This window comes from Planococcus plakortidis (assembly GCF_001687605.2).
Taxonomy (GTDB): Bacteria; Bacillota; Bacilli; order Bacillales_A; family Planococcaceae; genus Planococcus; species Planococcus plakortidis.
The window spans coordinates 3,134,753-3,250,095 of record NZ_CP016539.2; the positions used below are offsets into that span (position 1 = coordinate 3,134,753).

General features: G+C 50.7%; 110 protein-coding genes, 3 pseudogenes and 2 riboswitches (2 of these 115 running past the window's edge). Of the genes and pseudogenes, 27 read left to right on the plus strand and 86 right to left on the minus strand.

The window, feature by feature from the left end; translation table 11 throughout:
* The 5 genes from BBI15_RS15590 to BBI15_RS15610 form a co-directional block, all read right to left on the minus strand.
* A protein-coding gene (locus BBI15_RS15590) for a methyltransferase family protein (protein ID WP_068870970.1) crosses the window boundary here: on the minus strand, positions 1-4 show its 5' end (the start). Its footprint begins 551 nt before the window's first position; 4 of the gene's 555 nt are visible here — the first part of the coding sequence; it begins with the start codon at positions 2-4; its stop codon lies beyond the left edge, outside the window.
* Positions 5-297: 293 nt separating this feature from the next.
* Positions 298-1,950: a b(o/a)3-type cytochrome-c oxidase subunit 1 gene (locus BBI15_RS15595; RefSeq protein WP_068870972.1), complete on the minus strand. Its 1,653-nt coding sequence runs from the start codon at positions 1,948-1,950 to the stop codon at positions 298-300.
* 1 nt (position 1,951) lies between these two features.
* Positions 1,952-2,419, minus strand: coding sequence for a cytochrome c oxidase subunit II (locus BBI15_RS15600; protein WP_068870974.1), 468 nt, complete (start codon positions 2,417-2,419; stop codon positions 1,952-1,954).
* An 18-nt stretch (positions 2,420-2,437) separates the two neighbouring features.
* Positions 2,438-2,560: a cytochrome C oxidase subunit II gene (locus BBI15_RS15605; RefSeq protein WP_068870976.1), complete on the minus strand. Its 123-nt coding sequence runs from the start codon at positions 2,558-2,560 to the stop codon at positions 2,438-2,440.
* Positions 2,561-3,385: 825 nt separating this feature from the next.
* Positions 3,386-4,081, minus strand: coding sequence for a Crp/Fnr family transcriptional regulator (locus tag BBI15_RS15610; protein ID WP_068870978.1), 696 nt, complete (start codon positions 4,079-4,081; stop codon positions 3,386-3,388).
* 171 nt (positions 4,082-4,252) lie between these two features.
* Here BBI15_RS15610 and BBI15_RS15615 point away from each other — a divergent pair, with 171 nt between their 5' ends.
* Positions 4,253-4,717, plus strand: a complete 465-nt coding sequence (locus BBI15_RS15615; RefSeq protein ID WP_068870980.1) for a universal stress protein — start codon at positions 4,253-4,255, stop codon at positions 4,715-4,717.
* A 58-nt stretch (positions 4,718-4,775) separates the two neighbouring features.
* Here the strand turns inward: BBI15_RS15615 and BBI15_RS15620 are convergent, their stop codons facing one another.
* Positions 4,776-5,825 (minus strand): M14 family zinc carboxypeptidase, encoded by a 1,050-nt coding sequence (locus BBI15_RS15620; protein WP_405313384.1) that lies wholly within the window; start codon positions 5,823-5,825, stop codon positions 4,776-4,778.
* Between the two features lie 404 nt (positions 5,826-6,229).
* Here BBI15_RS15620 and BBI15_RS15625 point away from each other — a divergent pair, with 404 nt between their 5' ends.
* A complete protein-coding gene (locus BBI15_RS15625) occupies positions 6,230-7,549 on the plus strand; it encodes a murein hydrolase activator EnvC family protein (RefSeq protein WP_084632977.1) in 1,320 nt (439 codons plus the stop codon).
* Positions 7,550-7,618: 69 nt separating this feature from the next.
* Here the strand turns inward: BBI15_RS15625 and panB are convergent, their stop codons facing one another.
* The 8 genes and pseudogenes from panB to BBI15_RS15660 all read right to left on the minus strand — a co-directional run bounded on the left by panB (position 7,619) and on the right by BBI15_RS15660 (position 12,285).
* Positions 7,619-8,452, minus strand: coding sequence for a 3-methyl-2-oxobutanoate hydroxymethyltransferase (gene panB / locus BBI15_RS15630; RefSeq protein ID WP_068870983.1), 834 nt, complete (start codon positions 8,450-8,452; stop codon positions 7,619-7,621).
* 205 nt (positions 8,453-8,657) lie between these two features.
* Positions 8,658-9,128, minus strand: a complete 471-nt coding sequence (locus BBI15_RS15635; protein WP_068870985.1) for a GNAT family N-acetyltransferase — start codon at positions 9,126-9,128, stop codon at positions 8,658-8,660.
* Complete coding sequence (locus tag BBI15_RS16725) at positions 9,125-9,541, minus strand: HIT family protein (RefSeq protein WP_068872633.1); 417 nt, start codon at positions 9,539-9,541, stop codon at positions 9,125-9,127. Before BBI15_RS16725 ends, BBI15_RS15635 begins: the two co-directional genes overlap by 4 nt.
* Before the next feature lie 78 nt (positions 9,542-9,619).
* Positions 9,620-10,150, minus strand: a pseudogene (locus BBI15_RS16335) (class I SAM-dependent methyltransferase); the annotation flags it as partial.
* A 21-nt stretch (positions 10,151-10,171) separates the two neighbouring features.
* On the minus strand, positions 10,172-10,729 hold the full coding sequence (locus BBI15_RS15645; protein WP_068870987.1) for a GNAT family N-acetyltransferase: 558 nt from the start codon (positions 10,727-10,729) through the stop codon (positions 10,172-10,174).
* Positions 10,710-11,243 (minus strand): GNAT family N-acetyltransferase, encoded by a 534-nt coding sequence (locus tag BBI15_RS15650; RefSeq protein ID WP_068870990.1) that lies wholly within the window; start codon positions 11,241-11,243, stop codon positions 10,710-10,712. The genes BBI15_RS15645 and BBI15_RS15650 overlap by 20 nt, the downstream gene beginning before the upstream one ends.
* 53 nt (positions 11,244-11,296) lie before the next feature.
* Entirely contained in the window at positions 11,297-11,746 is a 450-nt protein-coding gene (locus BBI15_RS15655; protein WP_068870992.1) for a hypothetical protein, read from the minus strand.
* 44 nt (positions 11,747-11,790) lie between these two features.
* Positions 11,791-12,285, minus strand: coding sequence for a DUF4181 domain-containing protein (locus tag BBI15_RS15660; RefSeq protein WP_068870994.1), 495 nt, complete (start codon positions 12,283-12,285; stop codon positions 11,791-11,793).
* A gap of 265 nt (positions 12,286-12,550) precedes the next feature.
* Between BBI15_RS15660 and BBI15_RS15665 the strand changes: the two genes are divergently transcribed.
* The 4 genes from BBI15_RS15665 (at position 12,551) to BBI15_RS15680 (ending at position 17,329) form a co-directional block, all read left to right on the plus strand.
* The gene (locus BBI15_RS15665; protein ID WP_068870996.1) at positions 12,551-13,780 is read left to right on the plus strand and encodes a dicarboxylate/amino acid:cation symporter; all 1,230 of its coding nucleotides are present in this window, start codon (positions 12,551-12,553) and stop codon (positions 13,778-13,780) included.
* A gap of 83 nt (positions 13,781-13,863) precedes the next feature.
* Positions 13,864-14,196 carry a heme oxygenase gene (locus BBI15_RS15670; protein WP_068870998.1) on the plus strand — a complete coding sequence of 111 codons (333 nt, stop codon included), beginning with the start codon at positions 13,864-13,866 and terminating at the stop codon, positions 14,194-14,196.
* Positions 14,197-14,310: 114 nt separating this feature from the next.
* A complete protein-coding gene (locus BBI15_RS15675) occupies positions 14,311-15,951 on the plus strand; it encodes a diguanylate cyclase domain-containing protein (RefSeq protein WP_068871001.1) in 1,641 nt (546 codons plus the stop codon).
* Between the two features lie 187 nt (positions 15,952-16,138).
* Positions 16,139-17,329, plus strand: a complete 1,191-nt coding sequence (locus BBI15_RS15680; RefSeq protein ID WP_068871003.1) for an MFS transporter — start codon at positions 16,139-16,141, stop codon at positions 17,327-17,329.
* Positions 17,330-17,385: 56 nt separating this feature from the next.
* Here the strand turns inward: BBI15_RS15680 and BBI15_RS15685 are convergent, their stop codons facing one another.
* Entirely contained in the window at positions 17,386-17,802 is a 417-nt protein-coding gene (locus BBI15_RS15685; protein ID WP_068871005.1) for a cupin domain-containing protein, read from the minus strand.
* 76 nt (positions 17,803-17,878) lie between these two features.
* The gene (locus BBI15_RS15690) at positions 17,879-18,928 is read right to left on the minus strand and encodes an NAD(P)/FAD-dependent oxidoreductase (RefSeq protein WP_068871007.1); all 1,050 of its coding nucleotides are present in this window, start codon (positions 18,926-18,928) and stop codon (positions 17,879-17,881) included.
* Between the two features lie 154 nt (positions 18,929-19,082).
* Between BBI15_RS15690 and BBI15_RS15695 the strand changes: the two genes are divergently transcribed.
* The 4 genes from BBI15_RS15695 (at position 19,083) to BBI15_RS15710 (ending at position 22,876) form a co-directional block, all read left to right on the plus strand.
* Entirely contained in the window at positions 19,083-19,874 is a 792-nt protein-coding gene (locus tag BBI15_RS15695; RefSeq protein ID WP_058382374.1) for an ABC transporter ATP-binding protein, read from the plus strand.
* A gap of 7 nt (positions 19,875-19,881) precedes the next feature.
* On the plus strand, positions 19,882-20,811 hold the full coding sequence (locus BBI15_RS15700; RefSeq protein ID WP_068871009.1) for an iron-hydroxamate ABC transporter substrate-binding protein: 930 nt from the start codon (positions 19,882-19,884) through the stop codon (positions 20,809-20,811).
* Positions 20,812-20,873: 62 nt separating this feature from the next.
* Positions 20,874-21,872 (plus strand): FecCD family ABC transporter permease, encoded by a 999-nt coding sequence (locus BBI15_RS15705; protein WP_084632979.1) that lies wholly within the window; start codon positions 20,874-20,876, stop codon positions 21,870-21,872.
* The gene (locus tag BBI15_RS15710) at positions 21,869-22,876 is read left to right on the plus strand and encodes a FecCD family ABC transporter permease (RefSeq protein ID WP_068871011.1); all 1,008 of its coding nucleotides are present in this window, start codon (positions 21,869-21,871) and stop codon (positions 22,874-22,876) included. Before BBI15_RS15705 ends, BBI15_RS15710 begins: the two co-directional genes overlap by 4 nt.
* 46 nt (positions 22,877-22,922) lie before the next feature.
* Here the strand turns inward: BBI15_RS15710 and nhaC are convergent, their stop codons facing one another.
* Entirely contained in the window at positions 22,923-24,392 is a 1,470-nt protein-coding gene (gene nhaC, locus BBI15_RS15715) for a Na+/H+ antiporter NhaC (RefSeq protein WP_068871013.1), read from the minus strand.
* Positions 24,393-24,596: 204 nt separating this feature from the next.
* Between nhaC and BBI15_RS15720 the strand changes: the two genes are divergently transcribed.
* From BBI15_RS15720 to BBI15_RS15730, 3 genes are all read left to right on the plus strand, one after another.
* Positions 24,597-25,133, plus strand: a complete 537-nt coding sequence (locus BBI15_RS15720) for a dihydrofolate reductase family protein (protein ID WP_068871015.1) — start codon at positions 24,597-24,599, stop codon at positions 25,131-25,133.
* Between the two features lie 87 nt (positions 25,134-25,220).
* Positions 25,221-26,567, plus strand: a complete 1,347-nt coding sequence (gene mgtE / locus BBI15_RS15725; RefSeq protein WP_068871017.1) for a magnesium transporter — start codon at positions 25,221-25,223, stop codon at positions 26,565-26,567.
* A 119-nt stretch (positions 26,568-26,686) separates the two neighbouring features.
* On the plus strand, positions 26,687-27,100 hold the full coding sequence (locus BBI15_RS15730) for a DUF4395 domain-containing protein (protein ID WP_068871019.1): 414 nt from the start codon (positions 26,687-26,689) through the stop codon (positions 27,098-27,100).
* 49 nt (positions 27,101-27,149) lie between these two features.
* Here the strand turns inward: BBI15_RS15730 and BBI15_RS15735 are convergent, their stop codons facing one another.
* The 7 genes from BBI15_RS15735 to BBI15_RS15765 all read right to left on the minus strand — a co-directional run bounded on the left by BBI15_RS15735 (position 27,150) and on the right by BBI15_RS15765 (position 36,551).
* Positions 27,150-28,427, minus strand: coding sequence for a glutamate-5-semialdehyde dehydrogenase (locus tag BBI15_RS15735; protein WP_068871021.1), 1,278 nt, complete (start codon positions 28,425-28,427; stop codon positions 27,150-27,152).
* A gap of 29 nt (positions 28,428-28,456) precedes the next feature.
* On the minus strand, positions 28,457-29,227 hold the full coding sequence (gene proB / locus BBI15_RS15740) for a glutamate 5-kinase (RefSeq protein ID WP_068871022.1): 771 nt from the start codon (positions 29,225-29,227) through the stop codon (positions 28,457-28,459).
* Between the two features lie 536 nt (positions 29,228-29,763).
* Complete coding sequence (locus tag BBI15_RS15745; protein ID WP_068871024.1) at positions 29,764-30,597, minus strand: hypothetical protein; 834 nt, start codon at positions 30,595-30,597, stop codon at positions 29,764-29,766.
* Positions 30,598-30,615: 18 nt separating this feature from the next.
* Complete coding sequence (locus BBI15_RS15750; protein WP_068871026.1) at positions 30,616-30,798, minus strand: HAAS signaling domain-containing protein; 183 nt, start codon at positions 30,796-30,798, stop codon at positions 30,616-30,618.
* Between the two features lie 185 nt (positions 30,799-30,983).
* On the minus strand, positions 30,984-31,619 hold the full coding sequence (locus tag BBI15_RS15755; RefSeq protein ID WP_068871029.1) for a DUF4352 domain-containing protein: 636 nt from the start codon (positions 31,617-31,619) through the stop codon (positions 30,984-30,986).
* A gap of 22 nt (positions 31,620-31,641) precedes the next feature.
* Positions 31,642-33,078 carry an alkaline phosphatase gene (locus BBI15_RS15760; protein ID WP_068871031.1) on the minus strand — a complete coding sequence of 479 codons (1,437 nt, stop codon included), beginning with the start codon at positions 33,076-33,078 and terminating at the stop codon, positions 31,642-31,644.
* A 377-nt stretch (positions 33,079-33,455) separates the two neighbouring features.
* Positions 33,456-36,551 carry an efflux RND transporter permease subunit gene (locus BBI15_RS15765; RefSeq protein ID WP_068871033.1) on the minus strand — a complete coding sequence of 1,032 codons (3,096 nt, stop codon included), beginning with the start codon at positions 36,549-36,551 and terminating at the stop codon, positions 33,456-33,458.
* Positions 36,552-36,649: 98 nt separating this feature from the next.
* On the opposite strand from BBI15_RS15765, the gene BBI15_RS15770 reads away from it, so the two are divergent.
* On the plus strand, positions 36,650-37,501 hold the full coding sequence (locus BBI15_RS15770; RefSeq protein WP_068871035.1) for a TetR/AcrR family transcriptional regulator: 852 nt from the start codon (positions 36,650-36,652) through the stop codon (positions 37,499-37,501).
* 486 nt (positions 37,502-37,987) lie between these two features.
* Here the strand turns inward: BBI15_RS15770 and BBI15_RS15775 are convergent, their stop codons facing one another.
* Together BBI15_RS15775 and BBI15_RS15780 are read right to left on the minus strand one after the other, a co-directional pair.
* Complete coding sequence (locus tag BBI15_RS15775) at positions 37,988-39,061, minus strand: branched-chain amino acid aminotransferase (RefSeq protein WP_068871037.1); 1,074 nt, start codon at positions 39,059-39,061, stop codon at positions 37,988-37,990.
* Between the two features lie 115 nt (positions 39,062-39,176).
* The gene (locus BBI15_RS15780; protein WP_068871039.1) at positions 39,177-39,791 is read right to left on the minus strand and encodes an NUDIX hydrolase; all 615 of its coding nucleotides are present in this window, start codon (positions 39,789-39,791) and stop codon (positions 39,177-39,179) included.
* A gap of 154 nt (positions 39,792-39,945) precedes the next feature.
* On the opposite strand from BBI15_RS15780, the gene BBI15_RS15785 reads away from it, so the two are divergent.
* Positions 39,946-40,704 carry a purine nucleoside phosphorylase YfiH/LACC1 family protein gene (locus tag BBI15_RS15785; protein ID WP_068871041.1) on the plus strand — a complete coding sequence of 253 codons (759 nt, stop codon included), beginning with the start codon at positions 39,946-39,948 and terminating at the stop codon, positions 40,702-40,704.
* Positions 40,705-41,055: 351 nt separating this feature from the next.
* Here the strand turns inward: BBI15_RS15785 and BBI15_RS15790 are convergent, their stop codons facing one another.
* A complete protein-coding gene (locus tag BBI15_RS15790) occupies positions 41,056-44,169 on the minus strand; it encodes a DEAD/DEAH box helicase (RefSeq protein WP_068871043.1) in 3,114 nt (1,037 codons plus the stop codon).
* A 159-nt stretch (positions 44,170-44,328) separates the two neighbouring features.
* On the opposite strand from BBI15_RS15790, the gene BBI15_RS15795 reads away from it, so the two are divergent.
* From BBI15_RS15795 to BBI15_RS15805, 3 genes are all read left to right on the plus strand, one after another.
* Complete coding sequence (locus BBI15_RS15795) at positions 44,329-44,778, plus strand: SRPBCC family protein (RefSeq protein ID WP_068871045.1); 450 nt, start codon at positions 44,329-44,331, stop codon at positions 44,776-44,778.
* A 27-nt stretch (positions 44,779-44,805) separates the two neighbouring features.
* Positions 44,806-45,564, plus strand: a complete 759-nt coding sequence (locus tag BBI15_RS15800; protein WP_068871047.1) for an SDR family oxidoreductase — start codon at positions 44,806-44,808, stop codon at positions 45,562-45,564.
* 371 nt (positions 45,565-45,935) lie between these two features.
* Positions 45,936-46,472: an ECF transporter S component gene (locus tag BBI15_RS15805; RefSeq protein ID WP_068871048.1), complete on the plus strand. Its 537-nt coding sequence runs from the start codon at positions 45,936-45,938 to the stop codon at positions 46,470-46,472.
* Between the two features lie 37 nt (positions 46,473-46,509).
* Here the strand turns inward: BBI15_RS15805 and BBI15_RS15810 are convergent, their stop codons facing one another.
* The 5 genes from BBI15_RS15810 to BBI15_RS15830 form a co-directional block, all read right to left on the minus strand.
* On the minus strand, positions 46,510-46,923 hold the full coding sequence (locus BBI15_RS15810; protein ID WP_068871050.1) for a GNAT family N-acetyltransferase: 414 nt from the start codon (positions 46,921-46,923) through the stop codon (positions 46,510-46,512).
* Between the two features lie 86 nt (positions 46,924-47,009).
* On the minus strand, positions 47,010-48,539 hold the full coding sequence (gene mqo / locus BBI15_RS15815; RefSeq protein ID WP_068871052.1) for a malate dehydrogenase (quinone): 1,530 nt from the start codon (positions 48,537-48,539) through the stop codon (positions 47,010-47,012).
* A 292-nt stretch (positions 48,540-48,831) separates the two neighbouring features.
* Complete coding sequence (locus BBI15_RS15820; protein ID WP_068871054.1) at positions 48,832-49,395, minus strand: DNA-3-methyladenine glycosylase I; 564 nt, start codon at positions 49,393-49,395, stop codon at positions 48,832-48,834.
* Positions 49,396-49,454: 59 nt separating this feature from the next.
* Entirely contained in the window at positions 49,455-49,655 is a 201-nt protein-coding gene (locus tag BBI15_RS15825) for a hypothetical protein (RefSeq protein ID WP_068871055.1), read from the minus strand.
* A 41-nt stretch (positions 49,656-49,696) separates the two neighbouring features.
* The gene (locus BBI15_RS15830) at positions 49,697-49,888 is read right to left on the minus strand and encodes a hypothetical protein (RefSeq protein WP_068871057.1); all 192 of its coding nucleotides are present in this window, start codon (positions 49,886-49,888) and stop codon (positions 49,697-49,699) included.
* Between the two features lie 197 nt (positions 49,889-50,085).
* Between BBI15_RS15830 and BBI15_RS15835 the strand changes: the two genes are divergently transcribed.
* A complete protein-coding gene (locus BBI15_RS15835) occupies positions 50,086-50,811 on the plus strand; it encodes an SDR family NAD(P)-dependent oxidoreductase (protein WP_068871059.1) in 726 nt (241 codons plus the stop codon).
* Between the two features lie 75 nt (positions 50,812-50,886).
* Here the strand turns inward: BBI15_RS15835 and BBI15_RS15840 are convergent, their stop codons facing one another.
* On the minus strand, positions 50,887-51,111 hold the full coding sequence (locus tag BBI15_RS15840; protein WP_084632983.1) for a hypothetical protein: 225 nt from the start codon (positions 51,109-51,111) through the stop codon (positions 50,887-50,889).
* A 240-nt stretch (positions 51,112-51,351) separates the two neighbouring features.
* Between BBI15_RS15840 and BBI15_RS15845 the strand changes: the two genes are divergently transcribed.
* The gene (locus BBI15_RS15845) at positions 51,352-52,284 is read left to right on the plus strand and encodes an iron-hydroxamate ABC transporter substrate-binding protein (protein WP_068871061.1); all 933 of its coding nucleotides are present in this window, start codon (positions 51,352-51,354) and stop codon (positions 52,282-52,284) included.
* A 68-nt stretch (positions 52,285-52,352) separates the two neighbouring features.
* On the opposite strand, the gene BBI15_RS15850 is transcribed toward BBI15_RS15845, so the two are convergent.
* The 6 genes from BBI15_RS15850 to BBI15_RS15875 form a co-directional block, all read right to left on the minus strand.
* Positions 52,353-52,523 carry a Fe3+ hydroxamate ABC transporter substrate-binding protein gene (locus BBI15_RS15850; protein ID WP_068871063.1) on the minus strand — a complete coding sequence of 57 codons (171 nt, stop codon included), beginning with the start codon at positions 52,521-52,523 and terminating at the stop codon, positions 52,353-52,355.
* A gap of 26 nt (positions 52,524-52,549) precedes the next feature.
* Positions 52,550-53,104, minus strand: coding sequence for a hypothetical protein (locus BBI15_RS15855; RefSeq protein WP_068871065.1), 555 nt, complete (start codon positions 53,102-53,104; stop codon positions 52,550-52,552).
* A 164-nt stretch (positions 53,105-53,268) separates the two neighbouring features.
* On the minus strand, positions 53,269-54,348 hold the full coding sequence (locus BBI15_RS15860; RefSeq protein ID WP_068871066.1) for a M42 family metallopeptidase: 1,080 nt from the start codon (positions 54,346-54,348) through the stop codon (positions 53,269-53,271).
* 20 nt (positions 54,349-54,368) lie between these two features.
* Complete coding sequence (locus BBI15_RS15865; protein WP_084632986.1) at positions 54,369-55,997, minus strand: ABC transporter substrate-binding protein; 1,629 nt, start codon at positions 55,995-55,997, stop codon at positions 54,369-54,371.
* A gap of 198 nt (positions 55,998-56,195) precedes the next feature.
* The gene (locus BBI15_RS15870; RefSeq protein ID WP_068871067.1) at positions 56,196-56,684 is read right to left on the minus strand and encodes an LURP-one-related/scramblase family protein; all 489 of its coding nucleotides are present in this window, start codon (positions 56,682-56,684) and stop codon (positions 56,196-56,198) included.
* Between the two features lie 65 nt (positions 56,685-56,749).
* A complete protein-coding gene (locus BBI15_RS15875) occupies positions 56,750-57,316 on the minus strand; it encodes a DUF4256 domain-containing protein (RefSeq protein ID WP_068871069.1) in 567 nt (188 codons plus the stop codon).
* Positions 57,317-57,687: 371 nt separating this feature from the next.
* Here BBI15_RS15875 and BBI15_RS15880 point away from each other — a divergent pair.
* Positions 57,688-59,090: pseudogene (locus BBI15_RS15880) on the plus strand (purine-cytosine permease family protein).
* A gap of 121 nt (positions 59,091-59,211) precedes the next feature.
* Here BBI15_RS15880 and BBI15_RS15885 read toward each other — a convergent pair.
* From BBI15_RS15885 to BBI15_RS15895, 3 genes are all read right to left on the minus strand, one after another.
* Complete coding sequence (locus BBI15_RS15885) at positions 59,212-59,646, minus strand: GNAT family N-acetyltransferase (protein ID WP_068871071.1); 435 nt, start codon at positions 59,644-59,646, stop codon at positions 59,212-59,214.
* Between the two features lie 208 nt (positions 59,647-59,854).
* The gene (gene katG / locus BBI15_RS15890; protein WP_068871073.1) at positions 59,855-62,104 is read right to left on the minus strand and encodes a catalase/peroxidase HPI; all 2,250 of its coding nucleotides are present in this window, start codon (positions 62,102-62,104) and stop codon (positions 59,855-59,857) included.
* A 386-nt stretch (positions 62,105-62,490) separates the two neighbouring features.
* Positions 62,491-62,976 (minus strand): Yip1 family protein, encoded by a 486-nt coding sequence (locus tag BBI15_RS15895; RefSeq protein ID WP_068871075.1) that lies wholly within the window; start codon positions 62,974-62,976, stop codon positions 62,491-62,493.
* A 156-nt stretch (positions 62,977-63,132) separates the two neighbouring features.
* Here BBI15_RS15895 and BBI15_RS15900 point away from each other — a divergent pair, with 156 nt between their 5' ends.
* Entirely contained in the window at positions 63,133-63,705 is a 573-nt protein-coding gene (locus tag BBI15_RS15900) for a YdeI/OmpD-associated family protein (RefSeq protein ID WP_068871077.1), read from the plus strand.
* Between the two features lie 176 nt (positions 63,706-63,881).
* Here the strand turns inward: BBI15_RS15900 and BBI15_RS15905 are convergent, their stop codons facing one another.
* From BBI15_RS15905 to BBI15_RS15955, 11 genes are all read right to left on the minus strand, one after another.
* Positions 63,882-64,898 (minus strand): ABC transporter ATP-binding protein, encoded by a 1,017-nt coding sequence (locus tag BBI15_RS15905; protein ID WP_068871079.1) that lies wholly within the window; start codon positions 64,896-64,898, stop codon positions 63,882-63,884.
* A complete protein-coding gene (locus tag BBI15_RS15910) occupies positions 64,895-65,902 on the minus strand; it encodes an ABC transporter ATP-binding protein (protein WP_068871081.1) in 1,008 nt (335 codons plus the stop codon). Before BBI15_RS15910 ends, BBI15_RS15905 begins: the two co-directional genes overlap by 4 nt.
* Positions 65,903-65,915: 13 nt before the next feature.
* Entirely contained in the window at positions 65,916-66,746 is an 831-nt protein-coding gene (locus BBI15_RS15915; RefSeq protein WP_068871083.1) for an ABC transporter permease, read from the minus strand.
* Between the two features lie 23 nt (positions 66,747-66,769).
* Positions 66,770-67,714 (minus strand): ABC transporter permease, encoded by a 945-nt coding sequence (locus BBI15_RS15920; protein ID WP_058382326.1) that lies wholly within the window; start codon positions 67,712-67,714, stop codon positions 66,770-66,772.
* A gap of 93 nt (positions 67,715-67,807) precedes the next feature.
* Complete coding sequence (locus BBI15_RS15925) at positions 67,808-69,388, minus strand: ABC transporter substrate-binding protein (RefSeq protein ID WP_068871085.1); 1,581 nt, start codon at positions 69,386-69,388, stop codon at positions 67,808-67,810.
* Positions 69,389-69,668: 280 nt separating this feature from the next.
* A riboswitch (SAM riboswitch) is annotated at positions 69,669-69,771 on the minus strand.
* Between the two features lie 100 nt (positions 69,772-69,871).
* Positions 69,872-70,639, minus strand: a complete 768-nt coding sequence (locus tag BBI15_RS15930; RefSeq protein ID WP_068871087.1) for an alpha/beta hydrolase — start codon at positions 70,637-70,639, stop codon at positions 69,872-69,874.
* Positions 70,640-70,802: 163 nt separating this feature from the next.
* Positions 70,803-71,756, minus strand: a complete 954-nt coding sequence (gene mmuM / locus BBI15_RS15935; RefSeq protein ID WP_068871089.1) for a homocysteine S-methyltransferase — start codon at positions 71,754-71,756, stop codon at positions 70,803-70,805.
* A 41-nt stretch (positions 71,757-71,797) separates the two neighbouring features.
* Positions 71,798-72,535, minus strand: a complete 738-nt coding sequence (locus tag BBI15_RS15940) for an amino acid ABC transporter ATP-binding protein (protein WP_068871090.1) — start codon at positions 72,533-72,535, stop codon at positions 71,798-71,800.
* Positions 72,535-73,254 (minus strand): amino acid ABC transporter permease, encoded by a 720-nt coding sequence (locus BBI15_RS15945; protein ID WP_058382321.1) that lies wholly within the window; start codon positions 73,252-73,254, stop codon positions 72,535-72,537. Before BBI15_RS15945 ends, BBI15_RS15940 begins: the two co-directional genes overlap by 1 nt.
* A gap of 21 nt (positions 73,255-73,275) precedes the next feature.
* Positions 73,276-74,088, minus strand: coding sequence for a transporter substrate-binding domain-containing protein (locus tag BBI15_RS15950; RefSeq protein WP_068871092.1), 813 nt, complete (start codon positions 74,086-74,088; stop codon positions 73,276-73,278).
* A 126-nt stretch (positions 74,089-74,214) separates the two neighbouring features.
* Positions 74,215-74,320: riboswitch (SAM riboswitch) on the minus strand.
* Between the two features lie 150 nt (positions 74,321-74,470).
* Positions 74,471-75,196: a sulfite exporter TauE/SafE family protein gene (locus tag BBI15_RS15955; RefSeq protein ID WP_068871093.1), complete on the minus strand. Its 726-nt coding sequence runs from the start codon at positions 75,194-75,196 to the stop codon at positions 74,471-74,473.
* A gap of 532 nt (positions 75,197-75,728) precedes the next feature.
* On the opposite strand from BBI15_RS15955, the gene ahpC reads away from it, so the two are divergent.
* A complete protein-coding gene (gene ahpC / locus BBI15_RS15960; protein WP_068871095.1) occupies positions 75,729-76,298 on the plus strand; it encodes an alkyl hydroperoxide reductase subunit C in 570 nt (189 codons plus the stop codon).
* A 12-nt stretch (positions 76,299-76,310) separates the two neighbouring features.
* A complete protein-coding gene (gene ahpF, locus BBI15_RS15965) occupies positions 76,311-77,858 on the plus strand; it encodes an alkyl hydroperoxide reductase subunit F (protein ID WP_068871097.1) in 1,548 nt (515 codons plus the stop codon).
* 99 nt (positions 77,859-77,957) lie between these two features.
* On the opposite strand, the gene BBI15_RS15970 is transcribed toward ahpF, so the two are convergent.
* From BBI15_RS15970 to BBI15_RS16015, 10 genes are all read right to left on the minus strand, one after another.
* Positions 77,958-78,440: a nucleoside deaminase gene (locus BBI15_RS15970; protein ID WP_068871099.1), complete on the minus strand. Its 483-nt coding sequence runs from the start codon at positions 78,438-78,440 to the stop codon at positions 77,958-77,960.
* Positions 78,441-78,532: 92 nt separating this feature from the next.
* Positions 78,533-79,720 (minus strand): DUF4317 domain-containing protein, encoded by a 1,188-nt coding sequence (locus tag BBI15_RS15975; RefSeq protein ID WP_068871101.1) that lies wholly within the window; start codon positions 79,718-79,720, stop codon positions 78,533-78,535.
* A 140-nt stretch (positions 79,721-79,860) separates the two neighbouring features.
* Entirely contained in the window at positions 79,861-80,766 is a 906-nt protein-coding gene (locus BBI15_RS15980; protein WP_068871103.1) for an AEC family transporter, read from the minus strand.
* Between the two features lie 61 nt (positions 80,767-80,827).
* Entirely contained in the window at positions 80,828-82,135 is a 1,308-nt protein-coding gene (locus BBI15_RS15985) for a 2-hydroxycarboxylate transporter family protein (RefSeq protein ID WP_068871104.1), read from the minus strand.
* A gap of 430 nt (positions 82,136-82,565) precedes the next feature.
* Positions 82,566-83,282, minus strand: a complete 717-nt coding sequence (locus BBI15_RS15990; protein ID WP_068871106.1) for a response regulator — start codon at positions 83,280-83,282, stop codon at positions 82,566-82,568.
* Positions 83,275-84,888: a DcuS/MalK family sensor histidine kinase gene (gene dcuS / locus BBI15_RS15995; protein ID WP_068871108.1), complete on the minus strand. Its 1,614-nt coding sequence runs from the start codon at positions 84,886-84,888 to the stop codon at positions 83,275-83,277. Before dcuS ends, BBI15_RS15990 begins: the two co-directional genes overlap by 8 nt.
* A 374-nt stretch (positions 84,889-85,262) precedes the next feature.
* Positions 85,263-85,880, minus strand: a complete 618-nt coding sequence (locus tag BBI15_RS16000) for an NAD(P)-dependent oxidoreductase (protein ID WP_068871110.1) — start codon at positions 85,878-85,880, stop codon at positions 85,263-85,265.
* A gap of 54 nt (positions 85,881-85,934) precedes the next feature.
* Positions 85,935-86,900, minus strand: coding sequence for a nucleoside hydrolase (locus BBI15_RS16005; protein ID WP_068871112.1), 966 nt, complete (start codon positions 86,898-86,900; stop codon positions 85,935-85,937).
* Between the two features lie 157 nt (positions 86,901-87,057).
* The gene (locus tag BBI15_RS16010; RefSeq protein WP_068871113.1) at positions 87,058-87,657 is read right to left on the minus strand and encodes a DUF4230 domain-containing protein; all 600 of its coding nucleotides are present in this window, start codon (positions 87,655-87,657) and stop codon (positions 87,058-87,060) included.
* Between the two features lie 60 nt (positions 87,658-87,717).
* Positions 87,718-88,206, minus strand: coding sequence for a GNAT family N-acetyltransferase (locus tag BBI15_RS16015; RefSeq protein WP_208599437.1), 489 nt, complete (start codon positions 88,204-88,206; stop codon positions 87,718-87,720).
* A 238-nt stretch (positions 88,207-88,444) separates the two neighbouring features.
* On the opposite strand from BBI15_RS16015, the pseudogene BBI15_RS16340 reads away from it, so the two are divergent.
* A pseudogene (locus BBI15_RS16340) lies at positions 88,445-88,627 on the plus strand (SDR family oxidoreductase); the annotation flags it as partial.
* A 139-nt stretch (positions 88,628-88,766) separates the two neighbouring features.
* Here the strand turns inward: BBI15_RS16340 and BBI15_RS16020 are convergent.
* On the minus strand, positions 88,767-89,723 hold the full coding sequence (locus BBI15_RS16020) for a hypothetical protein (RefSeq protein ID WP_068871115.1): 957 nt from the start codon (positions 89,721-89,723) through the stop codon (positions 88,767-88,769).
* Between the two features lie 297 nt (positions 89,724-90,020).
* Here BBI15_RS16020 and BBI15_RS16025 point away from each other — a divergent pair, with 297 nt between their 5' ends.
* The gene (locus tag BBI15_RS16025) at positions 90,021-90,770 is read left to right on the plus strand and encodes an SDR family NAD(P)-dependent oxidoreductase (RefSeq protein WP_068871117.1); all 750 of its coding nucleotides are present in this window, start codon (positions 90,021-90,023) and stop codon (positions 90,768-90,770) included.
* A gap of 244 nt (positions 90,771-91,014) precedes the next feature.
* On the opposite strand, the gene BBI15_RS16030 is transcribed toward BBI15_RS16025, so the two are convergent.
* From BBI15_RS16030 to rpsF, 18 genes are all read right to left on the minus strand, one after another.
* Complete coding sequence (locus tag BBI15_RS16030) at positions 91,015-92,523, minus strand: DUF1846 domain-containing protein (RefSeq protein ID WP_068871119.1); 1,509 nt, start codon at positions 92,521-92,523, stop codon at positions 91,015-91,017.
* A gap of 262 nt (positions 92,524-92,785) precedes the next feature.
* Positions 92,786-93,265 (minus strand): 23S rRNA (pseudouridine(1915)-N(3))-methyltransferase RlmH, encoded by a 480-nt coding sequence (gene rlmH / locus BBI15_RS16035; RefSeq protein ID WP_068871121.1) that lies wholly within the window; start codon positions 93,263-93,265, stop codon positions 92,786-92,788.
* A gap of 89 nt (positions 93,266-93,354) precedes the next feature.
* Positions 93,355-93,519, minus strand: a complete 165-nt coding sequence (locus BBI15_RS16040) for a CxxH/CxxC protein (RefSeq protein ID WP_068871122.1) — start codon at positions 93,517-93,519, stop codon at positions 93,355-93,357.
* A 315-nt stretch (positions 93,520-93,834) separates the two neighbouring features.
* Positions 93,835-95,037: a S1C family serine protease gene (locus tag BBI15_RS16045; RefSeq protein WP_068871124.1), complete on the minus strand. Its 1,203-nt coding sequence runs from the start codon at positions 95,035-95,037 to the stop codon at positions 93,835-93,837.
* A 677-nt stretch (positions 95,038-95,714) separates the two neighbouring features.
* Complete coding sequence (locus tag BBI15_RS16055) at positions 95,715-96,503, minus strand: MBL fold metallo-hydrolase (protein WP_068871128.1); 789 nt, start codon at positions 96,501-96,503, stop codon at positions 95,715-95,717.
* Between the two features lie 13 nt (positions 96,504-96,516).
* Positions 96,517-97,320, minus strand: a complete 804-nt coding sequence (locus BBI15_RS16060) for a two-component system regulatory protein YycI (protein WP_068871130.1) — start codon at positions 97,318-97,320, stop codon at positions 96,517-96,519.
* Complete coding sequence (locus tag BBI15_RS16065; protein WP_237150888.1) at positions 97,307-98,632, minus strand: YycH family regulatory protein; 1,326 nt, start codon at positions 98,630-98,632, stop codon at positions 97,307-97,309. Before BBI15_RS16065 ends, BBI15_RS16060 begins: the two co-directional genes overlap by 14 nt.
* Positions 98,623-100,449: a cell wall metabolism sensor histidine kinase WalK gene (walK, locus tag BBI15_RS16070; RefSeq protein WP_068871132.1), complete on the minus strand. Its 1,827-nt coding sequence runs from the start codon at positions 100,447-100,449 to the stop codon at positions 98,623-98,625. The genes BBI15_RS16065 and walK overlap by 10 nt, the downstream gene beginning before the upstream one ends.
* Before the next feature lie 5 nt (positions 100,450-100,454).
* The gene (gene yycF / locus BBI15_RS16075) at positions 100,455-101,162 is read right to left on the minus strand and encodes a response regulator YycF (protein ID WP_068871134.1); all 708 of its coding nucleotides are present in this window, start codon (positions 101,160-101,162) and stop codon (positions 100,455-100,457) included.
* 787 nt (positions 101,163-101,949) lie between these two features.
* Positions 101,950-103,236, minus strand: coding sequence for a M23 family metallopeptidase (locus tag BBI15_RS16085; RefSeq protein ID WP_068871138.1), 1,287 nt, complete (start codon positions 103,234-103,236; stop codon positions 101,950-101,952).
* 354 nt (positions 103,237-103,590) lie between these two features.
* The gene (locus BBI15_RS16090) at positions 103,591-104,877 is read right to left on the minus strand and encodes an adenylosuccinate synthase (RefSeq protein ID WP_068871140.1); all 1,287 of its coding nucleotides are present in this window, start codon (positions 104,875-104,877) and stop codon (positions 103,591-103,593) included.
* A gap of 144 nt (positions 104,878-105,021) precedes the next feature.
* A complete protein-coding gene (gene dnaB / locus BBI15_RS16095) occupies positions 105,022-106,377 on the minus strand; it encodes a replicative DNA helicase (RefSeq protein ID WP_068871142.1) in 1,356 nt (451 codons plus the stop codon).
* A gap of 12 nt (positions 106,378-106,389) precedes the next feature.
* Positions 106,390-106,839, minus strand: a complete 450-nt coding sequence (rplI, locus tag BBI15_RS16100; protein ID WP_068871143.1) for a 50S ribosomal protein L9 — start codon at positions 106,837-106,839, stop codon at positions 106,390-106,392.
* On the minus strand, positions 106,836-108,812 hold the full coding sequence (locus BBI15_RS16105) for a DHH family phosphoesterase (RefSeq protein ID WP_068871145.1): 1,977 nt from the start codon (positions 108,810-108,812) through the stop codon (positions 106,836-106,838). Before BBI15_RS16105 ends, rplI begins: the two co-directional genes overlap by 4 nt.
* Positions 108,813-108,826: 14 nt before the next feature.
* The gene (locus BBI15_RS16110) at positions 108,827-109,780 is read right to left on the minus strand and encodes a YybS family protein (protein ID WP_068872639.1); all 954 of its coding nucleotides are present in this window, start codon (positions 109,778-109,780) and stop codon (positions 108,827-108,829) included.
* Between the two features lie 1,422 nt (positions 109,781-111,202).
* Positions 111,203-111,439 carry a 30S ribosomal protein S18 gene (gene rpsR, locus BBI15_RS16120; protein WP_068871149.1) on the minus strand — a complete coding sequence of 79 codons (237 nt, stop codon included), beginning with the start codon at positions 111,437-111,439 and terminating at the stop codon, positions 111,203-111,205.
* A gap of 52 nt (positions 111,440-111,491) precedes the next feature.
* Positions 111,492-111,980 carry a single-stranded DNA-binding protein gene (gene ssb / locus BBI15_RS16125; protein WP_068871151.1) on the minus strand — a complete coding sequence of 163 codons (489 nt, stop codon included), beginning with the start codon at positions 111,978-111,980 and terminating at the stop codon, positions 111,492-111,494.
* A gap of 51 nt (positions 111,981-112,031) precedes the next feature.
* Complete coding sequence (gene rpsF, locus BBI15_RS16130) at positions 112,032-112,319, minus strand: 30S ribosomal protein S6 (protein ID WP_068871153.1); 288 nt, start codon at positions 112,317-112,319, stop codon at positions 112,032-112,034.
* Positions 112,320-112,484: 165 nt separating this feature from the next.
* Here rpsF and BBI15_RS16135 point away from each other — a divergent pair, with 165 nt between their 5' ends.
* The gene (locus tag BBI15_RS16135; RefSeq protein WP_068872640.1) at positions 112,485-113,036 is read left to right on the plus strand and encodes a DUF3267 domain-containing protein; all 552 of its coding nucleotides are present in this window, start codon (positions 112,485-112,487) and stop codon (positions 113,034-113,036) included.
* Between the two features lie 369 nt (positions 113,037-113,405).
* On the opposite strand, the gene BBI15_RS16140 is transcribed toward BBI15_RS16135, so the two are convergent.
* The 4 genes from BBI15_RS16140 to BBI15_RS16155 form a co-directional block, all read right to left on the minus strand.
* Positions 113,406-113,789 (minus strand): gamma-glutamylcyclotransferase family protein, encoded by a 384-nt coding sequence (locus BBI15_RS16140; RefSeq protein WP_068871155.1) that lies wholly within the window; start codon positions 113,787-113,789, stop codon positions 113,406-113,408.
* 127 nt (positions 113,790-113,916) lie between these two features.
* Complete coding sequence (gene ychF / locus BBI15_RS16145; protein WP_068872641.1) at positions 113,917-115,017, minus strand: redox-regulated ATPase YchF; 1,101 nt, start codon at positions 115,015-115,017, stop codon at positions 113,917-113,919.
* A gap of 80 nt (positions 115,018-115,097) precedes the next feature.
* Positions 115,098-115,298, minus strand: a complete 201-nt coding sequence (locus BBI15_RS16150) for a DUF951 domain-containing protein (RefSeq protein ID WP_068871157.1) — start codon at positions 115,296-115,298, stop codon at positions 115,098-115,100.
* Positions 115,299-115,313: 15 nt separating this feature from the next.
* A protein-coding gene (locus tag BBI15_RS16155) for a mechanosensitive ion channel family protein (RefSeq protein WP_335645694.1) crosses the window boundary here: on the minus strand, positions 115,314-115,343 show its end. The gene runs 873 nt beyond the window's last position; the window shows 30 of its 903 coding nt (coding positions 874-903); its start codon lies beyond the right edge, outside the window; its stop codon occupies positions 115,314-115,316.

Here is a 115,343-nt window from a genome sequence, read left to right on the forward strand (position 1 = left end):
CCATCACATCCACCTCTTCTTTCTCCTTAAAATACTATAGAAGATGCCGCTCAAATACAATTTCCAACTGGTTGCGCATAGTTAAAAGATTCCAGTGAGCGGAAGCGACGAAGCGGCTGAGGCCGTGCCCGCGGAAAGCGTCCAGTTGGAGCAAGACGAAAAAAAGCTGTCCCGGCGCATTGCCGGAACAGCTCTTCTTCAGTCTTCGTCGGTCACCGACAACTCAACGAGCATCGCGGTGAAAACGATGAAAATGGCCATTAATGCGAGTACCATCGTGAACATTGTCCTCAACTCCTACCATGTAATGAATCCTTTCGAGCCAGGCGGTGCATGTTGGATCATGTGGGTCAGCGGAACCGCGTAAGCGACGATAATCAACACGGCCGCTATGCCGATCCAAATCCACCAGTTCTCCAGCCATTTTGGCGTATGGGACATATCGCTTTCCGCCAGCGGGAATTCCACCATTTGTTCAGGCGTTTCCGCTTTTGGCGAAATAAACATTGTCATGATGACGATATACATCAAGATCATGGCAGACAGGAACAAAATCGTGCCGCCGATCGCCATCGTCACATGGTTCGAGAGAATGCCGTCAAACCATTCCATCGCCGACGGGTGGTCGTTATAGCCGCTGTAAGCTGTGCGGCGCGGAGCCCCCATCAAGCCGAGTACGTGCTGCGCAGTCGACATGAGCAGCATGCCGATCGACCAAGTGATGATCTGGACAAAGCCGAGGCGCTGCATGCGCTTCGTGAAACGGCGACCCGTCAAGTACGGGATGAGCCAGAAGGTCAAGCCCATAAACGTCATCGCGACCGGCGTTCCGACGGTAATATGGAAATGCCCGACAATCCATAACGTATTGTGGACGACTTCATTCAATTGGAAACTGGCATTGATGATCCCCCCAGCGCCGCCAGGAATGAAGAACGCCATGGCGATGAAAATCGAAGTGAAACGGACATCTCGCCACGGCAGTTTCTTAAACCAGCCAAAGAGGCCGGTACCGCCTTTTTTGCGCCCTGAAATTTCAAAGGTCGCAAACATCGAGAATGCGGTCATGAGCGATGGCACGATGACCATAAAGGTCAAGACCACCTGCAGGAACTTCCAGAAGTTCGAGATGCCTGGCTCCGTCAATTGATGATGGAACCCGACCGGAATCGAGAACAGAATGAACAAGACGAATGCGAGACGTGCCAAGGAATCACTGAACACTTTCACGCCAAGCAGTTTCGGCACGATCGTGTACCAAGCGATGTAGGCTGGAAGCAGCCAAAAATAAACAAGCGGATGGCCGAAATACCAGAACAGCGAACGGCTCAATTCCACATTGATCGTATCCGTCCAGCCGAACGCCCACGGAATGTATTGGAACAACACGGTCGCCACCACGCCGAGACAGGCGATGATCCATAAAATGATTGTCGTAACCGTCATGAAGGCGAACAAAGGGCTCAATTGCCCTTTATGGTTGCGGCGCCACACCATATAATGGCCGACCAACGCAAAACTCGAGATCCACGTACCGACAATGACCAAGGCCAGGCCGACGTAATAAAAGCCGTTCGCTTTCATCGGTGCATAAAAGGTGTATAGAACCGACGCTTCCCCGGCGATAATCATCACTGTGGCCATGACCGTTCCGAGAAGCGTCACCCACAAGCCGATCCATGAAAACAAGCGGACTTTCGGGCCGAAGCTGCCGAGGCTCTTGCTCATGCCGGTGATAAAGAAGGCGAAAATGAAAAAGGTCGTATAAATAAGTGCGAGCAAGACGCCGTGCGCGGTCAGGATCTGGTAATAATCAAGCCAAGCCGGGAGCTGTAAGGCGTCGTTGCGGATAAAGACCTGCAAGACACCCATGAGCGTGCCGATCAAAAAGGCGGTATAGGCGACACCTAGGTGCCATAAAGCGATTTTACGTTCTGGTTGAGCAATCATGTCAGTACACCTCAATTTCCGTAGACATCATATGGTGACCGGTGCCACAGTATTCATTGCACAGAATCAAATACTTGCCCGGTTCTTCAAATGTGTAGGATTTGGTCGTGACCCGTCCCGGAACGACCATCATATTGACTTTCGTATTGTCGATCGTAAAGCTGTGCACCACGTCCGTGCTGGTGACTTTGAAAATGATTTCCTTGCCCGCTGGCACCCGCAAGTCAGGTGCGTTGTAGCCAAAAGCCAGTGCGACAATCGCCACTTGGTAAGTATCCTCGTCCAATTGCGTGACCCCTGGGTTATCGAATGGCGCTGTTTCGTTCACTTTCTCCGGGTCGATGGTGTCCATCCCTCCAGATGGCGTATGGTTTTGTGAAAACGCACTGACCCCGACGACGCTCAAAAAGACAATGAGCGAGACGATGCCGAAACTGAGCCAAATCTTCTCGTATTTATGGAAATGCATGATGAATCTCTCCTTTTTTTATCTCGCTACGTACATCAAATACACGGCAACCCACATGGCAACGATGACGATGCCGACGAAGAATACACTGACGAGTGTTCCCTTCAAATTCACGTCATGATCCGATTGCTTCTTATCCACTTTCTCCACCTCTTCACTCGTTTGCTATTTCCTTTAGCATAGGACCTAAATTTCGGTTTAGCTGTGACATAAATCACACCTGCGCATTTTTATTTTCGGTTGTTCATATTTTTGCCAAAAAAAGAAAGCCTGCGGATGAGCAGGCTTTTGGAAGTTGCTATTGGTTGGAATGAATGGCGGAGATAGCGGGGGTTAGGGTGTGGCATTGTTTCCTGTTCTATTGGAGCATCATGTTGTTAGTCGCCGCCGTGCTCTGGGTTGGCCTCTTGCAGTAAGCCATGAAAAGCACCTGTCTTACTGCTTCGGCTCACCCCTTTACGCTCGGCGGCTTGGAGATTTCGCTGATTCGAGTGTGTTTCATCAGATTTACTTCTATATGCAGTTGCAGGCTAGTGTGGGAATCGCTTCCTTAGATGAAACATCTGGGCCATAGGTGCTTGAGTAGAAATTTTGTTGATGAACATATATGATGCTTGCACGCTCTTTAATGAAAATGACTTAAGCTGAAAAGATGACACATTTCTAATTTTCTATTGAGTGGACAAAAGAAGTTATTTTCTCCTTTAAAACTAGAGACGAAGTGTAAGGGGCCGACTCCGGGAGGAATAGCGAGACAATTGAGACCCTGCAGGAGCGTAGCGACGAAGCGGCTCAATGCGAGCCCTCCGGAAAGCGTGCCCCTGCAACGCAGTCGAAAAGTGGAAGCTTTTCCTTTCACGGCTCTTTTGGTTTCAGTTGCATCCCCCTCTGTACCACACTTTTAAGGAGTAAAAGCTGATATTACCAGAGCATACAAAAAGCCTGCCGTTACGGCAGGCTTTGCAATCAGTCGATTTTACAAAGGTAAATCGGGCATTCTTCGCAATTGATGTCGAATTTCAGTTTGGGGATATTGTATAGAACGATCTTGCCGTCTTGCATGCCGACGGTTCCTTGTTTGCGCAAGTCGCTGAGCATCCGGTTGACCATTTCACGGCTCATGCCGCAGAAATTCGCCAGCTCCTGGTTCGTCAGCACGACATCGATCAATAAGCCGCCGTCCGCTTGGATGCCATAACTGTTGCCGAGGCGGATCAACGTCGAATACAAGGCTCCCTTTTTGCCATGGAGCATCAAATCCCGGAAACGCGTCTGCGTTTTCTGTTGGTCGATGCCCATCCATTTCATGAACGCCATCGCAAGCCCTGGGTCTTTTTCAAGCGATTGTTCCAGCTCTTCCACAGGGATTTTCAAGCAGACAGTGTTCGTCAAGGCCCGGGCATCCAGCAAATATGTGGCTCCTTCTGCGAATACCGTGATCTCGCCGACCATCTGCCCCGTGCCGCAAATCTTCAACGCAAGCTCGCGGCCATCCGGCGTGACTTTTCCGATTTGCACTTTCCCCGAACGGAGGATATAAAGGCCTTTTACCGCCTCCCCTTCGCGGAACAGATAATCGCCTTTCTGATATTCTTTTACTTGATGGCTGATCGTCAAGAGCTTTTCGAGCTCCGCCGCCAATTTATCGAAGCCTGCTTCCATAGGGTCATCCTCCCTTCCCTTGTTCATGCTTTTCTCAAGCGTACCATAGATTTCACAGGATTTGGATGCGTTTTCACAAATCCGCCAAGACGCACAGGGAATTTTCCGAAAAAAGAAGGAAGTCCCGGATGGCGTATCGAAAGGTAAGCAATATAGAAGGAGGAATGGACAATGACTTTGAAATATTCCCGAATTATGGTAGCAGTGGATGGTTCCAAAGAAGCGGAATGGGCTTTCAAGAAAGCCTCAGCTGCAGCTTCCCGGAATAATGCGGAGCTTTACTTGGTGCATGTCATCGATAACCGCTCATTCGGCTCCATTGAAGCGTACGACCGCACGATTGCAGAACGCGCATTGCAAAGCGGTGAAGAACTGCTTGCCCGTTATAAGGAAGAAGCCTCTTCACATGGTGCAACGAATGTCCATACGATGATCGAATACGGTTCGCCGAAAACGGTCATTCCGAAAAAATTGGCGAATGAATTGAAAGTGGATGTCATCGTTTGTGGCGCCACCGGTTTGAATGCAGCGGAACGCCTTATCATGGGCAGCGTTTCCGAACGCATCGTCCGTACAGCCAAATGCGACGTGCTCGTGGTCCGCAGAAACCAGGAAGACATCGACGCAGACGAATAACAAGCCCTACAATAAGAAAAGCCTTTCCCGATCAAAGCGGGAAAGGCTTTTCTTCGTCTTATTCCGTTTCGCGGGTTTGCTGGAATGCCAGCGTATCCCAGAACGATGTATCTTGCGTATCGATTGAGCCATCCGCAATTGCACGCACCGTCGATTCCAATGTCGTCACGGTTTGCTTGATCAAATAGCCATTGCTCTTCTGCCCAAGGACATACGGCTCGTATTCATGGTCAGACATGCCGCGCATTTCGAAGAGCAATGTCGAAATGCCGTATTCCACTGCAATGCCGTTGCGGCTGATGGTTTCAGCGTCGCCGCCGCGATATTTTCCGAGGTGGCCCCAGCCTGTCGAATCGACAGCATTAAAAACGACGGCCCCCAGTTTTTTCGATCCTTCAAGCACTTCAGGGTCGACGTTTGGGGTGGTTGGGTACAGGATCGATCCCGAAACCAACTCACCATCGCGCTCGCTGTTGGCTCCTTGATGATGCAGATCGATCATGTAATCGATGTCGTATTTGCTCATCACATTCGTGTGCAAGGCTTTTGTTTCCGGCTGGATTTTTGTGACGTGGTCACGGTTCAAGTCCACGCCGAGTGCATTATAGCGCGTCAAGTTCCGGTCACCCGATGCTACATAATCCTCCAGTGAGAAATCGACATCTCCCATGGCCCCATCTGCATTGAGCATCGGCACAACCAGGATATTGACGTTATCCGTGACACCTTTCATTTTGCCGGTGCCGAGGTGCTTGATGAATTCAAGTGCCCCTTCTGTCGTCAGCTGTTCATTCCCGTGCTGCTGGGTCAAGAACAGGATGGTCGGGTTTTCCGGATTGCTCATGTATTTTGCCACGTACAGGTCGCGTCCTTTGACGCTTTGCCCGATGACTTCAAGTTCCATGTTTTCTTGTTTGGCATCCTGCTTCTTCAAGAAATCGGCCATTTCCGAGTAAGTTGTCAAAATAGACGTGTTGATGGTCTCATTCCCGCCATATCCTGGCCCATTGCCGACCGCTTCCACTACTGACGAGTTCAACGGCACTGCACTCAATGCAAGAGCCCCCGCCAATGATAATGTTAATGCCCCTTTTTTCAATGATTTCATCGATCCATCACTCCTTATGGTATATTGCCATCCCACCCTTTCCGTTTTCTTTCCTCATTCTCCTCCCCGTTTCATGAAAACGCTTCCTTCGTAATGCGCAACCGAAAAGACCGGCTGACTCCTGCCCTATCTGAAATAAAAGAAAACATGAATTATTCTGCAAAAACATTACTTTATTCTCATAAAAGATTACATTTCCTGTTCTTATGTGTCGCTTATGACATTAAGTCCCGTCAATTGATAAGAAACTGTAATAATAAATAGGTTTATGCGGTGGTACAATGGGTCTGCCGGAATTTTTGACGGCTTTTTTTCATGACAAGATTCAGTTTCATTACTGTAGAAAAGAATTCTTATATAGAGAAACAATAATAATCAACGGAATGCGAAAGGAGCACAACACATTGAACACATGGTCAAAATGGTTCGTGGCAGCCTTGTCTGCTGTCCTGGCGCTATCGATTTTCCTGCCGACAGCAAATGCCGACAAATTGTCCGACCTGGAAAAGGAAAAACAACAGGTCGAGCAAAAGAAGAACAACTTGAATTCGGAAATCCAATCAAAGAATAACGCGATCGTCGAAAATCAGACGAAGCTTGAAAAAATCATGAACAAGATCCAGGAATTGAACGGCGAAATCGAAGAAACCCAAGGCAAGATCGACGGCGTTCAAGCACAGATTGACCAAACGAAAGTCGAAATCGATGAATTGAAAGAATCGATTGAAGAACTGGAACGCAAAATTGCAGAACGTGAAGAACTCTTGAAAGAACGGGCACGCGCCATTCAACTGAGCGGCGGTTCCGTTGACTATATTGATGTATTGCTTGGAGCGAACAGCTTTGTCGACTTTATCGACCGTGCTTCTGCCGTCAACACATTGATTGAGGCAGACCGTGAAATTATGCGCGAGCAAGCAGCGGATAAAAAGCTGCTGGCTGAACAAAAAGCGGAAGTGGAAGAAAAACTGGCGAAACAAGAAAGCCAAAAAGCGGAACTTGTTGAGTTGAAAGATTCATTGGATGTACAAAAGAAAGAGCAAGATGGGCTTCAAAAAGATCTGAAAGCCGAACAGAAACGACTGGCAAAAGAAAAAGCCGACCTTGAAGAAGAACACGCAAAAGCGATGAACATCAGTTCATCACTCCAAAAGAAAATCGGCAAAGAGCAAGCCCGCCTAGCGGAAATTGCCCGTAAAGCCGAAGCGGAACGCAAAGCGAAAGAAGCAGCAGCCCGCAAAGCGGCAGCTAAAAAAGCAGCACAATCCAACGCTTCTGCAGCGACCGTCACACAAGCGGCAGCGCCTAAATCAAGCTCTGGATTCATTCGCCCGGCAGCAGGCCGGCATACTTCCGGATTCGGCGGACGTGACATCGGTGCTGGAGCGGAAACGCATCTTGGTTATGATATTGCCAATAGCCCAGGAACGCCAATCCACGCAGCGGCAAGCGGCTATGTCTCATACGCTGGATCGATGGGCGGCTACGGCAACGTCATCATCATTACACATGTCATCAACGGCCAAAGTTACGCAACGACTTATGCACATTTGAATTCCATCAATGTTTCCGTCGGCCAAGCAGTCTCACAAGGACAGAAAATCGGCGGCATGGGCAACACTGGGCGTTCAACTGGCCCGCACTTGCACTTTGAGATCCACATCGGCAGCTGGAACGGCGCACGTTCGAACGCAGTCAACCCAGCAGCATATATCGGCGGCTAATAACTATCCGTCAAAGCAAAAAAGCAGTACCCGGGATGTTCGGGTACTGCTTTTTTAGTGTGTATTTTACTATTTCGACCCGTACAACTGCTCGAGCTCTTCTTCTTTCATCGTGAAACGATGCTGTTCTTTCGGGAACGCGCCGCTCTTCACTTCTTCCACGTACTGGGCGAGCCCTTGTTGCATCGTCTCGCCTGCTTCTGCGTAGGACTGGACGAATTTCGGCAAATGGTGCGAACCGTATTTGACGGTGTCGTGGTAGACGAGCACTTGGCCATCGGTTTCGCTGCCTGCGCCGATGCCGATGACCGGGATGTTAAGTTCTTTCGCGACTTGTGCCGCCAGTTGATGCGGGATGCATTCGAGCACGAGCATGCAGGCGCCTGCCGCTTCGCACGCTTTGGCGTCTTCGATCAATTGCTTGGCGGCGCTGGCGGTTTTGCCTTGCACTTTATAGCCGCCGAGCACAGCGGCTGATTGCGGCAATAAACCAAGATGGGCGACGACCGGGATGCCGCTGGCGACGAGCTTGCGTGTCACCTCGAGCACTTCCCCTGCACCTTCGAGTTTCAAGGCTTGCGCACTCGTTTCCTGGAAGATGCGCATGGCGTTTTCGAGCGTGCGGTCCCAGCTGCCGTGGAACGAGCCGAACGGCATATCGACGACGAGGAAGGTGTCCTGTGCCCCTCTTCTTGCCGCTTTTCCATGATGGATCATGTCTTCGACGGTCACCTTGACGGTTGAATCGTAGCCGAGCACGACCATGCCGAGCGAATCGCCGACAAGCAGCACATCCATCCCCGCCGCTTCCGCGATTTTGGCGGACGGGTAATCGTAGACCGTCAGCATCGCGATCTTGTCCCCTTGCTGTTTCATCTTGATCAATGAAGCTGTATTTTCCATCATTCTCTCCTTCCGGGAAGGAAACCTTTGAAAAAAGCCCGCCGCGAAAGGGCGGACGGGCAGAATTGGATTTTGTCGGTTTCTCCGTCCCTGTCGTTTTTCAGATCAAGGCAGATCTATTAAGTTGTTAAGCTTTCTTACAGGTGCAGTTCCGGATGGATACCGCCCTGTTTTCACTATAGCAGATGCATTCGCCCGCTGAAAGTCACTCATCCTTTTGCATCACTTGAAACGTGGCGTAGTCATTTTTGAATTCACCGGCCTTCACGAATCCCGCGCTCTCATACAAATGGATTGCGCGTTTATTGAACTGGGCGACAGTGAGGCGCAGGGCTTGGCCGGGATGGCTTTTGTTGATTTCATTGAGCAGAAAATCCAAAAACGCGGCACCTCTTCCCGCTCCGGTCTTTTCCGGTTTCATGCCGAGCCCGATATCGACCGGGCCTTCCGGATATACATTCGCTTCATGGCCCGCCGGCACTTGCGCCCCCTTGCCCGTGCAATAAAAACCGAACAACTCCCCGTGCTCCGTCACCACCCGATAGCTTCCGTCCATCAGTTCCCGCAAACTTTCCTCCGTCGCTTCCCCATTATAAAAGTCGTATGGGTATGGATAGCGCCAGGCTGAGATTTCCCGTGCATCCACCTCTGCCATCGCATGTTCCTCAAAATTCATCGTCCATCACCGCCTCGCCCAGGACGGCGGTTCTCCGGCTTTTTCAGCCAGTGCCTCAAGCCTTTTCCGGCATACGGTTCGTCATCGAAGCGCGGAATGACATGGAGATGGCTATGGCCGATCGACTGATTCGACGCTTCGCCGACATTCCAGCCGAGCGTATAGCCGCCCGGCGCGATTTGGTCGAGTAATTCTTTCGCGAGCCCCAGCAGCTCCTGCGTCTCCTGCCATTCGTTCGGTGTCAGCTCGAACGGCGACGAGCGATGCTGTTTCGGGACAATGACGCCTGACCCTTCGAGCACGCCTTGCGCCTTTCCGTGCTGCAGGAACCAGCAATTGGCCGTCTCAAAAACGATGCGCTGTTCCAAGTCATAAGCCGGATGGCAAAACGGGCATTCGGGCCGCAATTGTATAACAGCACCGCAATGCGAATGCGCTTTGAACTCGCATTTTGCGATATTGGACATGGCCGCTTCGAGCTCCTCAAAAACGGTATAAGCTTCGTCACCATCCCAGACGTTTTCGTATTCATTCCGGCAAGTTTCGCGGTCTGCTTCGGTCCGAAAAGCGATATCGCCGATCCATAACGTCCCTCCCGGCGCCAAGCGTTTCAGCAATTGCTTGAGGAAGCTCCATTTATCTGCATCCTCCAAATGATGAAGCGCATATGTACTGACGATGCAATCAAAAAACAGCCCGTCAAAAACAGGCGGCAAGCCGTCCGCCATGTCCCATTCCACCAGCTGCGCTTCCGGCATCTTCCTTTTGGCGCGCCCGATCATTTCAGGAGAAAAATCAATTCCGAAAATCCGGTGCCCTTTGTCGTATAAAGCAGATGCCAATGCACCGGTACCAAAGCCGATATCCAACACAGACGCCTGTGGCTTGTGGCCAATCGCTTCGAAAATCGCTGTCAGCACATCGCTGTAGCCGGCAAACGGATACGTTCCTTGGCGCTCGCTTTCGCGTACCGTGTCATCGTATTCCGCTGCCCATTCATTGAATCCTTGTTTCCCTAACATCCTGCCGCTTCCCTTCCGTCCTCAATTGTCCCTCTGCTGCATTTGCCATTCCGGCGCCAGCAGCGAAAAGATCAGTGCATCGTACGATTCGCCGCGCTGATACAAATAGCCGCGGAGCCGCCCTTCTTCTGTAAAGCCCAGTTTCTTCAACAACCGGTTCGATCCGGTATTCGCCGGATAAGTCGTGGCGCCTACGCGATACAAGCCCAGCTCGTCAAAACAATAGGCGAGCACCGCCGTCAGCGCTTCTTCCATCAGCCCCTGGCGCCAGTAATCCGGATGCAGCTCATAGCCGACTTCGGTTTTTTTCGAACGCAGCTGAAGCTGGTTCAAGCCGATCGTCCCGATCAATGCTTCTTCCCCGCGCAAGCGGATGCCCCAACGCATGCCGCGCATGAATTCGAACACGACGCGAAACGCACGGATCATCTCCAGTGCTTCTTCCTTTTTCAATAACCGGTCCATGCCGTAGTAATACGTCACGTCTTCGCGCTGCAGGAGCGCAAAATACCGGTCGGTGTCCTGCTCCGTAATTTCCGTCAACAGTAACCGCTCCGTCTCAAGTATGGGAAATTGCATGCCATCGCTCCTTTTGCACCCGGTAAACGAGTACGTATTGTCCATTGTGCAAAACCGGTTTCCCGCATTCCATGCCCAGTGCTTCGGCTACTTTCTGCGAAGCCCTGTTTTGCGGTTGAATAAGTGAAATGAGTGCGCTCTGACTGTGTTTCGTGAATCCTTGCCGGCACAGCAGCCTCGCCGCTTCACTGGCATAGCCGAAGCCCCAGAATTCCGGCGCGAGCCAGTAGCCGACCTCCAGCGCTGTCTGCCCACCCACCGTTTGCGGCACGAGCCCCGCATGGCCGATTCGCTTGCCGTCCGCCTTTCGCACCAGCAAAAACAAGCCATATTCAGGGTGTTCTCTATACATCCGGTAGATCCAATATAAAAATTCCAGCGCTTGCTGCCGGTTTTTCACCTTGCCATCCCCGATATGCCGCATGACTTCCGGCTGTTTCAATAAAGAATACAAAAATTCAAAATCTTCATCGCGGTAACGGCGCAACCACAAGCGCCCGCTCTCCAATTCCATGTCCGCTTGCCCCTTTCACCGTTTCACGTGAAACGTTTTCCGGAAATCTTTCATTACCGGCGGTTGCTGTCGAACTTTTCGATGGTTTGATAGTCTTTTGACTTCCGGAGCTCAAGATTATTCTGTATGGCAAATTGCAACAAGTCGCCGAACAGGCCGTTCCCGAATAAAGCGAACCGCAAATCGATGCCTTTTTTCACACGCACCACCGCCACTTTCGACGACCAATTGCTGCGCTTGAACTCAATGCGCTTGATTTCCTCTGCGTAGACCGTTTTATAGTAAAGCGGCAAGCCCCATAATTCGACACGGTAACTGATATTGCCGTTCCGGACCTTGACGCGCGCTTCGATAAATAAGGCCAATACGATCAATGCCGACACGAATAGCTGAAAATACAGCGCAAACCCGTTCGGAAATGAACCCAGGAGCAGCGGCGGCAAATTGACAGCGAGCAACATGATGGCGAGCAGCCAGCGCTGCACTTTTCCTTGATGAACCATTCCGCCCTCCTCCTTATCTCATTCTATCGATTACTTGCTTTTATTTAATTTATAAAATCGGCCAGCAAGCGAATATCTTCCAATATGAATCCGAAAAAATCCGGGAAAAAAGTGAATATGCACGTAACGACAATGACTGTGCTTGTGAGGAAATGCAGAAAACTGTATTTATAGTCATTCGGGTTGTCGGCATGGGTTCTTTCCATATATACCGTGTAAGCGCCTTGAAGTCCGCTGATGGCAAGCAGCGCAATTAAAGGAAGAAATGACTGGGTTTCCCGAAAGATAAAGAGTGCCCCGATGGAAATGGCTGCCCCGCTCCAACGGAAATAAGCATCCACCTTTTCATGACGATCGTTGACGAAATTCGACGAACCGGAAAAGAGCTTCTTTCGCTCGACCCTCAGAATTTTGCGCAGGATCCAGTTTACGCCCATGATCGCCAAAGCCGTCACCGCAATAAACCCGATCAGTGGCCATATCCAGTCGTACTGTGTTTCGTAATACCCGACTCCCCCTGTTTCCCCGACTCCGCCCATAGGATCGCCCTCAACTTTCTGCTTAACGCCAAATTATGCTTATGCTGCTAGCTTTATCGTATCACGAGATTTTGGGAAATTATAGAATACTTTAAATTTTTCCGATAGCCGGCCACTTATTCGTCGTCTCTTCGCCTTTTGTCCTCCTGTTTCCTGCCGAGTTCGCTTCTTTGACAAAACAAAGGGCAAAGGCTATCGTAATTAAGTCAAATCCGACTAAGTTTATATGGTTTTTAAAAATAGATTGACAATAAAGGAGGCGCTTATGAAAACTCTTTGGAAAACCTATGCACGTGTATCGCTTATCTTGAAAATCACTGTGGCGCTCATCCTCGGCGTCATTGCCGGCTTGATCTTCGGCCCGGATGCGGCCGCTTTGGCACCACTTGGGGATCTGCTCCTGCGGCTTTTGACCTTCCTCATCGTGCCGCTCATCTTCTTCACATTGATTGTCGGGATCAATCAATCGAAAATCGGCGACCTCGGCCGTATGGGCGGGAAAGTCTTCCTGTTCTACACGTTCAGTTCGGCATTCGCCATCATGGTCGGCTTGACGGTCGCAAGCATTTTCCAGCCGGGTTCGGGCATGCAGCTCGACGGTTCGGAAACCTTTGACGTGCCGGATAACCCCGGCTTCACGAGTGTGCTGCTGAACATTGTGCCATCCAACATCATCGCAGCATTCAGTGAAATGAACCTGCTCGGGATTATCTTTACGGCATTTGCGTTCGGTATCGCCATTTCCTATATGAGGAGTTCCTCGGAATTCGGCGAACTCGGCAATCACTTGATGAAAACGATCAATGCGTTAAATGAAGCGACATTGATCGTCTTAAAAGCCATCCTCCAGTATGTACCGATCGGTATTTTCGCCATCATGGCGGAAACAGTCGGTTCGCAAGGCGTGGACACGCTCGTATCGCTTGGCGGCATGGTCGCCGTCCTGTATATCGCCATTGCGGTGCAAATCGCGATTTACACTGCAGCGATGCTCTTGTTTAAAGTCAATCCGCTGCATTTCTTCAAGCACGCGCGGACACCGATGCTGACGGCTTTCGTCACGCAAAGCAGCTCCGGCACCTTGCCGTTGACGCTCAATGCCGCACGCGGGCTTGGCATCCCGAAAAGCCTATACGGCTTCAGCCTGCCGCTCGGCGCAACCATCAATATGGATGGCGCGGCCATCCGTATCGCGGTTTCCGCCATATTTGCTGCCAACATCATCGGGGATCCACTGAGCCTTTCCGAGATGTTCATGGTCGTCTTGATCGGGACGCTGGCCACTGTCGGTACCGCCGGCATCCCAGGCGCTGGCATCGTCATGATCGCCACCGTCTTCGTCCAGCTCGGGTTGCCGATGGAAGCGGTCGCCCTCCTTACCGCCATCGATGCCCTGGTCGGCATGGGCGCCACGATGCTCAATGTGACGGGCGATTTGGCAGGCTCGAAACTGATCGACCAAAGCGAAAAAAGGCGCAGCGCCGCCAAGGCTTGACATGGGTCATTGCGGACAAAGCACGGCGCGTTGTGATACAGTGGGAGTATCTCGCATCCCACTGAAAAAGGAGACTTGCTGTTATGTATATCGTGACTAACCGCATCAAAATGAAACCGGGATTCGCCGAAAAAATGGCACCCAACTTCACACGTCCGGGCGCATTGCAGGAAATGGAAGGCTTCCACAAAGTGGAAGTGACCATTACGCAAAACCTGGAAGAATACGATGAATTGAATGTCAATATGTACTGGGAAACATTGGAGAACTTCGAAGCATGGAAAACGAGCGATGCGTTCAAACAGTCGCATAAGCGCCCTGAACCGTCAGAAGGCGAAGAGAAAAAAGAATCGCCAATGCTCGGCAGCGAACTCGTCATCACGAAAATCGCTTCGGTCATCGAAGCGGCTAAATAATGGAAACAGGCAGCACAAGCTGCCTGTTTCTTTTTGCCTTCTTCCCCCTTTTATGCAGGACTTTTGATATACTTTATGTATTCGTGAAAATTGCCTATTTTGGAAGGGATCCATATGAAATCATTATCGCTTAGAAACTATTGGGGCCTGATATTCGCCATCTTCATCCTGCTTTTTGCCGCCGTCCTCAGCATGCTCGTCTCCGAAGTGAGCACGAACCGGCTGGAGGAAGAACGCGGCAATGCTTTATCGAGCGCGGCGTTCCAGATGAAAGACCGTTTGGATCAATACATGTGGGGCCGCTATAGTGAAATCAAGACCTTCGGGGAAATCGAAGAACTCGCACTCGATACACCCATTGAGGAAAAGCGCGCTAAAATTGAAATGCTGCAAGACCAAGTACCGGCTTTTTCATGGATCGGCATTACCGATTCAGCCGGGACGGTGACCGCTTCCACGAATGAACTGCTGGAAGGAATGGACTTGTCCGAGCGGCCGGTTTATTCCATGGCACGCAAAACCGATTATGTCGGGGATGTCCATGAAGCGCTGCTGTTGGCAGACCTATTGCCGAGCCCAGGTGGCCATGAGCTCGAATTCGTGGACATCAGCGTGCCGGTCTTCTATTCCGATGGCTCGTTCGGCGGCGTGGTGGCCGCCCATTTGAGTTGGGACTGGGCACAAGAAGTGATGGAATTCGTCCTGCGCCCGCTGAACCGCAGCGAAAATGAACTGGAGGTTTTCGTGTTAAGCCCGGGAGACCACCGCGTCATTCTCGGCCCTGAAGAATTTCTTGGCCAGCCGCTTCCTGTCGATTCCTATACCCTGTCCCAGGGAAAAAGGGCAGGATGGGCGCTGGAGCAATGGCCCGACGGCAATTCCTATTTGACGGGATTTACCGGCGGCCGCACCAATTGGCAGTATCCGGGACTTGAGTGGACCGTACTGGTTCGCCAGCCGGAAGAAACCGCCTTCGCCGCTGCACGCGACTTGAGCCGCATCATCATGACGAGCGGCTTGGCAAGCGCCGTTCTGTTCGCCTTCGCCGGCTGGCTGGTGGCGGGCCGCATCAGCCGCCCGCTCAATGAAATATCCAGAAAAGCGAAAGCCTTCCGCAAAGGGGAGCACTTGGCCTTGCCGAAAAATACCGGTGTCCGTGAAATCGAAGACTTATCCAACTCGCTCGAGAGCCTGGTCAGAACACTCGGCACGACGGAATCCGATTTGGAGCGCATGCAGGATTTGGCACAGCGTGATCCGCTGACCGGTTTGCCGAACCGCATCGCCCTCGAAGAAGCCGCCGATCGCATGATGAAGCAAGCGCGCACTGCCGGAGGAAAATTAGCTTTTTTCTATTTGGATCTGGACGGCTTCAAGAAAGCCAACGATACGCTAGGGCATTTAGCAGGCGACCATGTGCTGCAGAAAGTCGCCGGACGATTGAAGGCGGAACTGCCTGAAGGTGCGTTCATTTCCCGGATTGGCGGAGATGAATTCGTCCTGTTGTTCCCTTGTGACGGCATGGGCCAAATGCCGACAAGGCAATTGGCCCAACGGTTGATCGACCAGCTGAGCAAGCCGATTACCGTAGAAGCGGGACGCGTGCAGCTTGGATGCAGCATCGGCATCGCCATTTACCCGGACAACGCGGAACATCTTTATACCTTATTGTCATACGCCGACGCGGCGCTCTATGTGTCCAAGGAAAATGGCAAAAGCCGGACGACATTCTACGGGGATATCGCCTCTGAATGAACGAGCCAAAATGCCTGTTTGCTTCATTGAAATCAGTGAAAATCTAAAAGCGCTGCCTCGTGAGGCGGCGCTTTTTCAGGTGCCCTATATTGGACGATATGCCGGGGGTCTGCTACGGTTAATAGTGGGAAAATCGAAGATATATTACATATAGTTCCGCTACCAAGCGTTCAAAGGAGTCTTACATTTGAGTCATAACAAACCTAAATTATGGACACGTGACTTCATCGGCGTTTCCATCGTCCATTTTCTGCTATTGCTTGTTTTCTATTTATTGATTGTCACCATCGCCTTATACGCCGTCGAAGAATACGGCGCTTCGACAAGCGAAGCGGGCCTTGTCACCGGGATCTTCATCTTGGGTGCGCTCGCAGGACGCTTGGTCATCGGGCGCACACTTGACATGATTGGCCGAAAACGCGCATTGGTGCTCGGTTCCGCCTTGTTCGTCGGGATGACGGCACTTTATTTCCTGCAGCTCGGCTTGCCTTTCTTGATGCTCAACCGCTTCTTGCATGGGGTGACGCTCGGCGTCGCTAGCACTGCTGCCGGAACGATCGCCGCCCAGGTCATTCCCCACACGCGCAAAGGCGAAGGCATCGGTTATTTCAGCATGAGCGCCACGCTCGGCGCGGCATTCGGCCCCTTCATCGGTTTGCTGATGAGCCAATGGACCGGCTACAATATGATTTTCGCTGCCTGTGTAGCAATCGCTGTGGCGGCACTGGCACTGAGCACCTTTGTCGAAGTGCCGGCATTGGAAAAACCACCGGTCTCCAACGCGAAATCCGGCTTCCAGCTTTCCAATTATTTAGAAGCGAATGCCGTTCCGATTGCCATCGTCATGTTTCTGGTGGCACTCAGCTATTCGAGCGTGCTGTCATTCATCAATTTTTACGCCAATGATAAAGGGCTTGTGGAAGCAGCCAGTTTCTTCTTCCTCGTCTATGCCGTCGTCATCCTGCTGACTCGGCCTTTCACCGGCCGCATCATGGATCTGTATGGCGCCAATTACATCATGTATCCCGCTCTCGTGGCGCTTGCAAGCGGCCTGTTGTTGCTGAGCGTCGCCGATTCCGGCCTGGGGCTATTGGGTGCGGGGGCTTTGATCGGTCTCGGATTCGGCAATATGCAATCGACGACACAAGCGGTCGCGATCAAGCTGACCCCTCCCCACCGGATGGGGCTTGCGACATCGACGTTCTTTGTCGCGATGGACGGCGGGCTCGGCATGGGGCCGTATGTTCTAGGCTTCATCATTCCCTTTACCGGCTATAGCGCGCTTTACGGATTATTGGGAATGGTCGTCTTTGCCATGATTGTGCCGTATTATTTCCTTCATGGAAGAAAAGAGCGTAACCCCGCTTCGGCACATTGAACGAAGGCACATAAAAGAACGGCCGGCAGTTTTCTGCCGGCCGTTCTTTATTTTCCTTATTCTTCCTCTTCCGCTGCGTCCGCTTCCGCTTTCGTTTGATGCACTGTGCTGTGCGGATGTTCAGGCGGCGCATAGATGGAGTAGATCTTCAACGGCTGATCGCCTGTATTCGTTACATTATGCCATTTGCCTGCTGGGATGAGGATGGCGTAATCGTCTTCCGCTTTTTCTTCAAAGCTTAAATTGTCTTCGCTATCGCCCATCTGCACAAGGCCTTGCCCTTCTTCGATGCGAAGGAATTGGTCGCCGTGCTCATGGACTTCCAGGCCAATGTCATCGCCTGCTGCGATGCTCATCAGCGTCACCTGCAAGTTTTTACCGGTCCACAGGGCGGTCCGGAACGTATCGTTTTGTTTTGTCGCCTCTTCGATATTGACGACAAATGATTCAGCACCGTAATCTTTCAATTCCATGTTCTATTCCTCCTCCGATTTGTTGTTCTATCCTAGTCCTCTTCTACCCTTCAAGGAACGGACATAAACAAACCGGTCAGCGCATCGCTTGTTGTTTCAGCGCCTGGTTGCGGGAGTTGAATACATCATTATGGGAAGACACCATGGCAATATTGGCAGCGTCCGGCTCGATGAATTTCTTCGCTTTATTGACGGCATTGGCGGCGTCGGTGAACGTGCCGGCGATCAGATTGAGCTTGCCCTCATGTTGGAGGATATCCCCTGCCGCAAACACTCCCGGTACGGAAGTTTCGCTTGCCGGCGTCCCTTTCAAATAGAAATCGTCTTTGGTCTCCAGAGCAAGCGGGCTGTTTTCGAGTAAACTCGCATCGCGCTCATAGCCATGGTTGATGACGAGCTGGTCGACCGGCAGCATGCGCCGCTCGCCCGTCACTTGGTTCATCACTTCCACGAGTTCCACACGGTCGCCGGCGTCCGATGCCACGAGCCGCGTGATGGCGGAATCCAGTAAGCATTCGGCTCGGCTTTCGAGCAATTGGCGCACTTGCGCTTCGTGTCCGGCCATTTCGGATTTACGGTGGACGACATAGACTTTCTCGGCAATCGACTCGAGTTCATTCGCCCAGTCGACGGCTGAATTGCCGCCTCCGGAAATGAGCACGGTGCTGCCGCGGAAGCGTTCGAGTGTTTTCACGGTATAATTGAGGTTTGCCACTTCAAAACGTTCGGCGCCTTCGATCTGCAGCTTTTGCGGTTTCAGGATGCCTCCGCCGACTGCAACGATGACCGATTTCGAGTAATGGATTTCACCTGATGCACCTGTCAAAACGAACAAGCCATCTTCGTTCTTATCCATGCTTTCCACTTTCTCATCCAGGCATACCGTCGGATCAAACGTGAGCCCTTGTTCGACCAATTGTGTGATCAGCTGTTCGCAGCGGATTGGCGTCTGTCCCCCGACGTCCCAGATCATCTTTTCCGGATAGACATGCAACTTGCCGCCAAGGCGCGGCTGGAACTCGATGATTTTCGTTTTCATGCCCCGAAGCCCGCTGTAGAAAGCTGAATACAAGCCGGCTGGGCCTCCCCCGATGATGGTTACATCAAAGATGTCGTGATTGGCCATTTTTCCATCCCCGTTCTATAGTAAATTCCGATTGACAACGATTCTCAATAACTTTATAGTATACATTGTAATGAAACTGAGAATCATTATCAACATATATCCCATTTTTATTTTTTGCTTCAAAATTACGGTTAAATGAAAAGGAGGGCTGTCGATGGGACGCCTTTTTACAGAAAACCTGGAAGTCAGCTATGGCGAAAGGAAAATCGTCAAAGGCTTGTCCCTGTCGATTCCAGATAAAAAGATTACGGCAATCATCGGTCCGAACGGCTGCGGGAAGTCCACCTTCCTGAAAGCGATGACTCGCGTCATTCCGCACGAATCGGGCTCGGTCATCCTCGACGGCCAGCAAATCGCCGAAGAGAAAACGAAGCAATTGGCGAAAAAGCTCGCGATCTTGCCACAATCCCCGGAAAACGCGGCGGGTTTGACAGTCGGCGAGATCGTCTCTTATGGCCGCTTCCCTTATCAAAAAGGGTTCGGCAAGTTAAGCAAACGGGATTATGAAATGATCGACTGGGCGCTCAATGTGACCGGTACGCAATTTTTCAAATACCATCCCGTCGATGCCTTATCCGGCGGCCAGCGCCAGCGCGTCTGGATTGCCATGGCACTTGCGCAGGAAACCGAAATGATTTTCCTCGATGAACCGACGACTTACCTCGATATGGCGCATCAATTGGAAATCCTGGAACTGCTCCGGGAACTCAATGCCGAGGAAGAACGCACCATCGTCATGGTGCTGCACGATTTGAACCACGCCGCCCGCTTCGCCGACCATATCGTCGCGATGAAAGACGGCCAGATCATCAAGGCCGGATCGCCGGAAGAAGTGATCGTTCCGGACGTACTCCGTGAAGTGTTCCGCATCGATGCGGAAATCGGCCTTGACCCACGGACGCAAAAACCGATTTGCCTAACCTATAACTTAATCAAAGGAGCTTAACCAGATCATGAAAAAATTACTTTTCTTGTCCATCGCTTTACTCGTTATGCTGGCGCTTGCCGCTTGCGGCTCAACAGAAGAAACAACCGAGGAAACGGGCGGTTCCGAAGGCGAAGCCAGTGGATCCGACACCATCCAATACGAATCGGAAAACGGTACAGTGGAAGTTCCGGCTGACCCGCAGCGCGTCGTCGCGTTGGCTTACGGCGGAAACGTCATGGCACTTGATGTGCCGCTTGCCGGCATCGACGCTTGGGCAATCGACAACCCGAACTACGAACCTTACTTGGACGGCGTAGAGGAAGTGTCGGAAGAGAACCTGGAGAAAATCATCGAATTGGATCCGGATTTGATCATCGGTTACTCGACTCTTCAAAACGTCGATAAACTGGAACAAATTGCACCGACTGTCACTTTTACTTACGGCAAAGTCGACTATTTGACACAGCACGTGGAAATCGGGAAACTATTGAATAAAGAAGACGAAGCCCAAGCATTCGTTGATGACTTTAAAGAGCGCGCACAAGCCGCGGGTGAAGAGATCAAAGCGGAAATCGGCGCAGATGCAACGGTCTCCGTCATCGAGAACTTTGATAAGCAATTGTACGTATACGGCGACAACTGGGGCCGCGGCACCGAGATCCTGTATCAGGAAATGGGCTTGAACATGCCGGAAAAAGTCGAAGAAATGGCACTTTCTGATGGGTACTATGCCTTGTCACAAGAAGTTCTCCCTGAATATATGGGCGATTACGTAATCTTCAGCAAAGACTCCGAACAGGATAATTCCTTCCAGGAAACGGACCTTTACCAAAATACGCCAGCTGTAAAGAACGATCAAGTATTCGAAGTGGATGCAAAGAAATTCTATTTCAACGATCCAATTTCCCTCGATTACCAGCTTGAGTTGTTCCAGGAAAAATTCCTTGGCCAATAATCACAAAAGGGATTCTGCACAGCGGAATCCCTTTATCCTTTCTATAGAAAAGATGATGATGCATGCGTTATAACGCCCGTTTTTCATACATATTTGGAATCAGCCTGCTGGCACTTGTGCTGGCTTTTGTTGTGTCGATGGTCTTTGGCGCCGCTGATGTCAGCCTGGAAAATTTATGGCTGGCCCTTTTCTCTGACAGCACCGGACAACAAATATCGGTCATCCAGGAAATTCGACTGCCGCGCGAAGTGGCCGCGATTTTCGTCGGCGCGGCACTCGCCGTCTCAGGCGCAATTATGCAAGGCATGACCCGCAATCCATTGGCAGACCCGGGCTTACTCGGTTTGACTGCAGGCGCCAATGCAGCATTGGCCGCGACTTTGGCGTTCATCCCCGGAGCTAATTACTTCGGTATCATGATCGCTTGCTTTATCGGGGCTGCGATTGGGGCCGGGCTCGTCTTCGGCATCGGGGCTTCGCGGCGCGGCGGCTTTTCGCCGTTTCGCATCGTCCTTGCCGGAGCTGCGGTGTCAGCGTTTTTAACCGCCATTGCAGAAGCGATCGGCTTATTGTTCAAAATCTCCAAAGACGTCTCCATGTGGACGGCCGGCGGCTTGATCGGCACCTCCTGGGGTCAGTTACAAATCATTGTTCCGTTTATCACCATCGCATTGTTTGTCGCTTTATTGCTGTCCCGCCAACTGGCGGTATTGAGCTTAAGTGAAGAAGCAGCGATCGGGCTTGGCCAAAAAACCGGCCAGATCAAAGCGATGCTGTTTGTCGTCGTGACTTTATTGGCTGGTGCCGCTGTAGCTTTAGCCGGCAACCTGGCATTCATCGGCTTGATGATCCCGCACATCGTCCGCGTAATCGTCGGCAGCGATTACCGCTTCATCATCCCGATGTCTGCCGTCACAGGCGCCATTTTCATGCTGCTTGCCGATTTGTTCGGCCGCACGGTCAACGCACCGTTTGAAACGCCGGTCGCAGCGGTGGTCGCCATGCTCGGCTTGCCGTTCTTCCTGCTGATTGTCCGTAAAGGTGGAGGTGCGTTCACATGATCCAACAACATTTGATCCGCAAGCAGCGCATCACTTTGCTCGTGCTTACCATTATCCTCCTAGTCACCGCCGTCTTGAGTTTAGGGCTCGGCTATTCGACGCTCGGCTTCGGCCGGATTGTCCCTGTCCTGATGGGCCAGGGTGATTTTAAAGAAGAATTTGTGCTCTTCTCCATCCGCATGCCAAGGCTGCTCATTACGTTCCTTGCCGGGATGGCACTCGCATTATCGGGCGCCGTTTTGCAGAGTATTACGCGCAATGATTTGGCCGATCCCGGTATCATCGGAATCAATTCCGGTGCCGGTGTCGCCATCGCCATCTTTTTCTTGTTTATCCCTGTGGAACCAGGCTCTTTTGCATTCTTGCTGCCGTTCGTGGCATTTCTCGGCGCTTTTATCACGGCAATCCTGATTTACTTGTTCTCCCGTGATCCGCGAACGGGCCTTCAACCGGTGCGGCTTGTGCTGGTCGGCATCGGCTTTTCGATGGCCTTATCCGGCGTCATGATCGTGCTCATTTCATCTGCGGAACGGGAAAAAGTGGACTTCATCGCCCAGTGGCTTGCCGGTTCCATTTGGGGCACCGATTGGCCGTTCATCCTGGCGCTGTTGCCTTGGCTTGTCCTGTTGATTCCATTTGTCCTCTATAAAGCGAACCGCCTCAATATCCTTGGTCTCGGTGAACCGGCCGCGATCGGGCTCGGGCTCAATATCGGCAAAGAGCGCGCTGTCCTTTTGCTTGCGGCTGTCGCGCTCGCTGCCGCTGCGGTTTCCGTGACCGGCAGCATCGCCTTCATCGGCTTGATGGCCCCGCACCTTGCAAAAGCGCTCGTCGGGCCGCGCCATCAATTATTCCTTCCCGTCGCCATTTTGCTCGGCGGCTGGCTATTGCTCGCAGCAGACACAATCGGCCGCAACCTGCTTGAACCGTCCGGCATTCCGGCCGGCGTCATGGCCGCTTTGATCGGCGCACCCTATTTCGTTTATTTATTGATGAAGAAATAAAAAACGGCTCATGACCCGAACAAGGGTCATGAGCCGTTTTGCTGTTTTAAACCGGTTCTTCCTGCGCTTCCATTGCCATGCGCGCTTCGCGTTCTTTGAGCTTCTGCATTTCCTCATCGGTCATGAATTCCACTTTCCAGCCGAGGAACGCCATGATGATGGCGATGATCGGCACCGAGTAATTCAATACCGCATACGGTGCATAGGCGAATGGATGGACCGCAAGCGTTGCCAGGATGAAGACGCCGCATGTGTTCCATGGAACAAACGGCGAGGTAATCGTGCCGCCGTCTTCCAGTGCGCGCGACAGGTTTTTCGAATGCAAGCCCTGATCCTGATAAGCCCGCGCATACATGCGCCCCGGCAACAGGATCGAAATATATTGTTCGGATGCCGTGACATTCGTCAAGAACGCCGATGCGACCGTTGCAGCAACCAGGCTGCCGGCCGTCTTCGCCAGCTTCAGGATCTTCGTGACGATCGATTTCAACATGCCTGTATGTTCCAGCACGCCCCCGAAGGTCATGGCGAAAATCGTCAAGGAAATGACGAACATCATCGAATCGATGCCGCCCCGATTGAACAAGGAATCGACCACTTCGTTGCCGGATGTGATGACATAGCCGTCATGCAGGGCATTGACCGCTTCTGCGACCGAGCCGCCCTGTACGAAAATATGGCATAGCCAGCCGAGCACGATGCCGATTCCAAGCGCCGGAAGTGCCGGTACTTTCTTCATGACCAATACGATGACCGCTAAAGGCACGAGCAAGAGCCACGGCGAAATGACGAAGTTTTCTTCTAGCGATGCCAGGATCGTGTTAATATTGCCGCTATCGACCGAGTTCCCAGCAAACTGGCGCCCAAGGAAAAAGTAAGCGCCGAGCGCGATGATGAGCCCCGGAATCGTAGTGTAGATCATGTGGCGGATGTGGACGAACAAATTGGTGTTCGTCACCCCTGCCGCCAAATTGGTCGTATCGGACAGCGGCGACATCTTGTCCCCGAAATAAGAGCCCGAGATGACCGCTCCCGCGACCATCGCCGCGGGTATCCCCATGCTCGCCCCGATGCCCATGCCGGCGATGCCGACCGTGCCCATCGTCGACCAGGAACTGCCGATCGCACCCGCAACCAAGGCACAGATCAAACAGATCGTAACGAGGAATAATGACGGCGTAATGATTTTCAAGCCATAATAAATCATCGTCGCGACGATGCCCCCGCCGATCCATGAAGCGATGATCATGCCGACCATGATGATGATGACCAAAGCCGGCAAAGCAAGCCGGATTCCTTTATAGGCACCCTCTTCGATCATGTGCCAGCGGTACCCCAACCGCCAGGCGATGATGACAGCGATGGTCGTGCCGAGAAGCAAGGGAATATGCGGGCTGCCCTCAAAAATGATGATCGTGACAGCCATCGCCGCGACCATGAAAACCAGCGGCAGCAAAGCCAGCCAGAAGGGCACTTCAATCTCCTGCTGTTTCGGTCGTTTCTTCTCCTCTTTCATGTTCTCGAACCCCTTTGTGAAAATGGAATGAATGCTTGTATTTATTTTGCCACTATACTGATTTCATTGCCATAAAAATTTTCAGATTACCGTGATTTTTCGGACTTCGGAATAATTCACTGCAGGATTCTTCCTGTCTTACCCCGAAATGTTACCGTATTGCCTAAGCTTCCGGCATCCAGCTTTGGAAAGGGGAAGATGACCGTGGGAAAATTGACCGTTTCAATGTACATTACGCTTGATGGCGTCATGGAAGAGCCGTCATGGACGGCAGCCTATTGGGATGATGAACTTGCGCAATTTCAATTGGATCAGCTTTATGGCAATGATGCCTTGTTGCTTGGGCGCGTCACGTATGAAGGATTCGCCGCCGCTTGGCCGACTGCAGAAGATGAACACGGCTTTGCGGACCGGATGAATGAAATCCCGAAATATGTCGTTTCGACGACGCTGAAGCGGACCGAATGGAATGCGCGCTTGATCAACCAGGATTTCGCCGAGGAGATCAAAAGGCTGAAGAAGACCGGCCAGCGCTTACTCGTCTATGGCAGCGCCGAACTCATCGACACCTTGATCGAATACGATTTAGTTGATGAATTGCATTTGATGACCTTTCCGCTGCTACTGGGCGAAGGGAAAAAACTATTCCGTGATGGCGTCTCGCCAACTGCATTCAAATTGCTGAAAAGCTTTTCGACCGACCAAGGCGTCCTGATCGCCAACTATGCGCCTGAACGGTGACGGATCATAAAAAACAGAAATGAGGATGGCCTCCCCCTTTTGGCGAAAGAGGAACGGAGCCTCCACAAAAGGAGCTGAAGCCTTGCGATGACGGAAAATGAGATCACTTTAGCATTGATCCAGTCCTTAAAGGATGGCCGGGCGCAAGACTTCCAGCACATACTCGATGAGCTGCAGCCTTATGATATCGCCGTCCAATATAGCCATCTGCCTGAAAAGCACCGAGAACGGTTCCTGCTTCACCTGACAATCCGCCAATTGACCGAGCTGATGCAGGAGCTTCACCGCAACGACCAAGTCCGTTTGCTTGAGCGGATGTCGGTCGACCAATCATCGAAAGTGCTCGACTTGATGGATAATGACGATCTCCTCTCGCTGTTGTCCGACCTCGAGCCGAATATGATCGAGGAGCTCCTGTCGCGCATGAATCGCGAGGAATCTTCCTATATCCAAAAGACCATGAACTACCCGCCGGAAACAGCGGGCCGCATCATGAACAACCGCTACGTCTGGATCCCGCGCCATTACACGATCCGTGAAGCGATCGATAAAATCCGTGATTTTGCGGAAATTGCCGAGTACTTGAACTATCTTTATGTCGTCGACGATGACAAAAAACTGCTTGGGGTCGTTTCCTATAAGGATTTGATCCTTGGCGAACTGGATGAACAAATCGATGACGTCATGTACACGCGGGTCGTGAAAGTCGATGCCTTGACCGACCAGGAAGAAGCGGCTGCCATCATCGGACGTTACGATTTTATCACCTTACCGGTCGTCGATAGCGAAAACCGCCTGCTCGGCATCATCACGGTCGATGACGTCATCGATGTCGTGCTGCAGGAAGCGAATGAAGACATCGAAAAGCTTTCCGCCTCCGGAAAGGCCATCGATTTCCACACACAGCCTTTTATAGCGGCTTACCGCCGTTTGCCCTGGCTGATTTTGCTCCTATTTATCGGGCTGATTTCGGGTGGCATCATCAGCCGATTTGAAGACACGTTGCAGACAGTGGTCGCCTTGGCATTCTTCATGCCCATGATTGCCGGCATGACCGGTAACACCGGCACCCAGTCGCTTGCAGTTGTCGTGCGCGGCCTCGTTGGCCAAAAGCCAGACAGAAAAGGCACATACAAGCTCATCCTCCGCGAACTATGGGTCGGTATCATTATCGGCCTCACCTGCGCCATTTTGATTTTGCTCATCGCTTATATCTGGCAAGGCAGCCTGGTTCTCGGGCTCGTCGTCGGCAGTTCGCTGCTTTTGACTTTGATCATCGGGACGCTCGCCGGCACCATCATTCCGCTCATCCTGTATCGGTTGAACATAGACCCTGCTGTCGCCTCCGGGCCGCTGATCACGACCATCAACGATATATTCTCCTTGCTCATTTATTTCGGGCTTGCCTCGCTGTTCATCTCCCGTTTGATGTGAACAGCTTTTTTGAGCTATTTTCTTTATTCCGAGTAATCAACTATGTATAATAAGGGAGAAATTTATACTAACTTGCTCTCTTCAGACATTTGCCTAAAACACACTCGGAGGGATTATCCATGACCATTCCAAAACCGCTCGTCCAGCTAAATCAAGCCTTTCTTGTCGCTACTGTAGTCGCCGGACTCTTCTTCCATCCACTGATTTTGCTCGTGCCTTTCGCCATCGGAACCGTCACCTTGATCACTAAGCAAAACCCGCTCATCGCATTCGGCCGCCGCTTTTTGCCGAATCCCCCGAACAGCTATCCGCAGGAAGACCGCGACCAGCAATTGTTCAATCAATGGATCGCCACGGCCTGCCTCGGGCTTTCGCTCCTGTTTTTCGCAGCAGGCCTGCCGAGCGTTGCCACGGTATTCGGTGCCATGGTCATCATTGCGGCCGGTGTGGCGCTTATGGGCTATTGCATCGGCTGCACCGTGCGCTATCAGCTAATGATGTGGAAACACCGCCGGGCGAAAACGGATTATTGATTGTCCTATAAATGAACAGAAAAAAGCGGAGACCGCAGTCTCCGCTTTTTTATTTTGTTTGGCCATTGCCTTTAATGATGTATTTCGTTGATGTGAGTGCCGGCAAGCCCATCGGCCCGCGTGCATGGAGCTTTTGCGTGCTGATGCCGATTTCAGCGCCGAAGCCGAATTCGAAGCCATCGGTGAAACGTGTCGATGCATTATGGTAAACAGCTGCCGCATCCACTTCCGTGAAGAATTGCTGGACGCTGTCCGCGTTTTCCGAAATGATCGCCTCGGAATGCTTCGTGCCGTACTGATTGATATGCTTGACCACTTCGTCGACGCTTCCTACCATTTTCAGCGCGAGTTCGTAAGCCAAGTATTCCGTTCCCCAGTCCGCGTCTTCCGCCGGGATGATGCCGCTTCCTGATTGCTGCGCCTTGTCATCGCCGTGGATTTTCACGTCTTTTGCCTGCAAGGCTTCAATCAGTTCCGGCAGATGCTGCTCAGCCCATTTCTCGTGGACAAGAATGGTTTCGCACGAGTTGCAGACGGAAGGACGCTGGGTTTTTGCGTTCAATGCGATATCGATCGCCATGTCCTTGTCCGCTGTCTCATCGATATAGACGTGGCAATTGCCTGCGCCTGTCTCCAGTACCGGCACGGTCGAGTCCGCCACCACTGTTTTGATCAAGTTGGCGCCGCCGCGCGGAATCAACACATCCAAATAGTCGTTCAGCTTGAACATGGCAGATGCCGCTTCCCGGCTTGTATCTTCGAGTAATTGCACGGAATCGACCGGCAATTCACTTTGTTCAAGCGCGCGGTGGATGACCGAAACGATCGCCGTGTTCGAGTGGATCGCTGTTGAGCTGCCGCGCAGGACGACGGCATTGCCGGTTTTCAGGCACAGGCTCGATGCATCCACCGTGACGTTCGGGCGGGCTTCGTAAATCATGCCCACCACGCCAAGCGGCACGCGCACTTTCGTCATGTCGAGGCCGTTCGGCTGTTGCCAATGCTCGAGCACTTCACCGACAGGGTCCGTGAGCTCGGTCAATTGGATCAACGCATCCGCCATTTCCGCAAGGCGCCCTTCGTCGAGCTTCAGGCGGTCGACGAGCGATTCGCTCATGCCGCTTGCCCGCCCGGCTTCGATGTCTTTCGCGTTTTCTTTTAGAATGAAATCTTTTTCAGCCATTAGTTGCTGAGAAATGAGTTCCAATGCTTTATTTTTTAGTGTGGTGTCGGCTTTTGCGAGTTCTCCCGCTGCCGCTTTCGCTTTTTTCGCTTTCTGTACCAGTTCCGTCTCCAAAGCTGCTTCCTTTTGAAGAACTTCTGTCATCCAATCTTCTCCTTTCGAATTTCCGTTCCTTACGCTAATTCCTTAACGGGTTTTGCGATATACGTACCATCACCGTCGCCATTCATGATCTCGACCAATTTTTCATTGCCTTCTCCCGTGCCGATGAACACATCGACGCCGAAGTTATGGGCTGTTTTGGCAGCTTCCACTTTCGTCTTCATGCCGCCAGTCCCGACATCCGATCCGGCACCGGACGCGGCTTCCATCAGTTCATCCGGGATTTCTTTCAAATGGGTATATCGTTCAGCGGATGGGTTGGTCTTCGGATTATCTGCATAGATGCCGTTGATATCCGTCAGAATGATCAATTGGTCTGCACGGACAAGCCCGCTGACAAGGGCCGACAGCATATCGTTGTCGCCGAAGGTCAATTCCTCGACCGCTACTGAGTCGTTTTCGTTGATGACCGGCATCATGCCGCGCTCCAATAATTTTGAAATGGTGTCATCCGCTTTTTGGTACAAGTCTTTCGTCAACAATAATTGTGCAGAGACGATATCGAAATTCTTGAATTCCGTCGCATACGCCTGTGCGAGCAAGCTTTGCCCGACGGCTGCCGCCGACTGCTTGTCGACAACTGTATTTGGCCGGGATAAATAACCCATGCTTGTGCATCCGGCTGCAACTGCGCCTGATGAGATCAAGATGACATCATGGCCTTCTTCTTTTAAGCGGGCCAACGCCCCGACGTGTTCACGCAACTTCGTGATGGACAATTTACCGTGGCTGTCCGTCAATGAGCTGCTTCCTATTTTCACTACTATTCTTTTCTTTTCCATTGTTACAGTCACCACCCGATTTTGATTATTGAATGAGCTCTCCCATTACGATCAAAAGCGGAAGAACCCGGTCTCCGTAAAACGCTTTACAATGGCTGACTTTCGTTGTCTGATAATAAGAATTATTATGCAATCATTTGCATTTTAAGTCAACTATTAATTTCAAAAATACTTATAAAACAGTTTTTGAAACTTCATTACTTGCATATCATTGAATATTTATTCAAAAGATGTGTTTCATTATAAACCATTTCGGTTCCGGAGATGGCAATTGCGCATTCTTCGCCAGCCAGAATTCCAGCTGGCAGCTGATCGCTTGCAACTCGCCAATCACAAGTGGCAAGTGTAACATAACCAGAGGGTATTTCAAGTTCAGGGAGGGGATTTCGCCTTATGAAAGGGCTTTCATTTTGGATATAAAGTGGGTATAAAGTCATATTTAACAACCCACAAAAGCCCGCACCACAAGGGATGCAGGCAAAATACGTACAAGTGTTGCTATTTCATTCTAAAGTACCACTGCCTTAAACGCCTTTTTATCCTAGGGGCGCTTCACTTTTTCCACTTTTAGCGGCTCGCCGGTATCCTTGGATGATATCGCTTAAAGCGCCGACAATCATGATGATGAGGATACCCCCGAAAATCCAGGTAAGCGCAGTGGATCCGCCGAATGTATCGGTAAGGAACTGGCGAAACTCGGGGTTGAGCAATTTGGAGTTGGTGAAAATCAGGACGAACACGAGCACCGAAACCGTCTGCACTGCGGCATTGAACGTGGCCAGCCGATAATTCCAATAGCCTGCGCGCCATTGCCAAATGGCAAGCGACAGCTCCAGGACGATGACGAGTGCAATGAATGGCCAGTACGATACCAGCACCTCCTGATTGAATACCGCCATTTGGAAGCGCAAGCCTTCCCCATCGTCAGTGTAGATACCAAGCACTTTATCGGCATTGAAATAGACCGTCGTCCAGATGACCATCCAGATCAAGCTGCCGAAAATCTGGCTTTTCGCCACTTTCGCTTCGACCGGTTCGAGCAGCGGCCCTTCCCCTCCCCATTCTTTCAAGTCATCAGGGGACCATTCTTCCATCATCAGCCCAAGCGGCGTCTCCACGCCTGATTTATCCGCCCAATCCATTACGGCAACGACGAGCGTGATCCAGAACAAGGTCTGCATGATGGTATTGAAGATCGCGCCGATGATGTTCCCGATTAACGATCCGAGCACCGAAATCAAGGTTTCGTCCTCCCCGATCCCGGAAACGATGCCGACAATCGTCACGACAATGAGCGTAATCAGGACGGCCAACGGAATGATCAGCCTCAGCAAGCGGACGTACAAGTCGAAATAGCGCGGGCCGATCAAATAACGCCGGACTTTCCCTTAATGCTCCGCCATGAGTGCCGGATGGCCGAATTCCTCAAGGACGGCCCGTTCTTCGCTCTCGGTACTATGTTCCGTAAGCCTCTCCGACAATTTGCTTCTTAAGTCTTTTTCCGCTTCCTGCCGTTTGTCTTGCGGCAGCCGTTCGAGCACTGCCCGGATATACCGTTCACTTAGCTTCATAACCCCATCTCCTTTTGAGGCAGCTTTTTATTAGCTCTATCATGAAGGATTTTTATGGAAAAAACAATATAATAAACAAATTATTCAGATATCTTTTTTTATTTGTATGCCACTTCCCCCGAAAAAAAACCGGCTGGCGAGCAGCCAGCCGGTTGTGTGTTTCTTCTATAGAAATCGTACAATATTCACTTGAGCTCAATCGTAACCGTTTGTGCAGGGGCGAGCAGCTCTCCGTCCGCAGCGAACAGCTTGCTGGTGGTCAATTTGAGCTCTTGTGCCCCGTCTTCCACAATAAAGCCGACGTTCCCTGATTTCACTTCTCCCGGTTCCAAGCCTTCATTCAACGATTCCAAATAGACATCGTCTTCCCAAGTCTTCACTTCGCCGCTTTCTGTCTCTATCAATGCGACTGGCGCAAAATTCACTTCTTCGCTAGAAGCATTATTGATTTCAACAAAGAACTTCGCCAGTTCGAATTGCTGGTCGTGTGTATAGGAATGATAGAAGTCGATCAGGCTATAATCCGGCGTATACTGCAGCAGCTTCGCTTCATGGATGGTCAGTTCGATATCGCCGACCTGCACCTTCTGAGGCTTCATATTGGCCGCCAGCAGCTCCAATCCGCCTTTTGCATCATGCGCTTTTTGGCCTGGTTCCTGCAGCCGGCGGTCATCGCTCACTTGCGGGCTGAGGACATATTGATCCGTGTACCCGGGTGCTTCCGATAGAGCCGCCGCGTTTGCCGTCCCTTGCGCTGTCTCATCCTGGCAGCCCCACAACATTGCCAATGGGACAAGCAGCCATGCTAATCTCGCTTTCATCCAATCCGCTCCTTGCTTTCGTTTATTGTTTATCGTCGATCGTTACGTCCGCGCCCATCAAGTCGAAGATGATGCCGGCATGATCCGTATTGTCCAGTTGCCCTGCAAATCTCTGGCTCGCTGGCCCGTAAGCATAGACCGGCACGTCTTCTCCCGTATGGCCGCCAGTCGTCCAGCCCGTGTGCGAACGCTTATCGAAAATGCGCTCGATGGCGTTGTCGATGTCCAAGTATTCGCCTTCGTCAGCCGCTTTCTTCACGGAATCGATTTCTTCATCAGTCAAGTCCAAGTCGATATAGCGTTCCAAGGTTTCTTCTACGCCGGCGCCTTCTGCAATCTCAGAAGCCATGAAATCCGGTGTGCGCTGTGCCGCGAGGATTGGCTCCGCGAACCAATTATAGATGCCGTCTGCGCCGATCGAGAAACCGCCTGTCGAGTGGTCGGCTGTCGCCACAACCAATGTGTTTTCATCTTGCTTGGCGAATTCGATTGCCGCCTGGAATGCACGGTCGTAATCCTCCATCTCGCTCATCGCCGCGACGATATCGTTGTCATGGCCTGCCCAGTCGACTTGGCTCCCTTCGACCATCAAGAAAAACCCGTCCTCGTCCTGTTCCAAGCGGTCGATCGCTGAACGCGTCATGTCTTCAAGAGACGGCACGCTGTCTTCGCGGTCGATCATTTTCGGCAAGCCGCCTTCTGCGAACAGCCCGAGCACTTGCCCATCGTCATTTGCGAGCAGCTCTTCTTTCGATGTTACATAGCCATAGCCGGACTCCTGGAATTCCTCCGTCAAATCACGGTCTGTGCGGTCGAATAGTTTGGTGCCTCCGCCGAGCAAGACGTCGATTTTATGTTCCCCGTCTATGCGCTCGTCGAAATAATCATCGGCAATGGCGTTCATATTGCGGCGGCTGATATCGTGTGCGCCAAATGAGGCCGGCGTCGCATGGGTGATTTCGGAACTTGCCACAAGCCCGGTCGCTTTGCCTTGTTCTTTCGCCGCTTCCAGGACGGTTTTCACTTCCGATTCATCGTTATCCACGGAAATTGCGTTGTTATAGGTTTTGATGCCCGCTGCCATGGCTGTCGCAGCGGCAGCCGAATCAGTGACGTTTTGATGTGCATCTTCCGGATAGGTCATCTGCTGTCCGACCAAATAGGAATCGAACGACATTTCATCCGCGAAACGCGCAGATGGATCGTCCTGTAAATAGCGGTAAGCCGATGTATAGGATGTACCGACACCGTCACCGATGAGGAAAATGACGTTTTTCGGTGCATTCTTGTCTTTTCCGTTTCTTTTCCCTTTGCCTTTCCCAGGGTTTTTGTGCTCCTTATGTACTTCGGCCTTGCCATTTCCGTGCGCTTCAGCTGGTGTGGAGGCAGTAAAGCTCGTCACGGCGACCGCTGCCGCCACGGCAGCTGGAACAAGTTTCTTCATTGATTTTCGGATCATCTGTCATTCCTCCTCGTGTTTGTTGACCATCGCCAGTGTATCGAAGAAATATTAAGGGATTGTTGAGGGCGTGTATGGAATTTGTTAAAGCGATCCTATTTCCCGGGAAATAATTTTTCATCGTTTGTGTTTTCCGAAGCTTACCGCTCGCTTTCCGTGGGCTCGCGCCCAAGCCTCCTCAGTCGCTTCGCGCCTTGCGGGGTCTCGGTCGTCTCGCTGATCCACAGGAGTCGAGCGGACGCTTCTACAAACACTTAGAAATCTTACTTTTCGTTTCTTGTCATAGAAGCCTATATTTTTTGCGAATATAGAATACAAATCTATTCTTCAACAATACAAACAACCGGCCTCCATTAAGGAAGCCGGTTGTGTGCCAATCAGTCTTCGCGATCGACGAGCGATTTGTTTTTCTGGAATTTACGGAGTATTTCATAGACGACCGGCACGACTACCAGTGTCAGCAAGGTCGAAGACAATAAGCCGCCAATGACGGTAATTGCCAAGTCTTGCGAGACAAGGCCGCCGCCTCCGCTTGAGACGGCCATTGGAATCATCGCCCCGATTGTCGCAATGGCTGTCATCAGGATCGGGCGCAGACGCGTCGCTCCCGCTTCAAGCAAGGCTTCGCGCACCGTCATGCCTTCGCGTTCCATATGGATGACGCGGTCGACCAGGACGATGGCGTTCGTCACCACGATCCCGATGAGCATGAGCAGCCCCATCATGACCGAGACGGAAATCGTCTGGCCGGTCAAGTATAGCCCGGCGAATGCGCCGATGACCGCAAATGGCAGCGAGAACAGGATGGCAAATGGCGCAAGGCCGCCGCCGAATGTCACGACGAGGATAAAGTAGACAATGGCGATTGCCGCCGCCATCGCTAGGCCAAGCTGTGTGAAGGTTTCATTGATATCCGCCGTCACGCCGCCGGTTTCCACCGTCACGCCTGAAGGCAAGTCCAGTTCATCCACATTTTCCTGTACTGCGGCGCTTGGCGCAGACACATCATTGCCCGTTACCGTGCCGGAAACGGTCGCATAATAAGCGCCTTCCGAGCGGCTCAAAGTATTCAAGGTGGTGCCTTCTTCAACTTCGACCAACTCGCCGACGGTCATCATGGTGCCTGCAGCGGTCGGCACCGGCGTCTCGAGAAGCTCTTCAAAAGTTGCCGCAGCTTGCTGGGCTTCGCGCTGGACGATGACTTCGAGTTCGCCGCCGTCCGTGTTGACGGTCGTCAGCACTTCATTCTGGCCCCCGCCGGACAATGCCATCGCGACTTGTCCTGCCGTCAGGCCGTATTGAAGGATTTCCTGCTGTTCGATGCGCAAAGTATGTTCCACGTAAGGATCTTCCGCATCGGAAGTCACTTCTTCCAAGCCGTCGACGTCAGTCATCGCACCCTCGACTTGCGCTACGGTATCCATCAAGTCATCAAGGTCTTCACTATACAAGGTATAGGCGATTTCACTTGATGCCATCATGCCGCCGCCCATCATATCCTGTTCGCCCCACTCGCCGGAATGGTCAAGCCCTTCAAGATAATCCGTGACTTCCGTGCGGGCTTCTTCGAATTCATCGACTGAAATCGCATCATCAAAGATCAAATACAACAATGCACCGTCTCCGCCGCCCATCATCACCTGGGCCATATCGGCGTTGGCCGAGTCATTGATCGATAATTGAAGAACGTCGATGTCTTCGCGTTCAAGCAAGTCCTGCTCGACCGCTTCGATGTTGTCGACGGTCTCTTCCTGCAGCTCCCCGGCAGAAGGAGAATAGGTGATATACATCATTTTCTCGGTTTGCGAGCCGAGGAATGAGAAGCCGATCAATGGCGTGAGCGCCAAGGACCCGCCGAGCAGCACTACCGCAATGATCGAAGTGAGCCATTTATGGTTCAAGGCTTTTTCCAGGAATGAACGGAACCAAAGCGCCAATTTCCCGGTTTCTTGATGCTTCGAAGCCGTTTTCTCGCCGTACAGCTTCTTCTTGAAGAAACTATGCGACATCGCAGGCACGATGCTCACCGCCACTGCAAGGGAGGCAAGCAACGCAAACGACATCGTGAGGGCGAACGGCAAGAACAATTCGCCGACCATTCCGCCGACAAACACCAGTGGCGCAAAGACCGCGATCGTCACAAGCGTCGAAGACAAAATCGGCTTGAACATTTCGATCGTCGCCGACTGGATCAATTTACGGCCGGATAATTTCTCTTCTTTTAAATGCATGCGCCGGTAAATATTCTCGACAACGACAATCGAGTCATCGATGACCCGGCCGATCGATACGGTAATGGCACCGAGCGTCATGATGTTCAAGGTGATATCGAGCCAGTTCAACAGGAGCAATGCCACGAAAATGGACACCGGAATCGACACGATCGCAATGAGCGTCGAGCGGAAATCACGCAAGAACACCAAGATGATCAACACGGCAATCAATCCGCCGAACAAGGCTTTTTCCACCATCGCGAAGACCGATTCCTCGATCGGCTCGCCTTGGTCCAGCGTAATGTCGACGATCAAGCCGTCCACTTCGCTTTCGAAATCCGCCATCAAGTCCTTTACTTCATTGACGACGGTAACTGTATTCGCTTCCTGGCCCTTAACGATCTGGATTGCTATCGCATCTTCGCCGTTGGTCCGGGAAATCGACTGCACTTTCCCGACGAGTTCCACGTCGGCCAGTTCAGACAAAGCGACAAACGGTTCCGGATTGTCTTCAGAAGGCGTCACCGGAATCAATAATTCCCTGAACTCTTCAATGGAAGCAACCGATCCATCGATATAGACCGCTTCTTCGCCTTCCTCGAATTCACGAAGGCCGAGCGACAGCGCAATATTGCTCGCTTCAATCATCTGCTGGATGTCTTCTTCCGTGACATCACGGGCGGCCATCGCTTCCTCGTTATAGGTCAGTTGAATTTCTTCGACATGCTGTCCGGTGACAGTGGCCGAAGCGACGCCATCGATTTTCTCGATTTCCGGCAAAATGGTCTTCTGGACACGATCGGTCAATTCGACGATCGATTCCGTGTCACTGCTGACGGACAGCGCGACGACCGGGAACATATTGAGGCCGATCGACATGATCGACGGCGTCTCCACTTCCTCCGGCAAGCTCACGCCATCGATGGCGGATTCAAGTTCCCGCTTTTTCTCATCCATATCGACACCGTAATCGTATTCGATCTGGATCTGGGAAACATTCGAGGAGGAATTCGAATAAACCGCTTTGACATCCTCCAGGCTTTCCACTGCCTGTTCGACAGGTATCGAAACCTCTTCCATCACCTGCTCAGGCGCAGCGCCCGGGTAGACCCCCGAGACGATCAAATAAGGAATCGAAATATCAGGAATCGACTCCATCTTCATTTGGGTTGTTGAATAAATGCCGGCAAAGGTTACAATTAAAGTCAACAGCCACACAGCAAATTTGTTTTTCAGAACAAAACGCACTAATCCTTGCACACTACTTCTTCCTTTCTTTGACGAAATCCATTTACTATTCCATACTAATGACCAAGTGGTCAAGCGTCAAATAAGCGATACGAAAAGAGGAAACAAATATGTCAAAAAAGCAACAGATTCTGGAATCTGCACTTCAACTATTTGCCGAAAAAGGTATTGAATCGACGTCAGTCCAGCATATCACTCAAGCGACAGGCATCTCGAAAGGCGCATTCTATCTGTCTTTCCCTTCCAAAGAGTCCTTGATCAAGGAAATCATCGATTCATTCATGAAAGGTTTTGTGGCAGATATTGACCGTGTAGTCAACAGCTCTAAAACACCTGATGATAAACTGCGCCTCTATTTCCTGGCTCACCTGGCTTTGCTCGAGAAGCATGCAGATTTTGCCAAAATCTATGCGCGTGAACCGATGCACGCCTTAAACGAGGAAATTTTGGAGAAGCTCATCCATTACGACGCGTGGATCGATCGTTCGCTGCTGTCGTTATTGAACGAATTATACGGGGAACAGCTTCAAGGGCGGCGCTATGATTTACTCGTATCCATCAAAGGCTTCGTCCGCATTTATTCGCAGCTCGTCCTGTTCCATCCGTACCCGCACGATATCGAAAAGATTGCAGAGCTCCTCGTGGAAAAGACCAATGTTTTGGCCATCCATTCCACTGCGGCTTACTTGACGGAGGAAATGGTCGAATTGCCGATGCCTGGCCCGGAAGAAGTGACCACCGCAGAAAAATTACTGTCGGTGATCGAAGAATTACTGGAAGACGAGCGGCATCCACCGCTCATTGCCGAGTCGATTGCGCTGCTCGCCGAGGAACTGAAAACGGAAACGCCAAGACGGGCCATCCTCCAAGGCTTGCAGGCCAATCTCTACGACTACGCCCCCGCCAAATGGCTATCTTATTTACTGAAGAAATACGAACAGAAAAAAAGCCCAGACAATTGATGTCCGGGCTTTTTCAGAGTGTTGAAGAAGTCTATAATCTTCAATAAATGAAAAGAGTGTGAAGCTATTCCACAATTAAAAAACAACGAATTATCTCAGTATTTGGAGAAGCGTTCGCTCGTAAAACCTTCTGCTCAATAATGCTGCGCATTACTTCGCAAAGGTAAGATCTCACGTAGTTCGACCTTATCTTTCCTGCGGGAGCAGCGAAGCGACGGGTTTGAGAGACCCCGCAGGCAATGAATGAGCGAAGCTTCGCTGAGCACATTCATTTGCGACGCATCTGCTTGCAATGTTTTTTGCGATGCATTTGCTTGCAAATGTGAGAGCAGATGTGGGAGCACAAGGGTTTTCGATAGCGGCTGAGGAGGCTCGATTCCCGCCCGCGGAGTCGTGCGATAAGCTTCGGAAAATACGACTTTTAACTTTCTCGACAGCCTGAAAAAGCCCGGACAATTGATGTCCGGGCTTTTTATAGGCATTGATTTAGTTGATTTCCACAGTCCAGTCGAGCGTGTCCTCGACTTTGCCTGTCTGGATGCCGGTGATCGTATCGTACAGCTTTTGCGATAACTCACCGATCTCGTGGTTGTTGATGATCATTTTCTGGCCCTGCCAGTTGAGTTCGCCGACCGGGGAGATGACCGCGGCCGTTCCCGTACCGAATGCTTCCTCGACCTTTCCTGCTTGGTACGCTTCGTATAGCTCATCGATCGCGATGCGTTTTTCCGTTACCGGGATGCCCCACGAGTTCAGCAATTCAATGATCGACATGCGCGTGATGCCTTTCAGGATGCTGCCGTTCAGTTCAGGCGTCACGATCTCCCCGTCAATCTTGAAGAAGATGTTCATGCTGCCGACTTCCTCGATATAGCGCTTCTCGACGCCATCGAGCCACAACACGTCCGCATTGCCTTCTTTCTTGGCGTTCGCCTGTGCCTGGTAGCCGGACGAATAGTTCCCCGCCGTTTTCGCCATTCCCGTACCGCCTTTGACCGCACGCGTGAACTTGTCTTCCACATGGATGACAACCGGCTGCAGGCCGCCCGGGAAATAAGAGCCGACAGGTGATAGGATCACCATGTATTTATATGTAGACGATGGCCCTACTGCCAAATTGGCGTCCGTCGAGATGATATATGGACGGATATAAAGCGAAGTGCCCGGTGTTTTCGGAACCCAGTCCTTTTCGAGCTTGATCAATTGCTTCAAGTGCTCGAGCGCCAATTCTTCGTCGATCGGCGGGATGCTGAGGCGCTCGCTCGATAAGTTCAAACGTTCAAAGTTCTTCTCCGGGCGGAACAGCAATACGCGCCCGTCTTCTGTGCGGTACGCTTTCATGCCTTCAAAAACCGTTTGCCCGTAATGGAAAATCATAGCTGCCGGATCCAAGGAAATCGGGCCATAGGGCACAATCTTCGGTTCGTGCCAGCCTTTCTCCGTTTCGTATTCCATGATGTACATATGGTCAGTGAAAGTTTGGCCGAACGGGATCTGGTCTTGCGCCGGCTTGTCTTTCTTCGCGGTATTCTCGATTACTTCCAATTGATAAGTCGTCATGGTCATTTCTCCTTCTATGCAGCAATAATATTTTCACGATTTCGAATAATTATACACATCATCGTTCAAGCTGAAAAGAGCGTTTCGGAAATTCCTTAAATATCGGCCAAACGGCTCAGCGGATCAATTCCATGAAATGCATAAGAATTTTCGCGGTCAATCCCCAAATGACGCGGTCTTCATATAAATAGAAAAACTCGTCCACTTGGCGCGCACGCCAGTTGTAGTTTTCACCGCCGGCAATCAAGTCATACGGGAAACTTTCCTCGGGCTGTATATCGAAATCGATGCGGTAAACGCGCGGCTCGTTTTCCAGGAAAAACTTCAGCGGCACCGTGAAGACGCTGTCCACTTCCGGCGGATTTGGCTTGAAATCCGCTTCAGGGTCGATAAAGCCCGCAAATGAATAGACGATCATGCCAAATGGCGAGACGATGTAATCGAGCGGGAATACATTGCCGATCGCTTCTTTGCGGATGCCGAGCTCTTCCATCGTCTCACGCAACGCCGTCTCTTCTTCATCTTCGTCCCCGCGGTCGATGCGCCCTCCAGGGAAACAGATCTCTCCCGGCTGCCGCCTCATTTCAAACGATCGCACTTCAAACAGGATATGGACGCCGTCTTCTTTTTCGATCAGCGGGAGTAGAATGGCGAATTTCGAGAAGTCCCGGTTGCCGAGTACTTCAGGCACCCGCCCTTTGACTTTTTCCAGAATCTTTTCCGGTTCCATGCCATCACCTCGAGTTCCTTTCTTCCTATCTTACCAAATAATCGGGGCAACCGGCTTTTCAACCGCTCCCGGAAAACGGAAAATCCCGACTTCTCCCGCTGTCAATTGGCGAAGATATGGCGCTTTCGCTACAATGGGAGCGGAGGGGATACACTTGAACCGAAAAACATATATCGATACCAGTTCCTATACCGCGGGCATCACCTTGAAAGACCCACAGGCAAGCGGTCACAATAATTTGGCTCTTCACGCCGGAACCGGCCGCGGGCATTCACTCGAAAACCGGGAAGCCATGCTCGCTTCAATCGGCTATACGCTTAATGACCTGATATGCGCCAATCAAACCCACAGCAAGCATTTCCGGAAGGTGTCGCATTCAGATGCAGGCAAAGGAGCGCGGACAGTTGATGATGCGATAACGGACACGGATGCGCTCTATACGCGTGACTCAGGTCTTGTGGTTTCGAGTTTCGCTGCCGATTGTGTGCCGGTGATGTTCTATCACGTAACGGAAGAGTTGGTCGGTGCTGTGCATTCCGGATGGCAAGGCACGGTGAAAGAACTCGTGCCGCACTTGTTCGCGCACTTGATCGCCCATGAAAAATGCGAGCCGGAAGGATTCCGCGTCCAGATCGGCATGGCGCTTAGCCAAGAGAAGTTTGAAGTGGACGAAGACGTTTACATGAAATTCAAAGCACTCGGCTATGCGGATCCGTTCATCGACTTTAACGAAGAAACCGGGAAATACCACATCGATAACCAGTTGACTGTCAAAACCCAATTGGAACGCGCAGGCATTCCCGCTGAATATATCGACATCGACCGGAGCTGCACTTTCAAAAGCCCAGACGGCTTCTCTTACCGCGAAGATAAACAATGCGGCCGCCATATGGCTTATATCGTCAAGAAATAGCAAAAAGCTCTTCCGCATAGGGAGAGCTTTCTTTATAACTATTTGGATAACGGTCGACTGGAGTATCCATTTTATATCCTACTTTTAGAAAGCGATGCAACAACTTCCCACTCTTAAACTAGAGACGGAGCGAAAATGGCTGACTCCTGGGGGACCGTGCAAATGAATAAGTGAAGTGGATTTGAGATTACATTTGCAACATTGATCGGGCCATTCCCGGGCAGCTGAAAACGCGATGTCCTGTCGCATCAGCTGCATGACTCGCATCCTGCGAGCCCAAGGCAACCATTGAAATTGGCACCGGCCACACTTGCCTCAACTAACAGACAGTATAATTCATCAATTATATCTTCAAATCATCAAAATCTCCCGAATGTCTTCTTCGCTCATCGACTGCACGGCTTCCGGACCGGATTGGATCATCTCATCCACCAAATCCTGCTTGCGCAACTGGAGGTCATACATTTTTTCTTCGATCGTCCCCTTCGCCACCAAACGCAGTACTTGAACTTCCCGCTTCTGCCCCATCCGGTGCGCACGGTCCGCTGCCTGCTGCTCGACTGCTGGGTTCCACCACAAATCATACAGGATGACCGTATCGGCACCCGTCAAATTGAGCCCAGTGCCACCCGCTTTCAAGGAAATCAAAAACAGGTTTTCCTCGCCTTCGTTAAAACGGTCGCATAATTCCACGCGCTCTTTCGGCGGCGTCGAGCCATCCAAGTAGAAATACGATCTTCCCGAGCGCAACAGCGACTGCCCGATGATGTTAAGCATGCCCGTGAACTGTGAAAACACCAGCACACGGCGGCCGGTCAAGCGCGCTTCTTCCAAGATCTCCAGCAATTGATCGAACTTCGCCGAACCCCCTTTGTAATCTTCCACAAACAACGACGGGTGGCAGCATAATTGCCGCAGGCGCGTCAATCCCGCGAGAATACGGATGCGGTTTTTGCGCATGCTGTTGTCGCGCAGATGCTTCAAGGCTTCGTGGCGCAGTTCTGCTAGATAAGCCGTGTACAGTTTCTTCTGCTCTTCGTGGAGCTCCGAATGTTCGATACGCTCGGTCTTTTGAGGCACTTCCCCAAGCACTTCCGCTTTCGTCCGGCGCAACAGGAACGGCCGCACGCGCTTCGCGATATCGGCGTTGCGCAGTTCCGCAAACTGGTTGCGGTCCGGAAGCAGTGCCGGAAAGACGACATTAAAGATCGACCACAGTTCATCGAGCGAGTTTTCGATCGGCGTCCCGGTGAGCGCAAAACGATGCCGCGCCTTCAGCTCTTTCACGGCTTTTGCGGTTTGGGTCGCCGGATTCTTAAACGCCTGCGCTTCGTCGAAGAAGATCGTATGGAACGACCAGTCTTTATAGGCTCCGCGGTCCATTCGCAACGCCGGATAGGAAGTGATGTACACATCGCCTGGCTCTTTCAAGGCCTGCGTCCGCTTTGCTTTCGGGCCGTCGATGATGACCATCCGGATCCCGGGTGCGAAACGTTCGAATTCGGCTTGCCAATTGTACATAAGCGAAGAAGGCGCAACGATCAGCGCCGGCTCGTCGCTCATGCGGATATCTTCTAGTACAGACTCCACGAAAGCGATGCTCTGGACCGTTTTCCCGAGTCCCATCTCATCGGCCAAGATGCCGCCGAACCCATATTTCGCGAGCAGACGGAACCAGCTGAATCCGCGCTCTTGGTAATCTCGCAAAATGCCTTCAAAACGAGCCGGCAATTGTTGTGATTGCGTCCACGGATGGTGCAGCTCTTTCAGCAAGCGCGCAAATTCCGCCCCGGCCTCCGATAACTCATGCTGTTCGAGGCTTCCGGCAAGCCGCATGCCTTCAAGCAGCGGCACTCGTTGGACGCGTTCAAAATTATGTTCATCGATGTTCATCGTCTCCAAATACTCTTCAAATGCCGCCATTCCTAGTGTTTCAAGCGACATTAACGTACCGTCAGGGATGCGGAAATAGCGCTTTTTCTCACGGATGGCACGGATAATGCCCCGCAGCTCTTCTTCCGGTATGCCCCCGAGATCGAAGCGGAACTCCAGCCAATCGGTCCGGTCTTTCGGCAAATTGACACGGATTTTCGGCCCCGGCAAGGTTTTTTGGATGCGCATTTTCACCGAAGTCGTCGCATAAACTTCGAGCCATCGTTCAAGCAGCGGAACCGTATCGTAAAGGAAATCATACTCCGCTTCCTCGTCCTGCAAATAAAAACCGCCGTCCGTTTTCGTCAGCCGCCCCGATTCCATCAAGTCCATGATGGCCCGTTCTTTATCAAGCTGGCGGAACACGCCCGGATACTGACGATAAGTTCCGTCGGGCTCTTCGCATGGATTGATGATGAGCTGTCCGTAATGAAATTCAAGGCCTGCGAGCAATCGGCTGCGCACGCGGTCGAGATACAGTTTCGCGCGCAGCGGCGTTTCCCCGATCTTCTCGATGGCTTTTTCCGTCACGATGACCGGCCCAAGCTTTTCTAGCCCAGGCAACACCGTCTTCATCATATGGGCGACTTGGCTTTCTTCCACCGGCAGCTCCTCGCCTGCCCCTTGCATCAATTCCTGCAATCCCGACAAACGCTTCATGTCAGCACTGGCCGGCTGGACAATCGATTCTTCCGTCAAGGCGACGCCGTATTTCGGAAAAATGTGAAGACGCTCCAACCCGCGGACAATCAAGCGGTAACCGCTATCGCCATGGTCCAGCCTGAATGACACCGGCAGTGCATCCGTTACATGAAACGGCAGCACTTCACCGAGGGGATTCTCGAATTTGGCATGCGCCATGCTCCGGAGCACGGGCAATAGGCGCTCCCAATCGCTTGCGGAAACGAATAATTTTCCATTGTCCCCCAATTGCGGATTGCTTTCATCGAGCACCCCGAGCAGCTCCAGGACCGGCTGTTCGAGCGAATGGCGGACCGGGTCGTACGGAATCGCTGCGGTCTCCTCGGATTGGGCGTTCGACAAGGCCGCGACGAAACGCAGCGGGTCCCGGACATTTTTCATGATGGCCGTGCCGCTCCTGAACGTCAGCGCCAAGCGCCCTTCGGTTCCACTGCGGATGGTTGCTTCCACGTGATAAGGCACGCGCCGGTCGAAGCGATGCAAACGGGCGGCAGGCTTATCGTCTTCTTCGAACAGGCGGAACATCTGCTCAGCAAGCGGCCGCTCCCGCTGGCCAAGCGCTTCTGCGGAGATCATCACCGCCGCAATATGATGGCAATAGGTATGGACGAATCCGACAGGCGGACAGCTGCACTCTGCATGGATCTTTCCAGCTTGCGAACGGGTTAGCTCGACATGGAATGCGTTGCGCCCTTTGACGACCGCCGTGATGGACTGGTCGTCCGCTTCTGCAATATGGACTTTTCCGGCCATATGGAACGCCTGGCCTTTTTTATAGGCAGTTTGGCCGCATAATTTACGGATATGTCGATCGCTGATCCAAAATTCCATGGCGACCCCTTTCTTCTCTGTGGTGACTTCGTGTTTTCATTATCCGTCATGCCGCAGATGTCTTCAAGCGGAGCTGCTTTACACAGGAAGTACTTTCGACTTATAATAAACTTAATTTTCAGTTATTATGTACTCACTCGATACCAAGGGGGGATGATAATGACTCGTGCCCGTCAAAGCATATTCATCCGGGCGCCGATCGATGAAGTGTTCCAGTTCGCCAAGAAGCCCGGAAACTGGACAAGTTTTTACAATCATTTATCCAAACCCGAAAGGATTGACGGCGGCGGCGAAGCAGGGACGGAAGTCGAGACGGTGTTTTCCATTGTCGGTTTGCGCTTCCCTGTAACCATCAATGTAATCCGCTGCGAACGAATCGGCGATGAAGGATTCTGGGAAGGCATCATCACCGGCAGCTTCACCGCACATCAAAAAAGCCATTACCGGTCGATGGAAAACGGCACGGAAGCGACTTTTGAACTCGAAATCGAACTGCCGCACAGTGCGTTCGACCGTTTTACGGAGCGCCTCGTCTACGACCGGCTGGAACGTAACACACTTCGCCATACGCTCGAAAATCTCAAAGCGGCCTGTGAACTGGAGCGTTAAAATCTTATGATTGAAAGGATGAATCAGATGAGATTGGAAGGAAAAGTAGCGATTGTCACCGGCGCAGCATCAGGCATGGGAAAATCCATTGCCGCTTTGTACGCCAAAGAAGGCGCGAAAGTCATCGTCTCCGATATAAACCAGCAAGGGGCCGATGCGGTGGTTGAAGAAATCAAATCCGCTGGCGGTGAAGCGATTGCCGTTGCTTGCAATGTTGCGAAAGAAGAGGATATCCAAACCTTGGTCGATAGCGCCGTCGCTGAATTCGGCACGCTCGATATCCTCGTCAACAACGCCGGCATCATGGACAATTTCGAACCGGCCGGCGATATCGAAGACGAGAGTTGGGAACGCATTTTCGCAATCAACACGACAGGCGTCATGCGCGCCACAAGGAAAGCGCTGAAAGTCTTCCTTGAAAAAGGCTCCGGCAATATCATCAACATCGCATCCGCTGGTGGATTGCAGGGAGCGCGTGCAGGCGCTACCTATACGGCCTCTAAGCATGCCGTTGTCGGTTTCACGAAAAATACCGGCTTTATGTACGCGAATAGCGGCATTCGTTGCAATGCCATCGCACCCGGCGGTGTCGAGACCAATATCGGCTCCACGATGACCCATATCAACGAATTCGGGATGGGCCGCACCCAACCTGGCATGGGCGTCAACCCGCGCATGGGCAAACCTGACGAAATTGCTTACGTCGCCTTGTTCCTCGCGTCCGATGAATCGAGCTTCGTCAACGGCACGGTCATCACGGCGGATTCCGGCTGGCTCGCTTATTGACCCAATTGAAAACCCGTGCGCTGAATTCCGGCGCACGGGTTTTTTAGGCATAATAAAACACCCCGCATAAATGCGGGGTGTATCGATAGCTGCGGCGTGTCAGGCCACGCTCCACAACGTGTTCCACGAAGGAATGCCTGTCCGTCTTATGCAGCTTAGCTCATCGCGTAGTTAACCATAGCCCATGCTTGCTGCCTTGTCAACTCCCATCGCACTCTCCCCTTACATCCCGCCTGTAAACTGACCCCTAAAAATTATTCGGAATTGATACTTTCAACTGGGTCAATTCCTTGCTACAGTAGTTCAAAACTACAGGACATTACTGAAAGGCGTTGTGCCTGGCAGATGCCCAAGAAAGAAGGAATCGTTCCATGCAAAAAACCACGGCTTATTCCAGTTCCAAAACCTATGACTTGATTATCACTTCGATGCTCATCGCGCTTGTTTTTGTGGCGACGATGTTACTCAATATCCGCTTGCCGATCGCGGCAAATGGCGGGCTTGTCCACCTTGGCACGACGATGCTGTTCACGGCAGCGCTATTGTTCGGGCCGAAAAAAGGCGCCATCGCCGGCGCTGCCGGAATGGGGCTCTTTGATTTAGTGTCCGGCTGGACGCTGTGGGCACCGATCACGATCATCGCTCGCGGCTTGCAAGGCTACCTAGTCGGGAAAATCGCCTGGTCTGGCGGGCGCGGCGGGGAAAGCCTCGGATTCAATATCCTGGCTGCGGCGCTTTCCATTCCAGTCATGGTCGCTATCTACTATATCGGTGAAGCGATCATCTTCAGCAGTTGGATCATCCCTGCTGCATCCATCCCAGGAAATCTGGTGCAAAACGCTGTCGGCCTGGCACTCGCCATCCCGGTCGTTGCCGCTTTGAAAAAAACGCCTTACTTCCGAAATTAATAAAATGCCGCTCCTGAACCTTCAGGAGCGGCATTTCTTATGGACGCGATTTTCTGAAGCCGTAAAAAGGGCGGAACTCATGCTCTTCGTAAAAAGAGCGCGAGGAACTGGATGCCAGAAGATCGATTCTTGTATCAGGGTGCAACGCGTGCACAAAGTCCAGCAGCTTTCTCCCAGCCCCGCATCCTCTAAAGGGTTGAGCTACAAGCAGTTCGCAAATATATGTGCTGACAGAGCCATCGGTCACCCCTCTTATATAAGCTATGAGCTCCTGGCCTTGTGATTCAGCCACATAAGCGATGTTCGAGTTTTTCCATGCTTCTTTTGTTTGGATATGTTTCTCCACCAGGCCTGTCCATCCTTGTTTTTTGTTCAGCTTTTGGATGTGCTCCAAATCTTTTTCTTCGTAGCTCCGTATTGTGATCTCCAGTGCATCCCCTGCCTGTGCCATATAAATGCCTCCCGCCAAAATAGTTTAATTGCTTTTCAATGCTTGTAAAAAAACCGCCAAGATTGCTCTCGGCGGTTTTCTTTTCATTAAATTTGCGGTGTTAAATCTTCCGGCGCATGGTCAGCCGGTTTTACTTTATTCAAATCGAGTGTTTCTGCTGTATATTTATGGACATGTTTCAAGAGTTCTTCATTGTTCATCAAGGATTTTCCGTAGGATGGGATCATTTCCTTGATTTGCGGCTCCCATTTTTCAAGGTCTTCAGGGAAGCAGCGCGCAAGTACGTCAAGCATGACATGGACCGCTGTCGAGGCACCCGGGGATGCGCCGAGAAGTGCCGAGATCGTACCATCCGCCGAGCTGACGACTTCCGTACCGAATTGCAGCGTACCTTTGCCGCCAGCCTCGGTATCTTTGATCACTTGCACGCGCTGTCCTGCGACCACAAGATCCCAGTCTTCGCTCTTCGCATTCGGGATGAACTCACGGAGCTCGTCCATGCGCTGCTCTTTCGACTGGATGACTTGCTGGATCAGGTATTGGGTCAGCGACAAATTCTTCGCCCCGCCTGATAGCATCGTCAAGACGTTATTCGGCTTGACCGAGGCCACGAGGTCCATATACGAACCGGTTTTCAGGAACTTCGGCGTAAAGCCTGCGAATGGCCCGAACAACAAGGATTTCTTGTCGTCGATAAAGCGTGTGTCCAAGTGAGGCACGGACATCGGCGGTGCGCCGACTTTCGCTTTGCCGTAAACTTTCGCGTGATGCTGTTCGATGACTTCCGGGTTGTTGCAGACCATGAACAGGCCGCTGACCGGGAATCCGCCGATATGCTTCGATTCCGGGATGCCGGATTTCTGGAGCAAGTGGATGCTTGCCCCGCCGCCGCCGATAAAGACGAACTTCGCTGTGTGGACATCTAGTTTGCCGGTTTCCAGGTTCTTGATCTTCAGCAACCAGCGCCCGTCTTTCATCTGCTTCAAATCCTGCACCATGTGGCGGTAATGGACATTGACGTCTTCTTTCACGAGACGGTCGAACAGCATGCGCGTCAAGGCACCGAAGTTGACGTCTGTCCCTGTATCGATTTTCGTCGCGGCGATCGGCTCGTTGTCTTTACGGTTCGCCATGATCAATGGCATCCATTCTTTCAGGACTTCCGGGTCATCGGAAAATTCCATGCCTGTAAAGAGCGGATTTTTCGCCATTGCGTCAAAACGTTTTTTCAGGAAGCGGATATTGTCTTCGCCCTGTACCATGCTGATGTGCGGAAGCGGGCGGATGAATTCTTCCGGGTTCTTCAATAAGCCCGTTTTCACGAGGTGGGACCAGAACTGCGCCGACACTTGGAATTGTTCGTTAACGTCGATGGCTTTGCTGATATCCATCGTGCCATCCGGCTTTTCTTTCGTGTAGTTCAATTCACAAAGTGCTGCGTGCCCTGTACCGGCGTTGTTCCATTCGTTCGAGCTTTCTTCGCCAGGGCTCGACAATTTCTCGAATACGTTGATTTTCATGTCCGGTGATAATTCTTTCAGGAGAATCCCTAAAGTCGCACTCATAATACCGGCACCGATTAAGATTACATCTGTATCAGTTTCTCTATGGCTCATGTATACCTTCCTTTTCTACGCGAGTATTAGCGGCTTTTCGGGTCCGCCGCTTCCGTATTAAATCCATCATCTATTGTATGCCTGTTTGACACAAAATTTCTACTACTAACAGATAATTATAAAGCATTTTGCGTAAGGATTAAAGAAAATACGCCTTTTGCGCAAATCCGTCAGGTGAAAAAGCGGATTCCTGCACTGAAGCCGCTGAATCGGCTCCCGAGCTAGCACCTTCTTCCATATCCGGCTACCCAGCAGCGTCTTCGTATGAAATGGATGGAATTCGCGCTGCCCCTTATTTTCGGTTCCCCGTGTGGCATGGGCAGGTGATCAGATGATCGTCAACCATGCCCACTGCCTGAAGGAATGAATACGCCGTGACGGGGCCGACGAATTTAAAGCCGCGTTTTTTCAAATCCTTGCTGAGCTTTACAGACAGCTCCGATTGGGCTGGGACCTGCTCATCTGATTGCCATTCATTGATTACCGCTTTTCCCCCCGTGAAACTCCAGAGATAATCGGCAAAACCCGTAAATTCGGATTGGATGGCTTTTACCGCCCGGGCATTCGTGCGGACCGATTCGAGCTTGCCCCCATGTTTGATCACGCCGTAGTTTTCCTTGATGCCTGCGAGTGCTTCATCCGTCAAATCCGCGCAATAATCGATATCGAAATTGCGGAAAGCATCTTTGTAGCTGTCGCGTTTTGACAGCACGATTTGCCAGGACAAGCCTGCCTGGGCGCCTTCTAAGCACAGCATTTCAAATAAATAACGTTCGTCGCGGCTCGGGCGACACCACTCGGTATCGTGGTATGCCTGCATTCGTTCATCGTCTTTCGGCCATGCGCATTGTGCCATTGGAGCACCCCTTTCTGTTTTCATCTATAAAAAAAAGAAGCGGCCAAGTTTCCCGCTTCTTACTGCCTGTCGTCTTCCCGTGTTTCCCGCTCTTCCGCTTTAACGCTTTTTACCGGCGTTTCTTGCCGGGGCACATCATCCACTTTATTGGATTTGCTCTTTCGCAGCAACATAAGGATACTGCCGACCAAAAGTCCGGTGATGAGCAGGAAAAGGCCGAAGATGATGAGTGCTACTATGATTCCACCGGGCATTTCCATTTTATTTCCCCCTTTCCTTTTCGCTTCTTATAATCAATTCATTATTCATTCTCCAGTTTTTCCACACGCATTTCCAGTGCCTCGATGCGATTTTTCAAATCCGATCCTTCTGCTTGCGGTTTTCTATTCCTATTGGCCGCTGCTTTTACGGCGGCTACCGCCAGCACAATCGCCAAAAGAAACAAGCCCAGAACGACAAAGCCAGCAATAATATCGCCCGTATTGGATGCCATCCGATTCCCCGCCTTCCATATCCCCATCATTCATGCGGTAAACTTCTATAAACTTTACGGAAAACCCTCTTCTGCATTTGCGTGAGCAGTTTAGTGACAATTATCTTGAATTCAAGATAACATAGAAGAAGAGGTTCCATTATCCATGTAGAACCTATATTATGGCTCGTAAATCTAAAAACCAGGAGGAGATCATTTTGGGTAAATTGCAAGGAAAGACAGCGGTCATCACAGGCGGGGCTTCAGGAATCGGTGCAGCCACCGCACAGCTTTTCGCGAAAGAAGGCGCTAAACTGGTGCTGGTCGACTTGAATGAAGAAAAAGGCCAGGCGTTTGCATCCGAACTGCCGGACGCCTTGTTCATCAAAGCGGATATCACCGATGAAGCACAGGTCCAAAACGTTTATGCGCAAGCTACGGAAAAATACGGGCAAATCGACATCGTTTTCAATAACGCCGGCATCGGCAAAGTAACGCCGACCCACGAACTGTCTTACGACGAATGGCGCAAGACCGTCAACGTCGACTTGGACGGCGTGTTCCTCGTCGCACGTGAAGCGATCCGCGCCTTCCAAAAAAATGGCGGCGGCGTCATCGTCAATACCGCTTCGATGTATGGCTGGGTCGGCTCTCCAGGGTCCGCTGCCTATAACGCAGCGAAAGGCGGGGTTGTCAATTTGACGCGTTCGCTCGGGCTGGAATACGCCGACCAGAACATTCGCGTCAATGCACTTTGCCCAGGGTTCATCGATACGCCGATCATTCCCGAAGAAAGCAAGGACATCCTGAAGGAAATGACACCGATGAAACGGCTCGGCCAATCCGAGGAAATGGCGAAAGCCGTGCTGTTCCTCGCATCGGATGACTCCAGTTTCATGACCGGCTCAAGCCTCGTCGTCGATGGCGGCTATACCGCACAATGACTTAAAGATCTATTCTTATGGCAAAAACCGAAATCTTCCATGGGGATTTCGGTTTTTTGATGTCCAAGCGCAAATCTACCGCATCATTTCATTCACAAAATACAGCTGATAAACAGCCGGCAGCAATAACGCGGCGCCCAAACAAATCACGGCCGCGATTTTTGCTTGTTTGCTTAGGCGCTCATCTTCCGATTTCAAATGCTCGAAAAACGTTAATGTAAAGTAGAAGCTGGCTACAAATAACAGCACTGAGACGATCATTACCCAACTGCCCGTGCCGAACATCCCCATATTTGACATCCCACTCTCCCCTTCCTGCATTTGATATGTGGGCATTTAGGACCCAGAGATAAAGTTTTGCCATGAGAGCATGTAGGGCAGCAATTCCTGCCTTAATCTCTATCTTACACATTACCTGTTTTCATACATTTTTTAGAAGTTTATTGACAACGAAAGGACTTAGACGTACGATAATTATAAATCTAATTGAAAATGATTATCATTATTGATTGATCGTTCGCGAAAAAGGAGAAGAAGAACTTGAAGAAATCAGGATTATTGTTCGTGCTTTTACTGTTATTGGCTGTACTCGCTGCTTGTGGCTCTGCTGAATCAGCTGAAGACACAGGCGCTGCAGAACCGGAACAAGACGCAGCAGCAGAAACATTTACATACGAATCGGAAACAGGTGCTGTCGAAGTGCCGACAGACCCGCAGCGCATCATTGCTTTGACGAACGGGCCGAATGTCTTGGCGCTTGAAGGCAATATCGTCGGCATCGACGAATGGACCAATGCCAACCCGCTGTTTGAAGATATGCTGTCCGGCGTCGAAATCGTCACGGAAGACAATCTGGAGAAAATCATCGAATTGGATCCGGACCTCATCATTGCGGGCACCCACATGAAAAACCTCGACAAGATGAGCGAAATCGCACCGACCGTCGCCTTCACGTGGGGCAAGCTCGACTATTTGAAGCAGCAAGTCGAAATCGGCAAATTGCTCAATAAAGAACAGGAAGCGACGGATTGGGTCGCTGATTTCCAAAGCCGCGCACAAGCTGCCGGGGAAGAAATCCGCGCCAACATCGGTGAAGACTCGACTGTTTCTGTCATCGAAACCGGCAATAAGGAATTCTATGTATTCGGTGATAATTATGCACGCGGCACCGAAATCCTCTATCAGGAAATGGGCTTGAATATGCCTGAAAAAGTCGAGGAACTGGCACTTGAAGCGGGCGTGCACACCTTCTCGCTCGAGGTATTGCCTGAATTTGCAGGGGATTACGTCGTCCTCAGCAAAAACCCGGATGTCGACAACTCTTTCATGGAAACCGAAGTCTGGAACAATGTCCCGGCCGTAAGCGAAGAGCGCGTCATTGAAATCAATACGAAAGCTTCGACGTATAGCGATCCCATCACTCTTGACTATTTGCTCGGCATCTTTGAAGAAGGCTTCCTTGCCGGAAATTAGGTATATGAAAGCCCCCGTCCGAACGGCCTTCCATTACCCCCCGGAAGCCGTTCGGACGGGGGCTTTCGTTATGTTTTGCTTTTAGCGCACACATCACACGTAAACTTGCCCTCCAGTTTTAAATACGCTTTGACCTCCGCGAACCCTTTACGTTTCGGGTAGCGCATTTGGATATGTACTACTTCATCACCTTCGATTTCCTTACCGCATACTTGGCATTCCGGTGCTTTATTCAACATCGCCCAGCCCTCCCGCTTTGGGTTTGTCATTGCCTCAATCGTTCCGATAACCCTTGGTCACTTGTGTAGGTGAACTTGCCGATTTTGCCTTCCTGTATGCCCGAAAACAGGACGAAGCCTTCCACTTCGGCACGCTGTTCTTTCCCGCCTCTTTTCTGAAACGCCACTTCTGCCGTAAACACGTAACGATCCGCCACCGTTTCGCTTACCTCGATGTCTGCGTCTTCCAGGCGCAGCTCATAGCCATAAATATCGGCCAGCCCCGGAAAATAGGTACCGAACACCCGTATGAACTGGTCCAACTCCTTGTCGGTGAAATACGGCCCGTACTGGTCCTCCACCAGCTGGTCGAATGCCTCGTTCACTTCAACGCCGTCAATGATTTGTTTGTTCGCAGGATTCCACATCACTTTCAGAAACTCCTTGTCCGGCCCGTTGAATTGCAGCTCCAATACGCGCTCAATCGTCTGGATTTTCGGATCGTCCGCTTTCGCATGCGCACAGCCTGAAACAACGAATACTGCCATGAGCACGGCCAAAGCCGCCAGGCCCAACTTTAATTTTTTTGCTCCCTTCTGCATATCGGCCATCTCCTTTATTAATCATACGAAATAACCGTCAGGAAGTTTCAATTTTCTGGAATTTGAGGAAACCCATTTGAAACTCATGGCCTTTCCCGAAAGGAAAACGCCTTTTCCCTCACGTCCCCGAAGGTTCGCAAGCAAAAGGCGTTTTGGAAATCTGATTAAGTATCCAAGAAGCTTTTTCCGTTTAATTCATTCGACGACAAAATAAAATGTTTCATCAAGTCGACGGTGTGATCCAAATCCTCCAGATCAACGATTTCGATCGGCGTGTGCGTATAACGGGACGGAATCGAGATGACGCCGGACGAGACGCCTTTATGGGTCATATGGATCGCTCCTGCATCTGTGCCGATGCCCATAAAGATTTCCTGTTGATACGGAATCGCTTGCTCGGTGGCCACTTTCTCCAATAGCCCCGTCACCAAAGGATGCGAGATCAAGGATTTATCCGTAATCTTGATGCACGGCCCAGCGCCCAGTTTCCGGGTGCCGGTCATGAGGACATCGTTCGTGTCGCTGGTCGGTGTCGTATCGATCGCCAAGGCGAAATCCGGCTGCAAATTCGCGCTCAAGACGGAAGCGCCGCGAAGCCCGACTTCTTCCTGCACAGTGAATGCGAAATGGATATCGCCATGCGCCAAACCGTCTTGTTGATGAAATTGCTCGATCAACTCCAATAAGACGGCACAGCCTGCCCGGTCATCCAGGGCTTTTCCGACGACGCGGTTTTGCTTGGCATCGCCGATCAGCTTCAATTCGCTGCCGTAGCTGACCGGCTGGCCGACCCGGACGCCCATTTGCGCGACTTCTTCAGGCGAAGCCGCCCCGATATCGATATACAAATCCCGGTGCGAAGCGATGCGCTTCGGGTCGTCCCATTTCACGTAATGGACAGCGAGCGTTCCGATCACGCCTTGAATATAACCGTGATTGCCTTTGATCGTTACCGGCTGGGCCAGCAAGGTGCGGTTGTCGAAACCGCCGAGCTGTTCAAAGCGCAGCGTGCCATTCGGTTCGACCTTTTTCACTATAAAGCCGATTTCATCTGAATGCGCAGCAAGCAGAATCGACGGCAAGGAAGCATCCGTTGCGGGAATCGTCGCGATGATGTTGCCGAGCGGATCCACTTCGCAAGATGCCACTTTCCCTTCTATTTCATTCTTTATATAGCGTTGTACATCTTGTTCGAAGCCGCTTGGCCCCACCAATCCACATAACTCCTTCAATACTTTATACAAAACGGTTCAACTCCAGCTACTTAGTTTGATAGATACACATCGGTCATTAAATCGTTGCTCATCGGATGCGGATTGTAATCTTCCACATAATCGCTCTGTGCCAAAGGCGGTGTCGTATAGGCGAGCATCACCCACGGGGCGTCTTCCTGGAACAATTGCTGGGCTTCCTGGTACAGCTCTGTCCGCTTGTCCTGGTCGATCGTTTCACGCGCTTCCGTAATCAAGGACGTGAATTCGTCGCTCTTATAGAACGCGATGTTTTGTGCCGGCACTTCGGCGTTCGTTTTGCTGAGGTTCGGATAGAGGAAGTTGTCCGGATCTGCCATGACACCCGTCCAGCCGTACATCGCCATGCTGTGCTTGCCGTTCTTCGTGTCTTCCAAATAAGTCGCCCATTCAGACGACACGATTTCTGCCGTGATGCCGATTTCCGCCAAGTCCGATTGGATCGCTTCCGCAATTTTCATCGGTTCCGGCAAATAAGGGCGCGGGTTGCTCATCGTGTGCAATTCCGTCGTAAAACCGTCCTCGAAGCCGGCTTCCGCCAACAACTTCTTCGCTTCTTCCACATTGTAATCGTATTTCTCCAGTGACTCGTCATGGCTCCAGAGAGACGGTGGCAACGGACTCGTCGCCGGGTCAGCCAATCCGTTATAGAAGGCATCGACGATTTCTTCTTTATCGATCGCCATATTGATGGCCTTGCGCACCAAAGGATCGTCAAATGGCTCTTTTTCCATATTGAATGCCATATAGCCGATGTTGAAACTTGGGCGCTTGATCAACTCGATGCCGTCCGTGTTTTCGACAATCCCTGTATCGCTTGCGTTCATCCCATCCAAAATATCGATTTCCCCTGTCTGCAGGGCATTCAGGCGTGCAGAGTTCTCTGGGATGACTTGGTAAATGACTTGGTCAAGATAAGGCTTGCCATCCATCCAATACTCCTCGTTCTTGGACAGCGTGATGGTATTGTTGCGGTTCCATTCCTCGAATTTGAACGGCCCTGTGCCGACCGGGTTCTCCCCGATGCCTGCCCCGTATTGTTCGATTGCTGCAGGGCTTGCAATCCCGAACATGGAAATCGCCAAATAGCTGAGGAATGGCGCAGTTTTTCGCTTCAACACGATTTCCAGTTCGTGTTCGCCTGTCGCCGTCACCGATTCGATCAAGTGGTTGTCGTCCCCTTTAAATCCGCCGTACAGGAATGGATAATAAGGGAAATCCCCTTCATGGTATGGGTTTTCCGGGTCCATCCAGCGCTCGAAGTTAAAGACGACCGCATCTGCGTTAAAATCGGTGCCGTCATGGAACTTCACACCTTCACGCAGCTGGAATGTCCAAGTCAAGCCGTCTTCGCTCGAGCTGTATTCTGTCGCCAGTTTCGGCTGAAGCTCCAGATTGTGATCATACTCCAAAAGTGTTTCATATATATTGTGCGTGACCCGGATCGATTCGCCATCTGTCACATTGATCGGGTCCAAACTGACCGAGTCGGCGCCGCGCCCATAAACCAAGGTCCCGCCGCTTTTCTCGTCTTCCGATGCAGTGCCGGCCTCGTCTTGTGCGTTGTCACTTGAACATCCAGCCAATAATACAATTCCGAATGCGATGAAAAAATAAAATAAGTTACGAATTTTCTTCTCCAACCGGCTTCCGCCTCCTTTTCGCTCTCTTTCTCTAGCATGGTAAAGTTTTAGAGAAAGGAAGATAGCTCTAAGTATAAATTTATTGGAATTAATTATCAAATCTATTTTTTCAGATTTTTATTAATATGCATTAAAAAAACACCCACCTATAGAGTGAGTGTCGTAAGCTATTATCAACTTAATCATTATAGTCGGCCATCAGCTGGAAGCGGCAGCGGCTTGGTCAGCTTTTACGCAATCAATCGCCACGACGAGCGAAATGATGAGATGTTCTTTCGTTTCATCCAGGATATCTACTTGATAAGTGTCCCCCCAGCTGAGCCATTGCTTACTGACCGAACCGATGACTTGCCCGTGCTGAAGGATATCAAAAGTCATTTCCCACCAATTTCCCTGCACATCGATGTCTTCCGCCTCGATAGCATAGCGAGGCTTCAAGAAAGTGAACTCTTTTTTGATCATGACCGCATCTCGCCCGTCCACTTCCACAAAAAAGGTCGGTAGAAAACTGAAAGTCTTTTTTGTGATCACGCCGATTTCCTGATTTCCCGCGTCCAAGATCGAAAAGGTCTTCGGGATTTTCAAAAAGCTGCCTTCCACAAAATAACGATCTCTTTCCTGTTCATCTTTCACGGTGAATTTTTCGCTCAAGCTGAACACTTTCTGTTTAATGAAGAGTTGTTTCATTCTCGCTCCCCTTTCTCTTTCCGCTCTTTCAAAATTCCTGTTCCACGTGAAACATTCATGGCCTTCTAAACTTTCAATATGCCCCGGAAGCCTCTTGCCGCATAATAGGAATCCGCCCCGTTATGGTAGACAAACACTTGCCCATACCTGCAATCACCAAAAATCGCCCCGCCGCGCTCCCGGATTTCCTGGGGCGTCTCAAGCCAGCTCGACGTCTTCAAATCGAACTCCCCCAAGGTCTGTAGCAGCCTATACTGTTCTTCTGTCAATAATTCAATGCCGATCTCAGCCGCCCTGTCGACCGCTGAACTTTCAGGCTTGTTCTTTTTACGCGATTCAAGCGCTGCCCGGTCATAGCAAAGGCTCCTGCGGCCTGCGGGGCTTTCCTTTGAACAATCGCAAAACAAGAACATGCCGGTCTCCGCTTCATAGCCGATGACATCTGGTTCGCCGCCGGTCTCCTCCATCTTATGCAACACGAAAAGTTTCTCCGGGTTTTCATCCAGCTTCAGGAGGACATTGTCCCAGCCCATCTTTTCGTGACGCTGTTCGTTTTCTTCAAAGCGCTGTTTTAGGATTTCGAGCAAAGTTCGCCGCTGTTCATCGGATAGAAACTCTTGAGGCTGTGCCATAGATCTTTTCCTCCATTTCTTTTCACCGCATATATGTCTTGTATATTGAGTTGGCTATTTAAGCCTGATTTCCTTTATTTACGGCAAATCGTCGTTAAAGGATTCACTTTTTTCACGCCTTGCTGCTGGCTGTCTCCTAATAAATCATCCTTATTTTCTATAGTGTTATAGCTTAAATACCTGAAAATAAAAGAAATTTACTAATAAAATATTAAAAATCAGCATATCGCGAACAAATTCACTTAATTCTTTGTTATGCTTAAATAGTGAAAATTGTGGCAGAAAGAATAAAAATGGGCAGGAGTGATAATGAGGATATATAGGAGATGATTGATATCACAAAAGAAATGATTACTACTATAGACGAAGCCATGGACTCAAATGTACAAGAACACGCAGAAGGGCAAGATGATTATTCCTTGGACCGCGTGCCCCGCGAAGAACGGAAGATGGGCTGGCTCAGCATCACCAACATCACGTTCGGAATCGCGACTGCTATATTCTACTTCCAGACCGGCAGTGTTATGGCCCTTCAATTCGGGGCTGTGAACGCCATTATTTCCGCTGTTTACGCGATTATTGTTGCAGGGATTCTCGGGACGGTTATTGCCTATCTGTCGGCAAAATCAGGGATGAATGTCAATCTATTATCCAGAAGTGGTGGATTTGGTTATATCGGAGCCTCTTTAACCTCCTTAATCTACGCATCAAACTTTATCATGTACTGCGCATTCGAAGGCCTGATCCTGGTCGCTGCAGTCCATACGTTCTTCCCCTCTATCCCGAATGGGCGCTTATTATCTTTTTTGGGCTTCTGGTCATTCCACTCAATTGGTTTGGCATCAAACAATTAGACAAACTGCAAAAATGGTCTTTGCCGATTTTCCTGGTGTTCCTCCTGGTCACCATCATCGTAACCTTCAATACGCCGTCGGGCTATGACAGCGCATTCTGGACTTATTTGCCGGAAGGCGTCCAAGTAGGCGGTGCGGCATTATTACTGTGCATCGGCATGCAGCACGGCATCATGGGCTTGACGGCCCTGCTTGCCTCGGATTATGCCCGCTTTTTGAAACCGAAAGACGTTAAACTTGGCTCGGTCATGATCGGCTTAATTCCACAGATTTTCTGCTTTGGCGTCATGGGCGGCCTTGGCATCTGGTTCGGCGTGCGCCTTGGTGAATCCAATCCGGGCGTCTATATCGTGCTATTGCTTGGCTTCGGCGGGGTCATGTTCACTTTGCTTACGCAGCTGCGTATCAATATCACGAACATTTACAGCGGTTCCTTGTCGCTATCGAACTTTTTCGAGAATATTTTCAACTTTACACCTGGCAGACGGTTCTGGATCGTCGTCACGGCCTTGTCCGCCATTGCCTTGATGCTCGGCGGCATTGTCGACCATCTTGGCACTGCGATGACCTTCCAGGGTGTCTTTTTGCTCGCCTGGGCAGCTGTCATCGTCGCGGATGCCATGATCGTCAAGAAATGGTTGAAGATCGGGCCCTTGTTCTATGAAGCCCGCCAGGAATACCTGTATAGATGGAATCCCGTAGGCGTTGTAGCGCTGGTCATCTCGAGCGGCCTCGGCACGTTTGCGGCACTCGGCTATATAGGGCCATTCCTGCAAAATACTGCGGCTTTCTTCGCCGCTGTGCTCGCTGCAATTCTGACAGTGGTGCTGGCGGCTTTGACAAAAGGTAAATACTACATGAAAACAGAACCGACGGATGTGGACATCGAGGACCATATCGCAACCCGCTCCGGCAAATAAATAGCTATGACTTTATCGCAAGAAGATACACCCATTATCTCCTCAACTTACCAATAGGAACTATCTTTCTCCTTTTCACATCAAAAACGCCCGCTGCATCACTTGATGCAACGGGCGTTTTTCAATAAACCAGTTTATAGACGATTTCCCCGTCGATGATGCGACCGTCTGGCACAAAGCCAAGCTTTTCGTATAGTTTTCTGGCTCCTTCATTGTCCGGTTCAAAACTGAGGTAGATCACGTGACGGCTCCCATCTTGCTGGAGCTCGGCGATGAGCCGTTCCATCGCCGCCTTTCCATAGCCTTTTACCTGGTGATTGGCATCTATCATCAAGCGGTAAATCCAATACTCCTGGTCATCGGGGTCCAGGCAATGCATCGTGAATCCGACGAGTTCATCGTCATGGTAGACGGCTGAACATATACATTCGGGATAGGCTTTCGCCTGTGCCAAGGAAAAGACGTTCGTTGCCACAAAGGTCTTTTGGTGTTCTGCCACTGTCAAACCGATGACATCGAAAAAATTATGGCGGTCGACTTCTTTTAACTGGATCATTTTCCTTCCTCGCTCCTCATTCAATTTGCACTGCAGCAACTCGCGTTTCAACCGAATACGCACTCTTATAGTTCTCGACATGATGGCTCTTATTTTCCAGTTTATCATTAAACCCAACAAGAAATTACATTTTTCTGAAATCTATTCTGCCAGGCGAATAAAGACACAAAAAACCGGCCAGCAAGGTGCTGGCCGGTCGGTGTCTCATTTAGTTCTGCAGATCGTAGCGATCGGCGTTCATCACTTTGTTCCATGCTTTGATGAAGTCGCGGACGAACTTTTCTTTGTTGTCGTCTTGTGCGTAGACTTCAGAAATCGCACGCAGGATGGAGTTCGAGCCGAATACGAGGTCAATGCGCGTTGCAGTGCCGGCGGATTCGCCAGTTGCACGGTTTTTGCCTTCGTATTTATTGAACTCGACCGGTGCCCACTCGATGTCCATGTCCAATAGCTTCGTGAAGAAGTCGTTGGTCAAGACGCCGACGTTGTCAGTCAAGACGCCTGCTGTAGAACCTTCGTGGTTTGCGCCAAGCGCGCGCATGCCGCCGACAAGAACGGTCATTTCCGGAGCTGTCAGGCCAAGCAATTGTGCTTTATCCAACAACATTTCTTCCGGGCTTGTTGCGTATTCTTTCTTATGGTAGTTTCTGAAACCGTCGGATAGCGGCTCAAGCACTTTGAAGCTCTCAGCATCGGTTTGCTCTTCGAGCGCGTCTCCGCGGCCTTGTGTGAATGGAACGTCGATATCGAAACCGGCTGCTTTGACCGCTTGTTCGATCGCCACATTACCGCCGAGGACGATCAAGTCGGCGATGCTTACTTTATCGCCTGTGCTGGCTTTCAATTCTTCGTAGAAGCTGAGCACTTTTTCGAGTTCCGCCGGCTCGTTGGCATCCCAGCTGCACTGAGGTGCAAAGCGGATACGTGCACCGTTTGCGCCGCCACGCTTGTCGGAACCGCGGAAAGTGCTTGCGGAAGCCCAGGCTGCTTTGACGAGCTGCTGCGGGTTGATGCCGCTTTCCAGGATCTTCGCTTTCAGTTCATCCAATTCCTTGTCTGTCAATGTTCCAGGCGCAGCCGGTACAGGATCTTGCCAGATCAACTCTTCTTCCGGCACTTCCGGTCCCCAGTAGCGGACTTTCGGCCCCATGTCGCGGTGAAGAAGCTTATACCAAGCGCGCGCGAACGCATCTTGGAACTCATCCATGTTTTCATAGTAACGGCGTGAAATTTTTTCGTATTCCGGATCCATGCGAAGCGCCATATCGGCAGTCGTCATCATCGTCTTCACTTTGATGGACGGATCTTCCGCATCCGGTGCCATCTGGCCTTCAGACAGGTCTACCGCTGTCCATTGGTAAGCGCCGGCAGGGGATTTCGTCAATTCCCACTCGTATTCGAACAACTGCTCATAGTAGCCGTTGTCCCATTGTGTCGGATTGGCTGTCCATGCGCCTTCGATACCGCTTGAGATCGTGTCGCGGCCTTTTCCGGAGCCGTATGAACTCTTCCAGCCCAGTCCCATGTTTTCCATGACGGCCGCTTCCGGATCGTCGCCTACGTTTGATGGGTCTCCAGCACCGTGCGCTTTACCGAAGGTGTGGCCGCCAGCGATCAAAGCAACTGTTTCCTCATCGTTCATCCCCATGCGCGCGAACGTCTCGCGGATATCCACTGCACTTGCAAGCGGATCCGGTTTTCCGTTCGGCCCTTCAGGGTTTACGTAGATCAAGCCCATTTGTACGGCTGCGAGCGGGTTTTCCAGTTCGCGGTCGCCGGAATAGCGGTTGTCCGCAAGCCATTCTTTTTCGTTGCCCCAATAGACGTCTTCTTCAGGCGCCCAGATATCTTCGCGGCCTGCACCGAAACCGAAAGTCTTGAAGCCCATCGATTCAAGTGCCACGTTGCCCGTCAGAACGAGCAAGTCAGCCCATGAGATTTTGTTTCCGTATTTTTTCTTGATCGGCCAAAGCAAACGGCGCGCTTTGTCCAAGTTGACGTTATCCGGCCAGCTGTTAAGCGGCGCGAAACGCTGGTTGCCGGTAGAACCGCCCCCGCGGCCATCCGTTGTCCGGTAAGTACCTGCCGCGTGCCAAGACATGCGGATGAACAATCCGCCGTAATGGCCATAATCCGCCGGCCACCATTCCTGGCTGTTGGTCATCAAATCACGAAGATCTTGTTTCAATGCCTCGTAATCCAATTTTTCGAATTCCGCTTTATAGTCGAATTCAACCCCCAGAGGGTTCGATTTCGTGTCATGCTGGTGCAGAATATTCGAATTCAGCATATTCGGCCACCAGTCTTTATTTTGCGTTTTGCCTGGTTTATTTGAAGTCGTGATGGCGCTGTCCTGGTGTCCGCCCGTTTGGTCAGTCGGCTGTTGCCCGCCGGCGCCCGTGAATGGGCATTGTGCATCGGATGCAGCTGTGTGACGCTTTTGTTCGTTGTTATCCATCTTCTAAAAACCTCCCAATTGATAATAAAAAAAGGTAAACTTCTGCCCAACACTTGTGTTACAGGGTGTTGCTAATTTCATATAATGATTCTTACATTAGAATTATACTAAACTAGAACCGAACTGAACAGCAATTTGACTGAAATTAAGGGCAAATCTTTTCTGCCCTTTTTAATACAGAAAGAGTTATCCAAGTTCTTTCCTATATAAATACTTCCGGTCCCCAATTGCTAGAAAAGTTCATTGAAGAATGACGCGAACAGCACAAAAACGAGAATCAAAACGATGATGGTAATGAGGATGCCCGGCAGCACGACGATGAAAAATCCTTTCCAGGACGACACCTGGTGCGCTTCGCCTACCGCCTTGCAGACGATGATGAATGTTCAGATGGAGACGACCGCCATGACGATGGACATGATGGCAACAATCGGGCTCCCTTCCACGTCCGTGCGATCGGCCAGGAATGTGTCCGGTGATGCCAGTAGCCAGATGATCAACAGCGGCAATAGCCAGATCTGCGGAATTTGGGCTGTGGCCAGTGCCTTGAACATGTCCTGATAGGTCGCCGTTCCCTTAAACAATCGGCCGACAAGCACCAGGACCGCAGCGCCGAGAAAATAACCGAACGCACTGCCGATCGGCCCGGTCACCAATGCCTGCAGAATCGCTGCCCAAGGCGCCATTTCAGAGCTTCGTTCGTTCATCATCCCGATCAAGCCGGAAGCAAAGCCTGTGAGGACGATGAGCAGTATGATGAACTTGAATGATTTTTGTTCAATGACGAACCGGACAGTTTCACGCGTACGCAGCCATATATCCGTGAATGGATTCAGCCCGCGCTCATTTTTTATTCGCTCTTCCCTTACCATGATTTCTTCCTCCCCTCTTTTCGATGATTGCCGTGAATTAAAACTTTATCCCTATGTTTCTTCATATCTTTTGAATACCCTTTCTATTTTGTGAAAGGAGTAAAATTGAGGGAGAAATGATAACCGAACAGCCAATTGAGAAAGGAGCCATGCCAAGTGGAAATTGAATATTTGCTTCGCGCAAGCTCTAGGCAGGAATTGAGGGAATGGCTGGAGGAACATTCAGCTTCAGCGAAATTTTGCTGGGTGCTAATCGGGACCAAAGAACGGCCGGAAGGGATTTCTTATTTGGATGCCGTGGAAGAGGCCTTATGCTTTGGCTGGATTGACGGCATCACGAAAAAGACCGACAGCAAGGAATTGGCGCAGCGGTTTTCACCGCGCCGGAAAAAGAGCAATTGGACCGAATTGAACAAAGAGCGTGTTAGGAGGCTGGAGAAATTGGGCTTGATGACTGAACAAGGGCGCCGCGTGCTCCCTGATATGCGGCCCGAGTCTTTTTCGATCGACGAAGAAATCGAATCCGCTTTGAAGCAAGACCCGCAAGTCTACGAAAACTTCTTGAACTTCCCTGAACTATATCGCCGGATCCGGATCGACAATATCCAAGGCTATAAAAACTATGACCGCGCACTATTCGACAAGCGGCTGGAGAAATTCGTTGAGAACACACGCGCCAATAACATGTACGGGCAATGGCACGACAATGGGCGCTTATTGGATGAGTAAAAGCTTCTCGCATGTTTCCACCTTTGTTGGGTAGATGTTTCTACTTTTGTTAGGTAGATATTTCTACCTTTTTTAGGTAGAACTTTATGAGGGCTCAACCTTGGCAAAAAATGCTGGCATCTCCACCGAAAAAAGCATCCTTCTTAGCGCTTGTGCCGGGAAGGATGCTTTTTCTTCTATACATATAGCGGATCTTTCGCCGCATCGAGCGGCTGTGCTTCGACAAGCGGATAAAAACAGGCGACTTCCTGGCCCGAGAGCCCTCTCGGTTCGAGCGCCGGCACTTCCGTTTTGCAGCGTTCGGTAGCCATCGGGCATCTCGTATGGAACACGCAGCCGCTCGGCGGGTTGGCGGGTGACGGCAACTCGCCTTTCAAGACGATGCGCTCCCTTCCGCGCTCGAGCAGCGGGTCTGGGACCGGCACTGCCGACAGCAAGGATTGCGTATACGGATGCTGGACTTTCGTATGGAACGCGCCCCGTTCCGATTTCTCCATCACTTTTCCTAAATACATGACCGCCACCCGGTCAGCCAAATGATTGATGACGGACAAGTCATGCGCGATGAAAACATAGGTCAAGCCCAATTGCTTCTGCAGATCCTGAAGCAAATTGATGACTTGGGCCTGCACCGAAACATCCAGTGCACTGACGGGCTCATCACAAATCAGCAGCTCAGGCTCCAGGGCCAGGGCGCGCGCTATGCCGACACGTTGCCGCTGGCCGCCTGAAAACTCATGCGGCAGTTTATCGTAATGCGTGTCCGGGTTCAACCCGACCAGTTCGAGCAATTCCTTGACCCTCGATTCCAGCCGCTCGGTTTTTTTATAGGCTTTCAACGGCGCCGCGACACTGTCTCCGATCTTCATGCGCGGATTCAAACTGGTGTAGGGATCCTGGAAAATCATTTGGACATTGCGCCGCATGCCATGAAGTTCTTTGGCGCTGGCTTCGGCGTAATCTTTTCCGTGGAACAGGATTTCTCCCGAGGTCGGTTGTTGCAGGCCGACGATGCTTCTCGCGAGTGTGCTTTTCCCGCAGCCCGATTCGCCGACGATGCCGAGCGTCTCGCCTTTTCGGACTTGGAGGTCGATGCCGTTAAGCGCTTTGACGTAGCTTTTTTCGCGCTGCAACAAGCCTTTTTTGACGGGGAAATGGACATGCAGCCCTTTGATATCCAATAATGCGCTCATGTTGTCAGCACCTCTTCCAATTGGTTTTTCCGTTCTTCGAATTCATTGCTTGAGAGAATGCACGCTGCCGAATGAGTGTCTTCGCGACGCTCCAGCGGCGGATCAACTTGCCGGCATGCGTCCCGTGCGAACGGGCATCTCGGTTCGAACGCGCATCCTGCCGGCCGGTCGATCAAACTCGGCGGCTGCCCGTCGATCGGGATGAGTCGCTCTGGGCCGCCTTCCCGAATGACCGGGACCGAACGCAAGAGCGACCACGTATACGGCATCGACGTTCTATAGAAGATATCTTCAGCACTTCCCGATTCAACGATTTTCCCGGCATACATGACCAAGATGCGGTCAGCTAAATGAGCCACGACGCCGAGATCGTGGGTGATGACGAGAATGGCCGTGCCGTATTTTTCCTGTATGCCCTTCAGCAAATCCAAAACTTGCGCCTGTATCGTGACATCCAGCGCCGTCGTCGGCTCATCCGCAATCAATAGTTTCGGATTGGAAGCAAGCGCCATGGCGATCAAGACACGCTGGCGCATTCCACCCGAAAATTGATGCGGGTAGCTGTTCATGCGCGCTTTGGCATCGGCAATGCCGACGTCTTCCAATAACTCAATCGCTTTTTCGCGTGCTTGCTGTTTCGGCCGTTTTTGATGCGCTTGAATGGCTTCGATCAATTGCTTACCGATTTTGGATACGGGATTCAAACTCGACATCGGATCCTGAAAAATCATGGCGATGTCATTGCCCCGCAGTTTTCTCAGTTCCGTCTTGCCCATCTCCAATACCGGCTGGCCTTCAAAATAGATCGTGCCTTCCGGATATAGTGCAGGCGGTTCCGGGTTGAGCTTCATCAAGGAATGGGCGAGCACGCTTTTGCCGCTCCCCGACTCCCCAACGATGCCGATGGTCTCTCCTTTTTGGATGGAGAAGGACACGCCGTCGACCGCTTTCACGAGGCCGCCCGGTGTATCGAGATGGACATGAAGATTATCTACTTGCAGCATTCGAATACCCCTTTCAGGCAAGCTTCGTTTTGCGCTTGCGTTTCGCTTGATGTGGATTAAAACTGTCTCTTAGCCCATCGCCGAGCAAGTTCAAAGCCAGAACGGTGATGACAATCGCAAGGCCCGGGAAAATGGAATACCAAGGCGCGATGGTCACGTAAATCTGTGCTTCCTGCAGCATATTGCCCCAAGTCGGTGTGGACGGGTTGACCCCTACGCCAAGAAAGCTGAGAGCCGCTTCCGCTAAAATGGCTTTCGCGAAAATGAAGGTGCTTTGGACGATGACCGGGGACAAAATATTCGGCAATATGTATTTAAAAATAATTACCGCATGGCTCGATCCGGTCGTCTGTGCCGCTTCGATATAGGATTGGTTTTTCACTTGCAGCGTCGCCGAGCGGACGACTCTCGCCATGACCGGGAAAAATGCCAGTGTCAGAGCGATGATGATATTGGTGATGCTGCCGCCAAGTGCCGCGACCAGCGCAAGCGCAAGGATTAGCGCCGGAAATGCCAGAAAGCCGTCAATGATTCGCATCAGCACAAAATCCACTTTGTGGAAATAGCCGGAGATTAAGCCAATCACGGTGCCGATGACCGTCGATAGCACCGCAACGACGACGCCGACAGACAAAGAAACCCGAGCGGCGACGATGGTCCGCGAGAAAATGTCGCGCCCGAAATCGTCAGTGCCGAACCAATGCGCTGATGATGGGCCGGTCAAGCGCTGTTCCGGGGAAATCGCGGCTGGCGAAAACGGCAGCCAGGAACTGGCGGTGATCGCTGCAAGCGCGACAAGTACCAGCATGGCGAGTGCCAATAGATTCGTTTTCTTAGTAAGCATCGGTTTTGTCTCCTTCCAAATGTTCAATCATAGCGGATCCGCGGATCGAGGAATGTATAGAGCAAATCCACTAACAGATTGACGAACACATAAATGCCGGCAATGAACAGGACAATTCCCTGTACGACAGGGTAATCGCGGCGATGGATGGAATCGACCAAGAGCTGGCCGATGCCCGGAATCGTGAACAAAGTCTCGATGATGACCGTGCCCCCGAGCAAGCCGGCCACCGTAGCGCCGAGCACTGTGGTCGTTGGGATCAAGGCATTGACGAAGACATGGCGCATCAATACTTCGCGTTCCTTGACACCTTTCGCGCGCGCCGTTTTGATGTAATCCTGATTGACCGAATCGAGCATGCTGTCGCGCAGCATCCGGGCGATGATACCCACTTCGACGATCGCCAGCACAAACGACGGCAAGAGGATATGGTGAAGCCACGCATCCGCCCCTTCCGCAAACGGCACATAGCCAGCTACCGGAAAGATCGGCAGCGCGACGCCGAAGCCAAGCACCAATAGCGTCGCGAGCCAGAATTCCGGGACAGATACACCGAACAAGGAAACCGATGTGAAAATCGGATCCAAGACGGTCTTGCGCAGCGCGACGATGAGGATCGCCACCGGAATGGCAATGGCGAGCAAAATCACCGTCGATAGCGCCATCAGGCTGAAGGTCGGCCCGAAGTTCTCAGCGATCAGCGAGGTCACCGATTGCGAAGAGTAAACGGAAGTTCCGAGATCCCCCGTGATGACTTGTGAAAACCAATTGAAAAATTGGACGTACAGCGCTTGGTCCAAGCCCAGTTCACGCTCCAAATCAGCAATCGCTTCCGGTGAACTGTCCTCCCCTAAAATGAGGAACGCCGGGTTGCCGGGCGTCAGATGAACGATCATAAAGACGATGACACTGACGACCAGCATGACGGGAATCACCGATAACAACCGGCGAATCGTGTAGTTCAGCATTGCGTGTTCCCCCTTCTCCATAAAAGGAAGAAAATCGCCAGCATCGTTCCTGACGATTTTCTTCTCTTAATTATCCTGTTTGATGGCTCGTCGTTAATTGGTTTTATACGTATTCCAGAAGCGCGGGCCGTACCATTCGCTATAGTCGTGGATATCGGTTGTGCGCGCATTCAAGTTCGAGATGTTCGTCACTTTTTCAAACGGCAATTCTTCATAGAGCGTTTCGTTCAAGCCGGCGAGGATCTGCTGTCGCTCTTCCTCGGATTCCGCTTGTGCCCACTTGGCGATTTGCTCCTGCCATTTCTCACTGTTGTACCAGCCGCTGCTGTTCGAATCCTGGCTCAACATGCCTGCCTGGTTCGGCGAGAAGAACGGGGACCATCCAACGACCACTAGATCCCAATTGGAAGCCTCTCCCCATTTCTCAAGGTATGTTGCCCATTCATAGGATTCCAGCTCGACCGCAAAGCCGGCTGCTTCAAGCTGCTGTTCAGCGATCTCGGCAATTTTCTTATAGTCGTTGGAATCGCTTGAGAAGATGATTTTGATCGGTTCGCCGTCGTAGCTGCTTTCTGCCAATAAGCGTTTCGCTTCCTCCACATCATAGGACAGGAAGCCGTCTGTGTTTTCTTCCGAATATAGTGCGGTTTGGTTCGGCGTGAACAAAGCGCCGTCCAATTCGTAAAATTCCTCGTTTCCGTATGTCGCTTTGGCAATTGCTTCTTTATCGAGCGCCGCGTTCAATGCCTGGCGCACTTGCAGGTCATCGAAAGGCGCTTCCGATTTATCCGGCGTCAACACTGTATAGCCGTTAGTGGCGGTGCCTGCTTCGATATTCGGCGTGCTTTCAATCACTTCGTACAAATCGAGCGGCACTTCATCGCCGAAATCGTAAAGCCCGGTTTTCAAGCCATTAACCACCACTTGAGGGTCTTTGACGATCTTGAAATGGACCGAATCCACATACGCTTTTTTCTCTCCCGTCAAACCGCTTGTCTCATCGGTTCTGGATGCATAGTCGTCGTATTTGGAAAGTACGATTTCATCGCCGCGCTTCCACGAATCAAACTGGAAAGGCCCGGTGCCGATATACTGGTCATGGTCGAGCGGCTTTTCGCCGGCCGCTTCAGCGACCTCTTTCGGCAAGATGACGGCAGCCGATTTTGGGGCAGCCAAGTCGGAAAGTAAAGAGCTATAGGCTTTGTTCAATTGAATGGTTAACTGCAAACCGTCTGCTTCCACGGACTCAACGTGGTCGTTGGTGATCTTGCCGACAGATGACACTTTCAGCCAACGTTCGATGGACGCTTTGGCATCTTCTGCCGTTACTGGTTCCCCGTTATGGAAAGTTACGCCTTCACGCAAAGCAATCGTGTAGGTTTTTCCGTCTTCACTCACTTCATAATCTTCTGCGAGCAGCGGTGCCGCTTCAAAATCCTGGTTCAAGGCAAACAAGCCTTCATAAATATGCCAGCCGATTTTGCGAGCGGCACTTTCCCCTGTATACATCCAATCGAGCGTGTTCGGATCTGCGCCGATCGCCACATTCAATTCTCCGCCTTCTACAGGTTCTGAAGCTGCGCCTGAATCTGATGGGCTTGCTTCACTGCCGGAACAACCGGCCAATCCGATAAGTGCAATTAACGTGATAACTAAAAAGATGATATTCTTCACGATGTTCCTCCTTATGATTTAAAAAATAATGATGCTTCGAGTATGTATGCAACTGCTTAAAAGCCTATCCAAGTTCCCAGATTTTCAATGAAGCGTCGAAGTGTTGATGCGCCAATCTGCCGCTCAAGCTCCGACGGGATTTCGAAAACCATTTGTCCACTGAAGGCACCTCCTTCGCTAAAAATAATTTATCTTACCTGTTTACTTGGTTTTAACGTAATAAAAAAACCCCTTCTTCTTTTCGACAAGAAGAGGAGTGGTTTCATACGTTCGATCGCCTCTCTTATCTCTGTACTCGCGGTACAAGGAATTAGCACAGTGCCGCATTGCGGTCTGCTGCTTTGACGTCTCAGGGCCAGTCCCTCAGTCAATCTCGATAAGATGATTAAATTGTAAAGTTCATGTTACGGCCCTTGATCCAGCTTGTCAACATTATTTTGAAGAAATTGAATTTATTTACATGACGTTGAAATTCGATTTGGTTTACGCTTGCCGTCCTGTCGGCAAAACACTCGACTGTTCGATCCATTCAATAGATTTGGCGACGATAAAATCCAATTCATGGTCCATGGAAGCGATGTGATAGGAATTATGGAGTTCGTGCTTGAACGCGTGTTCTGAACCGACCTTGCCGAGAATATAATCGGTGTTGGCTGGCGGTACGACATGATCTTCAAGCGACTGGAAACACACAACCGGGCAGTGGACTTCGCCGAGCTTTGCGCGGACAGCATCCATATAGCCGAGCAATTGCTGATACGCTTTGACCGGCGCTTGCCCGTAAGTGATTTCCACCGCATCCGCTTTTTTGATATCGGGCGCATCTTCTGTGACGTAAGCATGGGCCGGGCGGCTGCGGTAAGTTTCAAATTGCGGGATGTCGATCGCCGGATTGATCAACGCGATGCCCTGGATTTCAGAATGGCGGCTGGCCAGATCCAAGCTCAAGGTGCCGCCCATCGATTGCCCAATGACAAAGACCGATGTGCATGTTTGCTTGAGTTCTAAATAGGCCTGCTCGACACTCTGGAACCAGTCCTCATTAGAGAATGGTTGCAGGTCCTTGAAATGGGTGCCATGGCCCGGCAGCCGCGGACAGGAAACCGTATAGCCTTGCTTGCCGAGCGCTTCGCCTAATTCCCTGACGCTTTGCGGCGTGCCGAGAAACCCGTGGCACAATAGGATGCCGGTGCTGCCGCCTTTCAGAAAGAAGGCTTCTGCCCCTTGGATGACAGGATATTGTTCGTTCATGCAATCCCTCCTTCAGCTGTTTAAAATCAGGAGGCCCACTAGCTGCCCCTAATGTGAAGTAGTGCGAAAAAAGCTTATTCACATTAGACTATATTTAAAACCTACTTGTCAACTAGGTTTTATAAAATGAACGATCAACCACACCAGGCGCTCCCTTAATGCTTTAAACTTCCGAAGGCTTCCCTTGGCGCGCCCATGACGCAATCGCTGCAATATCAGCGGGCGTCGTGCTGCAACAGCCGCCAATGATGTCAGCTCCTGCTTCATGCCAGGCTTTCGAATTGGCTGAAAACGCACCAGCCGACGGTTCTTCGCTCCAGGTTTTGCTTACCGGGTCGTAAGTGGCGCCGGAATTCGGATAGACGATGACCGGTTTGGAAGATGCGCTTTTCACTTCCTGGATCAAGGATCCGATAAATTGCGGCGCTGTGCAATTAATGCCGATCGCCGCCACTTGCGGCTGGACATCGAGCCAGTTCGCACAATCTGCAATCCGCTCCCCGTCGCTAATATGGAACTCATCTTTCGCGCTGAACGTGAACCAGGCAGACACTTGCGGAAATTCTTCCAGCACGCTTACGATCGCTTTCGCTTCCACGAGGCATGGCAAAGTTTCACATGCTAACACATCCGCCCCTGCTTCGACCAGCACACGGATGCGCTCTCTGTGGAATGCAGCCAATTGCTCTTCGCCAATCGCATAGCCGCCGCGGTATTCAGACCCGTCCGATAAAAACGCACCGTACGGGCCGACAGAGGCCGCCACTAAAGGCTTCGGCCTATCCGAACGATCCGCTGCAGCGTCCCAAAACTCATCGCGTGCTTGCGTTGCCAGCTGGACAGATTTCGTGATCAACGCGATCGCTTGTGATTCTGTCAGCCCTCTTTCCCGGTAGCCTTCAATGGTCGCCTGGTAACTGGCCGTAATGGCACAGTCCGCTCCCGCTTCGAAATAATCCACATGCACTTTCTTGATCAACTCCGGATTTTCAATCAATATTTTCGCGGACCATAAGGAATCATTCAAATTGCATCCGTAGTTCTCAAGCTCTGTCGCCATCGCCCCGTCCACAATCAGGACCGGGAACTCGTTCAATATCTGTTCAATCGGGTTCATTCCAAATCATCCTTCCGCTCTCAGTCGTTACACTTTATTTTTCAGCCTTGGACGGCTTTCCCTAAAAATTGCCTCGTTCTTTCGACGGCGGGCTTGGTGAAAATTTGCTCAGCCGTGCCTTGCTCGATAATGACGCCGTCTTCCATAAAGATGACGCGGTCTGAAATTTCCCGCGCGAAACTCAATTCATGGGTTACGATGAACATTGTTTTGCCGGTGTCCGCGACGCGGCGGATGGTGGCCAATACTTCATCGACCAGTTCCGGGTCCAGAGAAGACGTCGGTTCGTCGAATAATAGCACTTCCGGGTCCAAAGCGAGCGCACGGGCGATGCCGACGCGCTGCTGCTGGCCGCCGGACAATTGCGCAGGGTAATGGCTCAGTTTATTCGATAAGCCGACCTGCTCGAGCATCTCGATGCCTTTTTTGTCAGCGGCGTCTTTTTTCATCCGCTTGACGCTCGTCAACCCGACGGAGACATTTTGCAGCACCGTCAGATTCTTGAACAAATTATATTGCTGAAACACCATACCTGTGGCGGTCCGGAGCGCGAAGATTTCTTTTTTCTTAGCGGCCGCCGCATCCACCCGCTTGCCGCCGATTTCCACGATGCCGCTCGTTGGCTCTTCTAAAAAATTGATGCAGCGCAACAGCGTCGATTTCCCGGAACCGCTTGGCCCGAGAACCGCCACCACTTCACCTTTCTCGACGCTTAAATCAATCCCTTTCAAAACATGCTGGCGGTCGTAATATTTATGCAAGTTCTCCAATTTGATCATCAGGCAATCCCTCTTTCATATCTGCGTGCACGTTTCTCGATCTTCACCAATAAGCGCTCGACGGCAATGCATAAGATCCAATAGACGATCGAGACGGCGATATACACTTCAAAGAACGCCAAGCCGCGGGAGCCGAGGATTTTTGCCTGCCCCATGATATCGATGACGCCGATGATAAACACGAGCGAAGTGTCTTTGATCGTGCTGATGAACATATTGCCGAGATTCGGGATCGCTACTGTCAAGGCCTGCGGGAAGACGATCTTCAGCATCATCTGCACAGGCGTCATGCCGATCGCTTTGGCGGCTTCGAACTGCCCGCGGTCGACCGATTCGATCGCCGAACGGATCGTCTCGGATAAATACGCGCCCAAATTGATGGAAAAGGCCATCAAGGCATAGAATTCCGGAGCGATGCTATTGACGTCTGCCGACTGAAGCCATCCGTATTCACTCTGGAGAAAATAAATGATTTTCGGAATCCCGTAAAACACCAGGTAAATCTGCACCAATAACGGCGTGCCCCGGATAAAGGAAATATAGATCGACGTGATGACACTGAGCACAGGCACTTTGTAGATTTTGATTAATGCCGCAGCCACACCGATGACCAGACTCAATAGCAGCGAGCCGACTGCTATGCCGATCGTGACCGGCAGCCTGGAAATAATGGCAGGAAAGCTCTCGATCAAGAAATTCAAGTCCAGTAAATTTTCCATTGTCTCTGTCCTTCCGTTAGCTTATTCAGGGATGTAGTCGCCGCCGGTCCATTTCTCGGACAGTTCGGACAAAGTGCCATTTTCTTTCAACTGTTTCAAGATCGGGTCGATCAAAGCTTTCAACTCTTCGCCTTTTTCTTCGTCTTTCAAGACGATGCCCATATCGTCATTGACCAAAGGCTGCCCGACAATTTCCACGCCGAGTTCATTCTTTTCCAGTACTGCGTTCATCATGATCGGGTCATTGACGTATGCGTCGACGCGGCCGTTCTGCACATCCTGCAGAATTTCCGATGGGTTGCCGCTTTCACTGTATTTCAATTCGATCGGCTCATCGGCCGTCTCATTGTATTCCTCAAGCAATAAGGTATAGGAATCGCCTGCCAACGCCCCGACCGCTTTGCCTTCCAAATCTTCAATCGTTTGAATATCTTCACGGCCTTCCTTCACTGCAATGACCGTTTCCGCTGCGAAATACGATTCATCGGTGAACAAATACTTTTCCTGGCGTTCCGGCGTTTTCGCTACTTGGTCAGCGATGGCCTGGATTTTATTCGACTCGAGTGCAAGGAACATGCTGTCCCACGGCACCGCGACGTATTCGAACGTATAGCCGTCCAATTGTTCATCGACGGCTTTCATCATGTCCACGTCATAGCCCGTCAATTGATTGGCGTCATCCGCAAAAGCGAAAGGCGGGTAATCATTTTGCGTCCCGACGCGGATCACTTGCTCTCCATCAGCATTTGCCGTCTCTTCCGATGAACAGCCGGCAAGTGTTCCGGCAAGACCTACTAAACAGGCAGTTGCGAATACATAAGCGTTTCTTTTCATAATTCAAGCTCCTTTGGTTGTGTAATTTTTTTATGATAGGGCTGGACTTTCCGCCTTGTGTAGAGCGCCTGCCCTGCTTTTGGATGCAAAAAAGCCTCTTTCAATAGGAAAGAGGCTTCGACCAATTTCTTATCTCTCAGAATGAATACATCCTGCAGGAATTAGCACCTCTCATGGATATGATGGTTGCTGGACGTCATAGGGCCTGTCCCTCGGTCTCTCTGGATAAGGTATTTAATTTATTTTGCATAATAACGATAGTATTTGAGATGCCTGTTTCTGTCAAACACTTTTTGAAAAAACGACTATTTGTATAAAAATTCACGGCCGAATAGATCAGCCTTGCCACTTTTCCATGTTTGCCTTCTAATTGAGCGACCGTTCATGGCAACCCGCCCACACTCTCCAACAGCAAATAACTTCCTGTAAACAATAAGATGATATATGTGAAAACACGAAAAATTTGCTGGTTGATTTTCGTAAATAATAATTGCCCCAAGTATAGGCCTGCGGCGACAAGAGGAATAGCCCAAAGACTGGAGACCCAAACGGTTTTGTTTGTTCCCGCAAAACTCACTTGTATGATCAAGCTGGCCGAATAAATGAAGAGATAAAACGCCAATGTCGTACTCCGCAATGTCTCTTTATTCGTCTCCGTTCCCGAAAAATACAGCAGAATCGGCGGTCCCGGCATTCCGATGCTGGTCGTCAAGGAACCGGAAATTCCACCGACGAACAGATCCCGCTTATTGTTCCGAGTGATCCGGAACTTCAACATGAGCATAAAGGTCAGCAGCAAAACAAGAAGGCTGACAATGAGTTTCAAGCTATTCAAATCAATCGTCAAGAAGACCGCCATTCCAACAGGCAAGCCAAGTGAACTTCCGACAATGAACCTTTTCAAGACGCCGATATCAACATCTTTCCGAACCTTTGCAATCAATGCGAGCGAAATGAGCAAAGACAAGATCAAATTTATCTGTATGGCCTCAGCCGGCTCAAAGATCAACAAAAGAAATGGTGTCGCCAGAATGGAAAACCCGAAACCGGTGCTTGTCTGGAGAATTGAGGCAATCAGTATGATGATGATAAATGCGGCAAATTCCATAAAACACCTGCTTTCTCTGATAAAAGTTACCGCTCTTTAATTTTCCCATATTCATCTTAACATGCAGCTGGCTCGGTATATTATAGAGTCTGGAGATTCGATTGAACCCGCCAGGCCTCTTGAAACTGTCGATTCATAAGCTAATCAAATACAAATTGTTTATATGTGCATCTCTTTTGCCTGGCACTCTATCAATTGGAAAGCTCCATTGAGAAACCAGCGTTTCTAGATGAAGTTTTTTCTATTTTGAAATATTTGATAAATAATATTTTCACAATCTTAAGAGTTCACTCAGCTTAAGTGTTTTTGAGTGACGTTGCCCGATTTAGTGTTTTTTCTCTCTATATTTAGAGAAAACGTTTACATATTAGGGTTCTCTTTGACAAAACTCCCGATTCATATGACAATGGAAATAGAATTAGAATCATTATAATCAGATAACAATATTAATTGGAGCGAACTACTTCGATTAGTTTTTTTTGCGTTATCGATTATGGTCATTCTAAAAAAACATTCAGGAGGTAATTATTTTATGTCTTTGATCGGAAAAGAAATCCAACCATTTAACGCGTCGGCTTACCAGGCGGCAAGCGGTGAATTCATCGAGGTCACGGAAGAAAGCATGAAAGGCCAATGGAGCGTCGTGTGCTTCTACCCGGCAGATTTCACGTTCGTTTGCCCAACTGAACTTGAGGACCTCCAAAGCCAATACGCAACATTGAAAGAGCTTGGCGTGGAAGTATACTCTGTTTCTACAGACACTCACTTCACTCACAAAGCTTGGCACGACCACTCAGATGCAATCGGCAAAATCGAATACACGATGATCGGCGACCCGTCGCAGCGCATCTCACGCGGATTCGACGTTCTTAACGAAGAAGAAGGCCTTGCACAGCGCGGCACATTCATCGTTGACCCGGACGGCATTGTCCAAGCTGCAGAAATCAACGCAGACGGCATCGGCCGCGACGCCAGCACGCTGGTCGGCAAAATCAAAGCGGCACAATACGTGCGCAACAACCCAGGCGAAGTATGCCCGGCTAAATGGGAAGAAGGCGGCGACACATTGAAGCCAAGCCTTGACCTCGTAGGCAAAATTTAAGGAGTTTTGACGATGATACTAGATGCGCAAATCAAAGCACAATTAAAGCAATACTTGCAGCTATTGGAAGGCGACGTGCTGCTCCAAGTGAGTGCCGGATCCGATAAGGTATCAACCGATATGATCGATTTGGTGGAAGAACTATCCGCCATGTCTCCGCGCATTCAAATGGAGCGCGCGGAGCTCGAGCGCACGCCGAGCTTTAGCGTCACCCGCCCTGGCGAAGATATGGGCATCACGTTCGCCGGCATCCCGCTCGGCCACGAGTTCACGTCACTCGTACTTGCTTTGCTTCAAGTGAGCGGGCGGGCCCCGAAAGCCGACCCAAAAACGATGGACCAAATCAAAGCGCTCGACGGCACGTATCACTTCGAGTCGTATATCAGCCTGAGCTGCCAGAACTGCCCGGAAGTCGTGCAATCACTCAATTTGATGAGCGTCCTCAACCCGAATATCACGCACACGATGATCGACGGCGCTGCATTCAAAGAAGAAGTTGAAAGCAAAGACATCATGGCCGTTCCGACAGTCTTCTTGAACGGCGAATCGTTTTCAAGCGGTCGCATGTCGCTTGAGGAATTGCTGGCAAAACTCGGCAGCGCACCGGATGCGTCCGAATTCGAAGGCAAAGAACCGTTTGACGTGCTCGTTGTCGGCGGCGGGCCGGCTGGTGCCAGCGCGGCGATCTATGCGGCGCGTAAAGGTATCCGCACCGGCATCGTCGCGGAGCGTTTCGGCGGCCAGGTGATGGATACCTTGAGCATCGAGAACTTCGTCAGCGTCAAGCATACGGAAGGCCCGAAATTTGCGGCCAGCCTCGAAGAGCATGTGAAGGAATACGACATCGACCTCATGAACCTGCAGCGTGCGAAACGCTTGGAGAAAAAAGATTTGTTCGAGCTTGAACTTGAAAACGGCGCTGTCGTCAAAGGCAAGACCGTCATTCTCTCGACAGGAGCCCGCTGGCGCAACATCGGCGTCCCTGGCGAAGAAGAATTCAAGAACAAGGGTGTTGCGTATTGCCCGCATTGCGACGGCCCGCTATTTGCCGGCAAAGACGTCGCGGTCATCGGCGGCGGCAACTCCGGCGTGGAAGCGGCGATCGACCTTGCAGGCATCACGAACCACGTGACGGTGCTGGAATACAACGCAGAGCTTAAAGCGGATTCCGTTTTGCAGGACCGCCTGAAGAGCTTGCCGAACGTTACGGTCTTGACGAATGCCCGCACACAGGAAATCACCGGCACCGATAAAGTGAACGGCATTTCCTATATCGACCTCCAAACCGGCGAAGAAAAGCATGTCGAACTATCCGGCGTCTTCGTCCAAATCGGCCTCGTGCCAAACACCGACTGGCTCGGTGACTTCGTTGAGCGCACTCCGCACGGCGAGATCGTCATCGACCAGCGCGGCGCCACGAATATGCCGGGCGTGTTCGCGGCAGGCGACTGCACGAACATCCCATACAAGCAGATCATCATTTCGATGGGCTCTGGCGCGACGGCTTCACTGAGCGCGTTCGACCATCTCATCCGAAGCGATATCCCTGTTTTGGTGTAATCAATATAAAAGGACTGCAGAAGAGATTTTTCTCTTCGCAGTCCTTTTTGTGTTCAAAAGAAATGGCAGATATCCAATGCAACGGTCGCTTTCAGCCGCCTATTGCTTCGCTTCGTACAAGCGCCGGTGAAGCTCATGCACCTGTTCTGCAAGTTCCGGCACCGGCCCGTCGACGTCCGGGTCGTTCAGGATTTCCGCGATGGACAGATTGCGGACAGGTGAAGGCTCGGCGCCGAGCTCTTTCATCCATTCGCCCAATTGCTTTGACGAACTGGCATAGACGATGCGGCCGAGCCCGACCCAGCCATGCGCCGCCGCGCACATCGGGCAATGCTCGCCGGACGTATAGACAGTCGCTGTCGCCCGTTCACCCGATGCCAGATGTTCCGCCGCCCAGCGCGCGATCGCGAATTCCGGATGCTGCGTATGGTCGCCTGATGCCACGTGGTTATGGTCCTCGAACAGCACCTCCCCCTGTGCCGACACAAGAACCGAACCAAACGGCTCGTCGCCTTTTTCCAGCGCCTGCTCGGCGAGTTCGACGCAGCGCTTCAAATAGTGTAGATCGGTTTCAGTAATCATTAGCGGCTCCTCCTTTTGTGTCCCCGTGGCTTGCCTACGAGGAATTTACCCGTTCGGCATTCTGCATAAGCGCAACCATTCGAACAAAGCTTCTACTCCAATTCTTCCTCCGCCAACAACTTGAACCCTTCCACGACCGTATCCTCTTCGACTTCGATCAGGATGCAGCGGCGGCCATTGTAATTGACTTGTTTGACGTAACGTAAGTCTTCGGGGCCGATCTTGATTTCGGCGACTTTCGTGTTGATCTTGATCGATTTGGAACCGTATTTCGGTACGATGTGGCTCGCTTTCATCTCGTACTGGCGGTCATCGGTCACTTGCTGGAACGCCTGCTCCACTTTCTCGGTGCTGATGTCTTTGATGCCGCTCGCCTTCAGGACACGTTCGACTTCCTTGGAGTCGAGCATCGGTGCCGGCTCGTCTTCGTCTTCCGCTTCCACTTCGAGCAGGCTGTTGATTTCGTCGTAGACGCCCGCAAGCGTTCTCGAATTGACTTCATCGCCGATCACCTGCTTGACGATTTCTTCAAAGACCACTTTATCGTCTTCTGCGGTGGTAATTTCGTCGCCATTCAACACATTTTCGATAAACTGGAAATCGGGCTTATTGGCTTTTGCTGCGGAATACAGGATACGGTTGACGTCTGCGGCGTTGTTCGTGAAGCTCGGGAACAGGAACCCGCCGACGGGAGACGACAGCTTGATGACCGGGTCCGCCATGATGTTCGACTTGAATTCCTTTTCGATGAAATCAAACACCAGCGACGATTTCGGCAGTTCGGTCTGGTTCATGCTGCCGAGGACGAACGGCGTCGTGTATACTTCGTCGCGCAGCGCAGTTTCCGTCTCGTCCACCTCGCGTTTCGTCGTCTTGAAATACGTGCCGCGGATGAACGTGATGACCATGTCTTTCTCGTATGGCGTCTCTTCGACCATCTTCAAGGCGACGCGCTGCATATTGTCTTTCCAGCCTTCCGCATCGTCCGCATGTAGCCCTTCGTAGAGCAACGTCTGCGTATGGTCCACCTGCCCTTCTTCGGGGCGCTGGAACTTCACTTCGAACAGCTTGATGTCGAGCTTGCCCGCGAGCACTTTCTTAAAATTGGCCAAGAACAGCTCTTGCTGCTCCCGGTCGAGCAAGGAAAACGAGCGGCTTTCCTCGTGGAAGATCTCGCTTGTGTCCTGTTTGATATATACATTGTAAATCTCGGCGATTTTCAGTAAATCCGTCTCCAGCTTGAACTGCTTGCGGATCTCGGCAATGTCTTTTTTGTTCATTTCTATTTCCAACTCCCAGCTAGTAGAATCCATGTTCGTACAAAAAAAGAGTATCCAAGCCAATTCGCTTTGGACACTCTTTTATTATAACAAGAATTCGACAGGATACCGGGATTGCCCCTTATGGATTTCTACAGTTTCTATAGAAAAAGCAGCAATGCCGGAATCGTGACGATGCTTGCCAAAGTGCTGACGAACATCGCGCTCGACACCATATCCGGGTTCATATTGAACTTCATGGCCAACAGTGTCGTCGTGGCAGCCGCCGGAGTCGCCGCGGAAATAAGCAGCACTTTTGCTTCGAGTGACCCTGCCGGATAGAGCCAGGCCAACAGCCCGAACGCGATGGCCGGGAACGCGACCAATTTCAGCACGGCCGCCGTCCCGATGAACTTCAGCACGGTCTTGATCTGGATCGATGCCAAGGTAATGCCGAGCAGCGTCAACAGCACCGGCACGGCCGCCTGCCCAAGTAAGCCCGTCGCATTGCCGAGCGCCTCGGGGATCGCAATGTCCGTTATTTTCAGAACCAGCCCGATCGTGATGGCAATAAACCCAGGCATGCGGATGATGGTAATGAAAATCGCCTTCTTCGACACATCGGCATGGTTTGAAGCGTAAAAGATGCCAGCCGAATTCATCAGCAAAGATTGCATGACGACATAAATGATCGCAATCGCCATCCCCTCGTCCCCAAAGGCGAACAACACAATCGGCAAGCCGTAATTCCCGGTGTTCGGAAACGCGCTCGCGAGCATCATCGTATTGCGGTACGACAGATCCCACCCAAATACGATGCCGAGAAGCTTAATCAGCATCGCAAACAGGGCGAACAACAACACCGCAAACAGCACAATTTTCCCCAAATCGCCCAAATCCAGCGAAGACGTCGTGACGGAATGGAAAAACAAGGCCGGGCTGAACACGTAGATGCACAAATCCGACACCGGCTTCTTTTCGATGTCCATGAACCGGCCGATAAAAAAGCCGATGCCGAGCAAGATAAAGACCGGCAAAATGACATTGATGATTTCACTGACAATCACGGCGCTCACTCTCCATCAGAAAGAGGGAAAGGATTTCTCCCCTCCCCCAAAATTTGATTCATCAAATGAAAAACGGTATAAATACACTGGCCAATAATAAGATCAACGCGCCGCCGAGACGGGAGGAAATTTGCGCAAATGGCATCAATTCCATGCGTCTTGCTGCAGACAGTACCGCAACATCGCCCGTTCCGCCCATATTCGCCATACATAGCCCTGCTGTGATGGCAGCTTCGATCGGGTAGAAGCCCATGAACTTCCCGACCACGCCGGAACCGATGACGGCACCGATGACGACCGCCAAGACGATAAGGACATATTGTATGCTCAAGGCATTCAGCACGGCTTCGAGATCCGTATACGCGACCCCGATGCCCACTAGCAAGGCGTTGGTCCAGTTGCGCGCCACGAACTCATACCACTGGCTCGCGCCTTCTACAATAATTTCCGGCATGACATTGGCGACTTTCAGCGCTGCCACCAAAATAATCATGATGGCATACGGGTGAAGCGGGATGAAGTCGCCCAATATATTCCCTAGAATATAGAACGACACAGCAGCCAAGACCCCGATGCCCATTTTCGCCAAATCGTAGCTCGGCGTTTCTTTTTTCTCGTAATGGAAATTGCGGATCAGCTGGCCATTCCCCGTCAAGCTCGGGTATTTATTGCCGATCATGTTCAAGACACTCGCCAAGATGATCGCGAAAACATTCCCGAGCGCCAAGGCCGGCACTAAAATCGACAGGTAATACCCGGGTTCATTGCCAAGCATTTCTGAATACACTTGGGACATCGGCACAGCGCCTGCGCCCATGCCGCCGCCCATGATCGGCATGGCGATGACGAGCACCGCTTCCTGGACGCTGAACCCTAATACCATCCCGACCAACGCAGCCAGGCCAACCGCCCCTGCCACCGCAGCAAGCAATGGCAAGGCGTAGCGAACGCCCGCTTTCACCAGGATCTTCGATTCCATCCCCAAAATACTGCCCGTAATCAATGCCGCAATATAGAAGTTGAGGAAATCGCCGTCTTTCATGAATTCCGTAATCCCCGCCGTCGTGCTTTCCGGCATAAGACCACTATAGACCATATAAGCGGATCCGAAAATAGCGACGATCGCGCCGCCTCCGAGGAACGTGCGGACGATCGGCATATGATTGCCGAACCAGCCCAATAATTCGCCGAGCACCATGGTGATGAGCAACGCGCCGATCATGCCGGCCGGCAAGTTTTCGGTATACATCGCATACAGCGCAATGACCGCGAACACCCCAAACCAGAGGAATGGCATATTGAAAATCGTGAATTTGTCTTTCAAACTTCTCGCCGGCAGCTGCGGCGGGATCTTATTTGTTTCCTTCATCGTTGGACACCTCGTTTTCTTGAGCTTCGCGCTTTTTGGTAAGCGCTTTCACTGTATTTCATATTTTAGACAAATTTCAGACAACTTCTAGCTTATGAAAGTATTGGTTTTATTGTAATTAAAAAAAGCAGCCGCATTGGCTGCTTTTTGTGGGGTGTTGAGAAATCGTATTTTCCGAAGCTTATTGCTCGCTTTCCACGGGCTCGCGCCCGAGCCTCCTCAGCTGCTATCGAAAACCCGCTTGCTCCCACATCTGCCAGCAGATGCGTCGCAAATGAATGCGCTCAGTGAAGCTTCGCTCATTCATTGCTTGCGGGGTCTCGGTCGTCTCGCTATTCCGTTGGAGTCGAGCAAACGCTTCTCCAAACACTCAGACATCTCACTGAACTTCTTTAATGAATTAATGTTTTCCGAAGCTCGATCCTCACTTTCAAAGATAAGGATCGAGACGATTAGCGTTTTCCGGGGCTAAACGGTATTGATAGATGGGCCGGCCGACGCCGTAGGTCAAGTCTTCCTGCAAATAGCCGATGGCGCTGAGGAATTTCAAGTATTTCCGGACGGAGACCCGGGAAATTTGTGCCGACTGCGCCAGTTCATCTGTTGAAAACACTACAGCTTCGTTCGACAGGATCACTTGCTGGATGGTCTGCAGCGTCGCTTTCGTCAGCCCTTTTGGCAATGATTGCACCGTCGTTGACGGACTAACGGATGGCTGTTTTCTACCAAGCAGGCTGTCGATTTCCTGCTGGCTGATTTGTTTATTGGCGTGCAGCTTATGGAAATTGCTTTGGTATTGCAGCAACGCTTCCTGGAAACGGCTGAACTCGAACGGCTTGATCAAATAATCGGATGCCCCGAGCCTTAAGGCGTGCTGGATTTGCTGGATTTCAGAGGCCGCCGTGATCAGGATGACATCGAGGTCCTGCTGTTGTTCACGGAGCATCTGCAAAAATTCGATGCCGGTCAGCCCGGGCATGTGGATGTCGAGCAATACCAAATCGATGTCCGACTCCGCCAGGATCGCGATGGCCTGTTGGGCGTTTTCGGCGGCGCCGATCACCGTGAAACCTTCCATCCGCTCGACGAATTGCCGGTTTAAGGCGGCGACCATTGGATCATCTTCTACTATCATTACTTTAATCATCTGCTTCCCCCCTTGCTTCATACGGCAGCACCAACTCGAAGGTCGTGCCTTCGTTTTTCTCGGAGGCCACTTCAATCGAGCCTTCGAGTTTATCTACGCTGTTTTTCACCAAATGCAATCCGAATCCGCGGTGATAGCCTTCCTTGCTGGAAATGCCTTTTTCGAACATCGTTTCCTGCAACTCTTCGTCGATGCCCGTTCCTGTATCGCTGATCATAATCGTCAGCAATTCATCAACATAGGAAAATGCGGCGTGAACCCGCCTGTTTGCGGTCCCTTGGACGTTATCGATCGCATTGTCGGCGACATTGCCGATGATGGTGATCAGTTCGTGCGTGACCGCGGAATCGTCGGGTTTCGGGATATCGGTCTCGCAGCTGATCGTAAGCTCCACCTGCGCTTCCCTTGCGAAACTGATTTTTCCGAGGATGAAGCCTGCGAGCACCGGATCCTTGATGGAACGGGTCACATTGCCGACTTCCACGGCCTGGTGGTCGACCAATTTCGCGATAAACTGCGACACTTGCTCATACTGCTCCATTTTGACCAAGCCAAGCAACACATGCAATTGATTCATGAATTCGTGCGACTGCGCCCGCAAAGTTTCGGCGTACATTTCGACGCCGGTCAATTGTTCGGCAAGCACATCGATTTCCGTCTTGTCCCGGAACGTCACCACAGCGCCGATCACTTGGCCATCCACTAATAAAGGCACTTGGTTCGCCAGGATCGCCATTCCATTGAGTTCCTGTTCCTCATCCAGGACGGTGCGTTGTTCAACCAGCACACTAGCCGTCACCAGTCCTGGCAGAAATTCGTGAATCTCTTTGCCGATCGGCTCACGGCCCGTGAATCCCGCTTTTTCAAACAACTCCCTCGCCGACCGGTTGGCAAGCAGGATGCGTGCATGTTGGTCGATCGCGATGACGCCTTCGTAAACGGAATGAAGCATCTGGTTGCGCTCTTCGTGGATGCGCGCGATTTCGGGAGGTTCCAGCCCGAACAGGCTTTTCTTTATATAACGCGCCAAGAACAATGCGCCGAGGATGCCGAACAGCAATCCGCTTAATGAGCCGATCCATAGCGTCTGACGGTTTTGCCCGATCGCCGCTTCCACTTCCTCTAAGGAAATGCCGACCGCGACCGCCCCGATTTGATTGCCGGCTTCATCAAACACCGGCGTGAACGCACGGACCGATTGGCCGAGCGTCCCTTCGGCTCGCGATGTGTATTCCTCGCCTGTTAGCACACGCGCTTCATCGCCCCCGGCAAATGCCTTGCCGATATTGTCCGGATTCGGGTGCGATTTGCGGATGCCGTCCATGTCCATGACGACGACAAACAACACATCAGCGGCTTGTTGCACGGCCAGCGCGTAATCCTGGATATTCGCTTCCGCGGATTCGCTCTCCAAGCCTTCATGAATGACTTGCGACTCTGCGGCGGTCCGGGAAATGCTGACGGCCTTATCTTCCAATTGTTGCTCGATCCGGTCACCCGACGTATCGGCCACTAACAGATTGGTGATCACGAGCGACACCAATACCACCAATAACACACACAGGATAATGACCGTACTCAATTTAAATTGCGATAAAAACGCCATGATGCACCTCATTCTTTACTGCCGGAAAATTGTTGTAAACAGATGTTTCTACTATAAGCCAAATGCGCCCTAAAGAAAATCGGGGGAAGGAACCAAAAAAGCAGCCGCAATAATTGCAGCTGCTTCGCTTGTCGAGAAACTCTAGTTAATCGTATTTTCCGAAGCTTATCGCTCGCTTTCCGTGGGGCGGGAATCGAGCCTCCTCGTCACTGCGTTCCTGCGGGGTTTCTCAAACCCGCTAGTCCCACAGGAGTCGAGCGAACGCTTCTCCAAATACTCAGACAGGTCATTGATTACTTAATGTCGCAAAGCTAATCTCTTTTTTACTTATAGCAGATTAAAACCTATTCCACCCTCTGAAGCCACTTCATGATTCACGACGCAATTCCGATTGACTTGTTTTCGTACGTTGCATCTCCCAGCGCTTTCAAAATAAAATGCGCCACATCGGCACGCGGAATGGTCTTCGATTTGTTTGGCACACTTTCCTCCGACTCGCGGTATTGCCCGGTAAACGAATCATTGGTCAATCCCATCGGACGGACAATTGTATAGGTCAGCCCCGTTTCCTGGATGGCATCCACAGCCGCGCGGTGATCGATGAGCGCATTTTTCAACACCCCCATCATCAGCTTTCCGCTGATGCCTGGCAATTCCTTATCGATTCCTGCTGAGGCGGTGTAGACGATGCGCTGGACGCCATGCTGCTGCATGCCCGCTACGATATTTTTCACCATCACCTGCAGGTCGGTCGATTTATTCATGCCTTGATTCGACCCCAAACACGACACCACCGCGTCATGGCCGGCGATCGCTGCAGCGACTTGTTCCACGTGGAACGCATCTCCCTGCACCACTGTTAATTTATCGCCTGTGACTTTCAATTTGTCCGGCGTCCGTACAAACGCCGTCACTTCATATCCTTGTTCCAGTGCTTGCTCGACGACCGATCGGCCCACGCCGCCCGTCGCTCCGAATACGATGATTTTCATCACGCTTCACCATGCTTTCTTCTGAGTTTTGTCGACTCCAAAATATAAAACGAATTAACGTGCTTCCACGCGATCCGAAATGACTTTTACTGCTTTCACGAATTCCTCAACGAACGCTTCGCGATTTACGCTATGCAACACATGGACATTCGGCTTTTCGCCAGTGCGGTTCGTGAAGTCGACCACTGTGGCGCCTGCCGTGATGCCTTCCAGTGAAGCTTCCACAAAGCAGTCCTGCCCTTCGAACAATTCCGGTTTCAATATGTACATGACCGCGCAGACGTCGTGGAAATGCAGCACCTGATCGTAATTCTCTTCGTGAAAAGGCGTTCTCTTGATAACATCCAAATAATGCGTAACGAGGCCATACGCCTTCTCCGCAAATTCGGTGCCGATAGCCAACATGTCTTTCGCTTCGTCCAGCGTGACAAATGCTTTATGTGTCACATCCAAACCGCTCATGACAATAGGAACGCCCGAACGGAAGACGATTTCCACCGCATGCGGGTCGACATAAGCATTGAATTCCGCGGACGGCGACATATTGCCGCCGACTGCCGCTCCGCCCATCCACGAAATGCGCTCGATTTTCGGCTTCACTTCCGGATGCGCCAACAATAACGCCGCCACATTCGTCAAAGGGCCGGTGGCGACCAAGGTCATTTTCTCCTCGCTAGAAAGCAAAGTCTCGCGCATAGCGGCAATGGCCGGCCGTTCGCTCACTGGCAAAGTCGGAGACGGAAACTCAATATTCCCGAACCCGCTCTCCCCATGGATCTCTTCCGCCATCTCGAGCTCGCGGAACATCGGCTGTTCCAAGCCGCGCGCCACTTCCACATCCGCACCGATATAACTCAAGAACGTTCGTGCATTGTAGTTGGTCTTGTCTTGCGAAATATTCCCCGAGCACGTCGTCACCAAGCGCACATCCAACGCGTCATCATGCGCGAATGCCAAAGTGAGCATCATCGCATCGTCAATCCCCGGGTCTGTATCAATCATGATCGGCAATCTGGCCATCCCTGAAAACCACCTTTTCTTGTCTATTAGTTTTGATTTTACGCTAGTCAGGGCTTTAGGTGAAATGATAGCAAATGTCTCTATTGATTACGCAAGAATCAATCCATACAAAAAGCCATCAAAGTCAGGAACCTTGATGGCTTGCTGGTTATATGTATTAATAAAATTCAATAATCACTTCGTTATACGCAGGAGTTTCAAGCAGTGCCGTTAAAATCTCTTCTGTATTTTTATCTGCTTCTTCCAAAAATCCTTGTTCGATTTTCTCTTTTTCAAGTTTCTCTTTTTCGATATTTATATCTTCTATGATTTTTTGAGAAGGATAATCTGAGAATAACTCATCTTTGATATCTCTTATTTCCATATTTTGAGTGTCGGCCACATTCTCAAGTATCTCGGCTTTCGGTACTCTCACGACCAATCGTTTTGTGCTGTCATTGTAGGATGTTTCAATTTCCGAGGCTTTGGACCCCGCTTTTATGTACCCATCGTATTCAATCAATCTGATCGCTTCTGCAAATTTAATATCGGACACTCCAGGCAAAGAAATATTCTTACCCGTCTCACTGACTATGACATTGCTATACTCGTACTCAAGTGATGCCAGTTCCGCAATCTTTACGATTTGATCCTGTACCAACGAAGCATCAGAACTGCTATCGGTAGTGACTCCAAATAAATTGGTTTGTGAAAATGCATATCCAGCAGCTGCCCCTATAACCAATACAAAAAATAAAATTACAACCAGTTTTTTCATCGTTTAGTTCCCCCACATATTTAATTCCTTGCTCTCTATGGTAGACCAACAAAGGATTTATTACACGTACTGAAAAACAAGTTCGCCTTCTTCCATTCCAGCTGGCGTAAACTCCAGTTTTTTCAGCAACTGAATGGAAGCCTTGTTTTCAGGAGAGGTCCCGGCTTTAATGGTGACCCCAGGGTATTCCTGCTGGATCCAGTGAACCATGGCTTGAACAGTTTCATAAGCATAGCCTTGTCTTTTAAAAACGGGGTTGATGGTATAGCCGATCCAACAAGCATCGGCTTCCTTTTTCACAAACACATCCCCAATCAGAGTCTCGTCGGTTTTGTGGATGATGGCCAATTGGGCACCTTTTTCCACTGATGGCTCTCTTAATAAAATTTCTTCATACTCTTCTCGGGTCAAGCCTTTAAAATATTGAAATTCCATCCATTTGGGATTATTGCGGTATGTAATAAAAGCGTCCAAATCGCTTTTCATAAACTGCCTGATGTAACACCTTTTCGTCTTAAAGACAGCTTGCATCCTATTGTCTCTCTTCATTTCATGCGCTCCTCCCCATGAACATGCATCTGTCACCCTGGTCGTATCTCTTGGATGCTTTTCCCGTCCAAGAACGCTTGGCCCATCTGTACGAGTGATGCTTCCTCCTGTATATATTCTAACAAGGCAGCGATGAGACCTTTTTCTCCGAATACTTCGAATGCCGAGAACCCAGATTTCCTCCAGTACTACGGATGCTATACGAGTATGTTGCATATTCTAAAGCCCTACCGAAACCGGCCTAGTCATTAATGCACGCGACGGAAAAGAGAATTATGAAAAACAATCGAAAGGACACCCGAGAGGAAGTTGCTGGAAATTAAGTAAGCTTGCAGAAATCGTGCTATTCCTAACTTCAGACATAGTATCCTATATAAACAGCGCAAAAATAGTTGTAGATGGCGGCTATTCGTTAAAATAATAAAATTTAGGAGATAGGGGCTTTGAGTGAAATGATAGCTAACCTTTCCTGTTGAAGACTTAAAGCTGTACTAAAAAAAGCATTCAAGCCAGCTCGACTGAATGCTTCTTTATTAAAGTAATGTTCCGCTCTCATCTTCTTACTCACCAATAACCATTTGAGCTATTTTTACAGTCTGCAGTTCTTCCTTCACTTTATTTATAGAGGTAATACTCTTTTTAGACTGTTCGGCCAGTTCCTCAGGAAGTTGTTGAATTTTTTCTTCAGAAACCTTTAAATCTTTTTCTAAATCTTGTTTTATATTTTCTTCAATTTCTGTGTCAACGTCATTATCTTTCCAGAATTGAACAACCTCTAAAGTGTTTCTACCAGTCTCCTGAACAGAAACTAAGATGGATTGAGCTTTATTCAATGTCGATAAAACACTTGAAGATAGTTCAAATACTTCGCGAGCTTCTGTAGTCAGATTTCGGAAGTCCTCAATTTGATAAATTAAATTTGAGTTCAACTCTTCTTCAATTAAGAGTAACTGATCCAAACTCTTATCTTTTTGATATCCTTCGAATAGTAACTCCAGCTTCTGATGGGAATCATTTATTTCCTCTTGGATGATCGTTAAGTTTTCCAAGCGGCTTAATGTATTATCCACTTCATCCAGTTTAATCTTGGCGAACTTAAGGTCATCGATATAGTTCTCTATATAGGGAATTCTAGTAAAAGTATTAACCCCTTCAACAACAGTAAATGTCGAGTTGATTATACCTGTCGATTCTCGTATAGGAGCTATACTATCTTTTAACCATTTAATGTTCTCACTGATTAAATTTATATCCTCATTATATTTCTCAAGATCGCCGATTATTTTTGGCATTTCTGTCTCGATTATTTGAATCGAGTCTTGCTTGGTCTTATTCACTTGATTTTTCATTGCATTCATCTCTGCCGAATCGTTTGAACTGTTATTAATAGCTACGTTACTAGCTGTGTAACCGACTGCACCTGAGATCAATATGGAAGAAATGATTGTGATTGGAAGCAAGTATCTTTGAAGTGGTTGTTTGGAGTTAGAATTGACTCTTTTCTTTTCAGGTTCCATTTGCTGCGGACTCCTCATCTGTGAATAGAATTTATTTCTGAAATTAGTCAGTAATTTTGATGTCTATAACAATTTTTAGTTTAATATATAATCACTGAATCAACCATCTTATTGGATAATTTTTCAAAAATATTTATTATTGTTTAAAAAAACCCTTACTATGAAGCGCCTGAACGGCTTAACTTCACAAAAAGAGGTTCTATCTTCACTGGAACCCAAATTTCCTACAGTGATCCGAATGCTATATACTGATTACAAATTCTTTATGACTTTACTATGACGTTTGGAGGAGATCAGATGATGTTCGAAAACAAAGTAGTGGTTGTTAACGGTGGAACGGATGGAATTGGTAAGGAAGTGGTTCGTCTCTTTTGCAAAGAAGGAGCAATCGTTCATTTTACGGGAAGAGACCGCGACAAAGGCGCTCAAGTAGAGACTGACTGCGACGGGAAAGCCCATTTTTACCAAGTCCATAACGAAAATCCGGAAGAAATCGAAAGCTTTTTCAAAGCACTTGAAACTGATGGACATGCTATTGATATTCTCTTCAACAATGCAGGTGTTCTGTCTATCGGAATGGGACCCTTGTCTCGCGTAAAGCTGGATGACTGGAATCAGTTGATTGCAGTCAATCAAACGGCGATTTTCCTCTATATGAAATATGCCTTAGCCGTGATGGGTAAGCAAAAACATGGAGTCGTGATCAATAATGCCGCGATCCTCGGAAACGATAAGGTCAATCCGATGCTGCCAGCTTATAGCGGGACCAAAGCGGCGGTTGTTGCGATGACGCAAAGCACAGCATTGCGCTTTGCCAATCAAGGCATCCGCGTCAATTGCATCTCCCCCGGCCCGACAGAAACCGACCTGGCCATTAAGGCATATGGCGGAAAAGAGAATTATGATAAACAATCACAGGGACACCCGAGAGGAAGTTATGGGAAACCAAGTGAGATCGCAGAAGTCGTGCTGTTCTTAGCTTCAGATAAAGCATCCTATATAAACGGTGCGGAAATCGTTGTAGATGGTGGGTATTCTTTAAAATAAATAGATTTAGGAAACAAGATAGGATTAATTTCACCATTTACTGCAGAGAGCTTTATTTTCCTGCCCGGTGAAGTAAAATTATTTTTACAGTCTTTCAAAAGCAGCGCTTGATTGATTCAGTAAATCAAAAAGGTTCATTCTTCTCATTAAAAGAAGAATGAACCTTTTCAGTAAGCGCTATAAATGAAAATACATCCGCCTCAGGCTTCTATGGAAGAAGAAAAAGGCAGGTGGTTTCTAAAGTCTAATTGTAATACAGATTTTCGGTTGGATATACCGGATCATTGGTGATGTCGATTCCAAGCTTCTTAAAGGTCTGTTCGTTTTCTCTATTCAATATGACCGTGGAATGAGCCTGTGTGTCTTTTAAATGTGGCAATTGCTTATAAGCCAGCTCTGAAGTAGGATTCGTGACCGCACTGATCGCCAGTGCAATGAGCACCTCATTGGCGCTTAATGTCGGGACGCGGCTATTCAAGTCATCGGTTTTCAAGCGTTGAATCGTTTGTAAAATCACCGGCGACAGCAAATCAATTTCATCGGAAATATTGGTCAGTTTCTTCAACCCATTCAGGATCGCGGCTGCCGAAGCATCCATCAAAGTTGTCGTCCGGCCGGTGATCATCTCGCCATTCGGCAGTTCTAGCGCAATGACGGCTTGTAAATTCGTGCTGTCAATTTGCGCTTGGACTTCTTTCGCATAATTACGCGCCGGCAATACAGGTGCCCGGTCCTCTTTCTTTAAACCGGTCTCTTCCAGAATCACTTGCATGTGGCGTACACTGTCTTCATCGGCAAGCCCTTTTTTATAGTCGTTTTCCACGACAAAACTGCGGCGAATGATTTCCTGCTTGGCAGCTTCCTGGACCACCTCATCGTCGGTAATGCCCGATTTCAGGCGATTGACCCCCATATCGGTCGGTGAGCTGTAAACCGACTCTTTGCCGGTAATCCGTTCAATAATCCGTTTGATGACAGGGAACGTCTCAATGTCACGATTGTAATTGACCGCTACTTTTCCATATGCTTCATAATGATAATTATCAATCATGTTGACGTCTTTCAAATCGACGGTAGCCGCTTCATAAGCGATGTTTACCGGGTGCTTTAACGGCAAGTTCCAGACCGGAAACGTCTCAAACTTGGCATAGCCGACTTCATTTCCCAGTTTGTTCTCGTGGTACATTTGGTTAAGGCAAGTGGCAAGCTTTCCGCTTCCCGGGCCAGGGCCCGTTACGACCACGATTGGCTTCGTCGTTTCAATATAAGGGTTCGTCGCAAATCCTTCTTCCCCAAGGACCGCGTCCACGTTTGTCGGATAGCCTTCGATTTCGCGATGGATACAGACGCTGATTCCGCTTCGCTCAAGCTTTGTCATAAATACTTTGACTGTTGGCTGCCCCTGGTAACGGGTGATCAAGACACTGTTGACAGAAATGCCATATGCCCGATATTCATCGATTAAGCGCAAGACATCTTGGTCATAAGTGATGCCGTAATCTTCACGGACTTTGTTTCGTTCGATGTCCCCAGCGTACACACAGATGATGATTTCCGCCTTTTCTTTCAATGTATGCAATAGCTTGATTTTGGCATCTTCATCAAATCCAGGCAAGACGCGCTTGGCATGTTTATCGCCTATCAATTTCCCGCCAAATTCCAAGTAAAGTTTATCGTACTGCTGCACCCGTTCCAGGATGTAGGCTGATTGTTCCTTCAAATATTTCTCCGAATCAAATCCAATTTTTTTCATTAATTTCAGTCCCGCCTTCTATGCTTCAAGTTTTCTCTTATCCAGTATATAAAAACGCATTAAGAGAAAGTACCAATAAAAATCTATCCTTTACCATTATAGATTTTTGAAAAAAAAAGTAAATCGGTCCAATTGCTTCATTGAGCGGCTTATCCTAAAAATCGCAGTGGCTTTACCAAGGATAGTTTCAATAACTATATTGCCTTTAGCATTTGGGCAAATCATGTATAAGTTAGACTTTATTTAATAGGATACGCCCCATTTACTTATGGTAAGGCTCCCCCTTCATAATCCGGAAAGCCCGATAAACCTGCTCCAGCAAGATCAACTTCATCAATTGATGCGGGAACGTCATCTTCGAAAACGACAATTTCTCATCCGCACGCTTCAACACTTCATCGTGCAGCCCAAGAGACCCGCCGATGACGAAGACTATCTTGCTGCGGCCGTAAGTCATGAGCGATTCCATGTCTTTGGCGAGTTGCTCGGAGGTCTTCATCTTGCCGTCGATCGCCAGGGCGATGACATAGGCGTCCTGCGGGATCTTGGCGAGTATTCGCTCTCCTTCTTTCTTTTTGACGATTTCCATATCCGCTTCGCTCAATTGCTCCGGCGCTTTTTCGTCCGCGACTTCAATCTCCGCAATTTTTGCATAAGCCCCTAAGCGTTTTGCATATTCTGCAATGCCCGCTTTCAAGTATTTCTCTTTCAGTTTGCCGACGGTCACAATGGAAATGTTCACAACTTATCCCCCTTTACACGAAATTTACAAACAAGTTGCCCACAGAGTTTATGCACATATCCACAGGCATTTCTACATCTTGTAGGATTTTATTTATCCGCCACAAGATACAATGCCTGTTCTTCACAGTAGTTGCACTTTGTGGATAACTTTTCGATATCTGATAATTCAGTCAGTATAGGATAGCTTTCCGTTTTTGCGACGAATTCGTCAAGCCCTTGTCCCACATGCGTTTGGCAGCAATATAACTCCATTTTTACGTCTCCTTCCGATTTCCGAATATTCCACACAGTTATACACATTTCGTTCCCTTTTATCCACAATCCATTTTAACAGATATAAAACACTGCGGATAGCGAAGCTTTTATTGGCTGTGGATTGTTGACAATCGATTTTTAACAAAAAAGTTATCCACACTCCTTTTTCCCGAACATTTGCCCCATTCCGGCTAAAAATTCGGGCTCCGAAGTGTATAATATTCAGCTGGTTTTTGTTTCTCCCTTTCACTTGCGGAAATAAAAAAAGCAGTTCCGATCGGCGCATAAAACACCTTTTGGAACTGCTCGATCCTATAATGTGGAATTGTCGGTAAGTTCAAGCTCGAATTCGAGCAATTCGCCGTTCCGGTATGCTTTTACTTGCAGCATATCGCCGATTTGCTTTTCGTTGTAAAGATGCTTGCGCAACTCGATAATGTCCCCGATTTCTTCTCCGTCCATCTCAACGATGACATCGTATTGGCGCATGCCCGCTTCATCCGCTGCAGAGGACGGCACCACCGAGCTGACAACGACGCCCGCCGTGATATCTTCCGTCAAATTCAATGTATCTTCACGGTATGTGCTCGGCACTTGCGCCAGATCAACGAGCGTGATGCCCATTGCCGGGCGCACCATTTCGCCTGTCGATTCAAGTTGGTTGATGACCGGCAGCGCCGAGTTGATCGGAATCGAGAACCCGATGCCTTCGACTTGCGAAGTGGCGATTTTCATCGAATTGATGCCGATCAATTGGCCCGCCAAATTGACGAGCGCGCCGCCGCTGTTGCCGGGATTGATCGCTGCATCCGTCTGCAAGACTTCCGCTTGCCAGTCTTCCGTTCCGTCGCCGTCCAGGTCGACCGGCACTGCCCGGTCAGTGCCTGATACAACACCACTTGTTACGGAACCCGAGAATTCAAGGCCGAGCGGGTTGCCGATCGCGATGACCGCTTCCCCGCGCTTCAGCGCATCCGAATCGCCTAGTTCCACGACGTCCTGTACTTTATCGTTGCTCATTTGGAGAACAGCCAGATCGGTCCAAATATCGCTGCCGACCACTTGCGCGTCGACTTTCGAGCCGTCCGCCAATGTCACTTCGATGCTATTGGCCCCATCGACGACGTGATGGTTCGTCACGACATATGCGGTATCGCCTTCGCTTTTATAGATGACGCCGGAACCCGTGCCGACTGCCTGTTCCTGGCTTTGCGAGAAGAAATCGCCGCCCGTCTGGAGATTCGACACGCCGACTACCGCGTCCGACGCCTCGTCGACCGCTTTCGTTACATCGGTGGTGATATCAAGTGACGCGCCTTGCTGTTCACGGTTTTGCTGCTGGATCTGGGTGCCGGAATCCGCCGAATCAGTCCCCGGCAATAAGCCCGGAGCTTGCGAAAACAATAGCCACATCAACAGCGCCCCGACCAATACGCCGAACACCCCCGCAAAGAAACTGCCCGCCCGGCTCGGCTTCGGCTGCCTGCCGTTCGGGGTTTGATTGTAATAACCCATAGCCTCCATCCTCTCCTATGTCTCTCTTTTTATCATAAGATGTACCCGCCAAAATGCAAGCAATCCTCCCTGTATGAGCACGCTAGGAGGTTGTCATTCAACTTACTTTGTACACTTTTTCACTGAGTAATTTGGCACAAGGCAGGTAGATGATGCACTCCAGCAACTTTTGCCCAATCACTGTGCTTTTTCAGCATAGAGATCTTTTTGAGCAAGCTTATAGAACCAATCCATGGTATTTCACCCTCACTCTAGCTGATGAAGATGGAAGCGGCGAATAAATGGGCGAAGTCACGCTGAGCACATTTATTTGCAACGCATCTGCATCGCAGATGTGGGAGCAACAGTTATCCGATGCCCTCGGCAGCTGACACCGCAATGTCCTGTCGCGCCAGCTGCATGACCCACATCCTGTGGGCCTGAAAGCGTCCGCTGGAATCGACAGCGTCACGAAATTTTTTATTCATTCCACTAGCTGATGGGAGTGAAAGTGGCGACTCCGGGAGGATCAGCGAGACAATTGAGACCCTGGACTGAGCGCAGCGAGGGAAGCGGCTCAATGCGAGCCCTCCGGAAAGCGTCCACTTTCACGGACATCAGCGGTTCAAAAAATCTAAAAAAACTGTCCCAGTAGTCATCTTCATGACTTCTAGAACAGTCTCTCCTCTTACATCTATTCACACCACAACCAAAGGCGTCGCCTCGGTCGGAGACGTATCGAACAAGTCGACGTAATCGCCGACGATGATGCCTTTTGTCTGCAGTGTCTGCTCGACGCTCATGCGCGCAAGGTCTTTCATATTGTTATCTTTGCTCAAATGCGACAAGTAGATGCGCGTCGGCTTCTCCGCCAGCACTTCTGACATCGCCACCGCCGCGTCTTCATTCGACACGTGCCCCACATCGCTCAGGATGCGCCGTTTGACCGACCACGGGTAGCGCCCCATCTGCAGCATGCCGATGTCGTGGTTGCTCTCAAACACATACGCATCGGACGCGCCGATGATGCCTTTCATGCGGTCGCTGACATAGCCCGTATCGGTGATCAGTGCAAGCTTCCTGCCGTTCTCATGGAACACATAGAACATCGGGTCCGCCGCATCATGCGACACTCCGAACGATTCGATGTCGAGCCCGCCGAATGATTTCACCGTCTCCATATCGAAATGAAAACGCTGGTCGGCCGGGATCTCCCCGACCAGCCCGTCCATCGCCGTCCAGGTCTTGGCATTGGCGTAAATCGGCACCTTATGCCGGCGAGCGGCAATGCCGAGCCCTTTAATATGATCGCTATGCTCATGGGTGACCAGAATGCCGTCGAGCTTGCCCATATCGCGGCCGATGGAGGCGAATAACGACTCTAGTTTCTTGCCGCTGAGCCCCGCGTCCACTAGAAACGCATGCTCGTCGTTTTCTATATAGATGGCATTGCCAGTCGAACCACTGGCCAATACACTGAAGCGCATAGTTAAAATCTCCTTACTCTGCTGTTTCCTCGTTCTGTTTGTTCAGTTCAATGACACCGTCCTTGATGGCATTGACGAAATGATCCGCTTCCTCACCGTCTGAATCCTTCACGCGGATGCGCCAGGTCGGAACGAACATCTGCCGGTTCTCCGACACCTGCACATGCGTCGAGTAGCCAAGCTCGGCTTCCACAATGCGGCTGTTGGTCTCAAGCAGGCTCTTCTGATACAAGGTATGGATTGCCTGAAGCGGCGTGATCAATTTCTTCTGTTCTTCATTTTCGATGATATTGTTGAATAAAGTCTGCTCGAATCCGATGATCACATCGTTCTCGTCCCAGAACACGGTCAACTGGCCGCCTTTGCTGTGGAATAGCGGAATGCCAGTGATCTGCTGGAAAAAGACAGCCTGGTTCTGGTCTTCATCGATTTTCCACAATGTATATTCCGAACTTTCAGGGACTTCCTCTTCAATGAATGCCTGAAGGGCTTCCTCTTTCTCGCCTTCGATGGCGACCGGTTCCTCATATGTGACTTGCAACATGCGGTCTTCCAGGACATTGACGATGCCGTCGATGTCGAGTTCGGTTTCGGCGAACGATTTCGATTCGCCCCGTACATACGGTTTATCTTCCGATGAATCCGGCAGGGCCGAATAGGTAATATTATCGCCGCGCAATTTTTCATCGATGGTCGATTCCGGAAGCAGCTCGATCCGTTCCGCTTCCGTGTAGCGGTCGATATAAAGCGAATATAAGAAAACATTCAGGATCGAAAAGACGATGATGAAAATGGTTTTTGTTTTACTCCAATCCAAGTTTCACCCCTCCTACCGATTCGTCAGATAGCCGTGTCCATTTGCCATTCGATTTATAATACCAAGCCGGTTGGAACGTAATCAAGGGTTCTTCCTCAGTCAATTCGTAGCCGATCGCCACCCCTTCGATCGTCGATAAGTCCATATCGAGCCGTGACAAAGCTTTCAGGACCGTTTCGCCGGACGCCATCTCCACCGTGCGGGTTTCTGCCACTGAATCGAGCAAATAGGTCGGTCGGCTGTAGCGGAACGCCTGCTCGACACCGTTGTACAGGCCCCACTCGACGTCAAGGCTCACGGCCGTCGTATTGCTGAAGACAGGCGAGCCGTCGAAGAACAATTGATAGCTGATTTGCTGGTTGGCCGATTTCATGCCGAAATAGACATATTGGTCGGTCCATCCGCCATGTTCGTTGACGAAATTGACCGAGTTGAAGACGAGATCGGACGGAATCGCAGGGTCGGACGTTTCTGCTTTTGGCTGGACATAATTGATGCTTTTCTGGCTTTCCAATTCGCGCATGATGGCACCCGAATCGTCCGTGAATTCCTCACTTTGCAGATCTCCCGCAAACTTAGCGGTCGGGCTGTCCATGATGGCGTCCGCAAAAGTGGAAGCCGAAGTTTCCTCTAGCAGGTAATCAAAGCTCGTTCTCTCTACCGGTCCTTCCGGCACGAATATCGGCAAGATGCCAACATCTGGGTCTGTAACATACCGGTCATATTCTTCCGATTGTTGCACATAATCGCCGCGGAAGGCCAATAGCTCCGTTTCCGCTACTTGTGCTTCATAAATCCGGCCGGAACCGGTATTGATGAAGTAAATGACGGAATCAGGGTCATCCTCTGACCCCCATTCCACGACGACGCGGTTAAAGGTCGATTCCGGCAAGTTATTGTCGGTGATGTCCATGATGACGTCGAACACCGGAAACGGCACGGCACCCGGATAATACAGCACGGTGCGCCCCGGCTCTTGTAAATATTGCTTCAGCACTTCAGGGCCTGCCTCTTCTTCGAATAGCTGGACATCGGAAATTGTCCATTGCTGGATGGTTTCCAGCATTGCCTCGATGTCGGCCCGGGAGAACGTGCCGGTCACTTTATCTTCGTGGTGATACAGCACTTTCACCGGGCGGACGACTTCATCCGCACTGCGTTTATCCCCGATCGAAACATCCACTTGTGTAGGGGTTTCAATCTCCTGGAGCGATGGGGTGAACGTCCAAATGGTGAAAGTCAGCGCCAGGCTGAGCAGGATCAGGAGAAATAAGGCAACGGATTTTACATGCTCCAAATATTTCAATCCCATTCACCTCCATCATCGATTTCATATGGCAAGGTGAAATAAATTGAAGTCCCTTTGCCGTACTGGCTTTCTGCCCAAATTTTGCCGCCGTGGGCATTGATCATTTCCTTTGAAATCGCAAGGCCCAGCCCCGTTCCGCCCATGGCGCGCGAACGCGCACGGTCGACGCGGTAGAAGCGGTCGAAAATGCGGTCGACGTTTTCTTTCGGGATGCCCATCCCTTCATCGCTGATCGAGACGAGCAATTCGCCTTCAGCCTCACGGACAGAAAAGCGGATCTTGCCGCCCTCCGGTGAATATTTCAAGGCATTGGAAATGATATTATCGATGACTTGCGTCAATTTATCGGTATCGATTTCCACGAAATACTGCGCTTTCGGCACGTTGCGTTCGAACGACACATTCTGTGATTTCGACATTTCAAAACGGTCGATGATGCGATTGAAGAAGACGCCGAATTCGACCATTTCGCGGCTCAAGTCCGCTTCGCTGGAATCCATCTTCGACAGTTTCAGCAAATCGTTGACGAGGCGGATCATCCGCTCGGTTTCGGTTTGCGTCACATTCAGGAAATTCGGCGCGAGATCCGGATCCTGCCAGGCACCATCGGCGAGCGCCTCCAAATAGCTGCGCATTGTCGTAAGCGGTGTCCGCAGTTCATGCGATACGTTCGCCACGAATTCACGGCGCTCCATATCGATCTTCTCCTGCTCCGTATTATCGTGCAGGACGGCGATCAAGCCGTTGACAAACCCGGTCTCTTTTTGGATGACCGAGAAAGTCGTCCGCAGAAGCGTCGCTTGATCTTGCGAGCTGATATCAAGCGTGATCGCATCGCGCATGTCGATCAAGTCTTCGAATGTATAGGATTCGTCCAGGCCGAGCACCGTGGTGACCGGCCGGTTGATGACTGTTTCACGTGAAACATTCAATAGATGCAAAGCCGGTTCGTTGATCAAGATGATGCGCCCTCTGCGGTCGGTCGATAGGACACCGTCTGTCATATTGGCAAGCACCGAAGCGAGTTTTCGCCGCTCGCTTTCCGTCGACTGCTGGGATTCCTGCAGCCGGTTCGTCAAATGGTTAAAGGCCCGGGCAAGCTGGCCGATTTCATCTTCGCTGTACACGCGAACTTTACGCGAGAAATTGCCTTTTGCCATCGCCTGTGCCTGCCTGCGCATATCTGCGATCGGCCGTGAGATCGTCTGCGCAACCAATACGCCAAGCACAGCCGTGATGACCAGGGAAATGGCTGTCCCAACCAGCAAAATCGAGTTGATGGTATCCATCTGGTCATAGACGTTCTCGACTTCCGCCTTGACGTACAAGGTGCCGAGCATCTCGCCTCCGACCGCCGTGATCGGCAAGGTTCGGACCCATACCCGCTCTTCAAGGCTTCCATCCACGTAAGTTTGTTCCAATGGGGTCTCCCCAATGATGGAGCGGCGGATCTGGTCGTCTGTCGAACGCTGGCCGACCAGCGACTGGTTCTCGCCGAGAGACGTCCCTAAAATCCGGTAGCGGTTGTCTACGACGCGGATTTCATTGATGTCCTGCGAATTAAAATTAGAAAGGACCGACCGCAAGCTCTGCTCGACGGTCAGATCCTCATCGGTCCGGTTGCGGATCATTTCCTCCCGTACGCTGAATTCGATGATTTCCATCCGGTCTCTAATCGAATCCTCGAAATTCCCGCGCAGCGTTCCTTCGAGCTGTTCGGAGAAATAAAGGCCGATGATCTGCATCGCCAGCAGGATCAGCAAAATATAAATCAGCACAAATTTCACATGGATCGACTTAAAAAAACTGGTTTTCAGCATTCAACTTACTCCTGTTCAGGGTTCCGCAGGTAGTAGCCGACGCCGCGACGCGTCACGATCCACGCCGGGTGACTCGGATTGTCCTCGATTTTTTCACGCAAGCGGCGAATCGTGACGTCCACTGTCCGCACATCGCCGAAATAATCATAGCCCCATACCGTCTGCAGCAAATGTTCACGTGTCATCACTTGCCCGATATGCTTCGCCAAATAATGCAAAAGCTCGAATTCGCGATGGGTCAATTCGATCGTCTCTTCGCGCTTCAACACCAAATATGCATCCGGCTGGATTGTCAACGCCCCCACCTGGATGTCGTTCGAGCCTGCGCCTTCCTCTTCTGCCGGCACGACGTTCTGGCGCCTCAGATTCGCTTTGACGCGCGCAATCAATTCACGCGTCGAAAACGGCTTCGTGACATAATCATCCGCCCCGAGCTCAAGCCCGAGCACTTTGTCGATCTCTGAGTCCTTCGCCGTCAGCATGATGATCGGAAAATCGAACTTCTTGCGCACTTCCCGGCACACTTCCATGCCATCGCGGTTCGGCAGCATGATGTCGAGCAGCATCAAGTCCGGCTGGATCTCTTCCGCCACTTTGATCGCCTCATCGCCATCATAAGCCACTACCACATTAAAGCCTTCTTTTTTCAAATTAAATTGCAGGATGTCCGCGATCGGCTTCTCATCATCCACAACCAATATCGTTTTATTCATCTATCTTCTCCCCCTCTGCGTCCCAATTGTTCCACATGTACCTAGCCGTTTTGACATTCTTTGCTATCCTTTACTTTATCATTATTTCAACCATTTCGCACCTTTGGGTGGTCCCAGCAGGGCTCAGCGGCGAACGGGTTCTAGAGGCGTAAAAGCCTGGCGATGATAGCGAGGGATTTCGTGTAGACATGTTTCTGCGTGTTAATTAAGCATCTTATTGGTCTTCGCCGCCCTGCTTTGGGTTGGCCTCCTGCCATAAGCCAGGAAGAACACCTGTCTTACGGCATCGGCTCACCCTTTTACGCTGGGCGGCTTAAAGATTTCATTGAGTCGAATGTGTTTAGGCAGTTCAGCCTCTGTAGTCAGTTGCCGGCTAGTTGGGGAATCGCTTCCTGAGATTCGGTGTCTGACTGATAGGTGTTTGAATCGAATATCTTGTTAGAAGATGAGGACTGAAAATCGTATTTCCTTTGATCTGCATGTTGTGAGCTACAAAATATGAAGTATTTTCATGTTTTCTGTTAAATGGGAAGAAGAAATTCGCTCTCCTTCTAAAACTGGAGACGGAGTGAAAGGGGCCGACTCCGGGAGGATTAGCGAGACAATTGAGACCCTGCAGGAGCGTAGCGACGAAGCGGCTCAATGCGAGCCCTCCGGAAAGCGTGCCCCTGAAACGCAGTCGAAGAGCGGAAGCTTTTCTAATCAACCCTTTCAAACTATCCCACAAGCTATCTATTTGAAGTACACATAAAAAAAGCTCCCAGCTAGCTGGCAGCTTCTTGATCGTTTATTTCTTCACATAATCCAATGGGTCGCGGTCCTGGCCTTTATAGGAAAGCTCGAAATGCAGGTGGATGCCTGTAGAGCGACCTGTCGTCCCCATATCGCCGAGTTTCGTATGCGGGGACACTTTATCGCCCACCTTGACGTCAATCGACGACAGATGCGCATAGATCGTCTCATAGCCGTTCTTATGGTCGACGACGACGCGGTTGCCGAATGTGCCGGCTGCCCCCGCTTTGGTCACCGTCCCGTGGTCTGCCGAGACGATATCAAGCGTATCGGGCCGCGCGATGTCGATGCCTTTATGGGCACGCCCCCAGCGCTGGCCTTTCTTGCTCGACACGTAGCCGCCGTCTGCCGGCCACGTGAATTCGCCTGTGCCGACGCCCGGCAATTTCTTGTCGCCTTCGAGGATGATCTTGTCGACCGGCTCTTTCAGGATTTTCTCCCTCGTTTCGGAACGGCCGACGCGTTCGCCGTTAACTTCGCGTACAGCGTAACTCACCGCTTTTTCGCCGCGCTTGCCTTTTTGGCCGACTTCCGTTTCGCCGATATAGACGTCCTTGCTGTCTTTCTCGACCGTTTCGTACGGCATTTTCTTCAAAGCTTTTTCGGCTTTATTGACGAGCACGTCCACGCCGAGCTCCTCCGTCACATGCTTCGCGGCTTGTTTCGGCTCCATCACTTGTTTCGGGTCGATCTGTTTCGATAAGCCGTTGACCGGTTCCGAGAAGGAAATGCTGGTGATGCGCGATTCGCCGGCTTTCAGCTCGGGCAGTTCCGCCTCGTCTTGCTGCTCGCCGAATTGCTTGAGTTCTTCTTCCGATAATGCCGTTTCTTTCATGAGCCGGACGGTTTCTTCATAGGCTTTTCGGTCTTTTACGTAAACCGCCGCTTCTCCGTCGACTTGCAGGGCGAATGCTTCGGCCTTCACCTCTAATTGCTCGTCCAGCTGATTGATGACGGCTTCATCGTCTGTCCGGCTGGAAGCTACGGCTTGTTCGGTTAAAATATTCAGCCCTTCACTTGGCGCAAGGCGCAAATGATCATAGTCGCCCGAGGCCGTTTTTAGTTTCTCGTCGATCAATGCATCGATCGGCGCATCGTCCGAGACAGCGCCGAGGTAACTTTTGTCGTGATATATATGATAAACCGGCTCCAGGTGTTGCGGTTCATTCGGTTCGGCAAAAATCGTGTTGGCGCCGAATGCACTGGCAGCCAACACGAGGGCGGTCCCGATTTTCCATTTGCGCAGTTTCAATTGGTCATGGTTCTGGTGTTTCGCGTTCATGGTGCGTGTCGTGCTCCTTTCTTACTCCCATCGCGGGGTCTTCCGTTTTTTCAACTTCCCCACTCTACCACATCCCTTTTCCAAAGCTCACCAGATAAACTCATTGTTACAGAAGTGTTATGTGCCATACAGTATTATCCATTTATAGTCATTATTTTCTTTAATTCTACAAATGAAGGCAAAAAACTTATGATTTTTGCCCTTTTTCCCCATTTATTCATCATTTTCTGTGACCTTATTGTCATAAAGCACATAAAGCGCCTGAGACGGTCTTTGAATTTATGGCGAATTTGTAGCAAACGCAAAAAAGCCACCGCTCTCTTAATAAAGAGGCAGTGGCTTGTGGGTATTCGCTTAACGCCAAACGCTTTTGACGATGTTTGTCTGGTTGCGGTCCGGCCCGACAGAGAAAATCGAGATTTGGACGCCTGTCAATTGCGAGATGCGCTCCAAGTAATGGCGCGCGTTTTCCGGCAACTCATCGAGCGATTTGCAAGATGTAACGTCTTCAGACCAGCCCGGCATTTCTTCATAGACCGGTTCGCAGTCTGCGAGCATGCGCAAGTTCGCTGGGTATTCCGTGATCAATTCGCCTTGATAGCGGTAAGCCGTACAGATTTTCACCGTATCAAGCCCCGTCAAGACGTCGATCGAGTTGACGGTCAAATCCGTCAATCCACTGACGCGGCGCGCATGGCGTACGACGACGCTGTCGAACCAGCCGATGCGGCGCGGGCGTCCTGTTGTCGTACCGAACTCTTTACCGACTGTGCGGATTTTGTCGCCGACTTCATCGAACAATTCCGTCGGGAACGGTCCGTCGCCGACGCGTGATGTATAGGCTTTGCAGACGCCGATGACGTGTGAAATATTCGTCGGGCCTACACCTGCCCCGATCGTGACACCGCCCGCTACCGGGTTGGAGGATGTGACGAACGGGTAAGTTCCTTGGTCGATATCGAGCATGACGCCTTGTGCGCCTTCGAACAAGACGCGGCGGCCGGCATCAAAGGCATCGTTCAGCACTTTCGATGTATCGGTCACATATTGTGCGATTTCCTGGCCGTATTGGTAGTACTCTTCCATGATTTCTTCGACGGTGAAGCCTTCTGTCTCATAGAATTTCTCGAACATGCGGTTTTTCTCTTTCAAGTTCATGCGCAATTTCTCTTCGAACACAACATGGTCCAGCAAATCTGCGATGCGGATTCCGACACGTGCCGCTTTGTCCATATACGCAGGCCCGATGCCTTTTCCGGTCGTGCCGATCTTGTTGGCGCCGCGACGCGCTTCTTCCACTTCGTCTTGCTTGATGTGGTAAGGCAAAATGACGTGTGCGCGGTTGGAGATGCGCAAGTTCTCTGTCGATACCCCGCGGTCGTGAAGGCCTTTCAGCTCCTGCACAAGCGCTTTCGGGTCGACAACCATGCCGTTGCCGATAACCGATGTTTTATCTTTATAGAAAATCCCCGATGGAATCAAATGCAATTTATACGTTTCGCCGCCAAAAATGATTGTGTGGCCGGCGTTGTTGCCGCCTTGGTAACGCGCGATTACTTCTGCGTGTTCCGATAGAAAATCCGTGATTTTCCCTTTTCCTTCGTCTCCCCATTGCGTTCCTACTACTACGACTGATGTCATCGTCCGCACCTCCGTTAGGCTTGTCGCCCTGTTTCAAACAGTCTTTATTGTACCAATAGAGCGTTTCGGCGTCAATATAAAACCGAAGAAAACACGAACATCAAAATGCATGCATGCATTTAATGTTCGTGTTTAATAGATCTTCTAGAAATCGCCGCCGCCTTCATGGTCAGCCCAATCGATGGTGACGAACTTATTGTATTCCTTCACAAACGCCAGTTTGACGGTGCCGGTCGGGCCGTTCCGCTGCTTGGCGATGATGATTTCAATCATGTTCTGGTCTTCGGTTTCTTTGTCATAATAATCTTCACGGTATAAAAACGACACGATATCGGCATCTTGCTCGATCGATCCGGATTCACGCAAATCGGACATCATCGGCCGTTTGTCTTGCCGCTGCTCAACCCCACGGGATAGCTGCGACAAGGCGATGACCGGGACTTCGAGTTCACGCGCGAGCCCTTTTAAGGAACGGGAAATATCGGATACTTCCTGCTGGCGGTTCTCGCCGGCCTTGCCCGGGCCCTGGATGAGCTGCAAATAATCGATCATGATCATGCCGAGGCCGTATTCCTGCTTGAGACGGCGGCATTTCGCTCGGATATCGTTGACGCGGATACCCGGCGTGTCGTCGATGAAAATGCCGGCGTTGGATAGACTGCCCATCGCCATCGTCAGCTTGCGCCAGTCTTCATTCTGCAAGGCGCCGGTCCTCATGACTTGGGCGTCGATATTGCCTTCCGCGCAAAGCATCCGCATGACTAGCTGCTCTGCCCCCATCTCCAAACTGAAGATCGCGACATTTTCATCCGCTTTGGTCGCGACGTTTTGGGCGACGTTCAAGGCGAATGCCGTCTTACCGACGGACGGGCGGGCTGCGACGATGATCAAATCGTTGCGTTGAAAGCCTGCGGTCACTTTGTCCAGATCCCGGAAACCGGTCGGAATTCCCGTGACGTCGCCTTTACGCGTATGCAAGAGCTCGATGTTGTCGTAGGTTTTTACCAATACATCTTTAATATGGATGAAGTCGCCCGCGTTTTTGCGGCTCGACACTTCCATCATTTTCTTCTCCGCTTCGGCAAGCAAAGCTTCCACTTCGTCTTCGCGCGTAAAGCCGTCTTCGACGATGGTGGTGGCCACCCGGATGAGGCGGCGCAATAAGGCTTTCTCTTCCACGATATGGGCATAATGCCCGACGTTTGCGGCTGTCGGCACCGCATTGGCGATCTCGGTCAGATAGGATAAGCCGCCGACATCTTCCAGCTCTTTCTTAACCGATAGCTCTTCTGTCACCGTGACCAAATCAACCGCTTTGCCGCGGTCCGTCAAATCGATCATCGTCTGGAAAATTTTCTGGTGGGCAACGCGGTAGAAATCCTCCGGCATGACGATTTCCGCAACGGAAACCAGTGCCTGTGGCTCCAGGAAAATGGCTCCGATGACGGATTGCTCAGCTTCCTGGTTATGCGGCGGGACGCGGTCTATCGATTCGTTCATAATCTATTCTCCTTACGCTTCTTCAGTCACGTGCACGCGAAGTGTCGCGGTTACATCTTGGTGCAATTTCACCGGCACATTCGTGTAGCCAAGCGCGCGTATGGCGTCATCGAGCTCCATTTTGCGCTTGTCGATTTTATGGCCGTGTTTCTTCTCGAGTTCCTTGGCGATCTGCTTTGAAGTGATCGAGCCGAACAGGCGGCCGCCCTCTCCGGACTTCGCCGTCAATTCGACCGTCAGCGCTTCAAGTTTTTCTTTCAGCGCTTTCGCTTCGTCAAGCTCCTGCTCGGCTTCTTTCTCCTGTTTCTTCTGCTGGCCCGCGAGTTTGCTCATCGCTGCCTGGTCCGCTTCCACTGCCAAATTGTTTTTCAACAGGAAGTTGTGCGCGTAGCCGTCCGCCACGTTTTTGATATCGCCTTTTTTGCCTACATTTTTTACGTCTTTCAAGAAAATCACTTTCATTCTTCAGATCCTCCTTCATCATTTTCCGTTAATACGGCCTTTAATTGTTCGACCGCTTCTTCGAGTGTTGCATCCGGCATTTGCGTGGCCGCATTCGTTAAATGGCCTCCGCCGCCGAGATTTTCCATGATGACTTGCACGTTGACTTCGCCGAGCGAACGGGCGCTGATGCCGACGCCGCCTTCCGTTCGTTCTGCGATGACAAACGACGCGTTGACGTCTTTCATCGTCAGCAGGATGTCCGCCGTCTGTGCGATCAATACCGGGCTGTAGATGCGCCCCGGCTCGCCTTTTGCGATGGCGATGCCGTCGCCGACGAATTCCACGCTCTGGACGATTTTCGCCCGCTCGATATACGTATCGAGATCTTCTTTCAGCAAGCGCTGGACGAGCACGGTATCGGCACCGTTCGAACGCAGGTACGATGCCGCTTCAAAGGTCCTGGCACCGGTACGCAGCGTAAAGCTTTTCGTGTCGACGATGATTCCGGCAAGCATTGCTGTCGCTTCGAGCATCGTCAATTTCTCATGTTTCGGCTGGTATTCGATCAATTCGGTCACGAGCTCCGCCGTGGACGAGGCGTACGGCTCCATATAGACGAGCATCGTATTGGTGATGAATTCCTCGCCTCTTCTGTGATGGTCGATCAACACGACGCGCTCCATTCGCTGGAGCAGGCGTTCATCGATGACCATCGACGGTTTATGCGTATCGACCACGACGAGCAGCGAATGCTCGGTCATTTCCGATATTGCCTCTTCCGGGGTAATGAAACGCTCGAACAAGTCGGGATCGCTTTCGATTTCTTCCATCAAGCGCATGACACTGCGGTCGTATTCATCGAAATCGATGACGATGCGGCCTTTGACGCGGTTCATTTCCGCCATTTTGGCGACGCCGACCGCGGCGCCGATCGAGTCCATATCGGGCATTTTATGGCCCATGACAAAGACTTGGTCGCTTTCCTGGATCAAATCACGAAGCGCATGCGAAATGACGCGTGCGCGGACTCTCGTGCGTTTTTCGACGGGGTTGGTTTTGCCTCCGTAGAATTTGACCTTGCCGCTCGGATGCTTGATCGCCACTTGGTCGCCGCCGCGCCCAAGCACCAGATCGAGCCCCGACTGCGCCATGGCCCCCAGTTCGATCAAGGAAGCGGAACCCGCCCCGACCCCGATGCTCAGTGTCAGTGCCATATTGTCTTTCGCGGTCACTTCCCGGATGTCATCGAGCACGGTGAATTTGGTTTCCTCCAATTGTTGGAGGATCGATTCATTGAATACGGCCATAAAGCGGTCCGAGGAAATCCGCTTCACGAAAATGCCGTTATCGGCGCCCCACCGGTTGATCAGGGAGGTTACGAGGCTATTCAAGTTGCTGCGTACCTGATCGTCCATCCCTTGCGACAATTCATCGTAATTGTCGATGAACAGGATGCCGATGACGGTCCGGTCCGCATGGTATAAAGTTTCGATCTCCACTTGCTCGGTAATATCGAACAAGTAGAACAAGCGGTCATCCGCGCGGTAATAGACGCGATATTTGCGGCCTTCTAGCGTAATGACCATTTCATTCGATTCCGTGGATTTGATCAATTGGTTGAAATCCTCGGATAAACTGTAAATCGATTCCCCGATCAAGGTCTCGTAATCGAGCGCCGAGGTGATATAAGGGTTGGCCCATTCGACCTGCTGGTTTTCATTGACCAGCAAAATCCCGATCGGCATCTCGAGCAATGCTTCCTCCCCGACTTTCTTCATTCGGTAAGACAGTGTTTCGATATGCTTTTCGGTCTCTTCATAGTTGCGTTTTTCCAGTACCCACGCCGAGGTGATCGCCGCCCCGTAGAGGATGGCGAAAATGCCCGCGCCCCATTCCGACCACAGGGAGATGAGGATGACAGCGGCCATTCCAAGAGCCAGCAATGCCAGCAATGGGTATCTTAGGTTACGTTTCCTGAAAAAAGCCGACATTTCTCTTCAGCTCCTTACTTTCCTTTAAACTCGTGCGCCCGCTTGATCCAGCCCCTGATGTCGAAGCCGAGATCCAAAATCCCGATGATGCTCGTAAACGACTGCAAAGGAAATGCAAGAACCGTCACAACAACCATCACCCAGCGGGGCCAGCCCTCTTGGTGGATATAGAAATGATAGAACGATACCCCCTGCAAAAACAGCAAAAACTGCAGAAGCATCGAGGCATTCGCGAAAATCAAATACGCCATGGTCCCTTGCTCAAAATCCGACAGCAAAGATACCAAAATGACGATCAAATAATACCATAGCACGCTTTTCGGCAAGCGCATCTCGCGGAACGGCGGGAATTTCGGTACCGCAACGCCGACCCGTTTCAAAATCGGCAGCAGGATCAACAGCAAGACCCAAACCGTCGTAAAGACCGATAAGACCAATAATGTCGGCAGCAAGGTCTCGAACGTCAGCATGAACTGCGCGACAAGCTCCTCGTATTCCTGTGTCGATTCCGATCCAAGCCGCTCAAGCCACGTTCCCGCCTGTTCATATAAACTGCGCATCGTCGCCATGAATTCCTCAAGGAAGTTGATGCCGAACAAGGCGATCGCTGCCACATACTGCACCATCAATGACACCAGCAGCACGATGCTCGAACCCATGAACATGAACAACTTGCTTTTTTTATACTGGATCGACAGCCCGACCACAAGCCCCAGCGGAATGTGGATCAACGCCAAAGGCAAAGACAGCAATCCGCCGATCAGAAAGCTTAACACGGCCCCGACCACTGCGACCAGCGCCGACGCCTTCACCGGATACTTGGCGCTATACCAAGCAATCGGCAATGCCAAAAACAAAGTACTGATCAAACTCAGCACCGGTACATATACAGAAACAGCCAATAAGACGGCAAACAGCGCCGTCATCATGGCTCCATTCGTCAATTGACGTGTCTTTTGGTTAGGCATATCTGCGTTTTTCATCTTCTTTCGGGTTTATTTCATCCGTATAATTGTACCATGATTCAAGCCCCCGAACAAAAAAGGGAGGTTGCCTCACTGTACACCTATCGCTTCGTTTCGAGAAGAAAAAAGTTCCTGCCCTCTGGCGTTGGCCGCCTATAGAAAATCAGTATCGCTGATTCGCCGATGGATGGAAATGGTCGATGGAAATCAAATATGGAAATCGCTTCCTGCGGCAAGGTTCAAGAAGATAGTGAGAGTTTAGGTGTCGAAGCGTTTCAGCAGTCTACTTGGGCTTCATCTTTCTATTCGCCGCCCGGCTTTGGGTTGGCCTCTTGCCATAAGCCAGGAAGAACGCCTGTCTTACGGCATCGGCTCACCCTTGGCGCTGGACGGCTTGGAGATTTCAATGTCTCGAGCATGATTAGATAGGTCTACTTCTGTAATCAGTTTCCGGCTAGCAGGGAAATCGCTTCCCAAGGAAAGGGTGAAGGAGATAGTCAGATTTTGTGTGTTGAACTGTTTCAGCAGTCTACTTGGGCTTCATCTTTCTATTCGCCGCCCGGCTTTGGGTTGGCCTCCTGCCATAAGCCAGGAAGAGCACCTGTCTTACGGCATCGGCTCACCCTTGGCGCTGGACGGCTTGGAGATTTCATTGATTGGGGTGCGTTTAATCCGAACTGCTTCTATAAAGAGTTGCCGGCTAGCGGGGAAATCGCTTCCCAAGGAAAGGGTGAAGGAGATAGTCAGATTTTGTGTGTTGAACTGTTTCAGCAGTCTACTTGGGCTTCATCTTACGGTTCGCCTCCCGGCTTTGGGTTGGCCTCTTGCCATAAGCCAGGAAGAACGCCTGTCTTACGGCATCGGCTCACCCTTGGCGCTGGACGGCTTGGAGATTTCAATGTCTCGAGCATGAATAGATAGGTCTACTTCTGTAATCAGTTGCCGGCTGGCGGGGGAATCGCTTCCCGAGAAGGAGGGTTTGGCAATAATTTGCTTGAAGCAAGAAGAAGCATATTCCTTTCAGTAAATCGAAACGGTCGACTGTCTCTATGACCCTGGATGAAGTGAACGTTAAAACGAGATGCATCTCCACATATTCATTTGTGTGTGCTGAAGGAACGGCTTTCCGCTCTAAAAATAAAGACGTAGTGGAAGGGGCTGACGCCTGTGGGACCGCGCGGGCTGGCGAGACAAACGTGCCGCGCTCTTTGGCACGTTGGCTCAACACCCGCCCCACGGCAAGCAGCCCCCTGCAACGCAGTCGAAAAGCGGAAGCTTTTCCACTCACTCCTTTTTATTTCTGCCAAATCAGTTGTAAGTTTTGCAGTGCAGTCTTAGCTATTCTGCTCACTAACTTAACTCCCGCCGGTCAATTTCCCAAAGCATATAAAAAAGAGGCCGGTTTCCCGGCCTCTTTGAACAATCTTATTTATCTTCCGCTACGAACGGTAGAAGTGCCATGATACGAGCGCGTTTAACTGCAATCGTCAAACGACGTTGCCATTTAGCGCTTGTGCCCGTAACACGACGTGGCAAAATTTTGCCTCGCTCAGAAATGAATTTCTTAAGCAAATCAGTGTCTTTGTAGTCGATGCGTGTAATGTTGTTTGAAGTGAAATAACAAACCTTTTTACGCTTCTTGCCTCCGCGACGTGGTGCCATATCGAATTACCTCCCTCATCTTCAGATTTCTTTTCGCTGATGGGCGCCTGGTTTAGAACGGCAGATCGTCATCCGAAACTTCGATCTTCCCGCTTCCGCTTGAGAACGGATCGTCATCTACACGAGTGTTGTTATGCTGACTTGGACTAGACGGTTGGTTCTGTTGATAAGACGGCTGCTGCCCATACGAGCGATCGTTCGAACGATCTCCGGAATTGGCGCTTTTCGGTTCAAGGAATTGAACGCTGTCCGCCACCACTTCTGTCGTATAAACCCGCTTACCATCCTGACCCTCGTAGCTGCCAGTCTGAATGCGGCCTTCAACACCGGCGAGGCTTCCTTTTTTAAGGAAATTCGCTGTGTTTTCAGCCTGCTTGCGCCAAACGGTACAATTGATAAAATCCGCTTCGCGTTCACCTTGCGCATTGGAGAATGTCCGGTTTACAGCAAGTGTAAAACGGGCCACTGCCGCCCCGCTTGGCGTGTAGCGAAGATCAGGATCTTTTGTCAGTCTTCCGACCAATACAACCCGGTTGATCATCAGAATTCAACCTCCTTCTTCAAGTCGTGTATTATCAGTATTCCGCTTATCTTATACGTCTTGGCGTACAGCGATGTGGCGGATAATGTCTTCATTGATGTTCGCAAGACGTGTAAACTCGTTGATAGCTTCAGATCCAGCGTTCGCTTTCACGATCTGGTAGAAACCTTCTTTGAAATCATTGATTTCATAAGCCAAACGGCGTTTACCCCATTCTTTCGACTCGATGATTTCCGCACCGTTAGAAGTCAGGATTTCGCTGAAACGCTCAACTAGCGCTTTCTTCGCGTCCTCTTCAATGTTCGGGCGTACAATGTACATTAGTTCGTATTCTCTCATCGTATTGTCACCTCCTTATGGACTTGGGCCCTGCTGTTTCCAGCGGGCAAGGAGCAAGCAATCATAAATATTACTCACATCAACATATTGTAGCATATGCTGAGGCTTCCGGCAAGCTGTAATTTGGGCTATACTGTAAGCATCAAATTTGGGGATGTGTTCCACGTGAAACCGCATAGAATCATCGATTTGAATATAGAGGAAATCGCACCGAAAGCGCTGTGGTTCAATATAGTGCTCGTCATCGCCTTTGCGCTCGCCTACCAGTTATTCCGCGAACCGCTGTCATTCGGCTTTTCGCTGTTCGGCATCGCTTATTTTGTAGGCGGTTATGCATTATTGATCGTGCTGCACGAATTATTCCATTTGATCGGCTTTGTCGCCTTCGGCAAGGTGCCAGTGTCGTCGCTGCAATATGGCCTAAACCTGAAACTGGGCATCGCCTATGCGACAAGCGATCAGCCCGTGAAAAACCGGGCCATGCGGGCGGTCTTGCTATTGCCATTTTGGACGACAGCCGTTCTGCCGACCGTCATCGGCTTTTGGCTCGGCGATCAAGTACTTGTCCTGCTCGGCGCCATGCTGACAGCCGGCGCGTTCGGCGATTTCCTTATGTACCGTGAACTGCGCAAGGAACCGAACGATGCGTGGATACTGGACGACCCGAAGCTCCCCCGCCTCCACGTCTATTCCAGCTATCCAATGCTAGATGAATGAATGGCAGGTTCCGTGCAAATAAAAAAAGAAGGCACAGCAGATTTTCTGTTGTGCCTTCTCAGGTTGTCGAGCAAGTAAAGTAGATGTATTTTCCGAAGCTTATTGCTCGCTTTCCGTGGGGCGGGAATCGAGCCTCCTCGTTCGCTGCGAAAATCGTGTGCTCTCACATCTGTAAGCAGATGTGTCGCAAATGATTAGGCTCAGCGATGCTTCGCTTAATCATTCACTGCGGGGTCTCTCAAACCCGCTAGTCCCACAGGAGTCGAGCAAACGCTTCTCCAAATAATTAAACAGGTCATTGATTTTTGAATGTCGAAAAGATGATCAGTTTTTAATTTAACATCTGACTAATAGCCTTCTTTTTGCTGTTTATTTCACAAACGACCGTTCCACATCCCATACGCCTTCCGGGATATATTCCTTCAACAATCGCTCCGCTTTCGCCGTATAGACAATCGCTTTTTTCGTGCCACGTGCGGTTTCGACATCGATCGTCAGGCGGTCGTATAGATCCTTTTTGGCATCTCCCGAATAATCCTCCAGATCGTTGATCGCCGGCCACAGGACCTCAGGGATATCGTAAAGCTCTCCCTGGATGACATCGTCTCCAGCCAGCGCCAGCGCCGGATAGCCCAGCCCTGTGTCGTATAAGCTTCCCGAGATCGTCACGCGTTCTTCCACCAACTCCGCTTCTTCCAGGTAGAAATGGTATTTGCCGCCCCTTTTCAAGGTGCCGTATGCGAATAAATACATTCGTTTCCCTCCTCATAAAAAACCGGATGCTCAAAAAGCACCCGGTTCGGTATTCTTTTCCAGCAGCCAATCAATTCTTAACTTGTTTCCATGGCTGTCTCTGGCACTAAACGTTTAGGCATAAGCCTTATACATTGAATCTGAAGAGCATGACATCGCCGTCTTTGACAAGGTATTCCTTGCCTTCCTGGCGCACTTTTCCGGCTTCTTTCGCTGCTGCCATCGAACCGGCTTCCACCAGATCTTCATAGGCAACGGTTTCGGCGCGAATAAAGCCGCGCTCGAAGTCGGAGTGGATGATGCCCGCACATTGCGGGGCTTTCATGCCTTTTTTGAATGTCCATGCCCGCACTTCCTGCACGCCGGCGGTGAAGTATGTGGCGAGTCCGAGCAAATTGTAAGCGGCTTTGACCAATTGATCAAGCCCTGATTCTTCGATGCCGAGTTCTTCGAGGAACATTTCTTTCTCTTCCTCGTCAAGCTCTGCCATTTCCTCTTCGATCTTCGCACATACGACGATGACGTCGGAATCGTGTCCCGCCGCGTAATCGCGCACTTGCTGGACGTATTCGTTGCTCTCCGCATCGGCAATTTCATCTTCCGATACGTTCGCTACGTACAACATCGGCTTGAGCGTCAACAGATTCAAGCCTTTTGCGATTTTCAGCTCATCTTCCGTGAAGTCGATCGAACGGGCCAATTTGCCGTTCTCGAAAGCTTCGCGAAGTTTCGCCAGGACCGGCTCCTCTGCGACAGCGTCTTTGTCTTTTTGCTTCAATAGTTTCGCATTGCGCGCGATGCGCTTTTCGATACTTTCCATATCCGCAAGTACGAGTTCGAGATTGATGACTTCGATGTCCGATACCGGATCCACGCCGCCTGAGACGTGTGTGATATTGTCATCGGCGAAACAGCGGACCACTTGGGTGATGGCATCCACTTCGCGGATATGGGCCAGAAATTTATTCCCGAGCCCTTCCCCTTTACTGGCGCCTTTGACGATACCGGCAATGTCCGTGAATTCGAACGCCGTCGGGATGGTCTTTTTCGGTTCGACCAATTCCGTCAATTTATCGAGGCGCTCATCAGGCACTTCGACGATGCCGACGTTTGGATCTATCGTACAGAACGGGTAGTTCGCCGCTTCGGCGCCCGCTTTCGTAATAGCGTTGAATAATGTGGATTTCCCCACGTTTGGTAATCCTACAATCCCTGCAGTTAATGCCAAAGGATTCACGACCTTTCTTTTTCGCTCACAAATTTTGCAACCATTCCATTATAGAAAGAGGAGGCGGAAATGTCCATCGTTCATTCCGCCTCGGCTTTCACCAATACCTTTTTCATTTTTTTATTGAACTCGGCCCGCGGCAGCATGACGCTATGCTGGCAGCCTTCACATTTGATGCGGATGTCGGCGCCCATGCGGATAATTTTCCAGGCGTTCGCCCCGCATGGATGCCCTTTTTTCATCTCGACAATATCGTTCAGCCCGAATTCCTTCATTTCCATGGCTGCATCCCCCCATCATTTATTCGCATTCATTACGGCCGGATC

Bases quoted from the DNA above. Each gene is read 5' to 3' on its own strand.
- BBI15_RS15595 (WP_068870972.1), bottom strand. From the start codon at position 1,950: ATGATTGCTCAACCAGAACGTAAAATCGCTTTATGGCACCTAGGTGTC.
- BBI15_RS15600 (WP_068870974.1), bottom strand. From the start codon at position 2,419: ATGCATTTCCATAAATACGAGAAGATTTGGCTCAGTTTCGGCATCGTC.
- BBI15_RS15610 (WP_068870978.1), bottom strand. From the start codon at position 4,081: ATGGAAGCAGGCTTCGATAAATTGGCGGCGGAGCTCGAAAAGCTCTTG.
- BBI15_RS15615 (WP_068870980.1), top strand. From the start codon at position 4,253: ATGACTTTGAAATATTCCCGAATTATGGTAGCAGTGGATGGTTCCAAA.
- BBI15_RS15620 (WP_405313384.1), bottom strand. From the start codon at position 5,825: ATGAAATCATTGAAAAAAGGGGCATTAACATTATCATTGGCGGGGGCT.
- panB (WP_068870983.1), bottom strand. From the start codon at position 8,452: ATGGAAAATACAGCTTCATTGATCAAGATGAAACAGCAAGGGGACAAG.
- BBI15_RS15635 (WP_068870985.1), bottom strand. From the start codon at position 9,128: ATGAATTTTGAGGAACATGCGATGGCAGAGGTGGATGCACGGGAAATC.
- BBI15_RS15645 (WP_068870987.1), bottom strand. From the start codon at position 10,729: ATGCAATTTCCCATACTTGAGACGGAGCGGTTACTGTTGACGGAAATT.
- BBI15_RS15650 (WP_068870990.1), bottom strand. From the start codon at position 11,243: ATGGAATTGGAGAGCGGGCGCTTGTGGTTGCGCCGTTACCGCGATGAA.
- BBI15_RS15655 (WP_068870992.1), bottom strand. From the start codon at position 11,746: ATGGTTCATCAAGGAAAAGTGCAGCGCTGGCTGCTCGCCATCATGTTG.
- BBI15_RS15660 (WP_068870994.1), bottom strand. From the start codon at position 12,285: ATGGGCGGAGTCGGGGAAACAGGGGGAGTCGGGTATTACGAAACACAG.
- BBI15_RS15665 (WP_068870996.1), top strand. From the start codon at position 12,551: ATGAAAACTCTTTGGAAAACCTATGCACGTGTATCGCTTATCTTGAAA.
- BBI15_RS15670 (WP_068870998.1), top strand. From the start codon at position 13,864: ATGTATATCGTGACTAACCGCATCAAAATGAAACCGGGATTCGCCGAA.
- BBI15_RS15675 (WP_068871001.1), top strand. From the start codon at position 14,311: ATGAAATCATTATCGCTTAGAAACTATTGGGGCCTGATATTCGCCATC.
- BBI15_RS15685 (WP_068871005.1), bottom strand. From the start codon at position 17,802: ATGGAATTGAAAGATTACGGTGCTGAATCATTTGTCGTCAATATCGAA.
- BBI15_RS15690 (WP_068871007.1), bottom strand. From the start codon at position 18,928: ATGGCCAATCACGACATCTTTGATGTAACCATCATCGGGGGAGGCCCA.
- BBI15_RS15695 (WP_058382374.1), top strand. From the start codon at position 19,083: ATGGGACGCCTTTTTACAGAAAACCTGGAAGTCAGCTATGGCGAAAGG.
- BBI15_RS15700 (WP_068871009.1), top strand. From the start codon at position 19,882: ATGAAAAAATTACTTTTCTTGTCCATCGCTTTACTCGTTATGCTGGCG.
- BBI15_RS15705 (WP_084632979.1), top strand. From the start codon at position 20,874: ATGCGTTATAACGCCCGTTTTTCATACATATTTGGAATCAGCCTGCTG.
- BBI15_RS15710 (WP_068871011.1), top strand. From the start codon at position 21,869: ATGATCCAACAACATTTGATCCGCAAGCAGCGCATCACTTTGCTCGTG.
- nhaC (WP_068871013.1), bottom strand. From the start codon at position 24,392: ATGAAAGAGGAGAAGAAACGACCGAAACAGCAGGAGATTGAAGTGCCC.
- mgtE (WP_068871017.1), top strand. From the start codon at position 25,221: ATGACGGAAAATGAGATCACTTTAGCATTGATCCAGTCCTTAAAGGAT.
- BBI15_RS15730 (WP_068871019.1), top strand. From the start codon at position 26,687: ATGACCATTCCAAAACCGCTCGTCCAGCTAAATCAAGCCTTTCTTGTC.
- BBI15_RS15735 (WP_068871021.1), bottom strand. From the start codon at position 28,427: ATGACAGAAGTTCTTCAAAAGGAAGCAGCTTTGGAGACGGAACTGGTA.
- proB (WP_068871022.1), bottom strand. From the start codon at position 29,227: ATGGAAAAGAAAAGAATAGTAGTGAAAATAGGAAGCAGCTCATTGACG.
- BBI15_RS15750 (WP_068871026.1), bottom strand. From the start codon at position 30,798: ATGAAGCTAAGTGAACGGTATATCCGGGCAGTGCTCGAACGGCTGCCG.
- BBI15_RS15755 (WP_068871029.1), bottom strand. From the start codon at position 31,619: ATGAAAGCGAGATTAGCATGGCTGCTTGTCCCATTGGCAATGTTGTGG.
- BBI15_RS15760 (WP_068871031.1), bottom strand. From the start codon at position 33,078: ATGATCCGAAAATCAATGAAGAAACTTGTTCCAGCTGCCGTGGCGGCA.
- BBI15_RS15770 (WP_068871035.1), top strand. From the start codon at position 36,650: ATGTCAAAAAAGCAACAGATTCTGGAATCTGCACTTCAACTATTTGCC.
- BBI15_RS15775 (WP_068871037.1), bottom strand. From the start codon at position 39,061: ATGACGACTTATCAATTGGAAGTAATCGAGAATACCGCGAAGAAAGAC.
- BBI15_RS15780 (WP_068871039.1), bottom strand. From the start codon at position 39,791: ATGGAACCGGAAAAGATTCTGGAAAAAGTCAAAGGGCGGGTGCCTGAA.
- BBI15_RS15790 (WP_068871043.1), bottom strand. From the start codon at position 44,169: ATGGAATTTTGGATCAGCGATCGACATATCCGTAAATTATGCGGCCAA.
- BBI15_RS15795 (WP_068871045.1), top strand. From the start codon at position 44,329: ATGACTCGTGCCCGTCAAAGCATATTCATCCGGGCGCCGATCGATGAA.
- BBI15_RS15800 (WP_068871047.1), top strand. From the start codon at position 44,806: ATGAGATTGGAAGGAAAAGTAGCGATTGTCACCGGCGCAGCATCAGGC.
- BBI15_RS15805 (WP_068871048.1), top strand. From the start codon at position 45,936: ATGCAAAAAACCACGGCTTATTCCAGTTCCAAAACCTATGACTTGATT.
- BBI15_RS15810 (WP_068871050.1), bottom strand. From the start codon at position 46,923: ATGGCACAGGCAGGGGATGCACTGGAGATCACAATACGGAGCTACGAA.
- mqo (WP_068871052.1), bottom strand. From the start codon at position 48,539: ATGAGCCATAGAGAAACTGATACAGATGTAATCTTAATCGGTGCCGGT.
- BBI15_RS15820 (WP_068871054.1), bottom strand. From the start codon at position 49,395: ATGGCACAATGCGCATGGCCGAAAGACGATGAACGAATGCAGGCATAC.
- BBI15_RS15825 (WP_068871055.1), bottom strand. From the start codon at position 49,655: ATGGAAATGCCCGGTGGAATCATAGTAGCACTCATCATCTTCGGCCTT.
- BBI15_RS15830 (WP_068871057.1), bottom strand. From the start codon at position 49,888: ATGGCATCCAATACGGGCGATATTATTGCTGGCTTTGTCGTTCTGGGC.
- BBI15_RS15840 (WP_084632983.1), bottom strand. From the start codon at position 51,111: ATGTCAAATATGGGGATGTTCGGCACGGGCAGTTGGGTAATGATCGTC.
- BBI15_RS15850 (WP_068871063.1), bottom strand. From the start codon at position 52,523: ATGTTGAATAAAGCACCGGAATGCCAAGTATGCGGTAAGGAAATCGAA.
- BBI15_RS15855 (WP_068871065.1), bottom strand. From the start codon at position 53,104: ATGCAGAAGGGAGCAAAAAAATTAAAGTTGGGCCTGGCGGCTTTGGCC.
- BBI15_RS15870 (WP_068871067.1), bottom strand. From the start codon at position 56,684: ATGAAACAACTCTTCATTAAACAGAAAGTGTTCAGCTTGAGCGAAAAA.
- BBI15_RS15875 (WP_068871069.1), bottom strand. From the start codon at position 57,316: ATGGCACAGCCTCAAGAGTTTCTATCCGATGAACAGCGGCGAACTTTG.
- BBI15_RS15885 (WP_068871071.1), bottom strand. From the start codon at position 59,646: ATGATCCAGTTAAAAGAAGTCGACCGCCATAATTTTTTCGATGTCATC.
- katG (WP_068871073.1), bottom strand. From the start codon at position 62,104: ATGGATAACAACGAACAAAAGCGTCACACAGCTGCATCCGATGCACAA.
- BBI15_RS15895 (WP_068871075.1), bottom strand. From the start codon at position 62,976: ATGGTAAGGGAAGAGCGAATAAAAAATGAGCGCGGGCTGAATCCATTC.
- BBI15_RS15905 (WP_068871079.1), bottom strand. From the start codon at position 64,898: ATGAGCGCATTATTGGATATCAAAGGGCTGCATGTCCATTTCCCCGTC.
- BBI15_RS15910 (WP_068871081.1), bottom strand. From the start codon at position 65,902: ATGCTGCAAGTAGATAATCTTCATGTCCATCTCGATACACCGGGCGGC.
- BBI15_RS15915 (WP_068871083.1), bottom strand. From the start codon at position 66,746: ATGCTTACTAAGAAAACGAATCTATTGGCACTCGCCATGCTGGTACTT.
- BBI15_RS15920 (WP_058382326.1), bottom strand. From the start codon at position 67,714: ATGCTGAACTACACGATTCGCCGGTTGTTATCGGTGATTCCCGTCATG.
- BBI15_RS15930 (WP_068871087.1), bottom strand. From the start codon at position 70,639: ATGAACGAACAATATCCTGTCATCCAAGGGGCAGAAGCCTTCTTTCTG.
- mmuM (WP_068871089.1), bottom strand. From the start codon at position 71,756: ATGAACCCGATTGAACAGATATTGAACGAGTTCCCGGTCCTGATTGTG.
- BBI15_RS15940 (WP_068871090.1), bottom strand. From the start codon at position 72,535: ATGATCAAATTGGAGAACTTGCATAAATATTACGACCGCCAGCATGTT.
- BBI15_RS15945 (WP_058382321.1), bottom strand. From the start codon at position 73,254: ATGGAAAATTTACTGGACTTGAATTTCTTGATCGAGAGCTTTCCTGCC.
- BBI15_RS15950 (WP_068871092.1), bottom strand. From the start codon at position 74,088: ATGAAAAGAAACGCTTATGTATTCGCAACTGCCTGTTTAGTAGGTCTT.
- BBI15_RS15955 (WP_068871093.1), bottom strand. From the start codon at position 75,196: ATGGAATTTGCCGCATTTATCATCATCATACTGATTGCCTCAATTCTC.
- ahpC (WP_068871095.1), top strand. From the start codon at position 75,729: ATGTCTTTGATCGGAAAAGAAATCCAACCATTTAACGCGTCGGCTTAC.
- ahpF (WP_068871097.1), top strand. From the start codon at position 76,311: ATGATACTAGATGCGCAAATCAAAGCACAATTAAAGCAATACTTGCAG.
- BBI15_RS15970 (WP_068871099.1), bottom strand. From the start codon at position 78,440: ATGATTACTGAAACCGATCTACACTATTTGAAGCGCTGCGTCGAACTC.
- BBI15_RS15975 (WP_068871101.1), bottom strand. From the start codon at position 79,720: ATGAACAAAAAAGACATTGCCGAGATCCGCAAGCAGTTCAAGCTGGAG.
- BBI15_RS15985 (WP_068871104.1), bottom strand. From the start codon at position 82,135: ATGAAGGAAACAAATAAGATCCCGCCGCAGCTGCCGGCGAGAAGTTTG.
- BBI15_RS15990 (WP_068871106.1), bottom strand. From the start codon at position 83,282: ATGATTAAAGTAATGATAGTAGAAGATGATCCAATGGTCGCCGCCTTA.
- dcuS (WP_068871108.1), bottom strand. From the start codon at position 84,888: ATGGCGTTTTTATCGCAATTTAAATTGAGTACGGTCATTATCCTGTGT.
- BBI15_RS16000 (WP_068871110.1), bottom strand. From the start codon at position 85,880: ATGAAAATCATCGTATTCGGAGCGACGGGCGGCGTGGGCCGATCGGTC.
- BBI15_RS16005 (WP_068871112.1), bottom strand. From the start codon at position 86,900: ATGGCCAGATTGCCGATCATGATTGATACAGACCCGGGGATTGACGAT.
- BBI15_RS16010 (WP_068871113.1), bottom strand. From the start codon at position 87,657: ATGAAAAAACTGGTTGTAATTTTATTTTTTGTATTGGTTATAGGGGCA.
- BBI15_RS16015 (WP_208599437.1), bottom strand. From the start codon at position 88,206: ATGAAGAGAGACAATAGGATGCAAGCTGTCTTTAAGACGAAAAGGTGT.
- BBI15_RS16020 (WP_068871115.1), bottom strand. From the start codon at position 89,723: ATGGAACCTGAAAAGAAAAGAGTCAATTCTAACTCCAAACAACCACTT.
- BBI15_RS16025 (WP_068871117.1), top strand. From the start codon at position 90,021: ATGATGTTCGAAAACAAAGTAGTGGTTGTTAACGGTGGAACGGATGGA.
- BBI15_RS16030 (WP_068871119.1), bottom strand. From the start codon at position 92,523: ATGAAAAAAATTGGATTTGATTCGGAGAAATATTTGAAGGAACAATCA.
- BBI15_RS16040 (WP_068871122.1), bottom strand. From the start codon at position 93,519: ATGGAGTTATATTGCTGCCAAACGCATGTGGGACAAGGGCTTGACGAA.
- BBI15_RS16045 (WP_068871124.1), bottom strand. From the start codon at position 95,037: ATGGGTTATTACAATCAAACCCCGAACGGCAGGCAGCCGAAGCCGAGC.
- BBI15_RS16055 (WP_068871128.1), bottom strand. From the start codon at position 96,503: ATGCGCTTCAGTGTATTGGCCAGTGGTTCGACTGGCAATGCCATCTAT.
- BBI15_RS16065 (WP_237150888.1), bottom strand. From the start codon at position 98,632: ATGGGATTGAAATATTTGGAGCATGTAAAATCCGTTGCCTTATTTCTC.
- walK (WP_068871132.1), bottom strand. From the start codon at position 100,449: ATGCTGAAAACCAGTTTTTTTAAGTCGATCCATGTGAAATTTGTGCTG.
- yycF (WP_068871134.1), bottom strand. From the start codon at position 101,162: ATGAATAAAACGATATTGGTTGTGGATGATGAGAAGCCGATCGCGGAC.
- BBI15_RS16085 (WP_068871138.1), bottom strand. From the start codon at position 103,236: ATGAACGCGAAACACCAGAACCATGACCAATTGAAACTGCGCAAATGG.
- BBI15_RS16090 (WP_068871140.1), bottom strand. From the start codon at position 104,877: ATGACATCAGTCGTAGTAGTAGGAACGCAATGGGGAGACGAAGGAAAA.
- dnaB (WP_068871142.1), bottom strand. From the start codon at position 106,377: ATGAACGAATCGATAGACCGCGTCCCGCCGCATAACCAGGAAGCTGAG.
- rplI (WP_068871143.1), bottom strand. From the start codon at position 106,839: ATGAAAGTGATTTTCTTGAAAGACGTAAAAAATGTAGGCAAAAAAGGC.
- BBI15_RS16105 (WP_068871145.1), bottom strand. From the start codon at position 108,812: ATGTCGGCTTTTTTCAGGAAACGTAACCTAAGATACCCATTGCTGGCA.
- BBI15_RS16110 (WP_068872639.1), bottom strand. From the start codon at position 109,780: ATGCCTAACCAAAAGACACGTCAATTGACGAATGGAGCCATGATGACG.
- rpsR (WP_068871149.1), bottom strand. From the start codon at position 111,439: ATGGCACCACGTCGCGGAGGCAAGAAGCGTAAAAAGGTTTGTTATTTC.
- ssb (WP_068871151.1), bottom strand. From the start codon at position 111,980: ATGATCAACCGGGTTGTATTGGTCGGAAGACTGACAAAAGATCCTGAT.
- rpsF (WP_068871153.1), bottom strand. From the start codon at position 112,319: ATGAGAGAATACGAACTAATGTACATTGTACGCCCGAACATTGAAGAG.
- BBI15_RS16140 (WP_068871155.1), bottom strand. From the start codon at position 113,789: ATGTATTTATTCGCATACGGCACCTTGAAAAGGGGCGGCAAATACCAT.
- BBI15_RS16150 (WP_068871157.1), bottom strand. From the start codon at position 115,298: ATGGAAATGAAGGAATTCGGGCTGAACGATATTGTCGAGATGAAAAAA.